At 69.5% G+C, this 113,631-nt stretch carries 106 protein-coding genes (2 of these 106 only partly in view); 73 read left to right on the forward strand and 33 right to left on the reverse strand.

The annotated features are described in order from the left end of the window. The 4 genes in view from clpB to AXZ95_RS14440 are tightly spaced (each overlapping or abutting the next) and all read left to right on the forward strand, a layout consistent with a single transcriptional unit that may run on beyond the window. Window positions 1–2,436 carry the 3' portion of an ATP-dependent chaperone ClpB gene (clpB, locus tag AXZ95_RS14425; RefSeq protein ID WP_018192095.1) on the forward strand. It extends 216 nt beyond the left edge of the window, so the window shows 2,436 of its 2,652 coding nt (coding positions 217–2,652); its start codon lies beyond the left edge, outside the window; the stop codon is at window positions 2,434–2,436. Beyond that, a complete protein-coding gene (gene trxA / locus AXZ95_RS14430) occupies window positions 2,433–2,924 on the forward strand; it encodes a thioredoxin (protein ID WP_018192094.1) in 492 nt (163 codons plus the stop codon). Before clpB ends, trxA begins: the two co-directional genes overlap by 4 nt. Continuing rightward, window positions 2,921–3,187 carry a UBP-type zinc finger domain-containing protein gene (locus AXZ95_RS14435; protein ID WP_018192093.1) on the forward strand — a complete coding sequence of 89 codons (267 nt, stop codon included), beginning with the start codon at window positions 2,921–2,923 and terminating at the stop codon, window positions 3,185–3,187. Before trxA ends, AXZ95_RS14435 begins: the two co-directional genes overlap by 4 nt. Continuing rightward, window positions 3,181–4,848 (forward strand): cyclic nucleotide-binding domain-containing thioredoxin-disulfide reductase, encoded by a 1,668-nt coding sequence (locus tag AXZ95_RS14440; protein ID WP_018192092.1) that lies wholly within the window; start codon window positions 3,181–3,183, stop codon window positions 4,846–4,848. Before AXZ95_RS14435 ends, AXZ95_RS14440 begins: the two co-directional genes overlap by 7 nt. Window positions 4,849–4,891: 43 nt before the next feature. Here the strand turns inward: AXZ95_RS14440 and AXZ95_RS14445 are convergent, their stop codons facing one another. Then, entirely contained in the window at window positions 4,892–5,461 is a 570-nt protein-coding gene (locus tag AXZ95_RS14445) for a TetR/AcrR family transcriptional regulator (RefSeq protein ID WP_018192091.1), read from the reverse strand. Between the two features lie 107 nt (window positions 5,462–5,568). On the opposite strand from AXZ95_RS14445, the gene AXZ95_RS14450 reads away from it, so the two are divergent. Continuing rightward, window positions 5,569–6,165 (forward strand): hypothetical protein, encoded by a 597-nt coding sequence (locus AXZ95_RS14450; protein WP_018192090.1) that lies wholly within the window; start codon window positions 5,569–5,571, stop codon window positions 6,163–6,165. Window positions 6,166–6,180: 15 nt separating this feature from the next. After that, window positions 6,181–6,486, forward strand: a complete 306-nt coding sequence (locus AXZ95_RS14455; RefSeq protein WP_018192089.1) for an EthD family reductase — start codon at window positions 6,181–6,183, stop codon at window positions 6,484–6,486. 25 nt (window positions 6,487–6,511) lie between these two features. Here the strand turns inward: AXZ95_RS14455 and AXZ95_RS14460 are convergent, their stop codons facing one another. Genes AXZ95_RS14460 through AXZ95_RS14470 form a run of 3 tightly spaced genes read right to left on the reverse strand, consistent with a single transcriptional unit; the run spans window position 6,512 to window position 9,826 of the window. Then, window positions 6,512–8,146, reverse strand: a complete 1,635-nt coding sequence (locus AXZ95_RS14460) for an MDR family MFS transporter (protein ID WP_018192088.1) — start codon at window positions 8,144–8,146, stop codon at window positions 6,512–6,514. Between the two features lie 28 nt (window positions 8,147–8,174). Then, entirely contained in the window at window positions 8,175–8,777 is a 603-nt protein-coding gene (locus AXZ95_RS14465) for a TetR/AcrR family transcriptional regulator (protein ID WP_018192087.1), read from the reverse strand. 44 nt (window positions 8,778–8,821) lie between these two features. After that, the gene (locus tag AXZ95_RS14470; protein WP_018192086.1) at window positions 8,822–9,826 is read right to left on the reverse strand and encodes an AraC family transcriptional regulator; all 1,005 of its coding nucleotides are present in this window, start codon (window positions 9,824–9,826) and stop codon (window positions 8,822–8,824) included. Window positions 9,827–10,104: 278 nt separating this feature from the next. Between AXZ95_RS14470 and AXZ95_RS14475 the strand changes: the two genes are divergently transcribed. From AXZ95_RS14475 to AXZ95_RS14535, 12 genes are all read left to right on the forward strand, one after another. Then, entirely contained in the window at window positions 10,105–10,422 is a 318-nt protein-coding gene (locus tag AXZ95_RS14475) for a hypothetical protein (protein WP_018192085.1), read from the forward strand. 250 nt (window positions 10,423–10,672) lie between these two features. After that, entirely contained in the window at window positions 10,673–11,758 is a 1,086-nt protein-coding gene (locus AXZ95_RS14480; protein WP_018192084.1) for a nitrilase-related carbon-nitrogen hydrolase, read from the forward strand. Between the two features lie 172 nt (window positions 11,759–11,930). After that, complete coding sequence (locus AXZ95_RS14485) at window positions 11,931–13,007, forward strand: sugar ABC transporter substrate-binding protein (protein ID WP_018192083.1); 1,077 nt, start codon at window positions 11,931–11,933, stop codon at window positions 13,005–13,007. 104 nt (window positions 13,008–13,111) lie between these two features. Further along, window positions 13,112–14,620, forward strand: a complete 1,509-nt coding sequence (locus AXZ95_RS14490; RefSeq protein WP_018192082.1) for a sugar ABC transporter ATP-binding protein — start codon at window positions 13,112–13,114, stop codon at window positions 14,618–14,620. Window positions 14,621–14,661: 41 nt separating this feature from the next. Next, window positions 14,662–15,744 (forward strand): ABC transporter permease, encoded by a 1,083-nt coding sequence (locus tag AXZ95_RS14495; RefSeq protein WP_231371250.1) that lies wholly within the window; start codon window positions 14,662–14,664, stop codon window positions 15,742–15,744. A 55-nt stretch (window positions 15,745–15,799) separates the two neighbouring features. Next, window positions 15,800–16,780 carry a LacI family DNA-binding transcriptional regulator gene (locus AXZ95_RS14500; protein WP_018192080.1) on the forward strand — a complete coding sequence of 327 codons (981 nt, stop codon included), beginning with the start codon at window positions 15,800–15,802 and terminating at the stop codon, window positions 16,778–16,780. A gap of 46 nt (window positions 16,781–16,826) precedes the next feature. Further along, on the forward strand, window positions 16,827–17,768 hold the full coding sequence (locus AXZ95_RS14505) for an aldo/keto reductase (RefSeq protein ID WP_018192079.1): 942 nt from the start codon (window positions 16,827–16,829) through the stop codon (window positions 17,766–17,768). A gap of 43 nt (window positions 17,769–17,811) precedes the next feature. Next, window positions 17,812–19,461 (forward strand): GMC family oxidoreductase, encoded by a 1,650-nt coding sequence (locus tag AXZ95_RS14510; RefSeq protein ID WP_018192078.1) that lies wholly within the window; start codon window positions 17,812–17,814, stop codon window positions 19,459–19,461. Window positions 19,462–19,490: 29 nt separating this feature from the next. Beyond that, window positions 19,491–20,207, forward strand: a complete 717-nt coding sequence (locus tag AXZ95_RS14515; protein WP_018192077.1) for a gluconate 2-dehydrogenase subunit 3 family protein — start codon at window positions 19,491–19,493, stop codon at window positions 20,205–20,207. 69 nt (window positions 20,208–20,276) lie between these two features. Further along, on the forward strand, window positions 20,277–21,299 hold the full coding sequence (locus tag AXZ95_RS14520; protein WP_231371251.1) for a LacI family DNA-binding transcriptional regulator: 1,023 nt from the start codon (window positions 20,277–20,279) through the stop codon (window positions 21,297–21,299). A 415-nt stretch (window positions 21,300–21,714) separates the two neighbouring features. Then, complete coding sequence (locus tag AXZ95_RS14530; protein ID WP_018192075.1) at window positions 21,715–22,725, forward strand: NADP-dependent oxidoreductase; 1,011 nt, start codon at window positions 21,715–21,717, stop codon at window positions 22,723–22,725. Between the two features lie 58 nt (window positions 22,726–22,783). Beyond that, on the forward strand, window positions 22,784–23,377 hold the full coding sequence (locus AXZ95_RS14535) for a TetR/AcrR family transcriptional regulator (RefSeq protein ID WP_018192074.1): 594 nt from the start codon (window positions 22,784–22,786) through the stop codon (window positions 23,375–23,377). A 30-nt stretch (window positions 23,378–23,407) separates the two neighbouring features. Here the strand turns inward: AXZ95_RS14535 and AXZ95_RS14540 are convergent, their stop codons facing one another. Next, a complete protein-coding gene (locus AXZ95_RS14540; RefSeq protein ID WP_081626620.1) occupies window positions 23,408–24,469 on the reverse strand; it encodes a nuclease-related domain-containing protein in 1,062 nt (353 codons plus the stop codon). 99 nt (window positions 24,470–24,568) lie between these two features. Between AXZ95_RS14540 and sulP the strand changes: the two genes are divergently transcribed. Beyond that, entirely contained in the window at window positions 24,569–26,287 is a 1,719-nt protein-coding gene (gene sulP, locus AXZ95_RS14545) for a sulfate permease (RefSeq protein ID WP_018192072.1), read from the forward strand. Window positions 26,288–26,302: 15 nt separating this feature from the next. Here the strand turns inward: sulP and AXZ95_RS14550 are convergent, their stop codons facing one another. Then, complete coding sequence (locus AXZ95_RS14550; protein ID WP_018192071.1) at window positions 26,303–26,974, reverse strand: Type 1 glutamine amidotransferase-like domain-containing protein; 672 nt, start codon at window positions 26,972–26,974, stop codon at window positions 26,303–26,305. 146 nt (window positions 26,975–27,120) lie between these two features. Here AXZ95_RS14550 and AXZ95_RS14555 point away from each other — a divergent pair, with 146 nt between their 5' ends. The 13 genes from AXZ95_RS14555 to AXZ95_RS14615 all read left to right on the forward strand — a co-directional run bounded on the left by AXZ95_RS14555 (window position 27,121) and on the right by AXZ95_RS14615 (window position 38,697). Further along, complete coding sequence (locus tag AXZ95_RS14555; protein WP_231374466.1) at window positions 27,121–27,714, forward strand: GNAT family protein; 594 nt, start codon at window positions 27,121–27,123, stop codon at window positions 27,712–27,714. A gap of 347 nt (window positions 27,715–28,061) precedes the next feature. Then, window positions 28,062–29,339 carry an extracellular solute-binding protein gene (locus AXZ95_RS14560; RefSeq protein WP_018192069.1) on the forward strand — a complete coding sequence of 426 codons (1,278 nt, stop codon included), beginning with the start codon at window positions 28,062–28,064 and terminating at the stop codon, window positions 29,337–29,339. 62 nt (window positions 29,340–29,401) lie between these two features. Further along, window positions 29,402–30,295 carry a sugar ABC transporter permease gene (locus AXZ95_RS14565; RefSeq protein ID WP_026307283.1) on the forward strand — a complete coding sequence of 298 codons (894 nt, stop codon included), beginning with the start codon at window positions 29,402–29,404 and terminating at the stop codon, window positions 30,293–30,295. After that, window positions 30,292–31,131 carry a carbohydrate ABC transporter permease gene (locus AXZ95_RS14570; RefSeq protein ID WP_018192067.1) on the forward strand — a complete coding sequence of 280 codons (840 nt, stop codon included), beginning with the start codon at window positions 30,292–30,294 and terminating at the stop codon, window positions 31,129–31,131. Before AXZ95_RS14565 ends, AXZ95_RS14570 begins: the two co-directional genes overlap by 4 nt. Before the next feature lie 62 nt (window positions 31,132–31,193). After that, on the forward strand, window positions 31,194–32,234 hold the full coding sequence (locus AXZ95_RS14575; protein WP_018192066.1) for a LacI family DNA-binding transcriptional regulator: 1,041 nt from the start codon (window positions 31,194–31,196) through the stop codon (window positions 32,232–32,234). Window positions 32,235–32,245: 11 nt separating this feature from the next. Continuing rightward, window positions 32,246–33,220: a hypothetical protein gene (locus tag AXZ95_RS14580; RefSeq protein ID WP_018192065.1), complete on the forward strand. Its 975-nt coding sequence runs from the start codon at window positions 32,246–32,248 to the stop codon at window positions 33,218–33,220. Beyond that, a complete protein-coding gene (locus AXZ95_RS14585; RefSeq protein WP_018192064.1) occupies window positions 33,217–34,152 on the forward strand; it encodes a carbohydrate kinase in 936 nt (311 codons plus the stop codon). The genes AXZ95_RS14580 and AXZ95_RS14585 overlap by 4 nt, the downstream gene beginning before the upstream one ends. Before the next feature lie 42 nt (window positions 34,153–34,194). Beyond that, window positions 34,195–34,392 carry a hypothetical protein gene (locus AXZ95_RS14590; RefSeq protein ID WP_018192063.1) on the forward strand — a complete coding sequence of 66 codons (198 nt, stop codon included), beginning with the start codon at window positions 34,195–34,197 and terminating at the stop codon, window positions 34,390–34,392. A gap of 55 nt (window positions 34,393–34,447) precedes the next feature. After that, the gene (locus AXZ95_RS14595) at window positions 34,448–35,650 is read left to right on the forward strand and encodes a NosD domain-containing protein (RefSeq protein WP_026307282.1); all 1,203 of its coding nucleotides are present in this window, start codon (window positions 34,448–34,450) and stop codon (window positions 35,648–35,650) included. A gap of 41 nt (window positions 35,651–35,691) precedes the next feature. Continuing rightward, the gene (locus tag AXZ95_RS14600) at window positions 35,692–37,026 is read left to right on the forward strand and encodes a NosD domain-containing protein (RefSeq protein WP_018192061.1); all 1,335 of its coding nucleotides are present in this window, start codon (window positions 35,692–35,694) and stop codon (window positions 37,024–37,026) included. A 63-nt stretch (window positions 37,027–37,089) separates the two neighbouring features. Then, a complete protein-coding gene (locus AXZ95_RS14605) occupies window positions 37,090–37,602 on the forward strand; it encodes a GNAT family N-acetyltransferase (protein WP_018192060.1) in 513 nt (170 codons plus the stop codon). 98 nt (window positions 37,603–37,700) lie between these two features. Beyond that, the gene (locus tag AXZ95_RS14610; RefSeq protein ID WP_018192059.1) at window positions 37,701–38,087 is read left to right on the forward strand and encodes an SHOCT domain-containing protein; all 387 of its coding nucleotides are present in this window, start codon (window positions 37,701–37,703) and stop codon (window positions 38,085–38,087) included. Between the two features lie 259 nt (window positions 38,088–38,346). After that, on the forward strand, window positions 38,347–38,697 hold the full coding sequence (locus tag AXZ95_RS14615; protein WP_018192058.1) for a metalloregulator ArsR/SmtB family transcription factor: 351 nt from the start codon (window positions 38,347–38,349) through the stop codon (window positions 38,695–38,697). A gap of 9 nt (window positions 38,698–38,706) precedes the next feature. Here the strand turns inward: AXZ95_RS14615 and AXZ95_RS14620 are convergent, their stop codons facing one another. Further along, a complete protein-coding gene (locus tag AXZ95_RS14620) occupies window positions 38,707–39,417 on the reverse strand; it encodes a GAF and ANTAR domain-containing protein (RefSeq protein ID WP_018192057.1) in 711 nt (236 codons plus the stop codon). Further along, window positions 39,414–40,112 (reverse strand): GAF and ANTAR domain-containing protein, encoded by a 699-nt coding sequence (locus tag AXZ95_RS14625; protein ID WP_018192056.1) that lies wholly within the window; start codon window positions 40,110–40,112, stop codon window positions 39,414–39,416. Before AXZ95_RS14625 ends, AXZ95_RS14620 begins: the two co-directional genes overlap by 4 nt. A 160-nt stretch (window positions 40,113–40,272) precedes the next feature. Here AXZ95_RS14625 and AXZ95_RS14630 point away from each other — a divergent pair, with 160 nt between their 5' ends. From AXZ95_RS14630 to AXZ95_RS14645, 4 genes are all read left to right on the forward strand, one after another. After that, window positions 40,273–41,343, forward strand: a complete 1,071-nt coding sequence (locus AXZ95_RS14630) for a DUF561 domain-containing protein (RefSeq protein WP_018192055.1) — start codon at window positions 40,273–40,275, stop codon at window positions 41,341–41,343. Next, window positions 41,340–41,765 (forward strand): hypothetical protein, encoded by a 426-nt coding sequence (locus tag AXZ95_RS14635; protein WP_133638920.1) that lies wholly within the window; start codon window positions 41,340–41,342, stop codon window positions 41,763–41,765. The genes AXZ95_RS14630 and AXZ95_RS14635 overlap by 4 nt, the downstream gene beginning before the upstream one ends. Window positions 41,766–41,775: 10 nt before the next feature. Beyond that, window positions 41,776–42,813, forward strand: coding sequence for an alpha/beta fold hydrolase (locus tag AXZ95_RS14640; RefSeq protein WP_018192053.1), 1,038 nt, complete (start codon window positions 41,776–41,778; stop codon window positions 42,811–42,813). An 87-nt stretch (window positions 42,814–42,900) separates the two neighbouring features. Continuing rightward, window positions 42,901–43,569, forward strand: coding sequence for a class I SAM-dependent methyltransferase (locus tag AXZ95_RS14645; protein ID WP_018192052.1), 669 nt, complete (start codon window positions 42,901–42,903; stop codon window positions 43,567–43,569). A gap of 6 nt (window positions 43,570–43,575) precedes the next feature. On the opposite strand, the gene AXZ95_RS19655 is transcribed toward AXZ95_RS14645, so the two are convergent. The 3 genes from AXZ95_RS19655 to AXZ95_RS14655 form a co-directional block, all read right to left on the reverse strand. Further along, on the reverse strand, window positions 43,576–43,749 hold the full coding sequence (locus AXZ95_RS19655) for a hypothetical protein (protein ID WP_020076878.1): 174 nt from the start codon (window positions 43,747–43,749) through the stop codon (window positions 43,576–43,578). A gap of 92 nt (window positions 43,750–43,841) precedes the next feature. Further along, window positions 43,842–44,210, reverse strand: coding sequence for a DUF2200 domain-containing protein (locus AXZ95_RS14650; protein ID WP_018192050.1), 369 nt, complete (start codon window positions 44,208–44,210; stop codon window positions 43,842–43,844). Between the two features lie 49 nt (window positions 44,211–44,259). Next, the gene (locus AXZ95_RS14655; RefSeq protein WP_020076879.1) at window positions 44,260–45,429 is read right to left on the reverse strand and encodes a toxic anion resistance protein; all 1,170 of its coding nucleotides are present in this window, start codon (window positions 45,427–45,429) and stop codon (window positions 44,260–44,262) included. Between the two features lie 272 nt (window positions 45,430–45,701). On the opposite strand from AXZ95_RS14655, the gene AXZ95_RS14660 reads away from it, so the two are divergent. After that, window positions 45,702–46,064 carry an META domain-containing protein gene (locus tag AXZ95_RS14660; protein WP_043742496.1) on the forward strand — a complete coding sequence of 121 codons (363 nt, stop codon included), beginning with the start codon at window positions 45,702–45,704 and terminating at the stop codon, window positions 46,062–46,064. 88 nt (window positions 46,065–46,152) lie between these two features. Next, the gene (locus AXZ95_RS14665; protein WP_018192047.1) at window positions 46,153–46,635 is read left to right on the forward strand and encodes a hypothetical protein; all 483 of its coding nucleotides are present in this window, start codon (window positions 46,153–46,155) and stop codon (window positions 46,633–46,635) included. A 33-nt stretch (window positions 46,636–46,668) separates the two neighbouring features. Here AXZ95_RS14665 and AXZ95_RS14670 read toward each other — a convergent pair whose 3' ends face one another. After that, window positions 46,669–47,151: a DUF805 domain-containing protein gene (locus tag AXZ95_RS14670; RefSeq protein WP_018192046.1), complete on the reverse strand. Its 483-nt coding sequence runs from the start codon at window positions 47,149–47,151 to the stop codon at window positions 46,669–46,671. 223 nt (window positions 47,152–47,374) lie between these two features. Between AXZ95_RS14670 and AXZ95_RS14675 the strand changes: the two genes are divergently transcribed. The 5 genes from AXZ95_RS14675 to AXZ95_RS14695 all read left to right on the forward strand — a co-directional run bounded on the left by AXZ95_RS14675 (window position 47,375) and on the right by AXZ95_RS14695 (window position 50,089). Beyond that, a complete protein-coding gene (locus AXZ95_RS14675; RefSeq protein ID WP_018192045.1) occupies window positions 47,375–47,758 on the forward strand; it encodes a hypothetical protein in 384 nt (127 codons plus the stop codon). A 134-nt stretch (window positions 47,759–47,892) separates the two neighbouring features. Beyond that, window positions 47,893–48,186 (forward strand): hypothetical protein, encoded by a 294-nt coding sequence (locus AXZ95_RS14680; protein ID WP_018192044.1) that lies wholly within the window; start codon window positions 47,893–47,895, stop codon window positions 48,184–48,186. Continuing rightward, complete coding sequence (locus AXZ95_RS14685; protein ID WP_231374465.1) at window positions 48,183–49,373, forward strand: lipase family protein; 1,191 nt, start codon at window positions 48,183–48,185, stop codon at window positions 49,371–49,373. Before AXZ95_RS14680 ends, AXZ95_RS14685 begins: the two co-directional genes overlap by 4 nt. Window positions 49,374–49,406: 33 nt before the next feature. Further along, entirely contained in the window at window positions 49,407–49,748 is a 342-nt protein-coding gene (locus AXZ95_RS14690; RefSeq protein ID WP_018192042.1) for a hypothetical protein, read from the forward strand. Beyond that, window positions 49,745–50,089: a hypothetical protein gene (locus tag AXZ95_RS14695; RefSeq protein ID WP_018192041.1), complete on the forward strand. Its 345-nt coding sequence runs from the start codon at window positions 49,745–49,747 to the stop codon at window positions 50,087–50,089. Before AXZ95_RS14690 ends, AXZ95_RS14695 begins: the two co-directional genes overlap by 4 nt. A gap of 18 nt (window positions 50,090–50,107) precedes the next feature. Here the strand turns inward: AXZ95_RS14695 and AXZ95_RS14700 are convergent, their stop codons facing one another. After that, on the reverse strand, window positions 50,108–50,983 hold the full coding sequence (locus AXZ95_RS14700; RefSeq protein ID WP_018192040.1) for a LysR family transcriptional regulator: 876 nt from the start codon (window positions 50,981–50,983) through the stop codon (window positions 50,108–50,110). Between the two features lie 165 nt (window positions 50,984–51,148). Between AXZ95_RS14700 and AXZ95_RS14705 the strand changes: the two genes are divergently transcribed. Beyond that, window positions 51,149–55,912, forward strand: coding sequence for an ExeM/NucH family extracellular endonuclease (locus AXZ95_RS14705; RefSeq protein ID WP_018192039.1), 4,764 nt, complete (start codon window positions 51,149–51,151; stop codon window positions 55,910–55,912). Window positions 55,913–55,975: 63 nt separating this feature from the next. Here AXZ95_RS14705 and AXZ95_RS14710 read toward each other — a convergent pair whose 3' ends face one another. Genes AXZ95_RS14710 through AXZ95_RS14725 form a run of 4 tightly spaced genes read right to left on the reverse strand, consistent with a single transcriptional unit; the run spans window position 55,976 to window position 58,264 of the window. Continuing rightward, window positions 55,976–56,299 (reverse strand): CHY zinc finger protein, encoded by a 324-nt coding sequence (locus AXZ95_RS14710; protein WP_026307280.1) that lies wholly within the window; start codon window positions 56,297–56,299, stop codon window positions 55,976–55,978. Next, complete coding sequence (locus tag AXZ95_RS14715; RefSeq protein ID WP_018192037.1) at window positions 56,296–56,907, reverse strand: energy-coupling factor transporter transmembrane component T; 612 nt, start codon at window positions 56,905–56,907, stop codon at window positions 56,296–56,298. Before AXZ95_RS14715 ends, AXZ95_RS14710 begins: the two co-directional genes overlap by 4 nt. Next, window positions 56,901–57,623: an ABC transporter ATP-binding protein gene (locus tag AXZ95_RS14720; RefSeq protein WP_018192036.1), complete on the reverse strand. Its 723-nt coding sequence runs from the start codon at window positions 57,621–57,623 to the stop codon at window positions 56,901–56,903. The genes AXZ95_RS14715 and AXZ95_RS14720 overlap by 7 nt, the downstream gene beginning before the upstream one ends. Further along, complete coding sequence (locus tag AXZ95_RS14725; protein ID WP_018192035.1) at window positions 57,620–58,264, reverse strand: biotin transporter BioY; 645 nt, start codon at window positions 58,262–58,264, stop codon at window positions 57,620–57,622. The genes AXZ95_RS14720 and AXZ95_RS14725 overlap by 4 nt, the downstream gene beginning before the upstream one ends. Before the next feature lie 101 nt (window positions 58,265–58,365). Between AXZ95_RS14725 and AXZ95_RS14730 the strand changes: the two genes are divergently transcribed. Further along, window positions 58,366–58,929, forward strand: a complete 564-nt coding sequence (locus AXZ95_RS14730; RefSeq protein ID WP_018192034.1) for a TetR/AcrR family transcriptional regulator C-terminal domain-containing protein — start codon at window positions 58,366–58,368, stop codon at window positions 58,927–58,929. On the opposite strand, the gene AXZ95_RS14735 is transcribed toward AXZ95_RS14730, so the two are convergent. After that, complete coding sequence (locus AXZ95_RS14735; RefSeq protein WP_018192033.1) at window positions 58,910–59,290, reverse strand: DUF3566 domain-containing protein; 381 nt, start codon at window positions 59,288–59,290, stop codon at window positions 58,910–58,912. The genes AXZ95_RS14730 and AXZ95_RS14735 overlap by 20 nt on opposite strands. Window positions 59,291–59,566: 276 nt before the next feature. Beyond that, window positions 59,567–60,196, reverse strand: a complete 630-nt coding sequence (locus tag AXZ95_RS14740) for a ScbR family autoregulator-binding transcription factor (protein WP_018192032.1) — start codon at window positions 60,194–60,196, stop codon at window positions 59,567–59,569. A gap of 130 nt (window positions 60,197–60,326) precedes the next feature. Between AXZ95_RS14740 and poxB the strand changes: the two genes are divergently transcribed. After that, entirely contained in the window at window positions 60,327–62,060 is a 1,734-nt protein-coding gene (poxB, locus tag AXZ95_RS14745) for a ubiquinone-dependent pyruvate dehydrogenase (protein WP_026307278.1), read from the forward strand. A gap of 26 nt (window positions 62,061–62,086) precedes the next feature. On the opposite strand, the gene AXZ95_RS14750 is transcribed toward poxB, so the two are convergent. The 4 genes from AXZ95_RS14750 to AXZ95_RS14765 form a co-directional block, all read right to left on the reverse strand. Then, complete coding sequence (locus AXZ95_RS14750; protein WP_243737919.1) at window positions 62,087–68,188, reverse strand: SdrD B-like domain-containing protein; 6,102 nt, start codon at window positions 68,186–68,188, stop codon at window positions 62,087–62,089. Between the two features lie 195 nt (window positions 68,189–68,383). Further along, complete coding sequence (locus tag AXZ95_RS14755) at window positions 68,384–70,141, reverse strand: LCP family protein (protein WP_018192028.1); 1,758 nt, start codon at window positions 70,139–70,141, stop codon at window positions 68,384–68,386. A 130-nt stretch (window positions 70,142–70,271) separates the two neighbouring features. Continuing rightward, window positions 70,272–70,778: a MarR family transcriptional regulator gene (locus AXZ95_RS14760; protein WP_018192027.1), complete on the reverse strand. Its 507-nt coding sequence runs from the start codon at window positions 70,776–70,778 to the stop codon at window positions 70,272–70,274. A gap of 25 nt (window positions 70,779–70,803) precedes the next feature. Beyond that, window positions 70,804–71,349 (reverse strand): hypothetical protein, encoded by a 546-nt coding sequence (locus AXZ95_RS14765; protein ID WP_018192026.1) that lies wholly within the window; start codon window positions 71,347–71,349, stop codon window positions 70,804–70,806. Window positions 71,350–71,429: 80 nt separating this feature from the next. Here AXZ95_RS14765 and AXZ95_RS14770 point away from each other — a divergent pair, with 80 nt between their 5' ends. Next, window positions 71,430–72,020, forward strand: coding sequence for an NAD(P)H-dependent oxidoreductase (locus AXZ95_RS14770; protein ID WP_018192025.1), 591 nt, complete (start codon window positions 71,430–71,432; stop codon window positions 72,018–72,020). 55 nt (window positions 72,021–72,075) lie between these two features. On the opposite strand, the gene AXZ95_RS14775 is transcribed toward AXZ95_RS14770, so the two are convergent. The 3 genes from AXZ95_RS14775 to AXZ95_RS14785 form a co-directional block, all read right to left on the reverse strand. After that, on the reverse strand, window positions 72,076–72,852 hold the full coding sequence (locus AXZ95_RS14775) for a DNA-formamidopyrimidine glycosylase family protein (protein ID WP_018192024.1): 777 nt from the start codon (window positions 72,850–72,852) through the stop codon (window positions 72,076–72,078). A 36-nt stretch (window positions 72,853–72,888) separates the two neighbouring features. Next, window positions 72,889–77,655 carry a DEAD/DEAH box helicase gene (locus AXZ95_RS14780; protein WP_018192023.1) on the reverse strand — a complete coding sequence of 1,589 codons (4,767 nt, stop codon included), beginning with the start codon at window positions 77,653–77,655 and terminating at the stop codon, window positions 72,889–72,891. A gap of 63 nt (window positions 77,656–77,718) precedes the next feature. Then, entirely contained in the window at window positions 77,719–78,369 is a 651-nt protein-coding gene (locus tag AXZ95_RS14785) for a dienelactone hydrolase family protein (RefSeq protein WP_018192022.1), read from the reverse strand. A 114-nt stretch (window positions 78,370–78,483) separates the two neighbouring features. Between AXZ95_RS14785 and AXZ95_RS14790 the strand changes: the two genes are divergently transcribed. From AXZ95_RS14790 to AXZ95_RS14800, 3 genes are all read left to right on the forward strand, one after another. Beyond that, on the forward strand, window positions 78,484–79,065 hold the full coding sequence (locus tag AXZ95_RS14790; protein ID WP_018192021.1) for an NUDIX hydrolase family protein: 582 nt from the start codon (window positions 78,484–78,486) through the stop codon (window positions 79,063–79,065). A gap of 66 nt (window positions 79,066–79,131) precedes the next feature. Continuing rightward, entirely contained in the window at window positions 79,132–79,992 is an 861-nt protein-coding gene (locus AXZ95_RS14795) for an alpha/beta hydrolase (protein ID WP_018192020.1), read from the forward strand. A 79-nt stretch (window positions 79,993–80,071) separates the two neighbouring features. Beyond that, on the forward strand, window positions 80,072–80,566 hold the full coding sequence (locus AXZ95_RS14800) for a TetR-like C-terminal domain-containing protein (protein ID WP_018192019.1): 495 nt from the start codon (window positions 80,072–80,074) through the stop codon (window positions 80,564–80,566). Between the two features lie 80 nt (window positions 80,567–80,646). Here AXZ95_RS14800 and AXZ95_RS14805 read toward each other — a convergent pair whose 3' ends face one another. Next, on the reverse strand, window positions 80,647–82,266 hold the full coding sequence (locus tag AXZ95_RS14805; RefSeq protein WP_018192018.1) for a DEAD/DEAH box helicase: 1,620 nt from the start codon (window positions 82,264–82,266) through the stop codon (window positions 80,647–80,649). 258 nt (window positions 82,267–82,524) lie between these two features. Here AXZ95_RS14805 and AXZ95_RS14810 point away from each other — a divergent pair, with 258 nt between their 5' ends. Beyond that, window positions 82,525–84,768, forward strand: coding sequence for a UvrD-helicase domain-containing protein (locus tag AXZ95_RS14810; protein WP_018192017.1), 2,244 nt, complete (start codon window positions 82,525–82,527; stop codon window positions 84,766–84,768). 103 nt (window positions 84,769–84,871) lie between these two features. On the opposite strand, the gene AXZ95_RS14815 is transcribed toward AXZ95_RS14810, so the two are convergent. From AXZ95_RS14815 to AXZ95_RS14830, 4 genes are read right to left on the reverse strand one after another with little or no spacing between them, the layout of a single operon-like run. Next, window positions 84,872–85,573: a DUF1684 domain-containing protein gene (locus AXZ95_RS14815; RefSeq protein ID WP_018192016.1), complete on the reverse strand. Its 702-nt coding sequence runs from the start codon at window positions 85,571–85,573 to the stop codon at window positions 84,872–84,874. Beyond that, on the reverse strand, window positions 85,570–86,136 hold the full coding sequence (locus tag AXZ95_RS14820) for a hypothetical protein (RefSeq protein WP_018192015.1): 567 nt from the start codon (window positions 86,134–86,136) through the stop codon (window positions 85,570–85,572). The genes AXZ95_RS14815 and AXZ95_RS14820 overlap by 4 nt, the downstream gene beginning before the upstream one ends. Window positions 86,137–86,189: 53 nt before the next feature. Next, on the reverse strand, window positions 86,190–87,473 hold the full coding sequence (locus AXZ95_RS14825; RefSeq protein WP_018192014.1) for an RNA polymerase sigma factor: 1,284 nt from the start codon (window positions 87,471–87,473) through the stop codon (window positions 86,190–86,192). Then, window positions 87,470–87,808 (reverse strand): YciI family protein, encoded by a 339-nt coding sequence (locus tag AXZ95_RS14830; protein ID WP_018192013.1) that lies wholly within the window; start codon window positions 87,806–87,808, stop codon window positions 87,470–87,472. The genes AXZ95_RS14825 and AXZ95_RS14830 overlap by 4 nt, the downstream gene beginning before the upstream one ends. 100 nt (window positions 87,809–87,908) lie before the next feature. On the opposite strand from AXZ95_RS14830, the gene AXZ95_RS14835 reads away from it, so the two are divergent. The 6 genes from AXZ95_RS14835 to AXZ95_RS14860 all read left to right on the forward strand — a co-directional run bounded on the left by AXZ95_RS14835 (window position 87,909) and on the right by AXZ95_RS14860 (window position 91,712). Continuing rightward, window positions 87,909–88,406 (forward strand): EVE domain-containing protein, encoded by a 498-nt coding sequence (locus AXZ95_RS14835; RefSeq protein WP_231374464.1) that lies wholly within the window; start codon window positions 87,909–87,911, stop codon window positions 88,404–88,406. After that, window positions 88,403–89,008 carry a 2-phosphosulfolactate phosphatase gene (locus AXZ95_RS14840; protein ID WP_018192011.1) on the forward strand — a complete coding sequence of 202 codons (606 nt, stop codon included), beginning with the start codon at window positions 88,403–88,405 and terminating at the stop codon, window positions 89,006–89,008. The genes AXZ95_RS14835 and AXZ95_RS14840 overlap by 4 nt, the downstream gene beginning before the upstream one ends. Before the next feature lie 43 nt (window positions 89,009–89,051). Then, window positions 89,052–89,354, forward strand: coding sequence for a DUF427 domain-containing protein (locus tag AXZ95_RS14845; RefSeq protein WP_018192010.1), 303 nt, complete (start codon window positions 89,052–89,054; stop codon window positions 89,352–89,354). A 15-nt stretch (window positions 89,355–89,369) separates the two neighbouring features. Further along, window positions 89,370–90,536, forward strand: a complete 1,167-nt coding sequence (locus tag AXZ95_RS14850; protein WP_018192009.1) for a PQQ-dependent sugar dehydrogenase — start codon at window positions 89,370–89,372, stop codon at window positions 90,534–90,536. Between the two features lie 156 nt (window positions 90,537–90,692). Further along, the gene (locus tag AXZ95_RS14855) at window positions 90,693–91,166 is read left to right on the forward strand and encodes a hypothetical protein (protein ID WP_018192008.1); all 474 of its coding nucleotides are present in this window, start codon (window positions 90,693–90,695) and stop codon (window positions 91,164–91,166) included. Between the two features lie 48 nt (window positions 91,167–91,214). Further along, the gene (locus tag AXZ95_RS14860) at window positions 91,215–91,712 is read left to right on the forward strand and encodes a SprT-like domain-containing protein (RefSeq protein ID WP_018192007.1); all 498 of its coding nucleotides are present in this window, start codon (window positions 91,215–91,217) and stop codon (window positions 91,710–91,712) included. A 30-nt stretch (window positions 91,713–91,742) separates the two neighbouring features. Here AXZ95_RS14860 and AXZ95_RS14865 read toward each other — a convergent pair whose 3' ends face one another. Next, window positions 91,743–92,351, reverse strand: a complete 609-nt coding sequence (locus AXZ95_RS14865) for a GNAT family protein (protein ID WP_018192006.1) — start codon at window positions 92,349–92,351, stop codon at window positions 91,743–91,745. 190 nt (window positions 92,352–92,541) lie between these two features. Here AXZ95_RS14865 and AXZ95_RS14870 point away from each other — a divergent pair, with 190 nt between their 5' ends. The 4 genes from AXZ95_RS14870 to AXZ95_RS14885 are packed head-to-tail and all read left to right on the forward strand — an operon-like array spanning window position 92,542 to window position 95,478. After that, window positions 92,542–93,192: a CGNR zinc finger domain-containing protein gene (locus tag AXZ95_RS14870; protein WP_043742492.1), complete on the forward strand. Its 651-nt coding sequence runs from the start codon at window positions 92,542–92,544 to the stop codon at window positions 93,190–93,192. After that, entirely contained in the window at window positions 93,189–93,950 is a 762-nt protein-coding gene (locus AXZ95_RS14875) for a 5-oxoprolinase subunit PxpA (protein WP_018192004.1), read from the forward strand. The genes AXZ95_RS14870 and AXZ95_RS14875 overlap by 4 nt, the downstream gene beginning before the upstream one ends. Continuing rightward, a complete protein-coding gene (locus AXZ95_RS14880) occupies window positions 93,947–94,576 on the forward strand; it encodes an allophanate hydrolase subunit 1 (RefSeq protein ID WP_018192003.1) in 630 nt (209 codons plus the stop codon). The genes AXZ95_RS14875 and AXZ95_RS14880 overlap by 4 nt, the downstream gene beginning before the upstream one ends. Beyond that, on the forward strand, window positions 94,573–95,478 hold the full coding sequence (locus AXZ95_RS14885) for a biotin-dependent carboxyltransferase family protein (protein WP_018192002.1): 906 nt from the start codon (window positions 94,573–94,575) through the stop codon (window positions 95,476–95,478). The genes AXZ95_RS14880 and AXZ95_RS14885 overlap by 4 nt, the downstream gene beginning before the upstream one ends. Window positions 95,479–95,493: 15 nt before the next feature. On the opposite strand, the gene AXZ95_RS14890 is transcribed toward AXZ95_RS14885, so the two are convergent. Beyond that, a complete protein-coding gene (locus AXZ95_RS14890) occupies window positions 95,494–96,375 on the reverse strand; it encodes a fused MFS/spermidine synthase (RefSeq protein ID WP_018192001.1) in 882 nt (293 codons plus the stop codon). 187 nt (window positions 96,376–96,562) lie between these two features. Here AXZ95_RS14890 and AXZ95_RS14895 point away from each other — a divergent pair, with 187 nt between their 5' ends. The 12 genes from AXZ95_RS14895 to AXZ95_RS14950 all read left to right on the forward strand — a co-directional run. After that, window positions 96,563–97,078, forward strand: coding sequence for a hypothetical protein (locus tag AXZ95_RS14895; RefSeq protein WP_018192000.1), 516 nt, complete (start codon window positions 96,563–96,565; stop codon window positions 97,076–97,078). A 40-nt stretch (window positions 97,079–97,118) separates the two neighbouring features. Next, the gene (locus AXZ95_RS14900; protein WP_018191999.1) at window positions 97,119–98,285 is read left to right on the forward strand and encodes a histidine kinase; all 1,167 of its coding nucleotides are present in this window, start codon (window positions 97,119–97,121) and stop codon (window positions 98,283–98,285) included. After that, window positions 98,282–98,950: a response regulator transcription factor gene (locus AXZ95_RS14905; protein WP_018191998.1), complete on the forward strand. Its 669-nt coding sequence runs from the start codon at window positions 98,282–98,284 to the stop codon at window positions 98,948–98,950. Before AXZ95_RS14900 ends, AXZ95_RS14905 begins: the two co-directional genes overlap by 4 nt. 52 nt (window positions 98,951–99,002) lie before the next feature. After that, on the forward strand, window positions 99,003–100,082 hold the full coding sequence (locus tag AXZ95_RS14910; RefSeq protein WP_018191997.1) for an aldehyde reductase: 1,080 nt from the start codon (window positions 99,003–99,005) through the stop codon (window positions 100,080–100,082). Window positions 100,083–100,384: 302 nt separating this feature from the next. Further along, window positions 100,385–103,882, forward strand: a complete 3,498-nt coding sequence (rpoB, locus tag AXZ95_RS14915; protein ID WP_018191996.1) for a DNA-directed RNA polymerase subunit beta — start codon at window positions 100,385–100,387, stop codon at window positions 103,880–103,882. 47 nt (window positions 103,883–103,929) lie between these two features. Continuing rightward, entirely contained in the window at window positions 103,930–107,805 is a 3,876-nt protein-coding gene (gene rpoC / locus AXZ95_RS14920) for a DNA-directed RNA polymerase subunit beta' (RefSeq protein ID WP_018191995.1), read from the forward strand. Between the two features lie 166 nt (window positions 107,806–107,971). Then, complete coding sequence (locus tag AXZ95_RS14925; protein WP_018191994.1) at window positions 107,972–108,196, forward strand: hypothetical protein; 225 nt, start codon at window positions 107,972–107,974, stop codon at window positions 108,194–108,196. A 250-nt stretch (window positions 108,197–108,446) separates the two neighbouring features. Continuing rightward, a complete protein-coding gene (locus AXZ95_RS14930) occupies window positions 108,447–110,111 on the forward strand; it encodes an ATPase, T2SS/T4P/T4SS family (protein ID WP_018191993.1) in 1,665 nt (554 codons plus the stop codon). 8 nt (window positions 110,112–110,119) lie between these two features. Next, window positions 110,120–111,664: a type IV pilus twitching motility protein PilT gene (locus tag AXZ95_RS14935; RefSeq protein WP_269209390.1), complete on the forward strand. Its 1,545-nt coding sequence runs from the start codon at window positions 110,120–110,122 to the stop codon at window positions 111,662–111,664. A gap of 110 nt (window positions 111,665–111,774) precedes the next feature. Next, entirely contained in the window at window positions 111,775–112,890 is a 1,116-nt protein-coding gene (locus AXZ95_RS14940) for a type II secretion system F family protein (RefSeq protein WP_018191991.1), read from the forward strand. 175 nt (window positions 112,891–113,065) lie between these two features. Continuing rightward, entirely contained in the window at window positions 113,066–113,515 is a 450-nt protein-coding gene (locus AXZ95_RS14945) for a prepilin-type N-terminal cleavage/methylation domain-containing protein (RefSeq protein WP_018191990.1), read from the forward strand. A 102-nt stretch (window positions 113,516–113,617) separates the two neighbouring features. Further along, window positions 113,618–113,631, forward strand: partial view of a type II secretion system protein gene (locus AXZ95_RS14950; protein WP_018191989.1) — the start only. The gene runs 1,312 nt beyond the window's last position; the window shows 14 of its 1,326 coding nt (coding positions 1–14); it begins with the start codon at window positions 113,618–113,620; the stop codon falls past the right edge of the window.

Consider the following 113,631-nt stretch of genomic DNA (forward strand, 5'->3'; position numbering starts at 1 on the left):
AGCACCACCGGCCCCGGTGCGACGCCCGGCCAGGTGTTCCTCTCCAAGTCCCTCGCGGTGACCCTGGACCGGGCGGAGCGGGAGGCGAACCGGCTGAAGGACTCCTACGTCTCGGTCGAGCATCTGCTGCTGGCGCTCGCCGATGACCCCAGCGGCAGTGCGGCCGCACGCCTGCTGCAGAGCAATGGCGTGACCCGGGAGAGCTTCCTCAGCGCGCTGACCGCCGTTCGCGGCAACCAGCACGTGAACTCTGCTACTCCCGAGCAGACCTACGAAGCGCTGGAGAAGTACGGCCGCGACCTGGTGGCCGACGCGCGCGCCGGCCGGCTCGACCCGGTCATCGGACGGGACACCGAGATCCGCCGGGTCATCCAGATCCTGTCGCGCAAGTCGAAGAACAACCCGGTGCTCATCGGAGAGCCGGGTGTCGGTAAGACGGCGATCGTGGAGGGACTGGCGCAGCGGATCGTCAACACCGACGTCCCAGAAGGACTCCGCGACAAGACGGTCTTTCAGCTCGATCTCGCGGCACTCGTCGCCGGCGCGAAATACCGCGGCGAGTTCGAAGAGCGGATGAAAGCCGTCCTGGCCGAGGTCGTGGCCGCCGAGGGGCGCATCCTCCTGTTCATCGACGAGCTCCACACCCTCGTCGGTGCCGGAGCCACCGAAGGCGCGATGGACGCGGGAAACATGCTGAAGCCCATGCTCGCCCGCGGCGAGCTCCACCTCATCGGCGCGACCACCCTGGACGAGTACCGGCAGCACATCGAGAAGGATGCCGCTCTCGAAAGACGGTTCCAGACCGTTCTGGTCGATGAGCCGAGTGTCGAAGACGCCATCTCGATTCTCCGCGGGCTGCGCGAACGCCTGGAGGTCTTCCACGGAGTGCGGATCCAGGACAACGCGCTCGTCGCCGCGGCGACCCTCTCGCACCGCTACATCACCGACCGGTTCCTGCCCGACAAGGCCATCGACCTCGTCGACGAGGCCTGCGCCCGGCTGCGAACGGAGATCGACTCGATGCCGGCCGACCTCGATGAGCTCACCCGGCGTGTGACCCGGCTCGAGATCGAGGAGGCCGCGCTGGAGAAGGAGAAGGACACGCCCAGCCGGATCCGCCTGGATGAGCTGCGACGCGAACTCGCCGACCTGCAAGCGGAGGCGAACGCGAAACGTGCCCAGTGGGAGGCGGAGCGTCAGGCCATCCGCAAGGTACAGGAGCTTCGCAGCGAACTGGAGCAGGTACGTCGCGAGGCCGAAGACGCCGAGCGCCGGTACGACCTCAACCGCGCGGCCGAGCTACGTTACGGCCGGCTCGCCGAACTCGAGCGGCAGCTTTCCGCCGAAGAGCAGCGGCTTCAGGCGAAGCAGGGCCGGCAGCGGCTGTTGCGCGAAGTGGTGACCGAGGAGGAGATCGCCGAGATCGTCGCCGCCTGGACCGGCATCCCCGTCGCTCGGCTCCAGGAGGGGGAGCGCGCGAAGGTGCTGAAGCTCGACGAGGTGCTCCATGAGCGTGTCGTCGGCCAGGAGGAGGCCGTGAGACTGGTCTCGGACGCCATCATCCGCGCACGGTCCGGCATCCGCGACCCCCGGCGTCCCATCGGCTCGTTCATCTTCCTGGGGCCGACCGGCGTCGGCAAGACGGAACTCGCCAAAGCGCTGGCCAGCTCTCTGTTCGACAGTGAGTCCGCCATGATCCGGCTCGATATGAGCGAGTACCAGGAGCGGCACACGGTCAGCAGGCTGGTGGGCGCCCCTCCAGGATATGTCGGCTATGACGAGGGCGGCCAGCTCACGGAAGCCGTGCGTCGCCGGCCGTATTGCGTCGTCCTCTTCGACGAGATCGAGAAGGCGCATCCGGATGTGTTCAACACCTTGCTGCAGGTGCTCGACGACGGGCGCATCACCGACAGCCAGGGGCGGACGGTCGATTTCCGCAACACCATCGTGATCATGACCTCCAACATCGGGGCCGAGCACCTGCTGACGGGCTCCCGGGACAGCGAGGGCGGCATCCCCCAGGACGTCAAAGACCTGGTGCTCGCGGAGTTGCGCGGCCGCTTCCGGCCGGAGTTCCTCAACCGGGTCGACGACATCGTCATCTTCGCGCCGCTCGGCCTGGACCAGATCGAGTCGATCGTCGATCTGCTGATGGGCGACCTGTCGCGCCGGCTGGCGGAACGCCAGATCACGCTCGAGGTCACGCCGGAGGCGCGACGGCTGATCGCGGAGCGCGGCTACGATCCGCTGTACGGCGCGAGACCGCTGCGCCGATACATCTCGCACGACATCGAGACGCGTTTGGGGCGCGCACTGCTCTCGGGTGCGGTCCAGGACGGCTCGACGGTGCGTATCGACGTCCGTGACGGTGACATCGTCGTCGACGCTGTCGGGTCGTCGACGGAGTCCGAAGCGGAAGCCGAGGCCGCGGTATGACCACCGCCGACGCGACCAGAGTCATCCGCTGCCCGAACTGCGGGCGCAAGAACCGCGTCCCCGCCGTCGCGAGCGGGAGCCCTCGGTGCGGGAACTGCCACAAGCCGCTCCCGTGGATCGCCGATGCTCTCGACGACACGTTCGCAGGCGTCGCCGAAGACGCCGACCTGCCGGTGATCGTCGACATGTGGGCGACGTGGTGCGGCCCGTGCCGGATGGTCAGCCCTGTGCTCGAGGAGCTCGCCGCCGAACGGGCAGGCGAGGTGAAGCTCGTCAAGGTGGATGTCGACCGGGCGCCACGGCTGTCGTCGCGCTTCTCGGTGCAGGCCGTGCCGACCCTCATGATCCTGGATCACGGGGAGGTCATCGCCCGCCAGGCGGGGGCGGCACCTGTCGCCGTCCTGCGCCGGTGGTTCGACGATGCGATGACGCAGCGCCGCCGGGCACGGAGGAGTGCCCGCGCCGGCGAGGGAGGAGGTGAGCCATGAGCGATCGCCGGGATCCCCACATCGCCTACATCCGTCCTGTGGCTCCGCGAACACCGGGAGCGTGCGAGGACTGCCTGGCGCTGGGCACGCCCTGGGTGCACCTCCGGCTGTGCCTGACGTGCGGCAAGGTCGGCTGCTGCGACTCCTCGCCGATGAGGCATGCGCGCGCTCACGCGCTGCACGACACGCATCCGATCGTCCGCTCGCTCGAACCGGGCGAGAGCTGGCGATGGTGCTACTTCGACGAGGACTACGTGTGGTGAGCGGCCCTCATCCCGACGTGTCGGAGGAGGAGACCCCGGACGCTTTCGGAGCGTACCCCCGGCTCACCGGGCCGCAACTGCAGGCGCTGAGCGAGCATGGCGTGAGAGAGCATGTCTCGGCGGGGCAGGTGCTCGCGCGGGCGGGTGAGCCGCCCGGCTCGTTCTTCGCTGTGGTCGAGGGGCGGGTCATCGTCGACGATGTGGCCCTGGACCGGGAGGATGTGCGGGCCGAGGTCCACGGACCGGGGCGCTTCGTCGGCGACATCGGGCTGCTGGAGGGGCAGCCCTCGTTCGCCACGATCACCGCACTCGAGGACGGCACGGTGCTCGCCGTGCCGATTCCGGCGCTGGAGCGGATCGTCACCAGCGACCCTGTGCTCGGCGACCTCATTCTCCGCGCGTACCTCATCCGGCGGTCGATGGCGATCGGGTCCGGTGCGGGGCTTCGCATCGTCGGTTCGCGTTTCTCGCCGGAGACGCGTCGGTTGCTCGACTTCGCCGCTCTCAACCGGATACCGCATCGTCTGGTCGACCTGGACGCCGACCAGACGGCGGAGATCATCGTACAGAGGCTTCGCCTCGACATCGCGGATCTGCCCGTCGTCATCGTCGCCGGCTCGCGGATCCTGCGCAACCCGTCCATCGTGGAGGTCTCGAAGGCGCTCGGCATCGGAAGCACCCGACCCCGGCCGACCTGCGACCTGCTCATCGTGGGCGCCGGGCCGGCGGGTCTGGCCGCGGCGGTGTATGCCGCCTCGGACGGGCTGTCGGTCGTTCTCTCCGATGCCATCGCCACGGGCGGGCAGGCCGCTCGATCCGCGCGGATCGAGAACTATCTCGGATTCCCCGCGGGGATATCGGGGGCGGAACTCGCCGAGCTCGCTCGTCTTCAGGCGGTGAAATTCGGAGCGACCGTCTTTGCGCCGGCCGACGCACGGGGCCTCGACTCCGCCGGCGGCGCGCTCACGATCCGGTTCTCCGACGGGACGACGATCTCCCCTCGCGCCGTCGTCGTCTCGTCCGGGATGGAGTACCGCCGCCTCGGGGCGAAGAACCTGGATCGCTTCGAATACACGAGCGTCTACTATGCGGCGACGATCAATGAGGCGCGCGAATGCGGAACCGATCCGGTCGTCGTGGTGGGCGGCGGCAACTCGGCCGGGCAGGCGGCCGTCTTCCTCGCTCGAAGCGCCTCTCGCGTCCACCTCGTCGTGCGCGGAGCGGACCTCCGCCACGACATGTCACGGTACCTGGTCGTCCAGGTCGAGGATCACCCGAGGATCACCGTGCACCTGCAATCCGAAGTCGTGGAAGCCGCCGGAGGGAACCGTCTCGAATCCGTCACCGTGGAGAACAGGCGGTCCGGCGCACGCGAAGAACTGGCCACGGCGCACCTGTTCGTCTTCATCGGGGCGATCCCCGCCACCGCGTGGCTCGGTCCCGACATCGACCGCGATGAGCGCGGGTTCCTCCTCACCGGAGCGCGGTCGGGTGCCATCGATTCTCGGACTCAGCGCTTCGAGACCTCGGTGCCGGGCGTCTTCGCCGTGGGCGACGTGCGCAGCGGCTCGGTCAAGCGGATGTCCGCGGCGGTCGGCGAAGGCGCGAGCGTCGTGAAGATGGTGCACGACTACCTCGCAACGGGAGGCTCGCGGCACTGATGCTGCCGAGGATCCGGGGGCCGCTGGGACGCCGGCCCGTCGCTCAGTGGGAGCGCGTCAACGCCCGCGCGCTCCGCAGGAAGGACGCCTCGAGCTCCTCGGCCGGGTCGAGGTAGCCGGCGACCATCGCGCCGTCGCGGATGAGCATCAGGTCGTCGGCGACACTGCGGGGATCCGCGAGCTCGAGAGGCTCGACGATCTCGCGGAACGTGTTCTTGCACCACGCGCGGTGAGCGTCGACCGTCTGGCGGACGGAGCTCTCCGGGTCGGGGTACTCGGCAGCGGCGTTGATGAAGGGACAGCCGCGGAATCCCTGCAGACAGGAGAACTCCCCGAGCTGGGCGGCGATGAGCTGGAACACCCGGTCGGGGTCGCCGTCCGCAGCGGCGATCGCGCCCAGGATCCCGTCGCGCTCCTGCTGCGCACGGAGCTCGAGGTGTGCGACGACCAGGTCGTCCTTGCTCTTGAAGTGGCGGTAGAAGGTCACCTTGGTGGTGCCCGCGCGTTCGATGACCTTGTCCACGCTGACCGCGCGCAGGCCTTCGGCGTAGAACAGCTCCGTCGCGGCGCCGACCAACAGCTCGCGCATCGACGTCTTCACGTTCTCGATCATAGGTGGCTCTTTTCCGGGTCGCTTGCGAACACCGCTCGTTTGTGACTAGGGTGACGCATGTAGAGTTACTAGTCATTCTACATTGACTTACGAGAGAACGGAACGGCATGGCAACCACCACATCCGAGGCGCGTCCAGCGGCCATCGCCTCGTCCCTGCGCACCCTCTACTTCGTCCGATTCGGCTTCGCGATCGTCTGGGCCATCATCGTCGGCGTGACGGCGGCGACCATCACGCCGCTGAGCGCCACGCTCCTCGTGCTCTACCCGGTGTTCGACGCTGTTGCCGCGGTCATCGATCACCGCGCCTCGCGGGGGACCCGATCGGCTGCCCTCCTGTACGTGAACATGGGGTTGAGCCTCCTCGCGGCCATCGGTCTGGCCTTCGCAGTGACGTCCGGCCGTGCCGCCGTGCTGCTGGTCTGGGGTCTGTGGGCGATCACGGCCGGCCTGGTGCAGCTCATCGTCGGGATCTCGCGGCGCTCTCTCGGAGGCCAGCGGCCGATGATCCTCAGTGGCGGCATCTCGGTGCTGGCGGGGGCGGCCTTCGCGCTGCAGTCCTCCGGAGCGTCGGCCTCCCTGGTGGGCCTGGCCGGCTACGCGACGCTGGGTGGCGTCTTCTTCCTGGTGTCGGCCATCCGCCTCAGCCGGACCGCCAAGGCGAACGACCGATCCACCGAACAGCTCGTCACGAGCAACCGATAACGAAAGAAGGACACCATGCCCACCAAGATCACCCTCATCATCGACAACCCCGCCGACGCAGCCGCGTTCGAGCGCGACTACACCGAGGTCGAGGCGCTCGCCCGCCGCCTCCCGGGCCTTCTCCGAGTGGAGGCCGCAAAGGTCTGGCCCAAGGAGGACGGCACGCCCACCCCCGCGCACCGCACGCTCGATCTGTACTTCGACAGCTACGAGGACGCGTCCGCTGCGGTCTCCACACCGATCGCGGGCGAGTTCTTCCAGCGCCTGGTCGCAACGGGGACGCCGTTCACCGGACTCTTCTCGGACATCGAGCAGGGCTGACCGGCTCGCCTTCGCTAGATAAGAGCTACGGCCTGGGCGCCGCCCCCGAGGCGGCGCCCTCGGCGGCCGCCCGCTGTTCCGCCTCCAGCCGCTCCGCTTCCTCTCCGCCGATCGCTTCGCCCCTCGCGACGAGGCCGGCCTGGTCCGAGAGCGGGATCTGCTTGAGGAAGAGGGCGAGCAGGAACGCCACGACGATGAAGGGCAGGAGGTACCAGAACACCGGTGCCAGGGCGTCCGCGTAGGCGTTCACCACGCCGGTGTGCAGTGCGTCCGGGAGCTTGTTGAGGGCCTCCGGGCTCAGCGTCGCGGTGGCACCCGCGGCGTCGGCGGGGGAGGCGCCGGCCTTCGTGAAGACGCTCGTGAGGTTCTCGGTCAGTCGCGTGGTGAACAGGGTTCCGAACACCGCAGTGCCGAGTGCCGCACCGACCTCCCGGAAGTAGTTGTTCGTCGAGGTCGCCACCCCGATCTGCGCCGCGGGGACCGCGTTCTGCACGACGAGCACGACGACCTGCATGATCAGACCCAGGCCGGCGCCGAAGACGAACAGGAAGACGCAGATCAGCCAGATCGGCGTCGACGCCGACAGCGTCGTCATGCAGACCATCGCGATGCCGGTGAGGATCGTCCCGAGGATGGGGAACAGCTTGTACTTCCCCGTCCGGGTGATCGCGATGCCCGACAGGATGGACGTGCCGATCAGCCCGACCATCATCGGCAGCAGCAGGAGACCGGAAGCCGCGGCGGACGTGCCCGACGACATCTGCAGGAACGTCGGGACGAAGCCGATGGCTGCGAACATCCCGATCCCGAGGGCGAGGCCGATCGCGGTCGCGTTCAGGAAGATCGGGTTGCGGAAGAGGGACAGCGGGATGATCGGGTCTTTCGCCCGCGCTTCGACCACCACGAAGAGCACCGCGGCGGCGAGCAGGCCGACACCCCAGGCCCAGGTGCCCAGCGAGCTCCAGCCGTGGTCCTTGTCGCCGCCGAAGTCGGTGAAGAAGATCAGGCAGGTGGTGGCGATGGAGAGGAGCAGGATGCCGAGGAGGTCGACCGGCTGGGTCGCCTTCTTGTTCGGCAGGCGCAGGGCGAAGAGGGCGATCACCAGGGCCGCGATGCCGACCGGGATGTTGATGTAGAACGCCCACTGCCAGGTCAGGTGGTCGACGAAGAAGCCGCCGAGCAGCGGACCGCCGACGGCGGAGAGGCCGAAGATGCCGCCGAGCGGTCCGAGGTACTTGCCGCGCTCGTTGGCCGGCACGATGTCGGCGATGATCGCCTGCGACAGGATCATGAGGCCGCCACCGCCGAGACCCTGCATCGCGCGGAACACCACGAAGGTCCAGAAGTCGCCCGCGAATGCGCAGCCGATGGACGCCGCGGTGAAGACGGCGATCGCGATGATGAACAGCCACCGCCGGCCGAACACGTCGCCGAGTTTGCCGTAGACCGGCATCACGATCGTCGTGGCGAGCAGGTAGGCGGTGGTGATCCAGACCTGGTGCGAGACGCCGCCGAGGTCGCCGACGATGGTCGGCATGGCGGTCGAGACGATGGTCTGATCGAGGCTCGAGAGCAGCATCCCGGCGATGAGGGCGCTGAAGATGATCCAGATGCGGCGCTTGGTGAGCAGCATCGGCGCGGGGGCGATGGCCGTGGTCATGGTGTCCGTTCGGGTGTAGGTGAAGGGGTCAGACGAAGAGTTCGCGCACAACGCGGATGCGGCGGCGGACGATGGTGGGGAGATCGTCCGTCGTGTCCGGACGGAAGAACTCCACGATGCCGGCGCGGAGCACACCGCCGACGAGCTGCACCGCCGCGGCGGCGCGGAGGTCGCCTGCGGGGAGGCCCTCGCGTCGCTCGACGAGTTCGATGTCGTCTCGCTCGGCGGCGCCGGCGACGGCGAGCATGTGGCCGACTAGACGCGGCTCGCGTTCGAAGGCCTGGATGAGCTGGGCGACCTCGTCCGCGGTGATGCCTCCGAACGACCAGCGGTCGAGGTGCAGGGCGACGAGATCGTCGACCAGGGCCGGGATCCCGCGTGCGCCGGAGGCGGCGAACCGCTCGGCGGCGCCGGACTCGTCGGCATCGACCGGGACGCCGATCACGGCGTTCTCCTTCGAGGCGAAGTAGTTGAAGAAGGTGCGGCGCGAGACGCCGACCTCGTCGCACAGCTCCTCGATCGTGTAACCGTGGAGGCCGCGCTCGATGGTGAGTCGACGCGCGGCATCCTTGAGGCCGCGCGCGGTCTCGGCCTTGCGGCGGTCTCGGGTTGAAAGTGCACTCTCGGCCACGAGGTGCAAGTTTGCACTCTTTTACTGAGAGTGCAATGAGAGCGTCAACCGGCTCGCCTGCCCTGCGAACGCACGGTGTCGGAGGGGCGTTCGCCGAACTCCCGCTGGTAGGCGGCCGCGAACCTGCCGAGGTGGACGAACCCCCAGCGGGCCGCCACCTCCGTGACCCGCGTGCTGCCCGGCTCCGCTGACTCCAGGTCGTCGTGAACCCGCTGGAGCCGGAGGCACCGGAGGTACGCCATCGGTGTGGTGTCGAGCGACCGGCGGAATCCCTCCTGCAGGCTGCGCACGCTGACGGACACCTCCGCGGCGAGCTCGCCGACGGTCCAGGGATGCGCGGGGCTACTGCGCATCGCCTCCACGGCCCGGGACACGGGAGTCGTTCCGCTCGCGGGAGCGGGGCCGGCGAGAGTGGAGGAATAGTTGTGCGGCTGGGAGAACAGCAGGCTGTGCATCAACACCTGCTCCAACCGCTGCGTGACCAGTGGATACGCCAATGGGCCGCCGTCATCCCGTCGCGAAGCGTCGTCGATGAGCTGGAGGGAGTGGAGCACCATCTGCCCTCCGGGGGTCGCCAGGTCGAGTTCGGCGCTGAACTCGAGGGGGCGCGGGAGCTGCTCGCCGAGCAGGGCGGCCAGCTCGAGTTGCAGAGACTCCCGGGGGAACATCAGGGAGAGCTGGGCGAAGTGGTCGTCGCAGTCCAGCTCGACCGGTCGGCCGGGCATGAAGACGCCCGCCGCCTGCTGCGTGCCGTAGACCGGTGTCCCCAGGCCCGCGCGCATCATCGCGCGACCCACCGTCGGGATGTCGACGTGGAAGTTCTGCGCCTCCGCGGTCTGGATGCGGACCGCATCCCGGAATCGCATGTACCCGCACGTGACCTGGCCGACCCGCAGGGCATTGAGTTCCATCGCCATCGGATCCGAAGGGCGCGCCGACGGGAAATCGATGGGCAGGAAGACGTCGCTCAGCGCCTCCCGAGCCTCCTCGACCCCTCGGGACGACGCGACACGACGGGTCGCGAACATCTCCACCACCTCCGATCGCATGCCGGGATTCTATGTGTCGGTTCTGAGGGTCGGAGCGCGCTGCGTGCGCAGATCGGATGCTCGCCCGCGTTCGCCGGATATCGGGTTCGCCGCACGTGCGCATAGCGTCAAAACCGTCGCGGCGCCCCCGGCCCGACGACGCACGGTGGCCCTCCCCTTCGGGTGGGGAGGGCCACTGTGTCCTCGAAACAGTCCCGGTCCCTCCCGGCGACCGATGACCCCGAAGGCGGTACCCGTGCGGATAAGTGGCGCGCGCCGAACCGCGACGGTCGTGCTCCATGGATGAGTCCGACCTTCGCGGACGGCCGAGGTGGTGCTCCCGCTGCGGCGCCCGCACCCGGATCGTCGTCAACCCGTACTACGGCGTCGGACTCGCCGTTCACCAGTACATCTCGACCTGCAAACGCTGCGGACTCGTCGAGTTCGTGAAGACCAAGCGCGTCGAGCCGAAGGCCGCGGAGCTGAGCGACGTTCCGTCCGCACCTCCTCGGCGGGCGGTGCTGACCTGGGCGGCGGCCCATCGCGTCGCTCTGAGCATCGCGGTCGTTCTCGGAGCGCTCTCGATCGCGATGGCGATCGCTGCCCTTGTCAGCTGATCCACCAGCCTCGTGAGTGCGCTCACTTTCAAGCATTGGATGAGGCGTGCCCGACTCGGGGGTGGATGGTGGTTCAAACGAGCTGTTTGTAAAGCGCCCCTCAACTGCATTTTTACTGCACAACACCAGCGCTGCATGACTGGACGCCCAGCGCAATCGGAGAGCGCAGAGGCGCGAAAGTCGCATTTGACAGCGTCTGATAGTGCGCTAACATAGCCGACACGAACCCCAATCAACAAAGGAGTTGGACGTGACTGAGCCGTACACAGTCGTAGCGCTCTCGCCGCTGCAGATCCCGATCGTCGAGCCGGAAGACGCGCTGAAGAACACCAAGCGCATCATCTCGTTCATGAAGACGGCGGTCGGCGTTGCTGCGACCGAGGGCTACCCGGTGAAGCTCGTCGTCATCCCCGAGATGGCGATCCAGGGAATGCACATGGCATTCACCGCAGGCAACCGCGAGGCGGAGAAGAAGTTCGCCCGCACCATCCCCGGTCCGGAGACCGACGAGCTCGGCAAGGCCGCGCGCGAACTGAACACCTACATCGCCGGCGAGCTGTACCTCGTCGCCGACGACGACTTCCCGGACCGCTACTTCAACTGCGCGTTCATGATCGACCCGAATGGCGACGTCATCTACCGCCGCGCGAAGGCGACCAGTGATGGCTTCGAGGGCGGCACCCTCGGAACCACCAACCCGCACGACCTGTGGGACGAGTGGATTCAGAAGAAGGGTGATGGCAACGTGATGGACGCCATCTACCCCGTCGCGAAGACGCCCGACATCGGCAACATCGGCTACGTGATCTGCCACGAGGGTGCGTACCCCGAGATCGCTCGCGGGCTCGCCATGAACGGCGCCGAGATCATCATCCGTGCGACCCTCATCGAGCCGCAGACCTCGCAGGGAATGTGGGAGGTGCAGAACAAGGCGCACGCGCTGTTCAACAACGCGATCGTCGTCGCACCGAACCTCGGCCCGGAGCTCGGCCCGGACGGCGTCATCAACGACCTCTTCGGCGGCCGTTCGATGATCGTCAACCAGCGCGGCAAGATCATCACCGAGACGCCCGGCGTGACCGCCGGCGACACCTTCGTCAGCACGACGATCGACATCGACGCCCTGCGACGCGACCGTCAGTCGAACGGCGTGTTCAACGGCTTCAAGGATCTGCGCACCGAGCAGTACGCGGCGATCTACGAGAAGCCGATCTACCCCAAGAACCAGTACCTCGACGCTCCTCCGTCGGAAGGCTGGCTGGCCCGCGAGCGCGAGACGCGCGCCCGCAACATCAAGCTGCTCGAGGAGCGCGGGGTCTTCACCCCGCTCGACTGAGCGACCGACGGCGGCGGCATCCCGGACAAGTCCATCCCCTTGGTCCGGGATGCTGCCGCCCGCACCACCTGCACCACGCACCATCCGCTCCACGCCCCCCACGTGGCGCCGCCCGGCGCACGAACACCCCCAGCTCTACCTCGCACCGATCACCTCACAAGGAAGTGGAAAAATGATCAGCACCCGAACCCGGTCCATCCTCAAAGTCGCAGGAATCGCCGCGGCCACAGCGCTCCTCTTCACCGGATGCGCACGCGGCGGAACCGACGGAGCCGCCGCGAGCGACACCGACAAGAAGACGGGCAAAGGCCTCGTCATCGGCTGGAGCCAGCGCGGCATCAGCGGCAGCGACTGGTGGAAGACCCTCGTCGAAGGCGGCCAGGCCGAGGCGAAGAAGCTGGGTGCGACCATCCAGCTCCTCGACGCGAACGGCGACACGGTCCGCCAGAACGCCGACGTGCAGACCCTCATCACGAAGAACGTCGACGTGGTGATCATGAACCCGAACGACCCGATCGGCGTCGGCGCGTCCGTTGCCGCGCTGCAGAACGCGGACGTCCCCCTGGTGACCGTCAACTCCAACCTCGACCCCTCGCTGGTCAAGGACATGTACTGCTACGTCGCCGAGGACCAGGGCTACACCGGCTCCCTTGCCGGCGAGGTCGCTGCGAAGAAGGCGCTTGAGAAGTTCGGCGAGACCGGCGAGATCAAGATCGTCGGCATCGGCGGCTTTCCGGGCGATGTCCTCAGCGACCTGCGCTTCAACGGGTTCATGAAGGGCTACGAGAAGGTCATGAAGGACCACCCCGGAATCACGACGAAGAAGCTCGAGACGAAGTACGGCGAGTGGAAGCCGGACAAGGCTCTCGCTCCTATCCGTGATGTCGCGACCGCGAACCCCGACCTCAAGATCGTCTACAGCATGAGCGACGTGATGGAGGGCGGCATCGAGCAGGGCCTCCAGCAGGCCGGCATCTGGGGCGACGGCGTCATCGTCGCCGGCTACGACGGCGGAATGAACGTCGTCAAGGAGATGGTCGACAACCCGACCGGTCCGCTGCAGGCCACCGCCTCCAACCAGCCCTGGGACCAGGGGGTCGCCGCGGTGAAGATGGCCGTCGCCGCCTACAACAACGACAAGTCCGCGTGCCCCAAGAAGGAGGTCTTCATCAAGACCACTGTGGTCACGCCGGAGAACGCCAAGCAGTACTACAAGCCCGCCGACACCTACGTGCGGGCGAACGACTAGGCGCGAAGCAGCGCCTCCAGGAGTCGCTGCGCCCGATGTCATCGGTTCGGGCGCAGCGACCAGCTCTTCGAAGAACACACGTCACAAGGAAGTGCAGAGGAAACATGGACGAGCTCCAGCTCGAGGGCATCACCAAGGGATACCTCGGAGTCCAGGCCCTCAAGGGGGTCAGCTTCTCGGTCAAGCGGGGAAGCATCCACGCCCTGGCGGGTCAGAACGGCGCCGGCAAGTCGACGCTCGTCAAGATCCTCTCCGGTGCCGAGACGCCCGACGGCGGAACCATCCGCCTCGGCGGCGAGGTCATACGGTTCCGGGAGCCGACGGATGCGCAGGCCGCCGGCATCCACACCATCTACCAGGAGCTGAGCCTGGTGCCGTCGCTCTCGGTGGCGGAGAACATCTTCCTCGGCACGCTGCCCACCAAGGGCGCGGTCGTCGACTGGAACACGATGCAGGCGAAGGCGCGCGAGGCGCTGGCGCGGGTCGGCTTCGACCTCGATGTCCGTCAGCCCGTCTCGAGCTTCTCCGTCGCGGAGCAGCAGGCCGTCGAGCTGGCCAAAGCGCTCCACAAGGATGCGCGGGTGCTGCTCCTCGACGAGCCGACCTCGACCCTCCCGCTGCCCGATGTCGAGCGCCTGTTCACGGTGCTGCGCCGCCTCGCCGCCGAGGGCGTCACCCTCCTGTACATCTCTCACCGCATGGATGAGCTCTACAACCTGTGCGACGCCGTCACCGTCCTGCGCGACGGCGTCACGGCCGCGAACCTGAGCACGGCGGAGACCAAGCCCGCGGATGTGGTGACGGCCATGGTCGGGAAGAGCCTCGAAGGATCGATCGCCGATGCCGCCCTGCGTGGCGAGCGCAGCCCCCGGCTCGGCGCCGGCCGCACCGACACCGTCCTGATGTCCGCGCGCGGCCTCGGTGAGGACGAGCGGGTCTCGGATATCGACTTCGACCTGTACCAGGGCGAGGTGCTCGGCATCGCCGGCCTCATCGGCTCGGGCCAGTCGGAGCTCGCGAGCCTGCTCGCCGGTGCCCGTAGGAAGACGGACGGCGCGCTCCTGATGGACGACAAGCCGGTCGACTTCGCTTCGCCGCGCGACGCCATCCGTCGCGGCATCGGCCTGCTGCCGCAGGACCGCAAGGCCCAGGGCTTCATCCCGGAGATGGGCGTCGCCGGCAACATCACGCTCGCGAGCATGCCGATGTTCAGCCGGCTCTCCGTCATCGACGGCAAGCGCGAGAAGCGCGCGGCGCAGGACATGGTGACGAAGCTCGGGATGAAGGTCTCCGGCGTCAACCAGCCGATGAAGACCCTGAGCGGCGGGACGCAGCAGAAGGGCATCCTCGCCCGGTGGCTCGTGCGCTCCTCCCGTCTCCTCATCTGCGACGAGCCCACCCGCGGTGTCGACGTCGGCGCCAAGGAGGACATGTACGAGCTGATCCGCGACTTCGCCCGGTCGGGCGGAACCGTGATCATCGCGAGCTCCGAGATCTCGGAGGCGATGATGTGCGACCGCGTCCTCGTGATGGCGCGCGGCCGCGTTGTGGCCGAGTTCGATCACGACGAGATCGATCCGCAGGGCCAGCGGATCCTCCAGCTGCTCGCCTGAGCGGCACCGAATCCAGAAAAAGACCCCTGACGAGAAACCCAATGACGGGAAAGACAATGTCGAACAACACCCTCCAAGAGCCGGTGAAGTCCACCGGCGAGTCCTCGGACACGCGCTCCCGCTCGGCGTGGAGCAGCGTCCTCAAGCGCCTCCTGCCGAAGACCTACCTCCTGCTGGTGCTCGTCGTGATCATCGTGATCGGCTACTACGTCTCCGGCGACTTCCTCACGCTGAGGAACGCGGAGAACGTGATCGCGGCGGCGTCCATCGTGGCGGTGCTCGCGGTCGGCCAGTTCTTCGTGATCCTCACCGGCGGCATCGACCTGTCGGTCGGCTCCATCCTGGCCATGTCCACCGTCATCGTCGCGCTGACCCTGCAGGCCGGGATGGCGACCGGGCTCTCGGTGGCCTTCACCCTGTTCTGCTGTGGGATCGCCGGGTTGATCAACGGCCTGCTCGTCGTGTGGCTGCGCATCCCGCCGTTCATCGCGACGCTCGCCATGATGAGCGCCGTCAAAGGCTTCAGTTACATCATCCAGTCGACCAGCCTCATCCAGATCACGGACCAGACCTTCATCGACCTGTTCGCCCGCGGCACGAGCCTCGGCCTGCAGAACCCCGTCATGATCTTCCTGGTCGTGATGATCGTCGCCGCACTCGTGGCGAAGTTCACCACCTTCGGCCGCTCGCTCTACGCGATCGGCGGCAATCCGGAGGCCGCACGCCTGTCGGGTCTCCCGGTGGCGCGCAACCTGATCATCACGTACACGATGTCCGGACTGCTGGCCGGTCTGGCCGGCCTCATCGCCGCTGCTCAGCTGCGTCAGGGGAGCTCCCTCATCGGTGTCGGGTACGAGCTGGATGCGATCGCGGCCGTCGTGGTCGGCGGCGCCTCCCTGATGGGCGGCAAGGGCGACCCGATCAGCGCGGTCATCGGTGTGTTCGTCCTGGCGACGATCATCAACGTGATGAACCTGGTGGGCATCTCCTCGGAGCCCCAGCTCGTCATCAAGGGCGCGGTGATCGTTGTCGCGGTCTTCCTGTCCAGTGCGGGAGGCGTGCAGAGGATCTCCGGATTCTTCCGCAAGCACTTCGGCCGCCGCACCGTCCGGGCTGCGAGCTGATGACGTGTCGGCACCATCGAGCAACGAGAACCCGTCGACGACTCGCGGTGCCAGGATGATCGATGTCGCGCGTCTCGCCGGGGTCTCCCAGCAGACCGTCTCGCGAGTGGTCAACGGAAGCCCCAACGTGGCCCCGGAGATCCGGGATCGCGTGGAGGTGGCCATCCGCCAGCTCCGCTACCGCCGCAACCCCGCGGCACGCGCCCTGGCGAACGGCCGGACGATGAACATCGGGATCGTCAGCTTCGGCCTGGCTCAGTACGGCCCGTCCGTCGCCCTGAGCGGCATCGCAGACGAGGCCAGGAAGGCCGGCTACGCGACCAACCTCGTCACCCTCGGCGACGTGGACCGGGCCGCCATGAAAGCCGCCCTCGACCACCTGGTGGAGGACTCCGTCGACGGGATCGTCGTCCTGGCGCCGGTGCAGGCGGCACTCGAGGCGATCTCCGGGCTGGATGCGGGCGTGCCGCTCGTGGTCTTCGAGCCCGGAGCTCCGGAGGGGACGAGGAGCGTCGCCACGGACGAGGTCGCCGGAGCGGAACTCGCGACGCAGTACCTCCTCGACCTCGGCCACGAGACGGTCTGGCAGGTGGCGGGGCCAGCCGGATGGCTGGGCAGCGAGGCGCGGATCCGGGGCTGGGCGCGCACCCTCGCCTCGGCGGGGCGCGTCACCAACCGGGTCATCTCCGGCGACTGGTCGACCCGATCCGGGTATGACGCGGGATGCGAGATCGCGCGCAACCCGAAGATCACGGCGGTCTTCGTGGCCAACGACCAGATGGCGCTCGGCGTCGTCAAGGCTCTCGCCGACGCGGGCCTCCGCGTGCCGGAGGACGTCAGCGTCGTCGGCTTCGACGATGTCCCCGAGTCGCAGTACTACCAGCCGGCGCTCACCACCGTTCGCCTGGACTTCGAGGAGGTCGGGCGTCTGGCGGTCGACCGCATCCTGCACCTGATGCGGGGTGGCCAGGCCGGCCCGCTTCCCCGGGTCGACCCGACGCTCGTCGTCCGACAGAGCACCGCGCCGCCCTCCTGAACGAACACGTACCACCCACACCCCCTTGAGAGAGAAAGCGAAGCTCATGACCACCAAACAATTCGGGCGCACCAGCCTCACCGTCTCCGACGTCTGCGTCGGAACCAGCGCCCTCGGCAGCTTCCCCGCCCAGTACGGATACGAAGTGGACACCGAGACGGCGGTCGCGACGATCCGGCGCGTCTTCGAGGGACCGTTCACCTTCATCGACACGTCCAACGAGTACGGCGGCGGCGAGAGCGAGAAGCGCATCGGCCAGGCCATCCGTGAGAACGGGGGAGTCCCGGAGGGTGTCGTCGTCGCCACCAAGGTCGACCCGATTCCGGGGACCACCGACTTCTCCGGCGACCGCGTCCGTCGATCGGTCGAGGAGAGCCTCGAACGGCTCGGCCTCGACGCCCTCCCGCTGGTCTACCTGCACGACCCCGAGAAGATCAGCTTCGAGGAGGGCGTCGCTCCCGGCGGCCCGCTCGAGGCACTGATCGCCCTGCGCGACCAGGGGGTCATCGACTACCTCGGTGTCGCCGGCGGACCGATCGACCTCGAACTGCAGTACCTCGCGACCGAGGCCTTCGACGCGGTCATCAGCCATAACCGGTTCACGCTCGTCGACCAGTCGGCCGAGCCGCTGCTCGACGACGCCCAGGCGCGCGGGGTGGCATTCGTGAACGCGGCACCGTTCGGCGGCGGGATGCTCGTGAAGGGCCCGGACGCCGTCCCCACCTACTGCTACGCCCCCGTCGCCGACGAGGTGCTGGAGCGCGTGCGCCGGATGGAGGCCCTCTGCGCCGAGCACGGTGTCCCGCTCGCCGCCGCCGCACTGCAGTTCTCGCTGCGTGACCCGCGGGTCACCTCCACCATCGTCGGGATGTCCGAGCCCAAGCGGGTCGCCCAGACGGTCGAGCTCGCCGAGTTCGAGATCCCCGACGCCCTCTGGGATGCGCTGCTGCCGATCGCGCGACTGGGTCGCGCCGGCGTGCTCGCCTGAGCGAAGCATCCCGGACCAGAACGTTCACACGGAAGGACAGAGAATGACCACCCTCAAGAACCCCGAGCCCGTCGACGTCGTCATCGTCGGCGCCGGCGCCGGCGGTGCGACCGCCGCCAAGGTGCTGACCGAGGCCGGCCTCCGCGTCGTCGGTCTCGAGCGGGGCCCGTGGCTGAAGCCCGAGCACGCATCCGGCGACGAGCTGAAGTTCCTCAACCGCAACTTCATCTGGCAGGACCCGAAGCTCAAGCCCCGCACCTACCGCCAGAACGACAGCGAGGAAGCCGTCATCACCAACTTCTCGGCGACCCCGCAGGTCGTCGGCGGCGGCACCACCCACTGGGGCGGCATGGTCCCGCGGATGACGGAGAACGACTTCCGCCTCCGCTCGATCCACGGCGACGTCGAGGGCGCGAGCCTGGTCGACTGGCCCATCACCTACGACGACCTCGAGCCGTACTACACCCGCGTGGAGTGGGAGTTCGGCACCTCGGGCCTCGGCGGGGCCAACCGGTGGGAGGGACGCCGCAGCCGCGACTACCCCACAAAGCCGGCGCCGCTCAGCCAGATCGGCCGCAAGTTCGCCACCGCGATGAACAAGATGGGGCACAGCACCTTCCCGATGCCGCAGGGCATGGTGACCGAGCCGTACCGGGGCCGCAAGCCGTTCAGCGAGAACGGGTTCTGGCAGCAGTACCCCGACCCGGGCAACGGCAAGTCGTCGACGCTGATCAGCTTCATCCCGGACGCCATCAACACGGGCCTCTACGACCTGCGTTCCGACTGCTATGTCAGCGAGATCCTCGTCGACAAGACGGGCAAGGCGACCGGCGTGCGCTACCAGGACGAGAACGGCAACGAGTTCGTCCAGAACGCCAAGGCCGTCATCGTCTGCGGCGGCGGCATCGAGACGCCGCGCCTGCTCCTCATGTCGAAGTCGGCGCTGTTCCCCGACGGCCTCGGCAACGGGAGCGGCCAGGTCGGCAAGAACGCGACGTTCCACCAGTACTCGTTCTCCGTCGGCCTGTTCGACAAGGAGCTGCACGATCCGCTCTACGGATGGTCCGGCCACTACATGAACCTGTGCTCGTTCGACTTCTACGAGACCGACGAGTCGCGCGGGCACATCCTCGGCTCGCTGATCTTCCCGTCGATGCTCGGGCACCCCGTCAACTGGAGCTTCCCGGGCCGGCCCACGTGGGGCCAGGCCGCGAAGGACGCCGACCGCGATCTGTTCAACTACAGCATGAAGATCGGCATCCTGCTCCACGATCTGCCGGTCGAGTCGAACCGCGTCGACCTGGATCCGACGGTGAAGGACGCGTGGGGCCTCCCGGTCGCCCGCATCACCCACACGCCGCACGCGAACGACTTCGCGCAGGAGAAGTGGCAGGTGAAGAAGAACGGCGAGATCCTCGAGGCCGCGGGAGCATCCAAGGTCGTGCCGGTCAACATGGAGCGGATCACGGGCAACACCTCGCACGAGCTCGGCACCGCCCGCATGGGCAACGACCCGGCGACCTCGGTCGTCGACAAGTGGTGCCGGTCGCATGAGGTGCCCAACCTCTACGTGTTCGACGCGAGCTTCTTCCCCACGGCCACCGGCATCAACCCCGCGCTGACGATCATGGCCAACGCCTGGCGCTGCGCCGACCGCATCATCGCTGTGGACCGCCACGGCTGGACCGACTGACACCGCGACTTCAGAGGAGACGACGAAACATGGGACAGGCAGAATGGGTGACCGTACCGATCTCCACGCGAGACACGGATGGTCCGCTCTTCTTCACGGAGCACGAATGGGCGACTGTCGAGGCCGCCACTGCGCGCATCATTCCGACGGACCACCACCCGGGGGCGAAGGAGGCGGGCGTGGTCCGCTTCATCGACCGGATGCTGGCGGGGACGCAGTTCGTCTTCCCCGCCGCTGACGGCAAGGGGTTCCTCCGCATGGAGGGGCTCGAGGAGAAGGCCTGGCAGGAGCGCATCGAGAGCCGCCAGCGGTTCTACCGCGAGGGCATCGTCGAGCTGGACGCGATCTCGGCCGAGAAGTTCGGCTCCGAGTTCATCGCGCTCGACGATGAACAGCAGGATGCCGTGCTCGAGACCATCTCGAAGAAGGAGAAGCCGGCGAGGTTCGTCTTCACCGAATCCGACGGTCAGGGCAGCGGGGGAGCGCCGGCCGGCAACCAGCCGGTCAACGAGGACTTCCTCGAGTTCTTCCCGCTCCTCGTACTGAACACCCGGCAGGGCTTCTACGGCGATCCGGTCTACGGCGGGAACGACAACCGCGTCGGGTGGAGGGTCATCGGGTTCCCGGGGCCGCCGTCGCTGGCGTCGACCATGGACGGCAGCTACACCACGCTGGAGTACATGATCCCCGAAGCGGAGTGGCCGTACGAGCAGCACCCAGCGGTGCTGCGTTACGGCAACCGCTGAGCCGTCGGCTCCACCCGTCACCGGCCGGGCGCTCGCAGGCGCCCGGCCGGTGACGGCCATAATTGGGGGATGACGGAGACGAGAACCGGCGTGCCGCGTGCGGCGCGCATGGTCGATGTGGCCCGCCTCGCCGGAGTGTCGCAGCAGACGGTCTCGCGGGTGGTCAACGGCCACAGCAACGTCTCTCCCGACATCCGGGACCGGGTGGAGGCCGCGATGGTGCAGCTGCGCTACCGCCGGAATTCCGCCGCGCGGGCGCTGGCGACCAGCCGGTCGATGAACCTCGGGGTGCTCAGCTATGCGCTCTCCGTCCACGGCCCGGCGCTGGCGCTGTTCGGTATCGCGGAGGAGGCGCGGCGCAACGGCTACTCGACGAGCCTCGTCAGCATCGCGGAGATCGACCAGGCCAGCATCCGGGCTGGCCTCGACTCGCTCGTCGACAGCGGCGTGGACGCGATCGTCGTGCTCGCGCCGATGACCGCGGCGGCGGAGGTCCTGCAGCGACTCGACTCCGACGTGCCCGTCGTGCGCTTCGAGCAGGGGTCGCCCGCGGGACCTGCCACGATCTCCATCGACGAGACGCTGGGCGCCCAGCTGGCGACCCGCCATCTTCTCGATCTCGGACACCGGACCGTCCACTTCGTGGGCGGCCCCGCAGGGTGGATGGCATCCGAGGCGCGTCGGCACGGGTGGCGGACGGAGCTCGCCCTCGCGGGCCGAACGGTCCCCGAGGTGTTCGAGTCGGACGATTGGTCCGCCGAATCCGGGTACCGGGCCGGGCTGAGGATCGCCGCCGACAGATCCATCACCGCGGTGCTGGCGATCAACGACGTGATGGCGCTCGGCGTCATCAAGGCGCTCGCCGACCAGGGAGTCAGCGTTCCCGGCGACGTGAGCGTCGTCGGTTTCGACGACCGGGACGAGTCCGCGTACTTCCAGCCCGCGCTGACGACCGTCCGGCTGGATTTCACCGAGGTCGGACGTCGCGCCGTCGAAAGCGTCCTGGGTGCGCTTCGAGGCGAGACGCCCGCCACCATCCCGCTGATCCAGCCCGAACTCAAGGTACGGGACAGCACGGGGCCGGTGCGCTGACTCCTCTGCTTTCGCGCTCACCCCACCAGTGCACCGTCCGGGTGCAGCACGACCTTGGTCCAGCCGTCGTCGCGGTTGTCGAAGTGCTCGTAGGCGTCGGGCGCCTCGTCGAGGGACAGCTCGTGGCTGACGATCCAGGACGGGGTGGCGCAGGCCTCAGCGGCTACGGCTCTGAGGGAGCGGTCGAGGGCCGTCCGGAATCATCAGAGGCAGCCCCGATCATGGTGATCGCCGACGTCGGGCTCGGGTGTCCCCGATCGCTCTGCACAGCGGGACTCATCCCATTTCCCATCGCACACGTGAGTGCATCAACACGCTGGATGCTCCCCCCGAGTCCTCGTCTGTGCAAGGGGTGCACGACACGATGTATTCTTGAGTACACTCAAAATTGAGTCCACTCAAGAAAGGTGCAGAGATGAAAGCCGTCGTTCTCCCCTCGTACGCGTCCTCCCTCCTCGTGGAGGATGTGCCGGAGCCGGTGCCCGGACCTCGCGACGTGCTGATCGACGTGCACGCCGCCGGTCTGAATCAGCTCGACGAGAAGCTCCGCGCGGGCGACTTCAAGCAGATCGTCCCGCTCGAGCTCCCCACGATCCTCGGGCACGATGTCGCCGGCACCGTCGCCGCGGTCGGGTCGGAGGTGCGGGCGTTCGCGCCGGGCGACCGGGTGTACGGGAGGGTGCGGGACGGGCGGATCGGCACCTTCGCTCAGCGCATCGCCGCCGACGAGAACGACCTGGCCCCCGTTCCGGCCGGCCTCACGATGCACGAAGCCGCATCCCTTCCCCTGGTTGCGCTGACCGCGTGGCAGGCGCTCGTGGGGCGGGCCCGGGTGCAGCCGGGACAGAAGGTCCTCATCCACGCCGGCGCCGGGGGAGTCGGCTCGATCGCGATCCAGCTGGCCACGCACCTCGGGGCCACGGTCGCCACGACGGCGAGTGCGGCGAACGCCGAGTTCGTGAGCTCGCTCGGCGCCGACACCGTGATCGACTATCGAGCGGACGATTTCGAGCAGCAGCTCAGCGGCTACGATGTGGTGCTCGACAGCGTGGGCGGCGAGAACCTCATGAAGTCGCTGCGCATCCTGCGCCCGGGTGGCGTCGCCGTCGGGATCGCCGGGCCGCCGGATCCGGCTTTCGCACGTCGGCTCGGACTCAATCCCGTCCTGCGCGCGGGCATAGCCGCGCTCAGCAGCAGTGTGCGCCGCACCGCCCGACGGCTCGGCGTGGAGTACTCCTTCCTGTGGATGTCGGCCAGCGGCGAGCAGCTGCGCCAGATCTCCGCGCTGGTCGAGTCCGGCGCGCTCCGTCCGATCGTCGACCGGGTCATCCCGTTCGAGGAGATCCCGGAGGCGGTCGCACGCCTGGGGAAGGGCGGCGGCCGCGGAAAGACCGTCGCCGCGATCGCGGGCGCTGGAGGGGACTGACCGACCGGCGCCGGCGGGCGCGTTAGGGTGATCACCAGCCGAACCGTGAAGGGATGAGATGACCACCACCCCCGCAGCCCCCGGCCGGCGAGAGCGCAACAAGCAGGAGAAACTCGACCGGATCATCGCGGCGGCCGGCGCCCTCTTCGCCGAGCGCGGCGTCGACGAGGTCACCACCCAGGAGGTGGCCGCGGCCGCGGACATCGGCGCCGGCACTCTGTTCTTCTACGCGCGCACCAAGGGCGAACTCCTGCTGATGGTGCAGAACGCCCTCTACGCCGACGCGCTCGACGAGGGGCGCGAAGCCGCCCAGGCGCTCGATGATCCGGTGGATGCGGTGCTCGCCATCGCCGACCCGATCATCCACTGCAATCGCGCACAGGTCGACAACGGGCGCACCTACCTCCGCGAGATGGTCTTCGGTGACCCGACGGAACCGCACCACGCGAAGGCGCTCGAGATCGTGGCGCAGACCGAGCAGGCGATGGCCGAGACGATCGCGCGGACGGCCGGCAGTGCCGGCGACCCGGCCGTCCTGGCGCACATCGTCTCCGCCATCCTCTTCATCGCGATGTCCGCCAGTCCCGCCGGCACCAGCATGGAGGCGATCCGGGAGGATGTGCGGCGCCAGCTCGGGGCGCTGCTCGGGTAGCGGTCGGGTTTCAGGGGTCGAGAGCCAGGCTCAATGCCGCATGGCGCGGAACGTGCCGAACATGGCACGAGCGATCGCAACAACTCCTCCGACGATCAGGAGGGGCTTCCACGCGAGATAGATCGCCGGGAGGATGCAGCCCGTCGGGGTCGTGCACGGTGCGTTTGCCATGCCTCGGATGATGAGGATCGCTGTCACGGCGATTGCGGCGCCCGCCCAGAGCCGGACGAGTTGGGACCGACTCGCGCGCCTGCGTCGCGCCTGTGGCGCTCTCCGCGTTGCCGGACCGATCGGTTTCCGTGACTCGAGGGGGCGCCCTCGCGAGCTTTCGGCGATCGGATTCGAGACGCGAGAGACCAGCCGTTCGAACCGTTGCATCACGCGAAGGGTGTCGGCGGCTCGAGGGTCGACGTGCCAGGTCTGCGGTTCTTCCGCAGCGAGTCTGAGCAGCTCGACCTTCGTTGTGCTGAGCTGTGATGGCCGTGCCTTCAGCCACGCGACCAGCTGATCGGCGTCCACCACAGCGATCGACTGATTTTGCGCAGATCGGCCGTCCTTCACGGAGCGGGCATTGAGAACGGCAATGACCGGCGTCACCGGGACGGGGAATCCGACCTTCTCGGCGAGCCGGCGCCCGACATCCAACGCATCGCTTCGCGCGACCTTGAGATGGGTCGTGTTCGCATTGTTCACCCGCAGCACGTGATCACCGACCCAGACCGACGCTCCGTGGTGATGCTTGGTGTTGATTGCGTAGACGCCGCTTGGCCCGATGACGAGATGATCGACGTCCTTCGTATCGGCCCCGATCGGCACCGAGTGGCGAACAAACCAGTCGGTCCCCAAGTCGCTGAGCATCTCTCCGACGCGCATCTCGCCGAGGGCACCCTGGTACCAGGACCATGCGTCCGGGTGCAGCGTGACGCGCTTGTCTGTCCGCAGTCCGGGGTCTCGCCCTTCGGCCTCGGCTTGGATCTGCAGGCACTTCAGCGCGACAGCGTATCCGGCTGGGCGAGAGGAGAGCGCGCTAATGCCCGCGAAGTCCACGTGCGAGACCGCTTCCGGCGCGGACGCGGTTGACTCATCCCCCATGGATACGACGCTAGGCGAGCAGACGGGGGAGCACCTGCCCCAGAGGAGGGGATGAGTGGCCCCTGCCCGCGCGCACGCGGCCTGCGGTATGACGTGCGTATGCCCAGGACCCGAGGCCGGGGCTCGAACCTCGTTCCGATCGCCGGCCAGCTTCGCACCTACAAGCGTTCGTGGCTGCGCGGCGATCTGATCGCCGGCGTGACCGTAGCCGCGCTCATCGTCCCCAAGAACCTGGGGTATGCGGGCATTGCCGGCATCCCGCTGCAGAACGGGCTCTACGCCGCCGCCGCCGGAGCGATCGTGTACGCGATCTTCGGCACCAGTCGGCAGATCTCGATGGGTCCGAGTTCCGGGCTGGCTGCCGTCGCCGCCAGCGCCGTGCTCGCCGCGGGCATCACCGGAGAGCAGGATGTCGCATCCTTCGTCGCCGGCATCACCCTCGCGTCGGGCGTCCTGTTCCTGCTCCTCGCCGTGCTCAAGATGGGCTGGATCGCCCAGTTCCTCTCGCGTGCCGTGGTCACCGGGTTCCTGTTCGGCGCGGCGATCGACGTCGTCATCGGGGAACTGCCGAAGCTGACCGGAACCGAGGTCACGGGGTCCAATCCCCTCCAGGAGCTGTGGTCGTGGATCGGGTCGCTCGGCGACGCGCACCGGACGACGGTCCTCGTCGGAGTCATCTCGCTGCTCGTCGTCTTCGGGCTGCGGGCGATCGCGCCACCTGTCCCCGGGGCATTGGTCCTCGTGGTAGGCGGGTTGGTGGCAGCGGCTGTCCTCGATCTCGGCGCCAAGGGCGTCGCGCTGGTCGGGGACGTTCCGCGAGGACTGCCCGCGCCCGAGGTTCCGGACCTGGCGCAGCTCTGGGAGCACGCCGGCACCGTCGCGGTCGCCGCGGTCGCTCTCGTGCTGATCGGGTTCTCGCAGACGGCGGGGGACGCGCGCACGTTCGCCGCCAAGCACCGCTACCAGATCGACATCAACCAGGAGTCGGTCGCCCAGTCGCTGGCGAACATCACGGCGGGGCTGTTCCGAGGGATGCCGGTCTCGACGAGCCTGTCGGCGAGCTCGCTGAACGACCGCTCCGGGGCGAAGACGGGGGTGGCCTCCCTCACCTCCGGGGTCACCGTCCTGCTGACGCTGCTGTTCCTGGCGCCGCTGTTCTCGAACCTGCCCAAGGCGGTACTCGGTGCGCTGATCATCGAGGCGGTGGTCATGGGGATGATGGACCTGCCGGAGATGCGGCGGCTCTTCCGGGTGAAGAAGGTCGACTTCTGGATCGCCGTCGTCGCCCTCCTCGGAACGCTGGTCTTCGGCGTGCTCGCGGGCGTCGTCATCGGCATCGGACTCTCGCTGGTGTGGCTGATCGCCGTGGCGACCCATCCGGAGATGCCGGTCCTCGGCCGGGAGCGCGGAACGCAGGTGTTCCGCGAAGTGGATGAGCATCCCGAGGACGAAGTGCTGCCCAGCGTGGCGGTGCTCCGGTTCGACGGCGGCCTCTTCTTCGCCACTGCTGACGCGCTCGAGGACAGGCTCCGCGATGTCATTCAGAGCGAGTCCGCGCTCACCGGGGTGGTGATCGACTGCGAGGGCATCAACTTCATCGACTCGCAGGGTGCCGCCACGATGGCCGACCTCGTCACCCTCGCTCGCGACGCCGGCCTCGACCTCCGCATCACCCGTCTGAAGCCGGGCCCGCGGGCCGTTCTGGAACGGGATGGTGTGATCGCGTTGGTCGGCGCCGATCACATCCACGGCAACGTCCACCGCGCCGTGCAGGCGGAACAGGATGCGTCCGAGCGCGGCCGGGACGACGCGGGCTAGTCCGCAGTCAAGGCCTCAGCGGTCGAACCGCTCCCAGTGCCCCTCGCTGATCACCTCGACATGTCCGTCGACGACGGAGATCGCCGTCTGGTCGTCGATCGCGTAGGAGCGGCCCGGGATGCGCTCGGCCCAGCGCCGGGCGGCTTCCGTCGTGTTCTCCGTCCAGCCGGGGTAGTCGAGGTGGGGGAAGATCGAGAAGTCGACGACGCCGAGGGTGTCGTCGGGGCCGTCCGGCTGCCAGTCGAGGAACTCGCGTCCAACGCGCGGCGTCATCACCATGCTTCCGGCACTCACGCCCACCCAGACGGTGTCGCTGAGCTCGGGCAGCAGCGCGGCCAGGCCCGACCGCTGCATCCACTCGAAGAGGTATCTGGCCTCGCCGCCGTCCACCAGCAGGACGTCCGTCTCGCGCACCCACGGCGTCCATCGGTCTTCCGCGAGGCTTGGCAGCGCCGTCAACTCGAGTACGCCGACAGATTTCCAGCCGAGGCCGACGAGACCCGGGTCGCCACCCCAGGCGTCCGCGGTCGACCGCCACACGCTCTCCGGGCTGCACGCGGGCTGCCCCCACTGCGCGGTCGGGATGAAGAGGGCCCTGCTCTCGGCGATCGGTTTGCCGAGCATCCCGACCAGCGCCTCGCGGATGCTGGCGTTGGTGACACCGCCGGACGTGAGCAGCAGCTTCATCGATTCCTCCCGAACGCGCTGGGCCGCCGCCCACCGTAGACGCGATCGGCGCGCGGCGGCAAGCATCCGTTGGGAGTCGAGCGCGGGATGGAGCGGTGCGGGGCTGCGGTGGTTGGATGGCGTGACGGATGCCGAAGGAGGCTCGCATGGCTGACGTGTACACGAAAGGCCCTGTTCCGGTCGGGCTGGAGAACGCGGAGTTCGTGCTTCGTCCCATCGCCGCCGCCGACGCTGAGAAGGACCACGCCGCCGTCATGGAGTCGCGCGCGTACCTGCGGCTGTGGGAGCAGTCGGCCTGGCCCGAGGATGACTTCACGGTCGACGCTGACCGGGACGACCTGGCCGGTCTCGCGGCCCGACATGCCGGCGGGAGGGCGTTCACGTTCACGGTGCTCAGCACGGACGGGGAACAGTGCCTGGGGTGCGTGTACATCTTCCCTCCGGGAGCGACGTTCCTCGCGCGGGCGGCGGTGACCGCGCTCGGCGCGGACCGCTGGGAGGATCTCGATATCGTCGCCTACTTCTGGACCCGCCGCGCCCAGATGGAGAGCGGCATGGATGCGCGCCTGCTCTCCTCCCTCCGAACCTGGTTCGCACACGAATGGGCCGTCGACCGGGTCGTCTTCGTCACCAGCGAACCGTTTACGCAGCAGGTGGACCTGTTCCGCACGTCGGGGCTGGAGCCGCGGTTCGAACTGGTCGAACCCGGCAAGCCCGCAGCGTACCTGGCGTTCGGGTAGGGGCAGACGAGAGGACTCCGGCGTTGTCGGGGTTCTTCCTGGTCTTCGGTGTGTATTCCGGAAGGAAGGGCAAACCCACACAAAGCGTGGGGGGCTACATCGCCGCGGGATGCTGGATTCTCTACACGGCTCTTCTGATAGCGGGCGTCATGTAGGGGACGTGCGAGTCTTCACCTGACTCGTGCGGACTCCCGTTGTTTGGCAAGTTTTGGCATTTTGGCGCGTTTTGGCGCTTGCGAACCGTTCCGGGGCCGACTTATCGTCGTGCCAAGACGTTTTGCCAAAACGTCTTGGCCCTAGAATGTCCCCCATGGCAGCCCGAGCTGCTCACAAGATCCGGAGTAACGATGCTTCGCAAGAAAATCGCGGCGGCCACAGCAGTCGGCGCCGCTGTCGCACTGGCACTCGCCGGCTGCGGCGTCGGCGGAGGAGACTCGTCCTCGTCCGCCTCATCCATCACCGTGCTCGTCGAGGCCGGCGGTCATGCCGAGCTGCAGCCCATCGCCGACCTCTACAAGAAGGAAACCGGCACCTCGGTGACCTTCGTCGAACTGCCCTACGACGGGCTCTACAACCGTCTCAACAGCGAGTTCACCTCCGGCACCGTCTCCTTCGACGTCGCCGCGCTCGACGCCATCTGGCTGCCGGCGTTCAAGGATGCGGTCACGCCCCTCAACAGCCAGTTCACCTCCAGTGTGAAGGACGACCTGTTCCCCGCGCTGGTGAAGGAGGCCAACGTCGACGGCACGTACGTCGGCATGCCGGTCTGGACGAACTCCGAGATCCTGTACTACCGCAAGGATCTGTTCGAGGATCCCGCCAACAAGACCGCCTTCAAGGCCAAGTACGGCTACGACCTCGTGCCCCCGACGACCTGGCAGCAGTACACCGACGCCGCCGCGTTCTTCACGCAGCCCGACAAGGGCCTCTACGGCACCGACGTCAAGGGCGCGGTCGAGACCGAGTACCTCGCAACGCTCTCGCAGACCGGTGAGAAGACGATGGTCGTCGATCCGTCGAACGGAGACGTGTCGCTCGGAGACGCCGACAGCCTGAAGGCCCTCGACTTCTACACGAGCCTGCAGAAGTACGCCCCCGCCGGCGGCGCGCAGCTCGACTGGGCCGGAGCCCAGAACCTGTTCAACCAGGGCAAGACGGCGATGATGCGGTTCTGGGCGCACGCGTACCGGCAGATCCCGAAGGACGCGTCGGTGTACGGCAAGGTCGGCGTCGCGCCGATGATCGCCGGCCCCGGCGGAGTGGCCGGAGTCCCCGGCGCCTGGTACCTGTCGGTCGCGAAGGCCAGCAAGAAGCAGCAGCAGGGGCTGGACTTCGTCAAGTTCGCCTACGAGCACAACGACCTGAGCGCCAAGACGTCGCTCGGACTCGTCGCCCGCAAGTCCGCTTTCGAGAAGTACCAGGACCAGCCCGGCTACGAGAACTACAAGCCACTGGTGGAGACACTGGATGCACAGGCCACCATTCCGCGGCCCGCGACGCCGAAGTGGCAGCAGATCGTCGACACCGTGCTCGTCCCGATGATCCAGAAGTCCCTGCAGCCGGGCGCCGACAACCAGGCCCTGCTGAACGCCGCGAAGGAGCAGGTGCAATCACTGGTCAAGTAGTGGAGCAGCGGGCGGGCGACCGGATCGCCGGTCGCCCGCCCCAGGCTCCCCGCAAGCGTTCCATCCGCAGCGCCGACCGGCGCTTCGCGGCCCTCCTGATGCTCCCGGCCGCCCTATTCCTGGCCGTGTTCATCGGCTGGCCACTGCTCCAGTTCGTCGGCGACAGCTTCTTCAAGATCAGCCCCATCGCCGGCGGGCCGCGCGAGTTCGTCGGCTTCGCGAACTACGTGACGGCGTTCACCAGCTCCGACTTCGGGAACGCCGCCTGGCGCACCCTCGTCTACACGGTGATCGTCGTCGCGTTCGAATTCGTCCTCGGGTTGCTCGTCGCGCTGCTCTTCACCTCCCTGGGTAACTCGTCGCGGGTATTCCGCACGATCTTCCTGTACCCGCTGATGATCGCGCCGATCGTCGCCGGTCTGCTCTGGCGGTTCCTCCTCATCGACAACTTCGGAATCGTCAACGAGATCCTGAAGTCGGTGGGCCTCATCCACTCGAACGACCAGATCCAGTGGCTCAGCGACCCGAATATCGCCCTGTTCTCCGTGGCCATCCCGGACATCTGGTTGACGACGTCGTTCATCACGCTGGTGCTCTTCGCCGGCCTCCAGAACGTCCCCGGCGACGTGATCGAGGCGGCACGGCTCGACGGCGCGCGCTACACGACCATCCTGTTCCGCATCGTGCTCCCTCTGCTCCGGCCGGTCATCGCCGTCGCCCTGATCGTCCGCGGGATCGACGCGGCGCGGGCCTTCGACGTCATCGTCATCCAGACCAACGGCGGTCCTCAGCAGAGCACCGAGACCCTGTCCCTGCTGATCTACCGGACGATGGTCCGCTTCGGCGACCCCGGTCTCGCCAGTGCCATGGGGACGGTCTACCTGATCGCGATGCTCGCCGTCGCCCTCGTCGCGATCCTCACCATCTGGCGACCCGGAAGCGAGACGGAGCGATGAACGGACTCGAGACACGGCGCCTCAGCTCGCGCGCACTGCTGTGGTTCATCCTCGTCGCCGTGGTCGTGCTGTACGGATTCCCGTTCGTCTACATGCTGCTGACCTCGTTCAAGACGCCGCTCGAGACGATCTCGGTGCCGCCGAAGCTGCTGCCCACGGCCTGGACGGTCGACAACTACGTCTCGGCGTTGACGCGCGACGGCGTGCTCGCGTCGTTCATCAACAGCATCATCACGGCGATCCTCAGCACCCTCATCTCGCTCGTGCTGGCGATCCCGGCGGCCTACGCGGTCACCCGGTTCCGCACCAGGACCGGGCGGATCTTCATCGTGCTCGCCCTGGTCGCCCGCATGGTACCGCCGATCGTGATCGGCGTGCCGATGATCACGATCTTCCGCAACCTCGGCATCTCGGACACCTCGCTCGCGCTGGCCATCGCCCACACGACGATTTCGCTGCCGCTCTCGATCTGGCTGATGTCGAGCTTCTTCGAGGCGGTGCCGACGGAGCTCGAGGAGGCCGCGAAGATCGACGGGAACAGCCGGCTCGGCGCGCTCTGGCGGGTCGTCATCCCGGTGACGGCGGGAGGCGTCGCCGTCACCGCGATCTTCGCCTTCCTCGCCAGCTGGAACGAGTTCCTGTTCGCCCTGCTGCTCACCGCCGTCCGGTCGCAGACCACGCCGATCGTCATCGCCAACTTCCAGACGCAATTCGGGCTGGACTGGGGATCGATGACCGCCCTCGCCGTGCTCTACTCGATCCCGGTGATCCTGCTCACCCTGCTGCTCCAGCGGCACATCGTCGCCGGCCTCACGCTCGGCGCGGTCAAGGGGTGACGGGCCATGCGGAGCATCGGACGGCGGCGGGGGAGCCCGATGGAGGGGAGAAGTTCGTGGCAGTGAAGAGTACAGGGATCCGGGATGTCGCCGAGCTGGCCGGCGTCTCGGTGACCACGGTCTCGCACGTTCTCAATGACACTCCGCACACGCGGGTGTCGAAGGAGACACGTGCGCGGGTCAGGGAGGCGGCCAAGACGCTGGGCTACGGGCCCAACCGGATGGCGCAGGCGCTGCGGACCAACCGGTCCGGCCTGATCGGGCTCCTGAGCGAGGAGATCGCGACCACCCCGCACGCCGGACGGATCATCCTCGGCGCCCAGAACGCCGCACGCGAGCACGACCTCACGCTCGTCATCATCAACACGGAGCGCGAGGCCGACGGCACGTCCCACCGCGAGGACGTCCAGGCCCTGATCGACCGGCAGGTCGACGCCGTGCTGTACGCCACGATGTACCACCGCACGGTCTCGCTTCCCCCGAACCTGCAGCGGATGCCCGCTGTGCTGATCGACTCGACGGACCGCGCGGGCATCGTCCCGGCGGTCGTCCCGGACGAGGTCGGGGGAGCGGTCGCCGCCGTCCGTCACCTGGTCGAGGCGGGCCACCGCCGCATCGGATTCCTGAACAACAACGACGACGTCCCGGCGACGCACCTCCGCTTCGCGGGCTACCGGCAGGTGCTGGAGGAGAACGGCATCCCGTTCGACGAGAGCCTGGTGGCCTCGGCGCCGTCCGAGACGCTGCCCGGATACGGTCTGGCGAAGGAGATCCTCGCCAGGAGCGACCGTCCGACGGCCCTTTTCTGCTACAACGACCGGATGGCGATGGGCGCCTACCGCGCCGCCAGCGAGCTGGGGCTCGAGATTCCGCGGGACCTCTCCATCGTTGGTTTCGACAACCAGGAACTCATCGCGGCCAACCTCTTCCCCGGGCTCACGACCGTCGCCCTCCCGCACTACGAGATGGGTGCGTGGGCGGTCGAGACCCTCGTGCACCTGCTCCACGGAGAGGCGGAGCACCGCCTCCTCGCCGACCGTCCGACCCTGCTCGACTGCCCGCTCGTTGTCCGCGAATCCGTCGCCGGACCCCGAGCCGACTGAAAGGTACGCACATGCTCCGCCTCGCCGCCTCCTGGGTGTGGGACTTCTGGATCGCCGACGACGGCGACCGGTTCCACCTGTTCTTCCTCAAGGCGTCCCGTGCCCTGCTCGACCCCGATCGCCGGCACTGGAGGGCCACCGTCGGCCATGCCACCTCCACGGATCTGAAGAACTGGACCGAGCACGCCGACGCCCTCCTCCCCGACGACGCACCCGCCTTCGACGACCTCGCCACGTGGACCGGCTCGATCGTCCGGCAGGACGACGGCCTCTGGCGGATGTTCTATACGGCGGTGAGCAGGGAGGACGGCGGCGTCGCGCAGCGGATCAGTTCCGTGGTGTCCGAGGACCTCTTCACCTGGAGGCGCGAGCCCGGCCGGCAGGTGCTGGAGCCGGACCCGCGCTGGTACGAGACGGCGGCGACCCGTCAGTGGCCGGACCAGGCGTGGCGCGACCCGTGGGTGTTCCGTGACGGCGGGATGTGGCACATGCTCATCACCGCTCGCAGCATCCAAGGCTCCCCCGACGATCGCGGTGTGATCGGTCACGCCACGTCGCCCGATCTGCGCGCATGGACCGTGCAGCCGCCGCTCTCGTCGCCTGGTGCGGGGTTCGGTCACCTCGAGGTCATCCAGACGGCCGTCGTCGACGGGCGCGCGGTCGGTCTGTTCTCGTGCCTCGGCACCGAGCTCGCCGAGCCGGGACGGCCGGGCGACGGGGGAGTGTGGGCGTTCCCGATCTCGTCCGCGACCGGCCCGTTCGACACCGCGAGCGCGTACCGGCTGACGGACGAGCGATTCTATGTCGGGCGGATCGTCCACGATCGCGCCGGGCAGGCGCAGTTCCTCGCCTTCCGCAACGTCGACCCCGAGACCGGATGGCAGGGCGAGATCGCCGACCCCGTGCCCGTGCACTTCGAGGACGATCGCCTGGTCGTCGCCTCCGCCACGACGGCGGAGTTCTCCGCAGCGTGGAGTCGCGAATGAGCCGGCCCACCCGCGCGCTGGTGATCGGCGAGGCGCTGATCGACGAGGTCGTCGCAGGGGACGGCGTGGAGCGTCACCCCGGCGGCTCGCCCGCCAACGTCGCGGTCGGCCTGGCCCGGCTTGGTGTCCCGACCGACTTCCACACGACCCTCGGGCGCGACCCCGACGGTGCAGTGGTCGCCGAGCACCTGGCGGCCGCCGGCGTCCGCCTGACCCCCGGCTCCTGGACGCACGACCCCACCTCCGTGGCGACGGCGCGCATCGGTGCGGACGGCTCGGCGGAGTACGTCTTCCGCGTCTCGTGGGCACCGAGCGAGCCGCCATCGACGGGGCCGGCGGATCTGGTCCACACAGGATCCATCGCCGCCTTCCTGAGCCCCGGAGTCGAAGTCGTGCGTGCGGCCCTGACGCGGGCGCGGGAGGTCGGAGCCGTCACCACCTTCGACCCGAACATCCGGCCGGCTCTGCTTCCGGACGCGCCCGAGTCGCGTCGGATCTTCGCCGCCCTGGCCGGCCAGTCCGACATCGTCAAACTCAGCGACGAGGATGCCGAATTCCTGTTCCCCGGTACGCCGCTCGCGGCCGTGCTCGACGAGCTCGTGAGTTCCGGCGTCCGCGTCGCGGCCGTCACCCGGGGAGCCGACGGCGCGCTGCTGGCGAGCGGACGGCACCGGATCGCCGTCGACCCCGTTCCGACCCGCGTGGCGGACACGGTCGGTGCGGGCGACACCTTCATGGCGGCGCTGATCTGGGCGCTGTGCTTCGAGGGCATCGCGCCGCCGGACGGCACTCAGTTCGCCGAGGCCGTCACCGAGGACCGGCTGGCCGCCGCCGGTCGGGCAGCCGCACGCGCCGCCGCGATCACCGTGTCCCGGGCGGGCGCTGACCTCCCGACGCGCGACGAGGTGCTGGCCTCGCTGCCGCAGCCCTGAACCCCACCAGTCCTTACCCCCCAGCAGTCGACAAGGAGCCCCATGGCAGAGAAGCCGGCGGAGAGGTCCGCACAGACGTTTCAGCCCACCCGCCGCGCCGTCGTCCAGGGGCTCGCCTCCGCGACGACGCTTGCCGCGTTCGCGTACCTGGGCGCCCAGCCCGCCACGGCGGCGCCGGCCCCCGAACAACAGAAGCCGTCACCGGCACCGCCCCGACGGGTGCCGGTCGGACTGCTCTGAATCCGCCATGACATCCACCGCGACGACACCCACCACGACGACGGAGAACCCACGCATGGAAACGAACGTCTACGACGTGACGGACTGGAAGGTCCCCGGCAGGCCGATCGACCCCCGCAACGACATCGGCGCCGTGATCAACAGCATCATCGCCGACATCAAACGCCGCCAGACCGATCCGGCCGACAAGCCGGGCGCGGTCATCTACATCCCGCCGGGCACCTACTCGCTCAAGACCCGGGTGGTCGTCGACATCAGTTTCCTCACCATCCGCGGATCGGGACACGGCTTCACCTCCCTCTCCATCCGCTACAACTCCGACACCACCGGGTGGCATGAACTGAATCCGGGTGGGAGCCACATCCGCGTGGAGAACACCGACGGGCATGCGGAGGCGTTCCTGGTCGCCCGCGATGGCAGCCCTCGGCTGAGCGCCATCGCCTTCGAGAACTTCGCCCTCGACGGGGTCTCCTTCGGCGCGAACCAGAACTCCTACCGCAACGGCAAGGTGGGCATCCGGTTCGGCAGCGACAACGACTCCGTCCGCGTGCGGGGCATGGGCATGGTCTACCTGGAGCAGGCGCTCGTGATCCAGGGGCCGGACGCCTTGGATGTGTCCGGCAACTTCATCGCCGAGTGCGGCACGTGCGTGATGATCGTGGGCGGCAGTCAGGCGTCACGGGTCGCGGATAATCACCTGGGCGCCGGACCGGTCGGCTTCTCGATCTTCGCGGAGAACAGCAATGGCCTCCTGATCACTGGGAACAACGTGTTCCCGCGCGGGATCGACTCGGTGCATCTGAAGAACTGCTTCCGGTCCAACGTCTCGGCGAACCGGCTGCAGTCGTTCTATCCCGGCAGCATCACCCTCGAAGGCAACTGCAAGGAGAACCTGATCAGCTCGAACATGTTCGAGCGGGTTGCCGAGAGTTACGGGCCGTTCCTCGGCGTCTCGAACGGCCTCGGCGACGATTTCGGCGTCGTGCAGGTCAACGGCGACGGCAACACCATCACCGCCAACCATGTCACCTACGTCATCGCCCCCGACCAGGTGACCCCGGTGGGCGCCACGCCCGCGGTGTTCCGCGTCCGGTCCGGAGATCAGAACGTCGTCGGCGGCAACCACACGATCACCAACCTGACCGTTCACACGGTCGTCCTCGACGCCGGGACCACCAACTCCCACGTCTACGACAGCGGGACCGAGGCCCAGCTGCTGGCCCAATCCACCAGCTACGGCTTCCGTCCGACCCCCTGAACGACCGATATCGCACCGCGACGACCACGACCGGAGTACCCATGCCTTCCTCGAACCGCTACGACGTGACCGCCTGGCCGGTGGGCGATCCGGCCGAAGACATCGGCGAGGTGATCAACAGCATCGTCGCCGACATCAAGAGCCGGCAGAACGCCACCGACGAGGACGACGGAGGGAGGCCCGGCGCGGTCATCGTCCTCCCGCCCGGTGACTACCGGCTGCGGACACCGGTGCGGATCGACGTCAGCTTCCTCCGGATCGAGGGGTCCGGTCACGGCTTCACCTCCTCCAGCATCCGGTTCAACGTTCCGGAGGGCGAGTGGCCCGGTCTGCACGAACTGTGGCCGGGAGGCAGCAGGATCCTCGTCGATCTTCCGGCCGGCGACGACGACGGGGACCGCGCCGCGTTCGTCGTCGAGCGCGGTGGGAGCCCCCGGATCAGCTCGGTCGAGTTCTCGAACTTCTGCATCGACGGGATGCACTTCTCCGCAGACGGCTCGGACCTGCACCCCGAGAACACCTACGTCAACGGGAAGACGGGCATCCTCGTCGCGAGCGCCAACGACTCCTTCCGGATCAACGGAATGGGATTCGTCTACCTCGAGCATGCCGTGACCATCCACAATGCGGATGCGCTGTCCATCCACGACAACTTCATCGCCGAATGCGGCAACTGCATCGAGCTCCGTGGTTGGGGGCAGGCGTCGAAGATCACCGACAACCTGATCGGAGCCGGATTCCGCGGGCACTCGATCTATGCGGAGAACCACGGCGGTCTGCTCATCACGGCGAACAACGTGTTCCCGCGCGGAGCCAGCAGCATCCGGCTGCGCGGGGTGACGCGGTCGAGCGTGACCGGCAACCGCCTGCACGCCTTCTACCCCGGCATGGTGCTGCTGGAGGAGAACAGTTCAGAGAACCTGGTCGCGACCAACCACTTCCTCCGCGATCACGAGCCGTGGACGCCGTTCCACGGCGTCGACAACGGGCTCGACGATCTGTTCGGGCTGCTGCGCGTCAGCGGCAACGACAACTCGGTGATCGGCAACCATTTCTCGGAGGTGATCGACGCGTCGACCGTCCGGCCCGAAGGCGCCGAGCCGGTGATCATCCGCGTCGTCTCCGGGACGGGCAACTACGTCGCCACGAACCACGTGGTCGCGATCGACGCCCATGCCGTGTCGAACGACTCCGCCTTCGAAGGCCAGGTGGATGCGCTGCTCGCGACCCGCTCGGCGGAGGCGCTCGCCGTGACGGCCGTCCAGGTCGACGCGGAATCCGCGCGGAACACCGTGCTCGACTCCGGGACCGACGATCAGGTCGTCCTCGACCGTGCGGTCAACGCGTTCCGGGCGACTCCGTCCATCGGAGGCTGACCGTTTCGTTCGGCGTGGGCGAACCCGGGACTTCGGGCAACGGCTCCGGGAGATACTGGGGGAGTGACGAGCATCCCCATCCGGCCGGCCCGGCTCGACGAGTACGCGGCGATCGGCGAGCTGACCCACGCGGCGTACACCAACGACTACACCGACCTCCCTGCGCACTACCGCGATGAGCTGAAGCATCCCGAAGCCCTGCTCGACGACTTCGAGTTCTTCGTCGCCGAGGACCCGGAGACCGGACAGCTGCTCGGCACCATCGCGCTGCTGCGGCCCGGCCACGACCAGGAGGGCCGGATCGCGCCCGACGAGCTGTACTTCCGGCTGCTCGCCACACACCCGGCGGCCCGCGGGCGGGGGATCGGGATCGCGCTCACGGAGTTCGCGCTCGATCAGGCCGCGCAGCGCGGTCAGCGCGTGGTCGTAATGAACAGCGGCCCGGACATGCTCGGCGCGCACGCGCTCTACCGCAAGCTCGGCTTCCGCCGCGAGGCCGAGCGCGAGGGCATCGTCGAACTCCCGGACGGCCGGACGTTCCAGCTGCTGACGTTCGTGCGCGAGGTCGCCGCCTGAAACACGGCGATTCTGCCTACTAGCCGAGGGTGATCCCGGCGTCGTAGCTTCAGGCCACGCGAAGTGCTGGCCGCTCCGCCCAACGAGAAGGAGTTGCTATGACTTTCTGGGATTTCATCGTCTGGACGTTCTGGTTCTATCTGGTCGTCGTCTGCATTTCGATCTTCATCCGCGTGATCATCGACGTCTTCCGCGACCCCGAGCTCAACGGATGGGCGAAGGCACTGTGGGTGCTGTTCCTCGTCATCGTGCCGTTCCTCGCGGCCTTCATCTACCTGATCGCACGCGGCGGCCGTATGGCCCAGCGCAGCGCGGCCGGGGCGATGGAGGCGCAGGCGGCTGCGACGGAGCACATCCGCACGGTTGCGGGCACCAGCTCGCCGTCCGCCGAGATCGAATCGGCCAAGCGCCTGCTCGACAGCGGCGCGATCACCCCCGCCGAGTTCGAGACGCTCAAGGGGAAGGCGCTCACCGGGGTCGCCTGAGCCCGCCCGAACGCTGACCCGGGGCCGTCGCCGTCGCACCCGCGACGACGACGGCCCCGGCTTGTCAGCAGCATCCGGCTTGTCAGCAGCATCCGGCTTGTCAGCAACAATCCGGCGCACAGGAGCCGTCCGGAAGCGTCTGGCACTCGTCGGTGTCGCAGCATCCCATGGTGGCCCTCCCTTCTTCATCGATGGTTGTCGATGAACCACGATGGACGCATACATTGACGTTTGTCAATGTATCGACGAGAATCGATCCATGGCGATCACCGAGCTCCTCCCGCTGCGCGACCTGCAGGCCTGCTGCGCGCCGCTCACGACAGAAGTGATGAGCGAGGAGAACGCGCACTCGGTCGCGCGAGCGATGAAGGCCCTCGCCGATCCCGCTCGACTCCGGTTGATCTCGATGGTCGCGGCGCACGACGACGGCGAGGCCTGCGTGTGCGACCTGACGGAACCGCTCGGACTCTCGCAGCCCACGGTGTCTCACCACCTGAAGATCCTGGTCGACGCCGGCTTCCTCAGCCGGTCGAAGCGAGGGACATGGGCGTACTACCGTCTGGTTCCCGGATCCCTCGACACGGTCTCGTCGTTCCTCGCGTCGGTCTGACGCCGACGGTCAGAGCCTCAGCCGGCGCTCCACGATGTCGGAGGCGACCTGCGAGATGCCCTTCTGATTGCGCCGCGCGTAGTCGCGGATGAGCGTGAACGCCTGGTCGATCGGCACCGCGCGGGTCTGCGCGACCACGCCCTTGGCCTGCTCGACGATGATCCTGCTGTTCAACGCGAACTGCAGTTGCTGGCGGATCGCATCGCTCTCGGCCAAGCTCCGCTGGTGCAGGATGCCGATGGTCGCCACATCCGCGAACGCCTGGGCGGCAACGAGGTCGTCCTCCGGCAGGTCGCCCGCAGTGTCGCGCAACAGGTTCAGCGTGCCGATCGTCTGTGCGCGGAGGCGGAGCGGGATGGCGTCGATGGCGGCGAAGCCCTGCTCCAGGGCTCGGTCGCGGAAGGCCTGCCAGCGGTCGGGCACCTGCTCGATGTCGGCGACCGAGACGACGGCGCCGGTCTCGAAGCTCTCGATGCACGGGCCCGCGTAGGCGCTCAGCTGCATCACCTCGACCAGGCGGCTGGCCTCGCTGGTGGAGGCGATCACATCCAGTTCTCCGTGCTCGTCGGCCAGCATCACGCCGGAAGCCGTGGCGCCGAGGAAGCGGCTGGAGAGGTCCACCAGGTTCTGCAGGAGGTCGACGACGTCGTAGTCGGCCACGAGCGTGTCGGCCAGCTGAGCGAACGCCCGCAGGATTCCTTGTTCGCGAGTGAGGGTCATCGCGATCGACCGTCCCCTCCGTCGAGCGCCGAGAAGTCGAGGCGACCGTCGAGGACGTCCCGCGAGACCTCCATCATCGAGCGATCCGTCGCGTAGGCGTGCGCTTGGATGACCATGCGGGCGTCGTCAGCGCTGACATCCAGTTGTGCGAGCACCATCCCGGTGGCCTGATGCACGACGCGGCGGGAGAACGGGTTCGCATCGTCGGCCGGTTCCTCGCGGCCCATCGTGTCGAGGGCGCGCTTCAGCAAGGTCCGTCCGGCGGCCTCGGCGAGCTTAGTCGCCGCCTGCGTGTGCGCTTCGTCCAGTGCGACGGGTTCGCGTGCGTACATGTCGACCGCGCCGATCCGCAGCGGCCCGACGAGCATCGGAAAGGCGAACAGGGCGCCGACCCCCGCCTCGATCGCGGCCGGCGTGAATGAGGTCCACTGCTGTTGCGGGCGCCGGCGCAGATCGGGTTCGAGCACAGGACGGCGCAACCGCAGGGCGTCCCAGCAGGGGCCCTCGCCGAGGTCGAACTGCAGCTCGTCGAGACGGGCGGCCACGGTGTCGCTGGCCGAGACCGTCTCCGTCCCCAGCAGGTCGCCGATGGTCGAGACGGCCGTCCCCTCGACCGGGAGGGCGTCCATGAAGGGGCGCCAGTACTCCGCCTGCGGTGCGTCGCCCGGAGGCGCATCGGTGGTGCTCTCGTTCATCCGCGGCCGCCGTCCATTCCACCCACGCTACCGGTCGGTACCATCGGTCTGTTCAAGCGTGCTCTCATCGCGCGGGGAAGTCCAGGTCGGGCTCTGGGCGTGAGGCCGGTCGAACGCCGCCACTCGACCGGCTCTCCGGGTGTAGACAAGACCCGTGGGAGTGCGTGAGCTGCTGGGCATCGAGGCCCCTGTCGTGCTGGGGCCGTTCGGGGGCATGTCGTCCGTTGAGCTGACGGCGGCGGTGAGCGAGGCAGGCGGTCTCGGGTCTTTCGGCCTCTACGGGCTGAGCGCCGAGCGCATCCGGGCCGTCGGCGACGAGCTGCGGTTGCGGACTTCCCGTCCGTTCGCCCTCAATCTGTGGCTGCCGTTCCGGGCTCCCGGCGAGCCGGATGCCGGCGAAGGCTTCGACCGCGACGACGTCGAGCGTGCGATCGGGGCCTTGCGGCCGCTGTTCGACGAGGCGGGGGCGTCTGTCCCGGAGTGGCCGATCGCGCCCCTGCCCGACTTCGATGCACAACTGGCGGCCGCGCTCGACGCCCGGCCGGCAGCACTGAGCTTCGTCTTCGGGGTTCCACCGACCGACGTGGTCGAGGCCGCGCATCGGCGCGGGATCCGTATCATCGGCACGGCGACGACGGTCCCAGAGGCGTGGGCACTCGAGGCCGGCGGGGTGGATGCGGTGGTCGCGTCCGGCTCCGAGGCGGCCGGGCACCGGCCCTCCTTCCTCGCAGACCCGGCGGACAGCCTGGTGGGCGGACTCGCCCTGATCCCGCAGGTCGTCGACGCGGTGGGCATCCCTGTGATCGCCGCGGGGGGCATCGCCGACCGCCGTGGCGTCGCGGCCGCGTTCGCCCTCGGCGCGTCGGGTGTGCAGGTCGGTTCGGCGTTCCTGGCGACGCGGCAGTCGGCGGCGCCGCCGGTCCACCGTGACCGCATCCGGAGCGCACTCGCCCACGAGACCGTGCTGACCCGGGCGATGAGCGGCCGGCCGGCGCGCGGGCTGCCGAACCGCGCGGTGCGGACCATCGAGCAGAGCGGCGCGATCGCCCCGTTCCCGCTCCAGAACATCCTCACGGGCGTCTTCCGCCGCCGGGCGGCCGAGACCGGCGACGCCGAACTGCTGAGCCTGTGGATGGGACAGAGCGCCGGCCTGTCGCGTCACGACGACGCGGCGGACGTCTTCGCCGAGCTGGCCGCCGGGGTGCCCGGGCGGACCGAGGGGGATTCATGATCGCAACAGACGCACGAGATCAGGTGAGCCCGACGCGCCCCCGCGCGTTTCGGCTCGTCGGGTCGCTGGTGCTCGGTGTCGGGGTGGGACTGCTGGCCTCCTACCTCGTCGTCGTGGCCGTGACGGCACCGATCCTCCCGGGAGCCTTCGTCATCCATCCGGTGTCGTTGCTCCTGACCGCGGTGATCGCCGGCCTCGCGGTCGCCGTCGGATGGCGCTGGCCGGTGGTCGGACTGACGGCGGGCATCGTCGTCCTCGTGCTCGTGGCCTTCGCCCTGACCGGGCTGGGATGGTCGCCCTCGGACTGGGCGAATCCGTTCAACGCCGTCGCCTACGGTGCGCGAAGCGCTTACCCGACGATGCTCGGAGCCGTGATGTTCACCGTCTCGGCCCTGAGGCTGTGGTCTCGCCGGACGCGATAGCGCGCATCCCGTGGAGCAGCACCTCACCCGGGTCACCACCGCCGACGGCACGGACATCGCCGTCGGCTCGGTGGGCACGGGCCGGCCGGTCGTGTACGTCTCCGGCTGGCTGAGCCACCTCGAACGGGGATGGCGGCTCCCCGAGGAGCGCGCGTTCTACGAGGATCTCGCGCACGGGTGCCGGCTGGTCCGCTACGACCGGGCCGGATGCGGGATGTCGGGGCCGGCCCGGCAGCCTCCGTCGCTGTCGTCCGAGCTCGAGCAGCTCGCGGCGGTGGTCGCGCCGCTCGGTCCGGAACCGTTCGACCTCATCGGCGTCTCACTCGGGGCGCTGGTCGCCGTCGCCTGGGCGGCCGCGCATCCCGAGACGGTCCGGCGGCTCGTGCTCTACGGGGGCTGGGCGTCTGGCGCGGAGGTCTCACCGCCGAGTGCGCGCGAGCACGTGCTGGCCCTGGTCGGATCGCACTGGGGCCTGGGCTCGGACGTGCTCACCGATCTGTTCGCCCCGGATGCGTCCGCCGCAGCGCGGAGGGAGTTCGGCCGGTATCAGCGAGCCGCATCGGATGCCACCACGGCGCAGTCGCTCCTCGCGCTGAGCTACGCGCTCGACGTGCGCGGGCTGCTGCCGCAGGTGCGCACTCCCACGCTCGTCGTCCACCGGGAACGCGACCGGGCGGCTCCGCTTGCGCAGACGGAGGCCCTGGCGCACGGCATCCCGGGCGCCGAGTTCGTCGTCCTCCCCGGGAGGTCGCACCTTCCCTGGGCCGGCGATGCAGCGGCGCTCGCCGCGACGATCCGGCGGTTCCTCGGCCTGCGCGCGATCCGGACCCCCGCGGGGACATTGACGCCGCGGCAGCGGGAGGTCGCGGCCCTGGTCAGCGAGGGGAGGACGAACCGCGAGATCGGCGAGCGGCTCGGAATCGAGGAGCGGTCGGCGGAGGGGCATGTCGAACGCATCCGGCTGCGGCTCGGCCTCCGGTCGCGCGCGCAGATCGCGGCGTGGTGGACCGCGCAGGGTGATCAAGCGCCGGAATCACGGCGAGCGTGACCGGCGAAGTGGGGTAGTTCCCCGCCTGATCGGCGAGTGGATGCGCGGCAGAGTCGTCCCGACAGCATCCACGACCGAGGAGCAGGCATGAGCAGGACGACCACGACAGGTGACCGACAGGCGACGGGATTCGCCCAGCATCCCGGACGCGGACGCTTCAACGCCGCCTTCTTCCGGCTGATGGGCCCGTACCTGGAGCGGTCGCTGCGTCCGCGCAAGCGACGCGTCTTCGCCGGGGTGGCCGGAGACGTCGCCGAGATCGGACCGGGGGTCGGCGCCAACCTCCCCTACCTGCCCGCCGGGGCGTCACTCATCGCCATCGAGCCCAACCGGTACATGCACGACGGTCTCCGCACGGCGGCCCTCCGTTCGGGCGTCGCGCTCGACCTGCGGGAGCGGACCGCCGAGCAGACCGGCCTGCCCGACGCCAGCGTCGACACCGTCATCTCGTCGCTCGTGCTCTGCTCCGTGAAGGATCCGGATGCGGTGCTCGCCGAGATCCGCCGCATCCTGCGCCCCGGTGGTTCGTTCCGGTTCGTCGAGCACGTGGTCGCCCCGAGCGGGACGCCGACCCGCGCCTCACAGCGGCTGTTCCGCCGGCCGTGGGCGTGGACGTTCGAAGGATGCTCGTGCGAGCGCGATCTCGAGCGCTCGCTCCGATCGGCCGGTTTCGCCGAGGTCGAGGTGGAGCACTACCGTCTCCACACGCCGTTCCTGCCGTTCAATCCGCAGATCGCGGGTGTGGCTCGCGCCTGACCTCGCTCAGTAGTCCTCGCGGCGATCCTGTTCGGCGTCGACGACCGGCTCGGCCTCGGCCAGCTCGCTCAGCGTCTGGCGCAGGTGCCGGGTCAGCCACTCGTTCGACGGCTCGCCGCCGGAGACGATGTCGTCGAGCTGCCGCAGCCGCTCGGACGCTGAGCCGTGAAGGTCGTCCATGATGTCCTCCCACCCTTGCACGGGCCCCGGATGGGACCGCCTTCGATGAGGCTAGTACCGCCGTGTTCCGATGGCCATGCGCGCCGTGCTGCTCAGCTGCGGGATGCCGCCGTCTCGCCGCGCAGGATCGACGACATCTTCTTGCCGCGCGCCACCTCATCGACGAGCTTGTCGAGATACCGCACCTTCTGCATCACCGGGTCGTCAATCTCCTCGACGCGGACGCCGCAGATGACGCCGGTGATGAGCGACGCGTTCGGGTTCCAGTGCGGAGCGGTGGTGAGGAACGTCTCCAGGTCGACCCGGTCGGCGATGGCCGCCTCGATGCCCGCGTCGTCGTAGCCGGTGAGCCAGCGGGTGACCTCATCCACCTCGTCCTTGGTGTGCCCCTTGCGCTCCACCTTGGTCACATAGAGCGGGTAGATGTCGGCGAACGGCATGGCGAAGATGCGGTGGCTCATGGCGTCAACGGTAGCGCGCGGGAGGGGAAGTGTGACCGGTCGATCCGGGCTAGCGCGGCTGCTCCATCGGCCGCGATCGCTTCAGATACTCGCGCGAGCGGGCGACCTGCTGGTCGAGCGCGTCGACCGTCGTCGCCATCCGCGCCACCGCCTCCGTGCGGTAGGTGTCGATGCTGTCCATCGTCGCGAACACGTTGTCGAAGGCGCGCTGCAGCACCTCCACATCGACCGCCGACGAGGTCTGCTCCTTCTGCACCTGCTCGGTCTGCGTGCGGAGCACCTCGCCCGTCCGGCCGATGAGCGCGTTGGTGCTGTCGTGCAGGGCGCCCAGCTGGTCGATGACCAGCTTCTGGTTCTCCAGCGCCTGGGCGACGACGACGGCGGTGCGGAGGGCCGAGACCGTCGTCGTCTTCGCGCGCTCGACGCCCTTGATCAGCTCGACGTTGTTCTTCTTGATGACGTCGAGTGCCAGATACGCCTGCACCGAGACTGCGATCTGAGTCGTGAGATCCTGTCGGCGCTGGCGGATGGGGAACAGCGCCTCCTTCTCCAGCAGCGTCGCGCGCGCCGGGTCGGTCATGCGCAGGTCGGCCGCCGCATCCACGGTCGCCTTGTCGAGGGCCGCGGTCAGCACCACGTACTCGTTGAGCCGCTCGGTCGTCTTCCAGAGGGACGCCCGTTCCTTCTCGATCTCGGCGTTGTCGCGGGCGAGCCACTCCTGCCCGTGATCGAGCGCGGCGACGATGCCGTCGAGCTGCTTCTGCGCCGACTCGAACCGCTGGACGTACTGGCGCAGCCTCCGTCCGCCCGGCACCCGGGAGAGCATCCGGTTGCGGCCGGTCAGGTGCTGGGGGTCGAAGTCGCTGACGGTCGCGCGGAGGTCCTGCAGCGTCCGGATGACCCCGTACTGCGGGTCGGTGCGCACCGCCTTGCCGCGGGCTGCGGCGAGCGAACTGGCCGGGCGGCTGAGCAACTGGCGGGAGGCGTCGCTGGATGCGCGCATCTCGGCCTCGCCCAGGTGCGAGAACCCGATGATCTTGCGCGTGAACGCCTCCGAACCCGGTTCGGCAGCGGCCAGTTCCCGGATGAAGTCGCGGGCCCGCTGCTCGAGCTCCGCCTCGCGTTCGGCCGAGACGGCCACCATCTCCACGGCTTGCTCCTCCTGTAGTTCCGGTACGGCGTCCGGTGGGCGCAGTGTGTCCTCGGGTGCCTCGTCCATGAGCCGCTCCCTCCGCCGCTGTCGTTGCGACGAGGATAGATCGCCCGGCGCGCCGCGTGGAGGGGTTGCAGCGAACCCCCAGGTGCGCTTCGGCGTGCGCTCGAGTGCTCGACCGCGGGACCAGAAACGAAGGTGAGCGGCTCGTGGCGCGCCGCCCGGAGCGGGAAACGGAGGACGGGGCGTGCCCGCGGCCCGACGAAGTCCTCCCTGCCCGCGCGACCGCGCTCCACTGTCTATTCGGCCCGTCGGCACCGCGCGTATCCTCCGGGGCCATGAACAGGACACGCTTGGCCGCGCTCACGGCCATCCTCGCCCTCGGTCTCGCCCTCACGGCGTGCACCCCGCAGGGAGGCGGCGTCCCGGGGAAGTGGGGGAGCACCGACCCCGGGGAACCGAACCTCATCATCAACGCGAACGGCTCGTACTCGGGGTCCGACGGCTGCAACACCATGAAGGGGACCGGCACGATCTCGGGCAACACGATCGATCTCGGCACCGTCGCCGCGACGCAGAAGGTCTGCAACGGGGTGGACACGTGGATGTCGACGGCCGCGAGCGGGAAGGTCGACGGCAACGTCATGACGGTCTACGACTCGTCCGGCGCGCGCATCGGCACGATCGACCGCGACGACTGATCGCCGTCCCGGCCCGCTCCCGGTGCTCCCGGAATGACCGCTTCCCGCGTAGCGTTCGAGCGAGTGGATGCGTCGGAAGGAGCGGACGATGACCGACACGGAGAAGACGGCGACGGAGGCTGCGGAGTTCTACGCGGGTGTGGCCGCCGAGTTCCTGCAGCACTACGCCCGGGGGCCGCGGTTCGTCGCGGTGACCGGGGTCCCGGCCGCGGATGAGGCCCGCGCGGCGGACGCGTTCGCGGCGGCGCTGCGTGATGCGAGCCAGGAGGTCGAGCGCGCCGGCGCCGACGCGGAGAGCGGAGCGGATGCGTTCCGCGAGGGCGTCGTGGCCCCGTTCCGCGCGCGCGACGGGGTGCTGGTCGTCGACGGTCGCGGTCTGCTGAACCCGGCTTTCCGCGGATTCTGGAACTTCTCGCTGTGGGTCGAGCACGACCCGGAGCGGAGCCCGGACTGGTCGTTCGTGACCACCGGGCAGAAGGATCCGCTCGGCGCGCCGCGCGAGGTGGCATCCGTCCTGCTGGACGACACCGACCCCGAGCGGCCGCGCCGGCTGTGGGCCGACTCCTGCTGAGCGGGCGCTGCAGCTGAGCCGGCCCTGCCTCCGCTAGGCGCGGGGGCGGTCGAAGCGCGCGCCCTCGGGCTTCGAGGGCAGGATCGTCAGGACGAGCACGGTGATGCCGCCGACGATCGGGACGAAACCGAGGAAGAAGAACGGACCGGCCAGGTCGGCGTCGTGCAGCCGACGCCAGATGAGGGCCAGGTGGGGGACGATCGTCCCGAGCGACCACACCGCGATCAGCAGCCCGGGGATCCAGAACAGCGGGCCGGGCGTCGAGCTGCCGTCGTCATTCACGGTCGCACCCGCGAAGCCGAGGCCGAGGGCCAGCACTTCGAGCACGATGGCGACGATGACCGAAAAGAGGATCCACCACCAGTACTCGCTGCGGCTGGCGCGTCCGGTGAAGTCCGCGTACTTCGTGAAGAAGCGCTTGATGGCCTGTCCGATCGTCGCCCCGTAGAGCGGCGCCCAGAGCGGGGTCTCGCCGGTCGGAGCGGCGGAGGTGGTCGGGTACTGCGGAGACGTCACGAGGAGTCCTTTCCAAGACACGTGTTGTGTGAGGTGGAGCGGGCATAGTCAAGCGCATGGGAGCGCGCTGTACGCCTCGTGTGACGCGGCGTGTCCGCTGGGAGTGGGAGTCCGTCGATGCCGACCACTATGGCCGCAATCGGCGCCGCAGAGTGCGGATGAGCTAGCATCGCCGAAAGCCGTGGCATTGGTACGCGGAATGCTTGCATATGAGGATGGTTCCATGAAGCGTGGGCGTGAGGTTGTGGCCCGTGTGGCCGTCATCGCCGCACTCATCGCCGCCCTCAGCGGGTGTTCGTTGATAGGAGACGCGCTGAAACAGAAGACGACACCGGCCGAGGACCGGGAGTATCAGCGCATCACAGCGCAGAAACAACACAGCCGGTGGCCGAATATGGACGAGATCACCTTCACGCAGGAAGGCAGTATCGACGGTTCCGGCACCTGGGCAGCCAATGCGATCGTGACCATCGACGGTAAGGACTACGACCGAATCATCGGCCCGCACTCCGGGATCGGTGACGACATACCGGTTCCTTCCCCGGGGTTCGTAGGCGGCCCGCTGACCGTGCACTACAGCGACGGGACATCGGAGGTGTTCGAATGACGCCAAGCGGAGCAGTGGCAGGCCGGCGTGCTTTTCCTCGCAGACGCACGACCGGCGGAGGTCTTGCGCTGACCGTCGCCATCTTTGCCGTACTCATCGTCGGGCTTACGGGATGTTCATCGATAGGAGACGCCGTGAAGCAGAAGACGACCTTGCGAGAGAACCTAGAGAACCAGAGGGTCTCGGCTCAAAGGTTCATCAGCAGTTGGCCAAACGTGGAGGTCATCGAGTTCACGCGCGAGGGCAGCGTAGACGGGTCGGGCGAGTGGTCGACCAATGCCATTGTCACCATCGAAGGAAGAAAATACGAAGAGATCATCGGTCCGTGGGAAACGGCGGGGGATGACCTGCCAAGACCGCCTGAGCGGTTGTCACCGCAGCCCGTGACCGTGAAGTACAGCGACGGTACGTCGGAGGTTCTGGAGTGAACACCGCAGAAGATGACGAATCGATTGCGAAGCGCGCGTACAAGGTTGATTCTCTGGCGCAAAAGCCTCCCCTTAGAGCCGGAAGTACGTTCTACACCGACAACGATGTGGCAAAGCAGAAGTGGAAGGTCATCGTCGTCTCCGCCAATGTGAACGACGGGTTCCAGGGCATGGCCGTCGTCCCGATCGTGAATGGTGTCGAGGACTATTCGCAGGTCTCCATCGCTTTCGCGGGGACGAACTTCGACGATCCGCATGACATCGCCGCGGACGCCGGTGTGATACTGGCGACTCAGACCGCTCAGGCGGAGGATGCGAAGGCGTTCGCCGCAAAGGTGAAAGAGCTCGTGCAGACGGACCATCCGGAGGCGACGTTCGCGACCGTCGGACATTCCCTGGGCGGCTTTCTCGCCCTGCTGGTCGCTGCCGAGAATCGCTGGCCCGCGACATCGTTCAACGGCCCGGATCCGTGGCGGGTCTTGACGCCGAGGACGAAGGACTGGCTGACGTCGCAGAACCTGGCGGGAACGAACCCGTTGAAGAACTACGTCAACCGTTTCGATACGGTCGGGAACGCGCTCGGGAACCTGACCGGTGCCGGCATCTTCGTCTACGACGAACCCGACGGCTCCCTTCTCGGCTATCACAACATCGGGAAGGACGACAAAGGTGAGCCGCAGGCCTTTCGCTTCGGACCCACGGGCGAGATCATCGGCGCGGGATGCACGGCGGTCGACCTCGGCGTGATCCTCTACAACCTGGATCAGACCGCTGCGGCCCAGGCCGTGTGGAAGATGCAGAAGGACTCCCCGTATCCCAAGGTGCTCGTGGCGATGGAGCCGGCGCTGGCGCTTGCGAAGAAGATCGGCGGGCTCACGGAGCATCTGAAGGCGATCAAGAACGCCAACGGCAGCGTCGAGTCCGAAATGGAGGATGCCCTGCGCGACGCCAAGAACCTCTACGTATCGCTTCATCCGACGATGACCATCACGGACATCGAGAACAGCGTGGCCCTCAATCGGCTGGCTGTCCACGACAACCTCGACCGAGACGCGATCGGAGCCGTGGATTCGCTCGTGAATCGTCAGATCAGGATGGTCACGGCGCTGGAGGACGGTATCCACAATGCGATCGTCAACACGCTGGCGCAGGACGTCCACGCTGCGGCGGCGTTCACATCCCCCTAGCGATGTCGCTACTACCTCAGGAAGGACGGCAGCGTGACTGACCATCGCCCCGGCGATCGTAATCCGATCGCCGACATCCTCTCCCAGAACGCGGGGCCGGATGCCACGCGCAGCGCGCTGGACGCTGAGATCCGCCGCGCTCGGGTCGACCTCCTCGATTCCGTGTTCCCGCCCGACGTCGCCCGGCGCTACGCGAGGATCAGAGCCGAACAACTCGCGGCTGTGGCTGAGGCTGCCAGGCACATCTCCTCGGCGCTGGCCGAGGGCGTCGACGGTGACGTCCTCTCGGGAGCCGTCGCTCAGAAGGTGAAGGATGGCATCGCCGAGATCGCTGGGCAGAAAGACTATGCGCGGGGAATCGAGAGCATCACATGACGGGTTATAGCTCGCTCGCTGACCTCGAAGCCGACCAGGACAGAACGGCGTTCGCCGCGCGACGCCGGATCGACGAGGCGGACGAGCACCTCGGCCTCTATCGCTCGCAGATCACGACGTTGCTGGAAACGTTCTACGCCGTCGCGGAGCGCCAGGGCGTCACCGACCACCCAGGCTTCCGGTCCCGATTCCAGGGCGTGGTCCAAGACACTGACGAGAGTTTTCTCGCTGGCCTGCAGGTCGTCTCCGAACTGGAGGAGGACTTCCACCGGATGAGTGCCCGGCACCTCGATGAGCGTGAGGAATTCCTCGCCCGGCGCCAGGACCCCACCGCTCGCTGAGCCCAGGCCGAAGAGGACTCACCCGAGCGAGTCGAGCTCCTCGCGGACGAAGCGCGCGAACTGCGCCGCGGCCGCCGACTGCGACCGGGTGCGGTTGCGCGCCAGGCCGATGATCCGTGTGGCCTCGTCCCGCAGTGGCACCGCCACGATCCCCGGCTCGGCCGGGGTGTCCGGGATGAGGGCGGCACCGACGCCGTCACGTACCAGTCCACGCAGGGTCGAGAGCTCCGTGACTTCGATGACGGGGCTCATCACGACACCGTGCGCGGCGAAGTAGGCGTCCGCGATGTGGCGGAGACCGGAGCCGGTGCGCAGGGCCACCAGGTCGTAGGGCTCGAGGTCCGGAACGCTGACGGCCGTCGCCCCGGCGAGGGGATGCCCCTCCGGCACGCCGAGCACCAGCCGTTCGGCGGTCAACGGCTCCCATTCGATCTCCGGGTCGCGTGGGTCAGGGCTGAGGAACGCCACGTCGGCGGCGCCGTCCCGCAGCGCATCCAGCACCGTGTCGGCGGTTCCGCCGCTCAGCACGAAGCGGATGTCGGGGAACAGCCCGCGGTACTCGCTGATGACCTTCGGGATGAGCCACCCGCCGAATGACGAGACGTACGCGACCGAGACGGTGCCGCCCGACGGATCGCGCAACGCTTCGATGCGCGCTCGGGCGTTCTCGAGCTCCGATTCGGCCCGCACCGCGTGCGCGAGCAGGATCTCGCCGTACTGGTTGAGCTCCAGGTGGCCGCGGCGGCGGTCGAACAGCTCGACGCCCATCTCCTGCTCGAGCCGTGCGAGCGAGCGTGTGAGGGTCGACTGGGACACCCCGAGGGTCTCGGCGGCGAGAGCCGGATGGCCCTCCGCGGCCAGCGCCCGGAAGTGGGCGATCTCGTCGATCCGCATGCCTCTCATCATGGCGTATCGGCGCGTTCCCCCGTGCGGTGCTCAAATGAGCGGTCTACCCCTGAACGAGTTTTCTGTACGTTCACACACGAGAAACAGTCCCGTTTCACGCCGTCCCTACGGTGGGCGCGGACTCATCCCACACCTCACCGACCGAGGAGAACAATGTCAACCAGATTCGGCAGGCTGGCGCGTGTCGCCGCCGCCGCGCTCGCGGGGGCCGGCCTCGCCGCCGGTTCGCTCGTCGCGACCCCGGCATTCGCCAGCACCGACAGCACCGGTGTCGTCATCAACGAGGCGTATCTGTCCGGCGGGAGCGCCGGCGCCGCCTTCACGAACAAGTTCGTCGAGCTCTACAACCCAGGGGACAGCGCCGTCAGCCTGGCGGGATGGAGCATCCAGTACCGCCCGGCCACCGGCACGAGCGCATCCACCGGCGTCGTGCCGCTGACCGGCTCCATCGGCGCCAAGGGGTACTACCTCGTCGCCGGCGGGTCGAACGGCACCAACGGCCAGGCCTTGCCGACGCCGGATGTCGCGAGCGGTGCCCTCAACCCGAGCGGCACCACCGGCACCCTGGTCCTCGCCAAGACGGCCTCGGCACTGACCCTTCCGACCGGCTCGGTGACCGGCAACGCGGACGTCGCCGACCTCCTCGGCTACGGCACCTCGAACACGTTCGAGAAGGCGAAGGCCACGGCGCCCTCGGGCAACACCGACGTCAAGTCGCTGGTCCGCACGAACTTCGCCGACACCGACGACAACAGCGCAGACTTCACCCTCAGCGCCACGATCACGCCGCAGAACGCCGCCAGCGCGCCCGGCGACCCGGGCGACCCGGGCGACCCCGGCACGCCGGGTGACGGCACCACCGTCCCGATCGCGGAGATCCAAGGGACAAGCGACACCAGCCCGAAGGCGGGCACGACGGTCACCACCGTCGGCGTCGTCACGGCCCAGTACGCGACCGGCGGATTCAACGGGTTCTACATCCAGACCCCCGGGACGGGCGGCGCGGTCGACCTCGCCACGCACACGGCCTCCGACGCCGTCTTCGTCTACGGCTCGTCCTTCGCCGGAACGGTCGCCGCGGGCGACTACGTGAAGGTCACGGGCGCCGTCAGCGAGTTCAACGGCCTCACGGAGATCACCGCGACCGGCGTGACGAAGCTCGACGCGTCGACGGTCACCGCACCGGTGCCGGCCACGGTCGGCCTGCCCGGCACGGCAGCCCAGCGTGAGAGCCTCGAGGGGATGCTGCTCGCGCCGCAGGGCGCGTTCACCGTCACCGACGTGTACGCCGCCAACCAGTACGGCGAGATCGGCCTCGCCGCCGGTGACAAGCCGCTGGTGCAGCCGACCGAGGCTGCGCGTCCGGGTTCGCCCGAGTACGCCGCGGTCGTCGCCGACAACGCGGCCCGCGCGGTCACGCTCGACGACGGCGCATCCACCAACTTCCTGAGCGCGGCGAACAAGTCGAAGCCCCTGCCGTACCTCTCGCTGAGCAACCCGGTCCGCGTCGGCGAGCCGGTCGCGTTCACGAAGCCGGTCGTGCTCGACTACCGCAACAACGCCTGGAAGTTCCAGCCGACCAGCGAGCTCACGCCGGCGAACGCCGACGCCGTGCAGCCGGTCACGTTCACGAACACCCGCACCGCCGCCCCCGAGAACGTCGGTGGCGACCTGCGGCTCGCGACGTTCAACGTCCTGAACTACTTCACCACGACGGGCGACCAGCTCAGCGGCTGCACGTTCTACACGGACCGCGACGGCAACCCCATCACGGTCAACAGTGGATGCGACGCCCGCGGCGCCGCCGACGCGACCAACCTGAAGCGCCAGCAGGACAAGATCGTCGCGGCGATCAACGGCCTGAGCGCCGACGTCGTGTCGCTCGAGGAGATCGAGAACTCGGCCCGCTTCGGCGAGAACCGCGACTCCGCCCTCGCCAGCCTGGTCACCGCCCTGAACGCCGCTGCCGGCTCCGAGGTCTGGGCGTACGTGAAGTCGCCGGCGACCCTGCCGGCGACGGAGGACGTCATCCGCACCGCGTTCATCTACAAGAAGGCGAACGCGGCCCCGGTCGGCGACTCGAAGATCCTCGACGACCCGGCGTTCTCGAACGCGCGGCAGCCGCTCGCCCAGGCCTTCAAGAAGGTCGGCGCGAAGGACTCCTCCGCGTTCCTCGCCATCGTGAACCACTTCAAGTCGAAGGGGTCCGGCACCGGTGAGGACGCCGACCAGGGAGACGGCCAGGGCGCATCCAACGCCTCCCGCGTCAAGCAGGCCAACGCCCTCGTCGCGTTCGCGAACGAGCGCAAGACCGCGCTGAAGACCGACAAGGTGCTCCTCATCGGCGACTTCAACGCGTACCTGAAGGAGGACCCGATCAAGGTCCTCACCGACGCCGGCTACGTCGACCAGGTCAGCACCCGCACGACGAAGGCGACCTACTCCTTCGGCGGAACGGTCGGCTCGCTCGACCACGTCCTCGCGTCGCCCGCGGCGAACACGGCCATCGCCGGCGCGGATGTGTGGAACATCAACTCGGGCGAGTCCGTGGCGCTGGAGTACAGCCGCTACAACTACAACGTCACGAACTTCTACGCGGCCGACCCGTACCGGTCGAGCGACCACGACCCGATCGTCGTGGGCCTCGGCCTCACGCCCAAGCCGGTCACGCTGAACCTGCTGAACATCAACGACTTCCACGGCAGGATCGACGCCAACACCGTGAAGTTCGCGGGAACGATCGAGAAGCTCAAGGCGGAGGCGGGCGACGCGAACTCGCTCTTCCTCTCCAGCGGCGACAACATCGGCGCCTCGCTCTTCGCATCGGCGACCGCGGGCGACATCCCGACGATCGACGTGCTCAACACGCTGCAGCTGAAGGCGAGCGCCGTGGGCAACCACGAGTTCGACAAGGGCTACGCCGACCTCACCGGACGCGTGAAGGATGCGGCCGACTTCTCCTACCTCGGCGCCAACGTGTACGAGAAGGGCACGAAGACCCCGGCCCTCCCCGAGTACGCCACCTTCGCCGTCGACGGTCTGACCGTCGGCGTCATCGGAGCCGTCACGCAGGAGACCCCGACCCTGGTCTCGCCGGTCGGCGTCTCGTCGCTCGACTTCGGCGACCCGGTGGAGGCGGTCAACCGCGTCGCCGGTGAGCTGACCGACGGCGACCCCGCCAACGGCGAGGCCGACGTGCTGGTCGCGGAATACCACGAGGGCGCCGGCTTCGGCACGCCGGAGGGTGCGACGCTCGAGCAGGAGGTCGCGGCAGGGGGAGCGTTCGCCGACATCGTCACCAAGACGAGCGCGAAGGTCGCGGCGATCTTCACCGGCCACACCCACAAGCAGTACGCGTGGGATGCTCCGGTCCCGGGAGTGGACGGCAAGACCCGCCCGATCCTCCAGACCGGCAGCTACGGCGAGAACATCGGCCAGGTGAAGCTGACGGTGGACCCGGAGACCGAGACGGTCACCTCGTACACCGCCCGCAACGTCGCCCGCACCACGGACGCGGATGACGCCCTCGTCGCCGCCTACCCGCGGGTCGCCGCCGTCAAGACGATCGTCGACAAGGCGCTCGCCGACGCGGCCGTGATCGGCAACCAGAAGGTCGGCTCGGTGACGAAGGACATCACCACCGCCTACCTCAACGGGGCGCGCGACGACCGTTCGAGCGAGTCGACCCTCGGCAACCTGGTCGCCGACTCGCTACTGTCCAGCCTCTCCTCGCAGGAACTCGGCGGCGCCGAGATCGGCGTCGTCAACCCGGGCGGTCTGCGGGCGGAGCTCCTCTACGGCACCGACGGGACGGTCACCTACGCCCAGGCCAACGCGGTGCTGCCGTTCGTGAACAACCTGTGGACCACGTCCCTCACCGGGGCGCAGTTCAAGCAGGCGCTCGAGCAGCAGTGGCAGCGCAACGCCGACGGCACCGTTCCGAGCCGTCCGTTCCTCAACCTGGGACTGTCGAAGAACGTCAGCTACACGTACGACGCCACCCGGCCGGAGGGCGACCGCATCACGAGCATCATCGTGAACGGCCAGCCCATCGACCCCGCCAAGTCGTACCGCATCGGGTCGTTCTCGTTCCTCCTGCAGGGCGGCGACAACTTCCGCGCCTTCGCTGCCGGGTCGAACACGAAGGACTCCGGACTGATCGACCGCGACGCGTGGATCAGCTACATCCAGAAGAACAGCCCGCTGTCGCCCAGCTTCGCCAAGCGCGGTGTCGGCGTCAGCGGCGTGCCGACCGGGACGCTGCAGCGCGGTCAGCAGGTCACCCTCCAGGTGTCCAAGCTGAACCTCACCTCGCTCGGCAGCCCGGCGAACACGAAGCTCGACCTCTCCTGGAACGGCTCGACCGCGATCGGCTCCGTACCGGTGGACGCAGCGGGCAACGCGACCGTCACCTTCACCGTGCCGGCGGATGCGGCGGGCGCCAGCGCGCTGGTGCTGACCGCTCCCGACTCGGGCACGACGGTCCGCGTCCCGCTCACCGTGGCGGACGCCCCGACCAACCCGAAGCCGGGTACCGACCCGAAGGCGGCCAAGGAGTCGGCGCTCAAGAAGGCGCTCGAGGACAAGGTCACCGTCGACAAGGACACCTACCGCCCGGGTGACACCCTGCGCGTGACCGTCGGCACGCAGCACGCCGGCGAGTGGGTGTCGGTCTGGCTGTACTCGAAGCCGCAGAACCTGAGCGGTGGATGGGTGCAGGTCCCGGCGGACGGCGTGCTGACGCTCACCCTGCCGAAGGACGCGGACAACGGCCAGCACAAGCTGTCCGTGCAGGACGCGTCCAACAGTGTGATCGGCTGGACCACCCTCAAGGTGAAGGCCGACAAGCCGCACACGGGCATCCCGGTCCTCGACTGGCTGCTCGACCTGCTGGACCGCCTGTTCGGCTGGTTCTAGCACTACCCTGACGGACGCCGGGCACGCGAGAGCGTGTCCGGCGTCCGCGCGTTCGGGGCGGGTTCAGCTCTCGAAGTAGAGGTGGGTGTGCAGCCGGCAGCCCGGGTTGAAGGCGGCGCCGCACTCCGGGCAGTCGTCGGTGGCGAGGTAGTCGGCGATAGTGAGCTCGTGACCGCAGACCCCGCACAGCACCGCGCGCTCGTCGCGGCGGTCGGCCGGCCACTGCCGGGCGGGATGGTCGGCCGTCTCTGCGTGGCACAGGTGGCACGGGTAGTACTCGCCGCAGCACGCGAACCGGATCGCGATCACATCGAGCGGCGACTGGTAGTGGATGCAGCGGGTCTCGTCGTCGACGACGGGTCCCAGCACTCGGGGGCGGCCGTTCACCGCACGCCCCTCGCGGACAGCGCCTCGCCGAGCTGGTCGGCGTGCTTGAGCGACAGGATGAGGAAGGGCACCGCGAAGAAGCGGAGGCCCGGCCGCGCGCCTCGGGCGCGCTGCGCCTCACGGACCTCGCCCGCGAGACGTCCGAGCACCGGCACCGTCGTCAGGGCGACGGTCAGCAGCACCGCGGCGCGCTCGGAGTCGAACCGCAGGCGGTCGAGCGGCCGCAGCCCGCGCTCGACGGCGTCGAGCAGGTCGCTGACGCGCGTGGTGAGCACCAGCAGACCGGCCAGCACGACGGCGGCGGTCACGCGTGCGGTGTTCGACACCGCCTGCTCCGGTCCGAGGAAGATCAGCTGCGCGGCGATGGTCACGACGATGAGCCAGCGGAGCGCCACGACCTGGCGGCCCAGCTCGCGCATCCCGAGCATCCCGTCGCGCAGCCCTGCTACCGCGTACGCGACGATCGCAGCGCCGGCGGCGACCGCGGCCGCCCACCACGTGGAGGGGAGCAGCGAAACGGCGAGCACGACCGCGAGAAGCAGGAGCAGCTTCGGCCCGGCGGGAAGGCGGTGCAGGAGGCCGGCACCCGGACGGTAGAGGCTCAGCACGCCAGCGCCGCCTCGTACTCGGCGATGACCTCCGCCGGACGACCGACCGCCTCAACCCGACCACCCGCGAAGAGCACGGCGGTCTCGCAGCGTTCGGCGAGGGCGAGATCGTGGGTGACGAGCACCAAACGGTGCCCGGCGTCGGCGAGCAGGTGGTCGGACACCCGCCGGGCGTTGCGGGCGTCGAGGTACGTCGTCGGCTCGTCGGCCACCACGAGCTCGGGCTCGCGGACGAACGCGCCGGCGAGGGCGAGCAACTGCTTCTGGCCGCCGGACAGGTCGTGCGAGGAGCGCTCGCGCAGGTCGGAGAGCCCGAACCGCTCGAGTGCCGCATCCACTCGACGTCGCAGCTCCTCGCGGCTGAGTCGCTCAGGCCGGAGGGAGAACGCGACGTCCTCGGCGACGGTCGGCATCACGATCTGCGCGTCGGGGTTGCTGAACACGACGGCGACGCGGCGCCGGAGCTCGGTCGCCTGCCGCACGGGGTCGAGGCCCAGGATGCGCGTGACGCCCGTCGCGGGAGCGACGAGTCCGGCCAGCAGCCGGGCGAATGTCGACTTGCCGGAGCCGTTCTCGCCGACCACAGCGATGGTGCGGGCGTCGAGCGCCAGGCTGACGTCGCGGAGCGCATCCACCTGTCCGAGGCGCACGCCCACGCCGTCCAGCCACAGAGCGGCGGCGGCGGCGGGCAGGGGAGCGGGGGTGGCGCCGGTCACGGGACGCGCGACTCCGCGGGCGCGGCCGGATCCGCGGCGACGGCGCGCTGATCGCTGACCCAGGTGCGGCGGAACGCGCGGGGGTAGGCACGCACGAGCGTCGTCACCACAGCCGTCGCGATGACCGCCTTGACCAGATCGCCGGGGACGAAGACGAGGCTCATGAGGGCCGTGGCGTCGAGCGGCAGACGGGTCACAAGACTCTGTACCGGCACACCGAACAGGTAGACGACGAGGATGCCGCCCACGATCATCCCGAGCAGCGTGCGCCACCAGACGGGAGCCCGGCGACCGGCGTGCACGATCAGGCCGATGACGAACGCGCCGGCGATCCAGCCGAAGAGGTAGCCCGCCGACGGCCCGACGAAGGCTCCGATGCCGCCGTGTCCGCCCGCGAGGAGGGGGAGTCCGACCGCGACGAGGGCGAGCAGGACGGCCATGCTCAGGGCGCCGAGCCACGGGCCGAGGATGGCGCCCGCCAGCATGACGCCGAGGGTCTGAGCCGTGATCGGCACGGAGCCGAAGACGGTGACGCCGGACGGCAGGCCGAGCACGGCCACGAGGGCGGCGAAGACGGCGACGCGGGCGAGATCGGTCGCGTCGAGGCGGCGGCGGGGGGCGACGGGGGTCGTGAGGGTCATGCGGGCTTCCTAACCTGAACACTGTTCACCTGAACGGTGTTCACTATAGTGAGAACGTGGCAGGTAACGAAACCGGACGACGACACTCGCGCGACGATGTGGTGGAGGCGGCTCTGCGCATCCTCGACGACCTCGGGCTGCCGGACCTGACCATGCGACGGCTCGCGGCATCCCTCGACGTGCAGCCCAGCGCGCTGTACTGGCACTTCCCGAACAAGCAGACGCTGCTGGCCGAGCTCGCCGACCGCATCGTCGCGACGCGGCCTTATGTCGACGCGACCGCAGACGATGCCGACTGGGCGGATTCGGTGCGCGCCGAGGCGGCCGCCCTGCGCGATGCGCTCCTCGCGTACCGCGACGGCGCCGAGGTCGTCTCCAGCACCCTCGCGCTCGGCCTGGGCTCACCCGAGACCGTCGACCGCCTGGGCCGTGCGGTCGCCCGCGGCGGCTTCGACGCCGAGACCTCCCGGCGTGCCGCGACCGCGCTGCTGCACTTCGTGCTCGGCCATGTCTCGCACGAGCAGCAGCGCCTGCAGTACGACTCGCTCGGCGTTCTGGCCGCCGGCGACAGCTCGCCGCTCGACGAGGACGACCCCGCGGCGGCCTTCGCCTTCGGCGTCGACCTGCTGGTCGGCGGCCTGGAGCTCAGTCGCTCCCGAAGGTGACCTTCCAGCCGCCCACGACGTGGACGGCGAGGTTGAACAGGGCGGCGAAGATCGCTCCGAGGGCGGACACCACGATCACCTCGAGCAGTGCGACGACGAGCGTGAACGTCATCACGTTGGGGAAGGTCAGTCCGGCGACGAGGTTGGCGCCCTGCGCCCCCGCGATGTCCTCGAGGAAGTTGCTGGCAGCGGCGACCAGACCGAATCGTTCGAGCGCGCTCCAGATGAGCAGGCCGATGACGACCGTGATGGCCGCGACGATGATGCTGACCAGGAAGGACATCTTCAGTGCCGACCAGAAGTCGATGTAGACGAGCCGCATCGTCGCGCGCTTCTTCTGTTTGCTGCCCCGAGACGGCATGCGGCCCCTCCCCATGATGCTTCCGCCGTCTCCGGCGTTCCCCGTCGGCCAAGTCTAGGGGACGCACTCTCGCGGCCCGCGCTGGGCGTCGTCCGAGAGTCCATACCGATCGTCCGGTTCTGCCGTAGAATAAGCATGTATTCCGGCGCGGCCGTAGCGGATTGGGGGCGCTGCGGCCGGGTCGGTACGGCTTCAGCGCGGAGTTGACGCAACACGCCGTCGACCGCCGCGGCCGGACGGCGTGTTGCGTCAACCCGATGAGTCAGCGGACCGGGGCTAGCGGATGAGGTCCGGCAGGCGGCGGAGCCGCGCGAATTCGGCGGCGGGCACGATGCCCGGCAGCAGCACCGTCCACAGGTCGCGGACCCGCTCGAGCAGGTCCTTCCGTCGCGCGACCGTCTCCGACACCAGTTGGACGCCCGTGTACGCCGGGACGACAACGCTCGCCAGCATCCCCGGGTCGAGGTCCGGGCGCAGGTCGCCCTCGTCGACCGCCTGGCGGAACAGCGCTTCCGTCGTGCGCAGCCAGTCCTCGTACGGCTCGGTCACCGGCGGATCGAACATCGACACGTCGGTCGTGAGCCGGATGCCGGCCTGCACGACGGGATCGGTCAGCAGCTGGTGCGCGAGCACCGCGCTCAGCCGGACCATCGTCTCCAGCCCCGGAAGTCCCTGCTCGACGACCTCGGCCGCGGCGGCCATCGTGCGTCGGTGCTGCTCGATGATGACCGCGCGGGCCAGCTCGTCCTTCGACGGGAAGTGGAAGTACAGCGCGCCCTTGGTGACGCCCGACTCTTCTGCGATGTCGGCGATGGAGGCGAGGCCGTATCCTCGGCGGCCGAACACCGCGGCGGCTCCGGAGACGATCGTCCCGCGCGTCACCTGCGCCCGCTCCTGCTTCACCATGATGGGCTCACGTTAACGCACAGTTGCTTTGAGGAGGATGCGGCGATTCACGTGCGCGGCGTAGCGTTGGCTGTGCCGGGCCGCCCGCCGCGGGCCGGAAGCACCGCATCCGATTCGAGGGGAGACCGCCGTGCCCACTGTCGCCGATACCGCCGTCGAGATTCTGAGGGATGCGGGGGTGACGCGCGTCTACGGCATCCCCGGGGACTCGCTCAACGGCTTCACCGACGCCATCCGCCGGAACGACGGTGTGACGTGGGAGCACGTGCGGCACGAGGAGGCGGCGGCGTTCGCGGCGTCCGCCGAGGCAGCGCTGACCGGCGAGCTGGCCGTCTGCGCCGGAAGCTGCGGTCCGGGCAACACGCACCTCATCAACGGCCTGTACGACGCCAACCGCAGCCGTGTCCCCGTGCTCGCGATCGCCGCGCAGATCCCGGGCGCCGAGATCGGCAGCGGGTACTTCCAGGAGACGCACCCGCAGGAGCTGTTCCGCGAGGCGAGCGTCTACACCGAGCTCGTCAGCCAGGCGGACCAGATGCCGCGCATCCTCGAGATCGCCATGCGCACCGCCGTTGAGCGCCGCGGCGTCGCGGTGATCGTCGTGCCCGGCGAGATCTTCCTCGCCGACAGCGCGGGCCGCCGCAAGTCCGCGCCGATCACCTTCTCGCCGCGCGTGACCCGCCCCACCGATCCCGAGCTGCAGGCTGCCGCCGACATCCTGAACGACGCCAAGCGGGTCACCATCCTCGCCGGCGCGGGGGCGGAGGGCGGGCACGACCAGCTGCTGGCGATCGCCCAGAAGCTGCAGGCGCCGATCGTCCACGCCATGCGGGGCAAGGAGTTCGTCGAGTACGACAACCCGTACGACGTCGGCATGACCGGCCTCCTCGGGTTCTCCTCCGGCTACCGCGCGATGGAGTCGTGCGACGCGCTGCTGATGCTCGGCACCGACTTCCCGTACCAGCAGTTCTTCCCCTCGAAGGCGAAGATCGTGCAGGTCGACATCCGCGGCGAGAACCTCGGCAGGCGCGTCCCGCTCGACCTGGGCCTCGTCGGAAGCGTGAAGGACACGGTGGATGCGCTGCTCCCGCTGCTGAAGGACCGCAAGGACCGCAAGCACCTCGACTCCTCGCTCAGCCATTACGCCAAGACGCGCAAGAGCCTCGACGACCTGGCGGTCAACGACCGCAATCGCACGCCCATCCACCCGCAGTACGTCGCGCGGCTGATCAGCGAGCTCGCCGCGGACGACGCCGTATTCCTGCCGGATGTCGGCTCGCCGGTGGTCTGGGCCGCGCGCTACCTGCGGATGAACGGGCGCCGGAGGCTGATCGGCTCGTTCACCCACGGCAGCATGGCGAACGCGCTGCCGCAGGCGATCGGCGCCCAGACGGCGTTCCCGGGGCGGCAGGTGGTCGCGCTCGCCGGGGACGGCGGCCTCGCGATGCTGCTCGGCGAACTGCTCACGCTGCGGCAGAACAAGCTGCCGGTGAAGATCGTGGTCTTCAACAACTCCTCGCTCAACTTCGTCGAAGTCGAGATGAAGGCCGCCGGGTTCGTCAACTTCGGCACCAGCCTCGAGAACCCCGACTTCGCGCAGATCGCCCAGGCCGCGGGCCTGCACGGTCAGCGCGTGGAGAAGCCGGATGAGCTGGAGAGCGCCCTGCGGACGGCATTCGCCCACGACGGCCCCGCCCTGGTGGATGTGGTGACCGCCCGGCAGGAGCTCAGCATCCCGCCGGCGATCACGGCGAAGCAGGTCGGCGGCTTCACGCTGTACGCGCTGCGGACGATCATGAACGGTCGGGGCGACGAGCTGATCGACCTGGCGGACACGAACGTGTTCCGCCGCCTGTTCGACTGACGCGCGTCGCAGCGGCCGCGACGCCCTCAGCCGCTGACCACCGGCACGTTCTGGATCGCACGCACGGGCAGGGTGAGCACGGCCTCGGGCGAACCGATGCGCGTGCCGTCGGGCGCGGTCCCTGCCGCGGTGGCCCGGTCGGAGATCGCCGCGGTGAGCAGGAGATCGGAGGCCGTGGTCGTGTAGGTGGCGGAGCACGTCATCCGCTCGCCGGGCGCCAGGATGCTCGCCGGGCAGTCGACGGCGGACAGGTTCGCCTGGTCGGACGGCGCAGCGACGGTGTCGGAGACCGTGACGTCGGCGAGCGTGACGTTGCCGGTGTTCGTCACCAGGAACGCGAAGCGCACCTGCTGACCCACCATCGTCACGGCCGCGGTGTCCGAGGTTTTGACCACGCTGAGCCCTGGATCGTCGGCCGCCGCGATGGTGACGGTCGACGCGGCGGACCGGATCGGGTCCGGCGTCGAACCGCCCGGCGGGGTCGGCGGGGTGCCGGAGGCGGTGGCGGTGTCCGTGACGGAGCCGTTGTCCACGTCGGCCTGGGTGGTGGTGTATGTCGCAGTGCACGTGAGCTGCCCTCCGACGGGCAGGGGATCGGCGGGGCAGTCGATCGGCGACAGGCCGCCCGGTGACGACGGCGCGGCCACCTGGTCGTCCACGGTGATCCCGGTCAGCGGGACATTGCCGGTGTTGGTGACCAGGAACGTGTACGGGATCTGTTGTCCCGCTCGGACCACGCTCGTCGTCGTGGAGGACTTCTCGACGCGGATCCCCGGGAGGTCGTCCGCCGTGATGGTCACACTGGACGGCGGTGAGGCGATCGCCGGAGGGTTCGGAGCGTCGGGTCTCGGCGCCGGGACGGCGGTGGCCACGGCCGTGTCGGTGAGCGACCCGTTGTCGACGTCCGCCTGACTGACCTCGTACGTGGCGGTGCAGATCATGTCCTGCTGCGGCGCGAGTGTGGTCGCCGGGCAGTCCACCGGCGAGAGGGCGGCTTGGACGGCTGGGGCCACCTGGACATCGGTCACGACGATGTCCGTGAGCACGGTGTTTCCGGTGTTCGTCACCAGGAAGTCGTAGGGGATGCGCAGGCCCGCCGTGAACGGGACAGTGCTCGGCTGCGCCATGGACTTCAGCACGGTGATCGAGCTCGTGTGGGTGACGGGGAGCGTTACGGTGACCGGCGGCGAGGCGATCCGCGGCGGGTTGGGCTCATCCGGCGTGGCGGGCGGCGTGCCCGTGGCGGTCGCGGTGTCCGTGACGGAGCCGCTGTCGAGGTCGGCCTGCGTGGTGGTGTAGGTGGCCGTGCAGGTCATGCTGGCCCCGCCGGCGAGGGCGCTCGCGGGACAGTCCACCGCCGAGAGGCCGGCCGGATCCGACGGCGCGGCGACCACATCCTCGACGGTGATGCCGGTGAGCGGGCTGTTGCCGGTGTTCGTGACCAGGAAGCTATAGGGGATCTGCTGGCCGACCTGCACCACGTCGGTGGTGGTCGACGATTTGACCACGTCGATGCCGGAGACGATCCCGAAGTAGTGCGACGGATCGTCGTCATCGACGCGCACTGCCGCCGGGTCGAGACCCGTGACGGTGCCCGTGTTGGCGTACTGCCCGGCGGTCGCCGTCCCGGTCGCGACGCAGGTGAAGGACGCGCCGGGTGCGAGCGGCCCCGCGACGACGTTGCCTCCGGTGGCGTCGCAGTCGATGTCGGCGGCCGCGACCTGGTCGTCCGTGACCGTGACGTCGGTCAGGTCGACAGCGCCCGAGTTCGTGACCACGTACGTCCACTGCACGGGGCCGCCGACCGGGACGAGCGGTCCGGGAGCGTCGTCGGCGTCCTCCGTGTTGGTGGCCTTCTCGATGTGGATGCCGGGAGCCGGGAGCACGGCGAGGTCGACGGTGAACGCGGTGAACGAGTCGGGGATGAGCTCTCCGGCGAGTCCGGCGACGTCGTCACCGGAGGGGCCGTTGCCGCCGACGAGGGCGCCGGCCGCGTACTGGTTCGCCAGCGTGACCGGAGTGCTCGTCAGCCCTGTCGCGGCGGGGTCGGGGGAGGCGGTGTTGTTGTTGTCGGCATCCTCGTTCGGCGTCAGCGCCGGGCTGGATGCGGTGGTGCGGACCACCGTCCCGGCCAGCGGGCCGCCCGCCGCGAACATCGCGGCGGGAAGGTGCACGACGTACCGGCCGGCCGGAAGCGACGTCACCGACCAGCGGCCGTTCGCGTCCGTCGTCGCGGTGCCGACGACATCCCCGTTCTCGGTCAGCACCTGCACGGCGACGCCGGGGATGCCGTGCTCCCCGCCGTCGAACTTCCCGTCCCCGTTGCTGTCGAGCCAGACCAGGTCGCCAAGGGAGAAGCCCGGCATCAGCACGTAGGGCTCGTTCGACAGCAGCGGCTGGTTCGCGAACGTGGCCGAGAAGATCATCGCCCGGTTCACGTACACGTTGTCGAGGTCGTTGCTCGTCGACACCGCGGGGATGGATGCGCGCACCCGGGTCTGCACACCGAGGAACCCGCTGGAGACGAACCGGACGGCGGTCACCGCGCCGAAGTCGGCGACCTCGCCCGCTGTCTGCCAGAGCCCTCCTGGTGCCGCGGGGTTCGCATTGGACGGGTCGCGCGGATCGTGGATCAGCGTGGCGGGAGGTGCGCTCGAGTAGTACCAGGTGCCCGGCACGGCCCCGGTGGCGCCGCGGAGGTAGGTCGGCGCCGCGAGCGGCCCCGACAGTCGCGCCGTTCCGGTGTAGTCGGAAGCGTACTGCGATCGTGCCGAACCGGACGCGGGGTCGCCGTCGCCGTTCCACGGCAGCACGTCGATCACGTCCGGCGGCTGGAAGGCGATCTGCGTGGAGGTGTTCCCCCACTCCAACGACCAGGTGTACGTCTCGCCGCTCGCCACGAACGGCTTGTCGACGCTCTTCGTGATGCCGAGCTGGCCCGATCCGACGATCTGGATCGTCGCCTGCGCCGTCGGCGCGTTCTCCGCGTTGTCCGCCAGCGCCTGCACGGTGTTGACGTGCGTGTCTCCGGGTTGCGCGAGGCTGTCGACCGTCGTGCAGATCCGCAGACGTCCGCGGGTCGCTCCGGGGGTGGGGCTGAAGACGGTCTGGCTCGGCGCGGTCACGATCGGGATGTCTCCGGCGACGAAGGTGACGCGTCGCGTCTGCTGGTCGTAGCTCACGGTCACTCCGGGCGGCAGCAGGTTCTGCGTGCAGACGGAGTCGAAGTGCAGATCGGCGGGGATCGTATCCACGAGCCGCAGGTTCTGCAGCGTCGCCCCGACCGTGGTGCGGCTGATCGATGCCGTCAGATCCCAGATGGCGGTGTCGCCTGGGAAGTACTGGGTGGGGACGATCGCCTTGGCGACGCCGAGCAGCATCCCCGAGAACGGGATCTGGCGCGACACGGTGCCCCACCCGTTGCCGGTGGCGCCCGTCGGCCAACCACCGACATTGGTCACGCGGACGCCGGACGGGATCGCCTCCGAGGCGTTGGGGCCGCCGTTGTAGAAGGTCCGGGTCTCGAGCTCGAAGATCAGGTGCGCGGCGAACGGCCCTGTCTCGACCCGGGTCGGGTCGACCGGCCGGATGCGCACCATGTTGACCGCGTCCTGCCAGTTCGCGCCGAAGGCCGCCGCCGGGTCGGTCGTCCACGGACCGGGCGCGTTGCGGCAGTCCGTCGCCGCACCCGTGATCGACGACGCGTCGATGGGGTAGAGGCCGCCGGTCGGCGGGCCGTTCTGGGTGTTCACCTGATTGGGCCCGACCGCGTACTCGATGACGTAGTTCGCCGGGTTCACGTTGGTGCCGGAGGGGAAGGTCCCCATCCGTGGCGTGCCCGCGACGAGCTTCAGCACCGAGACATCGAACACGTCGCACAGCTTGAGGTCGGGCACGGACACCCGGTTGTTGTTCGCCGAGAGGCTGACGAACGATTGCACGACGTCGCCGCCGAAGGTCGGACCGTTGTAGGTGGCGCCGTTGCGGATGTACTGCTTGTTGCCGGTGAGGGAGCCGCACTCCCCGGCGGAGGGGCGCACGCTGCGTACGTCGAGGTTGTTGCCGGTCGCGGTCGTGCCGTTCCATCCCGGCTCGAAGCCCGTGCCGTTGTTGAGGTCCCCGCCCGCCGTCCACGGGTCGGAGTCGATCGCCTCGTTGCGCAGATCGAGGGTGACGTTCGACTGGCAGGGGTCGGCCGGCAGCGTGCTCATCGGGATGAAGAAGCGGACGACGATGTTCATGCGGCGATCGTTGAACCCGCGCTGGTTCGGCGTCGGTCTGATCGTCCACCCGGCCGCCGGCTGGGCACCCATGTCGCACGTGACGGTCGCCGCGTTGGGGTCGGGCTGCAGAGCATCGCAGCTCGTCAGAAGTGCGCCGGGATGGCTGACCAGCCTGTCCTTGAACGTGACGGGCAGGTCCAGCCACGGTCCGACATTGTCGGGACCGGCCAGATCGACGATGTTGAGGAGGTAGTCGACCCGGTAGCCGTTGACCGGGACGCCGTTGACCGTCTGCGTGGTGAAGAACGGTCCTCCGAAGAAGCTCTTCTGCAGGTCCCACGTGGGTGCGGCCGCGTTTCTGACGATCGTCACGAGGTTGTTGCCAGTGCCGTTCGAGCCGGGTTCGTGATCCGGGCCGTAGTTCGGCGCGCCGCCGTTGATCACCCAGCGGTCGGTGTCCTGAGCGCGGTTCTGGAAGTCGAACGTGCCGGTCGGGTTGGGCTGACCCGGCTGCCAGGAGGGGTCGATGGCTCTGTTCATGTCGTCGAGCGGGACGAAGATCGTCATGATCATGTGGCCCTCGCCGGTGTCGCTCCCGCGGCCGCTGTTGGGCCGGATGCTCAGCTGCCAGCCGTCGGTTCCCTGGACCTCCTCCAGCGGGCAGGTCAGCGTCCACGGCGACGACAGCGAGTTGTCCGCGGGTTCGGCCGAGCGGCACTGGGTGATCCGCGCGTTCGGGAACTCGGGCATCACGTCGGTGAAGGTGGCCGGCCAGACCAGATCGCTGGCACCGGCTCCGTGGAGCGTGTCGACGACGTTGAACTTGTAGCGGACGAGGTACCCCGAGACGGCGACGCCGTTGTACGTGCGGATGGTGAAGTCCGGCCCCGCATTGCCGACGCCGGACGGCGGGTACGGGATCTTCTCCAGGTCCCACTGCGCCGTGCCGGTGACCTCGACCTGCGGGCCGTCGACGGTGGCCGACGTCCCGGCATCGCCCGCGGGCGCGAATGCCGACATCGTGATCCCGGCGTGTGACGGGATGGGCGTGTTCGACGCGAAGCGGTAGGCGAGCTGCAGCGCGGCGACATTCGACGACAGGCTTCCGATGTTGCAGATGACGGTGATCGAACCGTCGGCATTGACGGTGCGTGACGACGGCGGATTGGCGCCGTTCGCCGCCCCCAGGCATCCTGCCGGGAGCCCGTTCGTGCCCGGCCCGACGAGTTCGAGCTTCGCGCCGTCGGGCGAGGAGACGGTGAACTGGGCGACTACGTTCGGCACCGAGGCCCCGGTCGGGAGTCCGGTCAGGGCGACGGAGTAGTTCTGCGACACGGTGTCCATCACGCGCACGATGCAGTTGCCCGGGCCCGAGTCCTTCCCCGGGGCGTCGGTCGCGTCGAACGGCGGGGTTCCCGTGACGGCGAACCCGTCGCACCCCTCCGCGACCGGCAGCCGCGCGACGCTGAGGTCGGCGATCGGCTGCATCCCCGCGTCGATCCCCACCGCCTGCGTCGTCCCGGCGATGGTCAGCGGCGCCGTCACGCCGCGCTCCGGCTGGCCGACCGGAGGCGGCCCGGTGGTGACGAAGTCGTTCTCGCCGGAGGCGGTCGCGGGGAAATGGAACGCGGCGCTCGCGTCCGCGCGGACGACGAAGGTGCCGTCCGCCACGTCCGGGAACCGGTACACCCCGGCCGCGCTGGTCGTGGTCGTCGCGACGACGACACCGCCCGGAGAGGTCAACAGCTGGATGGGGATCCCGGCTTTCACGGGCTCGGTGCTCTGGTGCACGCCATCCCGGTTGACGTCCGCCCAGACGACGCCGGAGACGAGGCTCCCGGGCGCCGCCGTCGCGGTGGACCCGCCCGTGACGGGGATGGCGATCCCCGCGATCAGCGCCACCACGGTGGCCCAGACGGTCGTCGCGCGAGGCTTCCGCCGCGCCCCTCCTGGATTCGATTCGCTGTTCGAGGAAGCGAACGGAAGCGTGAACATGGTGCATCCCCCCGGACGAGCGCTGGTCAGGCTGGGCTCGTGGGGGTCACCGTAACTCCGGCCCGGACCGGTCCGAAAGAAGGCTGCGTCGGGAGGCGTCCGCGATCAGTTGATGCAGACGGTGTCGCTGTAGTTCGTGGCGGGCCCGGTCGGAGCGGGAGTCGGGGCCGGGGCAGGAGCGGTGCCACCACCCGCGGAGGGAGCCGTCGGCATGATGCCGTCGTCGCCGAGGACGACCGTGACGGTGCTCACGGACGAGGTCTCCTGCACGCTCGCGCCCGGCAGGTAGGCGGCGACGGCCTTGGCCTGCGCCTCCTGTCCGGAGGGGTACTGGATCACCGTCGTCGCGCGGGTGTCGGCGTCGCCCGGTGTGCCCGTCTTGAAGCCGGCGCCCGCGAGCGTCTGGCTGGCGGTCGTCGCAGCGCCGTTCTGGCTGCCGCCGTTGAGCACGGTCACCGAGGTGTCCGCCGGCTTCGCCGCCGTCGCCTTCTCGTAGGCGCTCGGGGTGCCCATCAGACTCTGGATGAACGCCGGCATCGCGGCCGTGTCGACCTCGACGATCGAGATGTCGTCGCCGTCGACCGTGATCGTCGGCGTCCCCGAGATCGGGATGGTCGCCGACTGGATCTTCCCGCCGGTCAGCCCCTGCAGCTGGGCCGCGAGCTGAAGGAAGTTCAGGCCGGGATCGGTCTCCAGGGAGCCGCTCACCGCATCCAGCACCTTGGTCAGCTTGCCCGGGTTCAGCAGCGTGCCGGCCGACAGGAACTTGTGGGCCTCCACAGACAGGAAGTACTGCTGCCGCACGACGCGGTCGAGATCGCCGCGGGGGAGTCCGTGGCGCTGACGCACGAAGGACAGCGCCTGCTTCGCGTCCAGCGTCGAGACGCCCGCCGGGAAGTTGGCGCCGGAATACGGGTCGTCGACCGCGTTGTTCAGGCAGACCTGCACGGGGCCCAGCGCCTGCGCGATCGTGTAGAAGCCGAGCAGCGAGACGCGCACGTAGTGGTCGATGCTGAGGCCGGTGAGGTTCTGCACGGTCTGGATGAGCAGCTTCGCACCGCTCGCCGCATCCGTCGCGCCGCCGCCCAGAGAGAAGGCCGCGTTGAGCTTGTTCATGCCGTGCCCGGGCACCTCCACCCAGGAGTCGCGCGGGAGCGAGATCAACGTCGCCGACTTCCCGTTCGCGGGGATGTGCAGGATCATCATCGTGTCCGTGTTGGTCCCGCCGCCGTCGTCTGTGGTGCTCAACTGGTCGAGCTCCGCCTGCGAGGCTCCGTCGGGCCGATGATCGTCGCCGACCAGCAGGATGTTCTGGTCCTGGCCGTCGACATCGTTCGCGGGCTTGGAGATCACATCCACATGCTTGACGCCGCCGACGAACCGGAAGTAGCTGTAGGCGGCGTACCCGCCCACCACGACGAGGATCACCGCGAGGGCCGCCGCGGTCCAGCCGATGATGCGCTTCGTGCGGCGGCGCTTGCGCGGAGCCTTGTCCCGGCGGCCGCCCGGGGGCGGAGTGGGGGTGCCGCCGTCGTCGCCGCCGGGTCCGTCGCCGTTGTCGCCGCCGCCGTTGCGGCCGCCGCCTCCGTTGCCGCCGCCGTTGCCACCGCGGCGCCCGGCGCCGTCGCCGCCGAGGCCCGGGGCGTCGCCGCCCATCCCGAACGGGTCGAACGGGGCGCCACCCGCTGTGCCACCGCTCGCAGCGCCGCCGCTCCCGGTGGGCACGCCGGAGGCCGGACGCGTCGCGCGCACGGGGCGGCGCGGGTCGGCGGACGGCGCGCGTCCGAACACCTGGGTGGGCGGCAGCTGCTGGTCGCTGCCGTCCGCACCGGGATCTGAGGCGGGGAAGTTCGGGCGTCGCACACCGAAACGCTAGGGGGCGGCGCCTTGGAACCGCCTGGTTTCGCGCGGTGTTCCCGAGGAATCACCAGCTTTTCCGCCTCAGCCTCCCAGCCCAGACCCGGATGGGACGGCGGGTCGCCTGCGAGAACGCTCAGTCGTCGCAGTCGGCGGGCGGCTCGCACTCCTCGTCGTCGATCGCCGCGTTCATCGTGCGTGCGATGCCGAGCAGGGCATCCTGCTGCTCGGGCGTCAGGGCGTCGAACAGGATGCGGCGGATGGTCGCCGAGTGCTTCGGCAGCGCGCGCACCACCACGCGCCGGCCCTCGCCGGTGAGGTGGATCCACATCGCGCGGCGGTCCTCCTCGCACTCTTGTCGCTCGACGAACCCGCGGGCGACCATGCGGGTCACCTGGTGCGAGACGCGGCTCTTCTCCCAGCCCGTCGCATCCACCAGATCCCGGACACGCAGCCGCCGCCCGGGCGAGCGGACCAGAGCCATCAGCACCTCGAGCTCGGAGATCGAGATGCCGTCGTCCTGCTGCAGCTGCGCATCCAATGTCCGGTCGAAGCCGCGCCGCATCAGGTGGAAGGCGCGGAACAGCTCCAGCTCGTCGTCCGACAGCTTCCTCGGGTCGGGACGGGTGCGCACGGTGGCCATACGCCATCCTGACACGCGCCGCGGGTCAGTGGGCGAGCGCCTCCAGGAAGACGACGAGCACGCCGAGCGCGACAACGACGACCAGCACCGCGAGCTGCCGCCAGCCGGAGAGTCCGGTGCGCGAGACGGCGATCCGGGTGATGACGGCGAGCGAGGCGATGAGCGCGACGATCGCGATGGTGAGGCCGGTACGGTCCTCGATGACGTCGAACACCGCCAGCCCCACGGCGATGAGCGGCACCACAAGGACGCCGAGCGCGCGCGACGACACCGCCAGCATGTGCCGGAACTCAGCGACCGACGGGAGGGTGTTGTGCACGATCATGTGCGACACGAGGTCCGAGACGAGGCCGGCCAGCAGCACTCCGATGACGGAGATGACCAGCGTCCAGAGCACGGTGGGCGAGTCGAGCGCCTCTCCGTGCGAGTTCATCGCCATGAGGATCGCGAGGGCCGTGAAGGTGACGTAGATCCGCTCGCGCAGCCGGTCGCCCGCCTGGCGTCGTTCATTCTCGGACGCATCCTCGGGCAGATGGATGTCGTCGTTGCGGTGATCGCGCTGGTCGGACATGCGGCGAGCCTAGCCGGGAATGAATCGCGAACGCGGCTGGTTCGCGTTGGATGACACGTCATCAAAAACGAAAGGCTGACATGACGAAGATCGCCATCATCATCGGAAGCACGCGTCCAGGGCGCAACGGCGAGGCCGTCGCGCGCTGGGTCTACGAGAACGCCGCGAAGCGCTCCGGCGTCGAGTACGAGCTCGTCGACCTGAAGGACTGGGACCTCCCGCACCTCGACGAGGCCATGCCCGCCGCCATGGGGCAGTACGCCGGTGAGCACACCAAGGCGTGGGCGGCGAAGATCGCCGAGTTCGACGGCTTCGTGTTCGTCACCCCCGAGTACAACCACAGCACCTCCGGCGCCCTCAAGAACGCGATCGACTACGTCGGGGCCGAGTGGTACAACAAGGCCGCCGGGTTCGTCAGCTACGGCGTCTTCGGTGGCGCTCGCGCCGTCGAGCACCTGCGTCTGGTGCTGTCGCAGCTCCAGGTCGCCACGGTCAGCGCACACGTGGGCCTCAGCCTCGCTCACGACTTCGAGAACTGGCAGCTGAAGCCGACCGAGCAGCAGACCGCCGCTCTCACCCCGCTGTTCGACCAGCTCGAGGCCTGGTCCGCCGCGCTCGAGACCGTGCGCGCGGGTGCCGCCGAGCAGGATGAGGACGAGGCCGCGGCCTGACGCTCCTCGCCGTTCCTTCTCCGGCTTCTGCCCGGTCCGGCTTCTGCCCGGTCTGCTACGTCTGGCAGACCGGGCAGAAGTATGTGACCCGCTCTTCGAGGTCCGTCCGGCCCAGCGACGACGACTGGATGCGCGTGCCGCAGCGACGGCAGGGCTGGCCGCGGCGTCCGTAGACCCAGGTGTTGCGTCCGCGGCGGGTGTCTCCGGTGGTGACCCGGAGGGGCCGGTCGCGGTTCGCCGTGATGAGCCGGAAAGCGAGGTCGACGGCCGCGGGGATGTCGGCATCCCGAACCGGCCGGGTGGGAAGCATCCCCCGCAGGAAGCACAGCTCGTTGGCGTACACGTTGCCGAGGCCGGCGAGGTTGCGCTGGTCGAGGAGCGCGACAGCCACCGGCACGTCCGGATTCTCCGTGATCCGACGGACGGCCTCCTCGGCGTCCCAGTCAGAGCCGAGGAGGTCCGGGCCGAGATGCCCGACCACCTCGTTCTCCCGGTCGCGGGGGAGGACCTCCAGCACGCCGAGCTGGAAGCCCACGGCCTGCGCGTCGGCCGTGCGAAGCACTGCCCGCGCCTGGTAGCCGGGATGCCGCCAGCGGCCGTCGGGCGGGTACACCTCCCATGACCCCTCCATCTTGAGATGGCTGTGGATGGTGTGGTCACCCACGTGCATCAGCAGGTGCTTGCCGCGGCTGACGACCTCGTCCATGCGCTCGCCGGAGAGGTCGATGGTCGCGTAGGCAGGGACGCGGAAGTCGGTCTCCGTGAGGATCTGACCCGCCAGGGCACGGTGGAGGCGCTGAGCCGCCTGGTAGACGGTGTCGCCCTCAGGCATGCGCGGCTTCCCGGCCGGTGTCGACCGTGTCGGCCGTCATGCGCGCAGCCGCAATCCGCGCGGAGTGGCGAGGAAGCCCGCCTCGGACAGCGCATCGCCGACGGGCGAGCCGAGGATGAACCCGCCGTTGACGGTCTCCACCGCGAGCTTGTCGACGCGGCGCGACGTGACGAGCGCCGCGAGGGCGCGGGCCGCCGCGGCCAGCACGAGTCCGGACTCCTCCGTCGGTTGCTCGGGCCCGGCTGTGCCCGAGCCTCCGCCGGCTGCGGGGGCCGCTGCGGCCGTGCCCGCCGCTCCGGCTACGAAGCAGAGCAGGCTCTTCCCGCCGCGCTCGACGTAGAGAGTCAGCTCGCCGTCGACGAGCACGACCAGCGCTCCGGCCTTCCGGCCCGGGCGGTGGCCCGTGCCGCTCTCGCTCGGCACCGCCGGCCACGGCAGCGCCGCGCCGTACGGGTTCGCGGGGTCGGTCGCCGCCAACGCGACGGCTTCGTACGGGCGCTGCTGCGTGTGGTCGCGCGCGTAGGACCGCAACCGGTCGACCGTCGCACCGTTGGCGAACTGAGCGCCGCCGAGCGTCTCGATGAAGTAGCCGCGGCGCGCCCGCCCGGTCTCCTCGAATCCGCTGAGCACCTTGTACGCGAGCGCGAATCCGCCGGGCGTCCCCTCGTTCATGACGGATCCGCGGGTGACGACCCCGTAGCGGTCGAGCAGCGTCTCGGCCTGGCCGTGCGCGCGCACGGTGGAATCGAGGTCACGCTCGGGCAGCAGTGACCATCGCCCCGCCGCAGTCGGCGGTCCCATCCGCGTGACCATCGCGCTTCGCGTCGGAACGCGGCCGCGGTACATGCGCGCTCGTGTCGGCTGGCGCGGCCGCTTGTGCGCCCCGGACCCGCCCGCGGTCAGAGTCCGCAATGGCGCCAGGGTGTCGTTGGTGATGCGCCCGGCCCACACCAGATCCCACAGCGCCGTCACGAGTTCGGAGTCGTCGATCGCCGAGCCGCGCTCGATGCCGAGCGTGTCGGACAGCTGCCGGAAGAAGTACCCGCCTCCGCGGCCGAGCGCATCCAGGATGCCGCGCTGCAGCTCATCCGGCTCGTGATCCGAGGGCGGCGCGAGCGTGAGCGGGGCCGAATCGGCCAGGTGGAGGCTGATCCAGCCGTCGTCGCCGGGAAGGCTGCCGTCGCCCGACCAGATCACCTCGCCCGTGGCTGTCAGCTCGTCCAGCATTGCCGGGCTGTAGTCGGCCACGCGGCTCGGAAGGACGAGCGACTCCCACGCCGATGCCGGGATGCGCGCACCGGACAACTGCTCGATGACCGACGCGACCGCATCCACCCCACGCAGCGTGGAGCCGACGTGCTGCCACTCGGGAAGGAACCGGCCGAACGTGGCCGTGTCGACCGGCTCGACCTCGTGCCGCAGCGCCGCGAGCGACATGCGACGCAGCCTCCGGAGGACTTCGGCGTCGCTCCACTCGGTGCCGTGCGCGTGCGGACGGAACTCGCCCTCGACCACGCGCCCGTCGCGGGCGAGCCGTCGGAGGGCGTCGTGGACGATCGCCGGGCCGAGACCGAGCCGGCTCGCGATGTCGACCGTCTCGAACGGCCCGTGGGTGCGCGCGAAGCGGCTCACCAGGTCGCCGAGCGGGTCGTCGACGGGTTCGATGAAGGCCACCGGGACACCGATCGGGAGCGGGACTCCCAGCGCGTCGCGGAGGCGACTCGCGTCTTCGATCGCGGCGAAGCGCTCCACTCCCGCGATGGTGACCGCGAGCGCCCGGTGCGTGTCGACCAGGGTCGCAAGGTGTCCGGCCGCGGCCTCCCGGTCTGCGTGCGGTGCCGTGAGCTCGCCCTCGCCGGGCTCGCCGCCCTCGCCGGGCCGGCCGGCCTCGTCGGACTCCGCCGAACGGGCGGAGGCAGCCCTCTCGCCTTCGGCTTCGAGACGCTCGGCCACTTCCTCCACCGACAGGGGACCCAGCAGCCGCAGCAGGTCGGCGACGCCCTCGACCCCGCGTACTCGGCGTTCGGGTGCAAGCCGCTGCAGTTGGAGCTCGACGCGCTCGATGACCGTCGGGTCGAGCAGTTCGCGGAGCTCCGCCCGGCCAAGCAGCTCGGCGAGCAGCCCGGCGTCGAGAGAGAGCGCCGCAGCCCGGCGCTCCGCCAGCGGGCTGTCGCCCTCGTACATGAACGCAGCGACATATCCGAAGAGCAGCGACCGCGCGAAGGGAGAGGCGGTCTCGGTCGACGCCTCGACCAGCCGGATGCTGCGCTGCTCGATCTGCTTCGCGACATCCGTCAACGCGGTGAGATCGTAGACGTCCTGCAGCACCTCGCGGATGGTCTCGAGGATGATCGGGAAGCTGGGGTACTTGCGCGCAACATCCAGCAGCTGCGCCGCCTTCTGCCGCTGCTGCCAGAGCGGCGACCGCTTGCCCGGGTTGTACTTGGGCAGCAGGAGTGCGCGGGCCGCGGACTCGCGGAACCGCGAGGCGAACAGCGCCGAGCCGCCGACCTCCGCCGTCACCAGTTCATCCAGCTCCTGCGGCTCGAACACGAACAGTTCGCCTCCGGGCGGCTGCGCCTCGGTATCGGGGATGCGGACGACGATGCCGTCGTCGGCCGCCATCGCGCCAGCGTCGACCCCGTACCGTTCTCGCACCCGGGCCTGCACCGCGAGTGCCCACGGCGAATGCACCTGCATGCCGAACGGGGAATGCAGCACCACCCGCCAGTCGCCGAGCTCGTCGCGGAAGCGCTCGACGACGAGCGTCTTGTCGGTCGGGACGTGGCCGGTCGCCTCCTTCTGCTCGCGCAGGAACGACAGCAGGTTGTTCGTCGCCCAGGCGTCGAGGCCGGCTTCGACGCAACGCAGTTCCGCATCCGCCGGCGACGCCGTGCTCACCTCGCGCATGAAGGCGCCGACCGCGCGGCCGAGCTCGGCGGGACGGCCGATCCCGTCGCCCTTCCAGAACGGCAGACGGCCGGGTTCGCCGAACGCGGGGGTGACGAGGACGCGGTCGTGCGTGATCTCCTGGATGCGCCAGCTCGTCGAGCCGAGCGCGAACACGTCGCCGACCCGTGACTCGTAGACCATCTCTTCGTCGAGCTCGCCGACCCGGCTGGCCTTCTCGCCCACCATGTAGACGCCGAACATGCCGCGGTCGGGGATGGTCCCACCGCTCGTCACCGCCAGACGCTGGGCGCCCGGGCGCCCGGTGATGGCGCCGGTGTCGCGGTCCCAGACGATGCGGGGCCGGAGCTCGGCGAACTCGTCCGACGGATACCGGCCGGCGAGCAGGTCGAGGGTCGCGTCGTAGGCGCTGCGGGGCAGCGTCGAGAATGGAGCGCTCCTCCGGACGGTGTCGAACCAGTCGTCGGCATCGATCGATTCGAGGGCCGCCGCGGCGACCGTCTGCTGGGCGAGGATGTCGAGCGGGTTCGCCGGGACGGAGAGCGACTCGATGAGCCCGGCGGTCATCCGCTCCGTGGCGACCGCCGAGTGGATGAGGTCGGCGCGGTGCTTCGGGAAGACGACGCCGCGCGAGATCTCGCCGACCTGGTGTCCGGCGCGGCCGACACGCTGCAGTCCGCTGGCGACCGACGGGGGAGCCTCCACCTGGACGACCAGGTCGACGGCTCCCATGTCGATGCCGAGTTCGAGGCTCGACGTGGCGACGACGCAGCGGAGGCGACCGGACTTCAGATCGTCTTCGATGAGCGCCCGCTGCTCCTTGCTGACCGAGCCGTGGTGGGCGCGTGCCAGCACGAGCGCCTCCGCGTCGGCGACGGCCTGGGACCCGCGGGTTTGACCAGAGCCTCCCATCAGTTCCGCGGGCGCGCGGCTGGGCGACTCGCCGGCCGTCCCTCCGAGGATCCTCTCCTCGTAGATCTCGTTCAGCCGCGCCGTCAGGCGTTCGGCCAGTCGGCGTGAATTGGTGAAGACGATGGTGGACCGGTTCTCGAGCACGCGGTCGACGATCGCCTCTTCCACGTGCGGCCAGATCGAACCGGCCTGGGGCGGAGAGCCGTCGCCCGGGTTCTCGCTGGCGTACGTGGAGGTGCCGAGCTCGCTCATGTCCTCGACCGGGACCACGACGCGTAGGTCGAAGCGTTTACCGGCCGGCGGCGCGACGACCTCCACGGGCGCGCTCCCCGCGAGGAACCGTGCGACTTCTTCCGGCGGTCGGACGGTCGCCGACAGCCCGATGCGCTGCGCGGGACGCTCCAGCAGCTGGTCGAGCCGCTCAAGCGACAGGGCCAGGTGCGCTCCGCGCTTGGTCGACGCCACCGCGTGCACCTCGTCGACGATGACCGTCTCGACCGAGGTCAGCGTCTCTCGCGCCTGCGAGGTGAGCATCAGGAACAGCGACTCGGGAGTCGTGATGAGGATGTCGGGCGGATTGCTCAGCAGAGCCCGCCGATCCGAGGCCGGTGTGTCGCCCGAACGCACCCCGACGCTGACGTGCGGTGGCTCGGCCCCCAATCGCTTGGCCGTCTGCGTCACGCCGACGAGCGGCGCGCGCAGGTTGCGCTCCACATCCACGCCCAAAGCCTTCAGCGGAGAGATGTAGAGGACGCGCGTACCAGGCTTCGCGTCGGCGGGACGCGGGTGGTTCGCGAGGCGGTCGATCGCCCAGAGGAAGGAGGCGAGCGTCTTGCCCGAACCGGTCGGCGCGATGACCAGCGCGTGCTTGCCGTGCGAGATAGCCTCCCAGGCGCCCTCCTGCGCGGCCGTGGGCGCGGCGAAGGCCCCCCGGAACCACTCCCGGGTCGCGGGGGAGAATCGATCCAGCACATCGGCCATCCCTCCATCCTGCACCCGGCCACTGACACTGTCAGGGGCTCCGGCAAGACCTGTGGATAACGCTCAGCGAGGCAGATTCGCGCGGATGAACGACGAGATGTCGCCGAGTTCGAGCGGCGAGATGGCGTGCCCCATCCCCTCGTAGATGCGGGCATCGAGTGCGGAGTGCTCCGGAAGCCAGTCCGACGTCCGGTCGAGCGACGCCGTCGGGATCGCGTCGTCCAGCGTGCCGCGGCCCCAGAAGACGGGCACCTGCGCTTCGGCGAGCTCCGCGTCCCGCGGCTGATCGCCCTTCACGACGAACCCGGAGAGCTGCACCGCGTAGTCGAAACGTTCGGGAGCGAGGCGCAGCAGCTGGAGGGCCATCGCGCCGCCCTGCGAGAAGCCGAGGAGGCCGGTGGGCACGCGCGGCTGCTCGTCCAGCCAGTCGAGCACGGCGCGCGCGGCGGCATCCGCGTTGCCCGCGAGCGGATCGCCGGGGACGTTCGTGAAGCGCGAGAACCAGGCGAAGCCGGCGCCCTCGGGGATCGGTGCGCGCAGCGACGCGATCACCGGCTCCAGCGGCAGGTAGGCCGCGATGCCGAACAGGTCGGCCTCGTCGGAGGCGTACCCGTGCAGGAGGATGAGCAGCGGTCGCCCGGCGCGATCGCGTTCCGAGGCGGACCACAGGACGGCGTCACGGTCGATGCGCAGGTCGGGAGCGGGAAACGGCACCCTCCATTGTGCGCTGGGAAGCGGAGTCGTCCACAGCCCCCGTCGGAGTGCCGTCATCCACAGATCGTCCTGGTTGCCGTAGGTGGTCGCCGATCTCGTCCGTAGGATTCATGCATGAGCGTTCGCACCCCGGATCCGGACCCCACGCCCGACCCCCTGCCCGGCGACGGCCCGCAGCCGGGTCCGGCCTGGCTGTCGGACATCGAGCTGGAGCAGATCCGGCGCAGGCTCCCGCTGCTGTATGTGGAGGCCGTGCCGGTGCGGGTCGACGGCCTCGGGCAGGTGACGGAGGTCGGCATCCTGCTGCGTGCCAACGCCGTCGGGCAGATCACCCGCACGCTCGTCTCCGGCCGCGTCATGTATGGCGAGACGCTGCGTGAGGCGCTGTTCCGTCACCTCGAGAAGGATCTCGGGCCGATGGCCTTCCCGCAGCTGCCGGCGAGCCCGGTGCCGTTCCAGGTGGCCGAGTACTTCCCGATGCCGGGGGTGTCGCCGTACACCGACGAGCGACAGCACGCCGTGTCGCTCGCCTACGTCGTACCGGTCACCGGCACGTGCGATCCGCGACAGGATGCCCTTGAGTTGACGTGGATGACACCGGAGGAAGCCGTCTCGCTGACGGTGTCCGAGGAGCTCGAAGGCGGCCGCGGTGCGCTCGTGAAGGCGGCCATGGCGTCGCTCGGCCGCATCGCCTGATCGGCGTCGGGCCCCGACTCGAGTTGCCTCTTGCGTCATTTGGCTAATGGCATTAGCTTTAGGGCTATGAATACTTCCATCGAGTCGCAGGTGCGCTACCTCGAGCGTCCGCAGGGGCGCGTCAGCTTCACCGTCGAGGGCGCTGGCCCTCTCGTGGTCGCCGTGCCGGGCATGGGCGACCTCCGCTCCAGCTACCGCGAACTGGTCGCGCCGCTGGTCGCCGCCGGGTACCGCGTGGCTGTGACCGATCTCCGGGCGCACGGCCACTCGGACACCACCTTCACCGAGTTCGGCGACGTCGCCACTGCCCGGGACCTCGTCGCCCTGATCGAGGAACTGGGCGGTCCCGCCGTCGTCCTCGGCAACTCGATGGGCGCGGCGGCCGCCGCGTGGGCCGCTGCAGAGCGCCCGGACCTCGTTTCCGGTCTCGTGCTGTACGGTCCGCTCCTCCGCGATCCGGCGATGGGCCGGTTCGCCACCGGTCTGCTGCACCTGCTGTACCGCGGGATGTTCGCGAAGCCATGGGGCGCCGCCCTGTGGGCCGGGTACTACCGCCGGACGCTCAACCGCGGCCGCACCGCGCCGTGGCTGGGCGAGCACGTCGCGGCGATCCGTGCCTCCCTCTCCGAACCCGGCCGGCTGCGCAGCTTCCGCCGTCTCACCCTGCAGCTCACCCACTCGGTGGTGGAGCCGCGGCTGGGTGACGTCCGTGCGCCGATGCTGGCGTTCGTCGGCGATCTCGATCCCGACTTCCGCGATGTCGCCGCCGAGTGCTCCTGGATGGAGTCGATCGGCGCCGTGGTGGTCCGCGTTCCCGAGGCGGGACACTACCCGCACGCCCAGCGTCCGGACGTCACGGTTCCCGGCACGCTCGACTTCCTCGCGGCGCGCCGCGCGGCGGACACCGCGTGGGCCGCGCGTGCCTAGGGCCGGACTGACGCGCGAAGCGGTTACGTCTGTCGCCATCGACCTCGTTGACGATGGTGGGACCGCCGGATTCGACCGCTTGACGCTGGCCGCCGTCGCCGGCCGGGCGGGCGTCGCCGTCCCGAGCCTGTACAAGCACGTGTCGTCGCTGGACGACCTCCGCCGCCTGGTCGCGACGGCCTCGGTGGCGGAGCTGACCCGGGTGCTCGCCGCCGCGACGATCGGCCGGGCCGGACCGGATGCGGTGCGTGCCGCGGCGGACGCCATCCGCGCGTTCGCCCACCGCCACCCGGGACGGTATGCGGCGACGCAGGTCGCGCCGAGCTCCGACCCCGCCGACGCGCAGCTCGTCGCTCGTGCCGACGAGACGCTGACGGTCCTCGCCGGGGTGATGCGCGGCTTCGGGTTGCCCGACGACGAACTGGTGGACGCGATCCGGATGCTGCGCAGTGCGGTTCACGGGTTCATCACCCTGGAACTGGGCGGAGGGTTCGGCCTGCCTGACGATCTCGACCGCAGCTACGCCGTGCTGATCGACGGCGTGATCGCGGGAGTGGAGCGTCTGGCGGCCTAGCCTGCACCTGGGGAGGTGGAGACGACAAACGCGGGCGTTCCGTCGGAACGCCCGCGTCTGAGCGAGTGTGGAGCGGGGCGTCAGCCCTGCGCGCGGCGGGAGCCGTTGCCGCGACGCACCGAGGTGTCGCCGTGGCCCGCGGTCGCCCGCGGTGCTCCGCCGGAGCGCGAGGTGCCGGCCGACTGAGCGCCCGCGGGGCGCTGCGAGCCGCCGCGACGGCGCGAGCCGCCGGCGGTCCCGCCACCCGTGGTGGCGCCGTGCGAACCGGAGCCGTTGCCTGCGCCGCGACCCGAGCCGTTGCCGGCGCCCTGGCCGCCACGGCCGGAGCCTGCGCCGCGACCCGAGCCGTTGCCGGCACCCTGGCCACCACGGCCGGAGGCGTTGCCGGCAGCCTGCCCGCCACGGCCGGAACCGGAGGCGGAGCCGCCGCCCTGGCCGCCGGCGCGCCGGGCGCGCTTGCGCTGTGCGTTGGCACCCTGCGAGACACCGCCGCCGGTGCGCTCCTCGCGGAGCGACGGGACGACGCGGGGCGCGACATCGCCGACGAGCGAGATGACGGCCGGGGAGGTGGCGGTGACGCGCTGCGGGGTCGCAGCGATGGCGGCCTTGCGGAGGAGCGTCTTCACGTCGGCTGCCTGGTTCGAGAGCATGACGGTGACGACGTCGCCGGCGCTGCCCGCGCGGGCCGTGCGACCGGAGCGGTGGAGGTACGCCTTGTGCTCCGCCGGCGGGTCGACGTGGACGACCAGCTCGACGTTGTCGACGTGCACGCCGCGGGCGGCGACGTCGGTGGCGACGAGCACCTTCACGTCACCCTCGCCGAAAGCGGCAAGGTTGCGGTCGCGGGCGCCCTGGGCGAGGTTGCCGTGCAGGTCCACGGCCGGGATTCCGGACGCGGTGAGCTGCTTGGCGAGCTTCTTTGCCTGGTGCTTGGTGCGGGTGAAGAGGATGCGGCGACCGGTGCCCGAGGCAAGCGCCTCCACCAGGTCCTTCTTCTCATCGGGCGTCTCGACCTGGAGCACGTGGTGGGTCATCGCCTCGACGGGGCTGTTCGCGTCGTCGACGGAGTGCAGGACGGGGGAGTGCAGGAAGCGCTTGACGAGCTTGTCCACACCGTTGTCCAGCGTGGCCGAGAACAGCAGGCGCTGCCCGTCGGTGGGCGTGGCCGTGAGGATGCGCGTGACGACCGGCAGGAAGCCGAGGTCGGCCATGTGGTCGGCCTCGTCGAGCACGGTGATCTCGACGGAGTCGAGGTTCACGAATCCCTGCTTCATGAGGTCTTCGAGGCGTCCAGGGCAGGCGACGAGGATGTCGACGCCGGCCTTCAGCTCGGCGACCTGCTTGTTCTGCGAGACGCCGCCGAAGACGGTGGAGACGCGCAGCCCGTAAGCGTCGGCGAGCGGACGGAAGGTGGTCGCGATCTGGGTCGCCAGCTCACGGGTCGGTGCGAGCACGAGGGCCAGCGGGCGTCCGGGCCGGCGACGTCCGCCGGCGAGGACGGTGCCGAGGCGCGCGACGAGCGGCAGGGCGAACGCGATGGTCTTGCCCGAGCCGGTCTTGCCGCGGCCCAGCACGTCCTTGCCCGCGAGGGCGTCGGGCAGCGTGTCGGCCTGGATCGGGAACGGGGTGGTCTTGCCGTCGGCCGTCAGGACGGCGACGAGCGGAGCGGGTACGCCGAGTTCGGCGAAGGAGAGAGTCAAGGATGTGCCTTTCAGGCATCGACCCGGTCGGCAGTGGCGGACCGGGGTGAATGGCGAGCGCACCGAGCGGCGCGATCGTTCGCCGTATGAAGAGAAGCGTGGCGGGGACATGGCCCGGCGCGACGCGAAGCGTTCTACGACGCCGCGGGCAGAATCGTCGCCCGCTTCCTCCACCCTAGAGCATCCGGCCGTACGAGTGCTGAGAGCGCACTCGCATCCGGAGGTCGTAGACTGTCGGCCCGGAAACGAGAGGTGGCCATGGGCGTGCTGGAATCGGAGCTCGAACGCGAGCGCGCCGTGGTCGCTGGGCTGTATCAGCGGCTCGACGAGCTGCGTGCCGAGACGGAGGAACGGCTGGCCCGCGTGCGCCGCGACAGCGTCGGGAGCAACCATCAGGCGCGCAGCGAGCGCGACGCCTTCGCGCGTCTCTACGAGGACCAGCTGACGCAGCTGCGGGATGTGGATGCGCGTCTCGTGTTCGGCCGCCTGCTGCTGGAGGAGCCGGTCGACGGCTCCGACCATCGCTACATCGGGCGCGTCGGCCTGCGCGACGACGACCAGCGCTCCCTCCTCGTCGACTGGCGGGCCCAGCAGGCCGGCGCCTTCTACCAGGCGACGGCGAGCGAGCCGATGGGCGTCCGCGCCCGGCGTCACCTGACCATGTCGGGTCGCCAGGTCACCCGCATCGACGACGAGGTCTTCGACGAGGCGCTGCTCGACGGCGACCGCGCCGGGGAGCAGGTGCAGGGCGAGGGCGCCCTGCTCGCCGCGCTGACGGCGCAGCGCACCGGCCGGATGCACGACATCGTCGCGACCATCCAGGCCGAGCAGGACCGCATCATCCGCTCCGACCTCCGTGGCGCGCTGGTCGTGCAGGGCGGCCCGGGCACGGGCAAGACGGCGGTGGCCCTGCACCGCGCCGCCTATCTGCTGTATGCGAACCGCCAGCGGCTGAGCACGTCCGGCGTGCTGGTCGTCGGTCCGTCGACGGCGTTCCTGCGCTACATCGAGGCGGTGCTGCCGTCGCTCGGCGAGACGGGCGTGGTGATGTCGACGCTCGGCGAGCTGTTCCCGGGCGTCGAGGCGACCGCCGAGGATGCGCCGGAGGCCGCCATCCTGAAGGGCTCCGCCCAGATGGCCCGCCTGCTCTCACGGGCCGTGAAGTCGCGGCAGAAGGCGCCTGTCGAGGAGCAGATGATCGTCGTCGACAACGAGCGCCTGGTGGTCGCGCCGGACCTCATCCAGCGCGCCATCGCCAAGGCCCAGCGCACCGGCAAGCCGCACAACGTCGCGCGGGTGACGTTCGTCAAGAACGCCCTCGCGGAGCTCACCGATCAGTTGGCGACGCAGCTGCGCGCTTCGGGGTCGACCATCGATGACGCCGACCTGAAGGTGCTCCGCGAAGACCTCCGCACCTCGTACGACGTGCGCGTCCTCCTCAACACCGCGTGGCTGCCGCTGACGCCCCAGAAGCTGCTGCAGGACCTCTACGCCCGCCCAGCGTGGCTGGCGGAGCTGACGCCGCGCTGGTCGCAGCAGCAACGGGATGCGCTCCGCCGCGACCGCACCGAGCCGTTCACCGTCTCGGACGTCCCCCTGCTGGACGAAGCGGCCGAGCTGCTCGGCGACTTCCCGGGCCGGCCGGACCCCGCCGACCGTGAGCGCGACCGTCAGCGCAAGCGCGACCTGGAGAACGCGCGCGCGGCCATCCGCAACATGGGCGTCCAGGGGCTGGTCAGCGCTGAGCAGCTGGCCGACGGTTTCGCCGAGCAGGCCGATCGCGGCACGACGGCGGAGCGCGCCGCCGCCGACCGCAGCTGGACCTACGGCCACGTCGTGGTGGACGAGGCGCAGGAGCTGTCGCCGATGCAGTGGCGGGTGCTCGTGCGCCGCTGCCCGATGAAGTCGTTCACCATCGTCGGCGACATCGCCCAGGTGGCGTCCGCCTCCGGCGCGACGAGCTGGCCGGATGCGCTGGACCCGATCTTCAAGGATGCGTGGCGGTTGGAGGAGCTGACGGTCAATTACCGGACGCCCGCGCAGATCACGCGGGAGGCCGAGCGCATCGCCTCCTCCGCAGGCCTGCCGATCACGCCGACGCGTGCCGTCCGCGAGGGCGACTGGCCGATCCGCCGCGTCCGTGCGGTCGAGGGGGATGCGGCTGATGGGGATGCAGCGCTCGCCGCAGCCGTCGCCGACGCCGTTGCGCATGATCGTGGCATCGACGCGGGCGGCACGCTCGCGGTGATCACGACCGAGTCGGACCTCCCGGCGGTCGCCGCCACGGTGGAGGAGCGCTTCGGCGACGCCGCGGGCCGGGGCGCGACCGGCCTCGGTCGCCCGATCGCCGTGCTGACCGGCTACGAGGCGAAGGGCCTCGAGTTCGACGCCGTGGTGCTGGCTGACCCGGATGCGCTGGCCGCCGAGTCGCCGCGCGGGGCCGCATCCCTCTACGTCGCGATGACCCGCCCGACCCAGCGCCTCACCCTCGTCTCCCGCTGACCCCCACCGTCGAGTCCGCAAAAACTGCACGCGGGGCCCCGCGAAAACGTGCAAAATGTGCGGACTCGACGGTGGGCGGTGGGCGGTGGGGAGCGGGTGCGGGTCAGGAGCCGGCGTAGCGCTCGCCGACGGGGATCTCGACGGGGAGGGTGTTGCCGGCCTGCGCGAGCGGGCACGCCCACGCGGGGTCGTACGCGCACGACGGGTTGTAGGCGAAGTTGAAGTCGAGTACGAGCGACGCCTCTCCGTCGTCCGTGTCGAGCCCGAGGTCGGCGCCCTTGATGGTGTCGATCAGGTAGCGTCCACCGCCGTAGGTTCCGCCGGGCCGCCCGGCCAGCGCATCCTTCACGGGCACGAACAGCCCGCCGCCGTAGGACGAGAGCAGCCAGACGTCGAGCGTTCCCGCCAGGGGGACACGGACCGTGCCGAGCAGCTCGAAGGGCACGACGCCGTCGGTGCCGGTCTCCACATCCATCCGCACTGCCTCGGCGGCCGGGTGGATGGGCAGCTCGAACCGCCAGTCGGGGTCGTACCGGGTCACGGGGAGTCCGGTGAAGCCCTCCAGGTCCTCCGGCAGAAGCGGCGATGCGGGATGCGACGAGAACAGGTCGTTGCGGCACGACGTCCAGTGCGCGTGGGCTTCCGCGGGGTCGTGGGCGGCGAGGCGGCGGACGGAGGCGTACAGCGCGAACACGCGCCGTCTCCAGTCCGCGGTCTGCACGGCGGTGACCGCACGGGCCGGCCGCTCGGCCGCGCTCCCGTCTTCCGTTCCGCCGGTGCCGGTCGCGGGTTCGGCGTTCGTCATCTGTCCTCCGGTGTCGTGGTGTCGCTTGCGGCCTCTCCGTCTGCCGGGGTCCGCACTTCGGGATCGTAGGCCCAGGTGGGCGCCAGCTGCCGGAGGCGCACGCCGCGCCACTGCCAGAACAGCCAGAAGGCGTACCAGGCGAACGGCGTGAGCGCCCCGGCGCGCACGATCAGCTGGTCGCGGTAGAGGGTCCGCAGCCGTCCGTTCTCGTCCGGACCGGCCGGGTCGGGGGCGATCGCCATCCGGTGGTCGAGCCGCGGGATCGCGGACAGCATCCCGCCGGTTCCCCCGCCGCTGTCGTGCAGGATGCGCGTCGCCTGCTCGCGCGGATCGGTCGACCGCAGGGTGTCGAGCCGGATCGCCTGCGTCCCGACGGTGAACGCACCGAGCGCTTTCACGCGGACGCGGTGCTCCGAACCCCAGCGCGTCGGGAAGCCGCCGGGCTCCTCCGACCGGAAGTCGAGCCACGGCAGGGCGACCTCGCGGAACGCCGTCGGACTCTGCAGGGCACGCCAGGCGGCATCCGGATCGCAGTCGAGGGTCAGCTTGAGGAGCACGCGCATGATCTCAGTCTCACCCCGGGAAGCGGTGAGGAGGCCAGGGGATGGGCGGTTCCTCAGGCTTCCTCGGCCCGCGCCAGCAGCAGCTCCCGTTCGCGGGCGTTGCCGGTCATCGCGGCGGCGCGCTGGAACTCCTGCCTGGCCTCGTCGCGTCGGCCGAGGCGGAGGAGCAGGTCGGCGCGCACCGACGGGAGCAGGTGGTACGACTCCAGGGCGCCTTCGATCGCCAGCCGGTCGACGACTTCGAGCCCGGCCTCCGGCCCGTACGCCATCGACAGCGCGACCGCGCGGTTGAGCTCGACCACGGCGGACGGGTGCAGCTCACCGAGCGCGCTGTACAGCGCGACGATCTCCTCCCAGTCGGTCGCCTCCGGGGTCGGTGCGGTGGCGTGGCACGCGGCGATGGCCGCCTGCAGCGCGTACGGCCCGCGGCTGGCGGGCGGCCGCCTGCTGAGGCGCAGGGCGTCGGAGCGCTCCAGGGCCGCGACGCCGCGGCCGATGAGGAGGCGGTCCCAGCGGGCGCGATCCTGGTCCTGCAGCAGGATGGGGCTGCCGTCCTCGGCCGTGCGCGCTCCGAGCCGGGACGCCTGGAACTCCATCAGCGCGACCAGCCCGTGCACCTCGGGCTCCCTCGGTGTCAGTTCGGCGAGCACCCGGCCGAGCCGCAGCGCCTCCCGGCACAGGTCCGGCCGCATCCAGTCGTCGCCGGCCGTGGCCGAGTAGCCCTCGTTGAAGATCAGATAGACGACCTCGAGAACGGAGGCCAGCCGCTCGGGGAACTCCGCCCGCTCGGGCACCTCGAACGGCACCCCCGCAGCGCTCAGGGTGCGCTTGGCGCGGACGATCCTCTGGGCCATGGTCGCCGGCGGGACGAGGAAGGCCCGGGCGATCTCCTCGGTCGAGAGGCCGCCGAGCAGTTTCAGGGTCAGCGCGACCCGCGACGCCTGGGGGAGGACCGGGTGGCACGCGACGAAGACGAGCCGGAGCAGGTCGTCGCCGATCGGCTCTTGCGCGACGCGTGCCGGATCGTCCGAGCCGAGCTCCTGTTCGAGGTCGTGCGCGATGGCGGCGTACCGGTCGTCGAGGCGTTCCCGCCGGCGCCAGCCGTCGACCGCGCGGCGCTTCGCGACCGTCGTCAGCCACGCTCCGGGGTTGCGCGGGATTCCCGTCTCCGGCCACTGCTCGAGGGCGGCGACGAGCGCATCCTGAGCAAGCTCCTCGGCCAGCCCGACATCGCCGGTGGTGCGCGCGAGCCCGGCGATCAGGCGTCCGGACTCGATGCGCCAGACCGATTCGACGGTGCGGCGGGTCTCGTCGAGTCGTTCGCGCTCGTCGGTCATCGGCCCACGTCGCCCGCCACCCGGCGCACCTCGACGCTGCCGCGCGTCAGCGGCAGCCGTCGGGCCCACTCGAGCGCCTCCTCCTCGCCGGCGGTCTGCAGCATCCACAGTCCGGTCACCCGGGCGGCCGACGGGCCCGGCGAGCGGTCGAGGGTGCGGTCCTCGCCGTCGAAGTGGATGCGCGCGCAGCCACCCGTCGGCTCGAGGGCCTCGGCCGCGAGCAGCACTCCGGCGCGCACCAGATCCTGCTCGTAGCGGTCGAGGGCGGCACGGTCCGGCACGGCGGGCTCGACGCCGTCGCCCTCCTCGGCCTGTGCCATCAGCACGAAACGCATGGTCCCATCCTCTCGTCGAACACGTCTGGAGTCATCCATGCGTCGAATGGGATGCGGCGCTTTCGACACGAGTGACGGTGGTGTGCGCTACAACGGGAGCATGGCGATCCGTTACTGGCTGGGCGTTGTGCAGCTCGATCACGTGCTGCGTGGCGTCGCCGGCGGCTTCGCCCAGGTCAACCACGGCGCCCGGGCTCCCCTGGAGCGGATGGGTCCGGCCGACGGTTTCGTGTATTACTCGCCGCGGGCGACGTATCCGGATGGCGAGCCGCTCAAGCAGTTCACGGCGGTGGGCCGCCTGGCCGATGACGACGTGTTCCAGGTGACGCAGGGGCCGGCGATGCAGGGTCCGGCGTCGGACTTCAAGCCGTGGCGGCGACGGGTCGAGTGGGATCACGACGCCGTGGCGACGCCCATCCGGCCGCTGCTCGGCGCCCTCGACTTCACGCGCGACAAGCCGGACTGGGGCTACCAGCTGCGCCGCGGGCTCATCGAGCTGTCCCGGCACGACTTCGAGCTGATCCGCCGGCAGATGCGTCCGTCACCGGGCGAAACACGGCCGCGACGCGGCGACCACCGCATTACGATGGCCCGGTGACTCAGCCGACCCCTCTCGACTCCGACACGATCTCCGCCGAGATCCCGGCCGCGCACCGCCAGGCCAAGTACCAGGTGCGGTTCGACTGGGCGGCCGATGGCGCCGCCGCCGTCGCGGCCGATGCCGATGTGGTGGTGTGGGTGGATGCGCTGGCCGACACTCCTGCGCCCGAGCTGCCCGGCGACGGCGCCGTGCTGGCCGCCGGACTGACCGACGCCACCGCCGTCGCCCGCTGGATCCTCGCCGAGCAGGTCCGTCTCGGCCGGCGCGCGATGATCGCCCTCGTGGCCGCCGGAGGTGCGACCCCGTCCGGCTCGACCCGCTTCGCCGTGGAGGACCTGCTGGCCGCGGGTGCCCTGGTGGATGCGCTCGCCTCCGTCGGCATCGACTACTCCTCGCCGGAGGCTGCGGCGGCCTGCGCGGCGTTCACCGGTCTGCGGGGCGCTGTCGCGCACCTGCTGACGGCGTCCGTGTCAGGCCAGGAGCGGGTGGCCGCGGGCGCCGGCCCGGCCGACATCGCCCCCGCCGGACGGCTCGACTCGTCCGACGCTGTGACGGTGCTCCGAGCTCCCCGGCAGAACGGTGCGCTCCCGGCGGAATGATCGCCCGTCGGCGTACGTTGCCGTCAACAGGAGGTTTCAATCGATGAAAGCCGTGCTGAACGACACCGTGATCGCCGAGGCCCCGCAGGAGGACCTCATCCGCATCGAGGGCAACTGGTACTTCCCTCCGGCGAGCGTCAACTCCGAGTACCTCGTGGAGAGCGCCACCCCTTACACGTGTCCGTGGAAGGGCGAGTGCCAGTACTTCTCCGTGAAGTCGGATGACGGTCTGCTGCAGGATCGCGCGTGGAGCTATCCCACTCCGTACCCGAGCTCCTTCGACCGGGTGGGCAAGGACTACAGCAACTACGTCGCGTTCTGGAAGGACGTCCGCGTCGTCGACTGACGACCGGGAGTCGCGATGTTCCGTCACGGCCGCCGCCTGAGCCTCCTGGCACTGACGGCGGCCGTGCTCGTTCTGGCGGGATGCTCGACCCCGACTCGGACGCCGACGGTCACGCGCACGCCCACAGCGACGCCGCGGCCGACCGGCACCTCGGCTGCGGTCGCCGCGATCCCCTGGCAGCCGAGCGGGCGGACGACCGTGCTCGAGACAGGGCTGGAGTCGCCCTGGTCGGTCGTCCCGCTGCCGAGCGGGTCGGCGTTGATCAGCGAGCGCGACTCGGGCACCATCCGGGAGCGGCTGCCGCAGGGCGGACTCCGCACGGTCGGCACCGTCCCCGGCGTCGTCCACACCGGCGAGAGCGGCCTGCTCGGGCTCGCGGTGCAGGCCGAGTCCGCACCGAAGTACCTCTACGCGTACCTCACCACCGCCGACGACAACCGGGTCGTGCGGCTGCCCCTGTCCGGGGTGCCGGGCAGCTACGCGATCGGGGCGCCGGAGCCCGTGCTCACCGGCATCCCGAAGGCGTCGAACCACGACGGCGGACGGCTCGCGTTCGGCCCCGACGGGATGCTCTACGTCACCGCCGGCGATGCCTCGAACCCGGGCAACGCCCAGGACGTCGCCTCGCTCGGCGGCAAGATCCTGCGGATCACGCCGGAGGGACAGGTGCCGGGAGACAACCCGTTCCCCGGCTCGCCGGTCTGGTCGTACGGGCACCGCAACCCGCAGGGGATCGGCTGGGATTCGCGCGGCACGATGTGGGCGAGCGAGTTCGGCCAGAACACCTGGGACGAGCTCAACATCATCCGTCCGGGCTCGAACTACGGATGGCCCACCGTCGAGGGCGTCGGGGGCGACCCGAAGTACACGGACCCGGTGTACCAGTGGCCGACGGACGCGGCGAGCCCCAGCGGCCTCGCGGTCGTCGGCGACACGATCTTCCTGGCTGCACTGCGCGGCGAGCGGCTGTGGACCGCCTGGCCGACCGATGGCGCCGCCCCGGTGACAGCGGCACCGTTCTTCGAGGGCGAGCTCGGCCGGCTGCGCGACGTGGTCGCCGTCGGTGACCGCTTGTGGCTGCTCACGAACAACACCGACGGGCGCGGTTCGCCCCGCTCCGGCGACGACCGGCTCGTCGAGGTGCCGCTTGTTCCCGCGCAGGCGGTCAAACGCCCCGGCTGACCTTCACCCGGGTGCGGCCGCTCCTGCGGGTAGTCTTGGGGGGAACCACCGATCGGGAGCAGAACCCTGAGCATCATCCTCGGATACGATCCGACCACCCTGCGCGAACGCGTCGATCTGCGCGCTGCCGGCGAGCGTCTGGAGGAGCTGGGCAGCTTGCGCAGTCTCAGCGCGCTCAACGAGAAGACCGTTCTGCTGCGGCTGCTGGGCCGGCTCGACGAGGCGATCGAGATCGGCAACGAAGCGGTCCGTCAGGCGCGCTTCACCGGCGACCGCGAGCAGCTGCTCGGAGCGCGCATCCGCCGTGCCCAGGTGCTGCAGTACCAGGGCAAGTCCGATGAGGCCGTCGTGGAGCTGACCGGATGCGTCGACGAGGCGCGCGGTCGCGAGTGGACCGCGCTGGAGGCGTTCGCCATCCAGAGCCGGGGCAAGGTGTACTTCGACACCGGCGACTACGAGAATGCGCTCGCGGACATGACTGCTGCCGTCTTCCTGCGCGAGAAGCTCGGCGCGTCGCCGGCCGAGATCCAGGCGGCGCTGACCGCGGTCGCCGTCGTGCAGTCGGCGCTCGACGCCCAGCGCGGAGCCGCGCGCGGGGAGCGCGGCGAGGGCGACCCCGATCACGCGTAGGATGCACGTCATGGAGGTAGGGAGCGCTCCGGACGGGACCCGTCGCTGATGGCCGAACTCGACCGTGTGCGCCGGTGGGCGGAGGCGCTGATCGCCCTCCACCTCGACCCGGCCGTGTGGAGCTTCGGCTTCGACAACGCCAAGACGCGCGCCGGCCTCTGCAACTACACGTCGAAGCGGATCACGGTCTCGCGGTACCTGGCGGCGCGGTACGAGGACGACGAGATCCACCAGATCCTCCTCCACGAGGTGGCCCACGCGCTCGCCGGCTCCCGCGCCGGGCACGGGCCGCGCTGGCGCGCCATCGCACTCGACCTCGGATACGAGGGCAAGCGCCTGCACGGTGGGGCGATCGCCGACGACCTGGCACCATGGGTGGGCACCTGCCCGAACGGGCACACGCACTATCGCTACCGGAAGCCGGCGCGCGCGCTCGCCTGCGGTGCGTGCAGCCGCCGTTTCGATGCGGCGAACCTCATCTCGTGGCAGCACCGCGAGGTGTCGCCGGCGCAGCGGCGTACGGCCGCGGCGGCAGCGACCGAGTAGCGGCCCTGTCGGCCGTACGCGGCGATGCCGTCAGGCGTGCGCGACGCCGAGGCGAGCGTCCAGGCCGTCCCGCACGCTCGGCCATTCCTCGCTGAGGATGGAGTACACGGCCGTGTCGCGCCAGGTCCCGTCCGCGCGCAGCTGGGTGTGACGCAGGACGCCCTCGAACTGCGCGCCGAGGCGGAGGATCGCGGCGCGGGACCGCGCATTGAGCACATCCGCCTGCAGTTTGACTCGCTCGAAGCCGTGGTGGAACGCCGTCCCGAGCAGCAGTCGCTTGGTCTCGGCGTTCACCAGCGTGCCCCAGGTCTCGGGCGCGTACGCCGTCCAGCCGATGTGGGCGGAGCGGTTGGCCAGGTCGAAGTCGCCCAGCGTGGTCGTGCCGACCAACCGGTCGCCGTCGCGGAGCACGACGGCGGTCACGTTCGCGGTGTCCCAGGCGAGGTAGCGGAGGATGAACTCGCGCCACTCCTCGTAGGTGTCGCGATAGGCCGCTGGACCGCCTCCCCAGCCTCCGGCGAAGACCTCGGGATGCCCGATCGCGTCGAACAGATCCGGCAGGTCGTCGAGGGTGAGTGCGCGCAGGCGGACGGTCACGCCTTCGAGCGGAGCGGTCGGGTCCGGGCGGGTGGCGGTCATCCGCCCAGTATGCCAGGGCGTCGCTGGCCCCTTCCGGTCCGCTGCTCGGCCGTCCGTGGGTCGCAACGCGCCGTTACGGCGCGCCCATAACGGCGTGTTGCGACCCACGAGCGGTGGCCGGCCGGCGGGCTAGGCTGGTGGACGCGACGCCTGCGCCGGGAGGCCCGCGGTAACCGACTATGTTGGTTACATGGCGACGGAAGCGATTCTCACCCGAGGCACCGGTCAGTGGATGGAACCGAGCGACGGTCAGCGCTGGTGGTTCGACTCCGGGTCGCTCGCGCTCGACTTCGCCTACACCGGTGAGTTCGCGCACGCGGCCGACGGCGACGCCGACCCCGACCGGCACGCCGTCCGCGACGCCCACGGCCTCAACGCGTGGCTGGTCGAGAGGTTCCCCGAGGTCGCGCCGACGGCGGGGGACCGCGAGTTCCGCGACGCCCGCACCCTCCGGACCGCGATCGGCCGCCTCGCCCGGCAGGCCAGCCGCGGCGACGAGTTGTCGCCCGACGACATCGACGTGGTCAACCTCTTCGCGGCGACTCCCGACATCCCGCCGGTCCTCGCCGGTGGCGGCCGCCAGGCGGGGCGCACGAACGCGCGTCCGCATCAGGCCCTCGGCACCATCGCGCGGGATGCGGTGCGCCTCTTCGGCCCGGACGTCGACGGACGCATCCGCGAGTGCTCGGCCGACGACTGCGAGCTCGTCTACCTCGACACCTCGCGCAGCGGTACCCGGCGCTGGTGTTCGATGCAGCGCTGCGGCAACCGCGCGAAGGTGCGTGCGCACCGCGCCCGTGCGGCCCGCGGGCCCGGGGCGCACGCCACAATAGGGGCATGAGCCGTACCGTCGACCTCAACAGCGACCTCGGCGAGTCGTTCGGCGCCTGGTCGATGGGCGACGACGCCGCACTGCTGCGGGTGGTCTCCAGTGCCAACGTGGCCTGCGGGTTCCACGCCGGCGACCCGTCGACGATGCTCGCGACCTGCCGCGAGGCCGCCGCGAACGGCGTGACCGTCGGCGCCCACGTCTCCTATCGTGACCTCGCGGGATTCGGGCGGCGTGCGATGGACGTGCCCGCCGGCGAGCTCCGCGACGAGGTGCTGTACCAGCTCGCCGCGCTCGCCGGCCTCGCCCGGGTGGCCGGAACCTCCGTGCGCTACGTGAAGCCCCACGGCGCCCTCTACAACCGCATCGTGCACGACGCGGGTCAGGCACGGGCCGTGGTGGATGCGGTGGTCGCCTTCGACCCGACGCTCGCCCTGCTCGGACTGGCCGGCTCCGCCGTCGAGCAGGCGGCCGGCGAGGCGGGGGTCCGGTTCGTTCGCGAAGCGTTCGTCGACCGCGGCTACCGCTCGGACGGCACGCTGGTGCCGCGCACCGAACCGGGCGCGCTGCTCTCCGATGACGGGGAGATCGCCGCGCGGGCCGTGCGCATGGTCACCGAGGGCCGCGTCGTCGCCGCCGACGGCACCGACATCCCCGTCCGAGTCGACTCGTTGTGCGTCCACGGCGACACCCCGGGCGCGGTCGCGATGGCGCTGGCCGTACGCGATGCGCTCGCGGGGGCGGGCGTGAGTGTGGAGCCGTTCGCGTGACCGCGCGCATCCTGCCCTACGGCGACCACGCCCTGCTCGTGGAGCTGGGCGGGCTGGATGCCGTGCTCGCGCTGTTCCGCGGGCTCGACGCCTCGCGGCCGGACGGCGTCGTGGAGCTGGTGCCCGCCGCCCGCACGATCGCGGTCGTGGTCGAGCCGCGCATCCTCTCGCTCAACGCCGCCCGCGGCTGGGTCGAGCGCACCGCGCCGCTTCCCGCCGGGGCGGTCGAGGAGCGGGTCGTCGAGCTCGACGTCCGCTACGACGGCGACGACCTCGCGGAGGTCGCCCGGCTCACCGGGCGGACCGAGGCGGAGGTCGTCGCGTTCCACACCGGCACCCCGTGGCGCGTCGCATTCGGCGGCTTCGCGCCCGGCTTCGCCTACCTCGTGAGCGACGGCCCGGCGGGCGCGGACGCGCTGGAGGTCCCGCGCCGAGCGACGCCGCGCACGGCGGTGCCGCCGGGGTCGGTCGGCCTCGCAGGGACGTTCAGCGGTGTCTACCCACGGTCGAGCCCGGGCGGCTGGCAACTCATCGGCCGCACCGACGCGACGCTCTGGGATGAGACGGCCGATCCTCCCGCGCTGCTCCGGCCGGGAGCGGTCGTACGCTTCCGGGAGGTGCGATGAGCGGCCTGCGCATCTTGAGTCCGGGCGCCCTCGCGCTCGTCCAGGACCTCGGGCGCCCCGGCTTCGCCGCCCTCGGCGTCGGCCGGTCGGGTGCCCTCGACCGCGGCGCGCTGCGGCTGGGCAACCGGCTGCTGGGCAATGACGAGGGCGACGCCGGGCTCGAGGTGCTCCTCGGCGGGTTCGAGGCGCGCTTCGAGCGCGACACCTGGTTCGCCGTTACCGGAGCGACCGGCCCGCTGCTCCTCGACGATCGCCCGGTGGATGCGCACCAGGCTGTGCGGGCGCGGCCCGGACAGCTCCTGCGGATCGGGTCCGCGACGGCCGGACTGCGCTGGTACCTGGCCGTGCGCGGCGGGGTGGCTGTGATGCCGGTGCTCGGGTCACGCTCCCGCGACACGCTGGCCGGTCTCGGGCCGGCACCTCTGCAGGCGGGCGAGCTGGTGCCGATCGGCGAGCATCCCGGCTCCGATCTTCCACTGCTGGACTTCGTCCCGGTTGCCGACCCGACGCCCGAGGGCGTCGAGGTGCGCGCTCACCCGGGCCCTCGGGCCGACTGGTTCACCCATCGGGCACTGGAGTCCTTCTTCTCCGTCGAGTGGCGCGTCGCCGCCGAGAGCGACCGCATCGGCGCGCGGCTCGACCCCGTGCGGACGCCCGCGCACGCGGCGGGCGTCACGCCGCATCCCGATCCGCTGCTGGAGCGGGCGATCCGTCGCGAGCTCCCGAGCGAGCCGATGGTCGCCGGCGCCGTGCAGGTCTCGCCCGACGGCCGCCCGACCGTGCTGCTCGCCGACCATCCCGTCACCGGTGGGTACCCGGTGATCGCCGTGGTGGCCGACGGCTCGCTCGATGCGTTCGCCCAGCTGCGTCCGGGTCAGTCGGTGTCCTTCCGGCACGCCTGACCGCGAGGCGTGGCGCTAGTCGCGGCGGGTGCCGCTTTGGAAAATGCTGCGCGCGGGAGGCGGCGACGGCACGCTGGTCGCGTCGGTCACGATCGGCGCGCCCGCGGCGAACGTCCGCAGCTCCTCGCCCGCCACGGCCTTCGCGGGATGCGGCCCGCTCGCCAGCAGGCGCGGCAGCCACTCCAGGGGGAGCGGCGAGTTCGATCCGACCAGCACGACGTTCCCGAAGCGACGGCCTTTCAGCACCTGCGTCTCGGCGAGCGCCGCGACATTCTCGACGACGGAGCCGAGCGTCGACACCTGGCTGCGGGCGAAGCTGAGCGGCGGTCCGTCCGCGACGTTCACGAGCACGATGCCGTCCGGCTTGAGCAGCGAGACCGCCGAGCGGTAGAACTCGGCGCTCGTGACGTGGGCGGGCGTGCGCGACCCGCTGAAGATGTCCACCACCAGCAGATCGACCTCGCCGCGCAAGCCGTTCGGCAGCTTGCCGACGACCTCGCGCGCGTCGCCGTGGCGGATGCGGATCTGGGCGTAGCGGGGGAGCGGCAGCTGCTCGCGCACCAGGTCCACCAGGCGGCTCTCCAGCTCCACGACCTGCTGCCGTGAACCGGGGCGCGTGTAGGCGATGTACCGGGGGAGCGTCAGCGCACCCGCCCCGAGGTGCACCGCCGTGATGGGCTGGCCGGGGTCGCCGATCAGGTCGATGACGTTGCCCATCCGCTGGATGTACTCGAAGAAGAGCTGGGACGGGTCGTCGAGGTTGACGTGCGACTGCGGGGTGCCGTCGACGACGAGCTGGTAGGCGCCGGGCACGAACCGGTCGGGCTCCACGGTCGCCAGGTAGCCGCTCTCCGAGAGGACGACCGAGGGGTTCTGGGGGGTCGGGTTCGGAGACACACCGGCAGCCTAGTCGCGGTGGATGCGCGCGGAAGCGCCGCGATCTCCACGCGTGACCTCCACCCGCGATCTCCACCCGGCCTCCACCCGCAGGCGGTGCCGCCCGGAACAGCGGGGCGCGACGCTGGAGTGGTGCCGGATACTCCGGCAGGCTCCGCCCAGCATCCGCTCTTTCCGAAAGGCGATCATGACCGTCCAGACCCTCGGCAACGCTCTCCTCATCCTGCTGCTCATCGGATGGGTCGGCTATCGGCAGCTGACCTGGCGGCCCGTGGTGGTCGCGAAGATGTGGCGGATGCCCGTCATCCTCGCCGTCGTCGGCGCGGTGCAACTCGTGCAGCAGGTGAAGCCGACGACCATCACCCCGCTCGACATCGCGGTGGTCGCCGGCGAGGTCGTGCTCTCCCTCGCCATCGGTGCGTGGATCGGCGGGATCGCCCACTTCCGCCGCCTGCCGGAGCCGGTCGTCGGCAAGAACCCGTCCGAGGTGGCCGTCTACGAGTCGCGCACCGGCGTGTTCGGTCTGGTGCTGTGGGTGGCCGTCATCGCGGTCCGCGTCGGGGTGGACGTGCTCGCCGCCCAGGCCGGGTCGCACCTGGTGGCCGCGACCGGCATCATCCTGCTGGTCTTCGCGGCGAACCGGCTCGCCCGCACCGCGGTGTTCGCCGCGCGCCTCGACCGTCACGCCGCCCTCGCCGCGTGAACCGGCGGCGCGCGGAGGCCTCGGGCAGCATGATGGTCGAGTGAACGTCTCCGTCCGCCCCAGCTGGCTCGCCCTGGCCCTGACTGCCGTCGGCGCCGGGGCCATCGGCTACGCGCTGATCCGCACCCACACCGAGCATCGCCCGGTGTGGGTGCTCGTCCTCGGGCTGATCTCCGTCGTGCTGTGGGTGGTGCGCAGCGCGCTGGCGAAGGCGGGACTCCGCCGCACCGCTTTCGCCTGCGCGGTGGTCGTCGTGGTCGTCGGCGCCCTGGTCGGGGCGCCCACGGACGGTCTCACGGTCGTCCCCGCCGCGATCGGCGTGCTCGTCGTGCTCGGCGACCCGCGGGATCCCTTGTGGCTCGGACTGCTCGTCGGCGGCGTCGGCATCGCCCTGGTCGCGGTCGGCGCCGTTCCCAGCGGGACCGACATCCCGAACCTCCTCGGCATGATGGGCGGGATGCTGCTCGGCGTCTTCGCCGGTCTCAGCCGGCGGCAGTTCCGGGTGGCGGAAGAGCAGGCGGTTCTCCTCCGCGAGCGCGCGGTCGCGATGAAGGAGGAGGCGTCGCGCATCGCCATCGCACGCGACCTCCATGACGTCCTGGCGCACAGCCTCGGCGGGCTCGTCATCCAGCTGGATGCGGTGGATGCGCTCCTCGAGTCCGGCGACACCGACGGCGCCCGCTCGCGAGTGGTCGCTGCCCGCGGCCTGGCCGCCGACGGGCTCGGTGAGGCCCGTCGCGCCGTCGCCGCCCTGCGCGACCCGGAGCCCGCTGGCGCGGAACCGGTGCCGGCCGCCGCGCTCCTGGCGGCCCTGGACGACCTGATCGCGGCGCACCGCTCGCTCGGCGGGCGGGCGGAGCTCCGGGTGACGGGCGACGGCACGGACCTCACCGCGCAGCAGGCCGAGGCGCTGCAGCGCGCCCTTCAGGAGGCCTTGAGCAACGCCCGAAAGCATGCGCCCGGCGAACCCGTCGCGGCCGAGCTGGTCTGGCAGGATGACCGCGTGCGCATCATCGTCTCCAATCCGCTCCGGGCGACCCCCGCCGACGCGGTCGGATCCCCGAAGTCGGCGCTCGCCGCATCCGGCGGCCACTACGGGCTCGAGGGGATGGGCGAGCGCTTCGCCGCGCTGCCGTCCGGTGGCTCGGTTCAGGCCGCAGTAGTCGACGGCCGGTTCGTCCTGACGGCGGAGGCGATGCTGCGGTGACCGGCGAGGCGCGCATCCGGGTCGCGGTCGCCGACGACCAGGCGATCATCCGCGACGGCCTGGTCACCGTGCTCGGCCTGCTGCCCGACATCGAGGTTGTCGGCGAAGCCGCCGACGGCGAGGAGGCGGTCGCGCTCGCCGTGGCCGCGCATCCCGATGTCCTGCTCATGGACCTCCGGATGCCGGTGCTCGACGGCGCGGGGGCGACCGCCCGCGTGCGCGAGGTCGCACCGGAGACCGCGGTGCTCATCCTCACCACGTACGCCGACGACGAGTCGATCGTCGGTGCGCTGCGGGCGGGGGCGCGCGGCTATCTGACGAAGGACGCCGGCCGCTCCGAGCTCGCCGCGGCCGTGCGTGCCGTCGCCAGCGGGCAGACGACGCTTGCTCCGGAGGTCGGCGCTCGCGTCATCGGCGCGCTCACCGGCGCTGCGCCCGCTCCCGTCGCCGAGGTGGATGCGGCGGGCGCCCTGCTCGCCCGCTTCCCCTCCCTGACTCGGCGCGAGGCCGAGGTGCTCGCCTTGATCGGCGACGGACTGAGCAACGCCGAGATCGCGCGCTCCCTCTTCGTCAGCGTCGCGACGGTCAAGACGCACATCAACGCGATCTTCGCCAAGCTCGCCGTGCGCGACCGCGCGCAGGCGATCGCGCTCGTCCGCTCCTGACGGGTCGCCCGCGCCGCTTCCCAACGGCACGCCCCCGGGGAAGGATGGGGGAGTGAGCGACCCGAACGCGGCAACGCCGCCCTCCACCCCGCCGGCCGACCTGGTGCTCGTGACCGGCGGCTCCGGATTCCTCGGCGCGCACTGCATCCTCGCGCTGCTCGACGCCGGCTACCGGGTTCGCACCACGATCCGCACTCCCGCGCGGGCCGCGGACGTCCGGCAGCAGCTCGCGGCGGGCGGTGTCGACGACCCGGGCGACCGGCTCGAGTTCGCCATCGCCGACCTGACCACCGATGACGGATGGGCCGACGCCGTCGCCGGCTGCCGGTTCGTCCTGCACGTCGCCTCGCCGTTCCCCTCCTCCCAGCCGAAGGACGCGGACGACCTGATCGTCCCGGCACGCGACGGCGCCCTGCGCGTGCTGCGTGCCGCCCGGGACGGCGGCGTCGAGCGCGTCGTGCTCACCTCATCCTTCGCGGCGATCGGCTACGGGCATCCGCCGACCGACCGGCCCTTCACCGAGGAGGACTGGACCGACCTCGACAGCGGCCGCCGGCTGAGCCCGTACGTGCAGTCGAAGACCATCGCCGAGCGCGCGGCGTGGGCCTTCGTCGCGGCGGAGGGCGGAGGCCTCGAGCTCGCCACCGTGAACCCGGTCGGCATCCTCGGCCCGGTGCTCGGCCCGGACATCTCGACGTCGGTCGAACTGGTGCGCCTGGTGAAGGAGGGACGTCTCCCGCGCCTTCCCGACGTGCACTTCGGCATCGTCGACGTGCGCGACGTCGCCGCCCTGCACCTCCTCGCCATGACGGGGCCGGAGGCCGCCGGGCAGCGTTTCCTCGCCATCGCCGGCGAGGTCATGTCGGCGCAGGAGGTCGCGCTGCTCATCCGCGGTCATCTCGGCGAGGCGGCAGGCCGACGGGTCAGCACCAAGCTCATGCCCGAGTGGATGCTGCGAGCGGTCGCCCCGTTCAGCCGCCGCGTCCGCGACTCCCTCCCCGACATCGGGACGGCGCGGCGCGCCACTGCGCAGAAGGCGATCACCGTGCTCGGCTGGGCTCCGCGATCCCGCGAAGAGGCTGTCATCGCGACCGTCGACACCCTTCCGACGTACCACCCGCGCCGGCGCTGAATCCGGCCGGATCTCCGGCCGGGGAGCCCCGGGAATAGCACCGCGAGAGTCGCGTTATACATCAGGACGTGTCTCCGGTCAAGAAAAGACTGGACACGGCGCGTCCGATTGACATATAGTTGTTCTTTGCGCTCCCAGTCAAACTTCTGCCTTCATATTGCGGTCGGCTCTGACTTTCTCCGCGTGTGCCTGGGCCCGTTCTTTCGGGTCAGATACGGCAGCGCGACGTGACTGGGAGTTCTCGTCCTGATAGATACACGACCGACAGTAACTGGCCCGACGGGGCCCCGGAGGTTATTTCCTTGGCTGCTGCGCGCAACGCAACCAACACCGACAAGACACCCAAGAACGGACGAGCCGCATCCCGACTCTCCTTCGCCAAGATCACGGACACCCTGACCGTTCCCGATCTGCTCGCACTGCAGACCGAGAGCTTCGACTGGCTGGTCGGCAACGACGCGTGGAAGGCTCGCGTCGCAGAAGCCGAGGCCCAGGGCCGTCAGGATCTTCCCGCCAACACGGGCCTCGAGGAGATCTTCGAGGAGATCTCTCCCATCGAGGACCTCGGCGAGACCATGCAGCTCTCGTTCACGAACCCGTTCCTCGAGGAGAAGAAGTACTCGATCGACGAGTGCAAGGAGAAGGGCAAGACCTACGCTGCCCCGCTCTACGTCGAGGCCGAGTTCATGAACCACCTCACCGGTGAGATCAAGACCCAGACGGTCTTCATGGGCGACTTCCCGCTCATGACCGAGAAGGGCACCTTCATCATCAACGGCACCGAGCGTGTCGTCGTCTCGCAGCTCGTCCGCTCCCCGGGCGTGTACTTCGAGGCCACCCCCGACAAGACGTCCGACAAGGACATCTTCTCGGCACGCGTGATCCCGAGCCGCGGTGCGTGGCTCGAGTTCGAGATCGACAAGCGCGACCAGGTCGGTGTCCGCATCGACCGCAAGCGCAAGCAGTCGGTCACGGTGTTCCTGAAGGCCCTCGGCCTCACCAGCGAGGAGATCCTCTCCGAGTTCGCCGGGTACCAGTCCATCGAGCTGACCCTCGAGAAGGACGCCATCCTCACCAAGGAGGAGGCGCTCAAGGACATCTACCGCAAGCTGCGTCCGGGCGAGCAGGTCGCCGCCGAGGCCGCGCGTGCGCTGCTCGACAACTTCTACTTCAACCCGAAGCGCTACGACCTCGCCAAGGTCGGCCGTTACAAGATCAACCGCAAGCTCGGCCTCGAGGCCCCGCTGTCGGAGTCGGTGCTGACCGTCCAGGACATCATCGCCACGATCAAGTACCTGGTCGCCCTGCACGACGGCCAGACCACGATCAAGGGTCTCCGCAACGGCGTCGAGACGGACATCCGCCTCGACATCGATGACATCGACCACTTCGGCAACCGTCGCATCCGCGCCGTCGGCGAGCTCATCCAGAACCAGGTCCGCACCGGTCTCTCCCGCATGGAGCGCGTCGTCCGCGAGCGCATGACCACGCAGGACATCGAGGCGATCACGCCGCAGACCCTGATCAACGTGCGACCCGTCGTCGCGGCGATCAAGGAGTTCTTCGGAACGTCGCAGCTGTCGCAGTTCATGGACCAGAACAACCCGCTCGCGGGTCTGACCCACAAGCGTCGCCTCTCCGCGCTCGGCCCCGGTGGTCTGAGCCGTGAGCGTGCCGGCGTCGAGGTCCGTGACGTCCACCCGTCGCACTACGGCCGCATGTGCCCGATCGAGACGCCGGAAGGCCCGAACATCGGTCTGATCGGCTCGCTCGCGTCGTTCGCGCGGATCAACTCCTTCGGCTTCATCGAGACGCCGTACCGCAAGGTCGTCGACGGCCGGGTCACCGACCAGATCGACTACCTCACGGCCTCCGAAGAGGACGACTTCGTCGTCGCGCAGGCGAACGCCCCGCTCGACGCGAACGGCCACTTCGTGGAGGAGCGCGTCCTCGCCCGTCAGAAGGGCGGCGAGGTCGACCTGATCCCCGCCGAGGAGATCGGCTACATGGACGTCTCGCCGCGCCAGATGGTGTCGGTCGGTACGTCGCTGATCCCCTTCCTCGAGCACGACGACGCCAACCGAGCCCTCATGGGTGCGAACATGCAGCGCCAGGCGGTGCCGCTGCTCCGCTCGGAGAGCCCGGTCGTCGGAACCGGTATGGAGGGCTACGCGGCCATCGACGCCGGTGACGTGATCACCGCCGAGAAGTCCGGTGTCGTCACCGAGGTCTCGGCCGACGCGGTCACCGTCCAGGCGGACGACGGCACGTACCAGACCTACTACCTGCGCAAGTTCGACCGCTCGAACCAGGGCACGTCCTACAACCACCGCGTGATCGTGGACGAGGGCGACCGCATCGAGCAGGGCGAGGTCGTCGCCGACGGTCCCGCGACCGAGAACGGCGAGCTCGCGCTCGGCAAGAACCTGCTCGTCGCGTTCATGCCGTGGGAGGGTCACAACTTCGAGGATGCGATCATCCTCAGCCAGAACCTGGTGAAGGACGACACCCTCTCCTCGATCCACATCGAGGAGTACGAGGTCGACGCCCGCGACACCAAGCTCGGCAAGGAGGAGATCACCCGCGACCTCCCGAACGTCAGCCCGGACCTCCTGGCCGACCTCGACGAGCGCGGCATCATCCGCATCGGCGCCGAGGTGCGCCCCGGCGACATCCTCGTCGGCAAGGTCACGCCGAAGGGCGAGACCGAGCTGTCGGCCGAGGAGCGCCTGCTCCGCGCGATCTTCAACGAGAAGAGCCGCGAGGTGCGCGACACCTCCCTCAAGGTCCCGCACGGCGAGGAGGGCACCGTCATCGGTGTCAAGGTCTTCGACTCGCAGGACGGCGACGACGAGCTCGGCTCCGGCGTGAACCAGCGCGTGGTGGTCTACATCGCTCAGAAGCGCAAGATCACCGCGGGTGACAAGCTCGCCGGCCGTCACGGCAACAAGGGCGTCATCTCCAAGATCCTTCCGGTCGAGGACATGCCGTTCCTCGCCGACGGGACCCCGGTCGACGTCATCCTCAACCCGCTGGGTGTCCCCGGTCGAATGAACTTCGGTCAGGTCCTGGAGATCCACCTCGGGTGGATCGCCAAGAACGGCTGGGAGATCAAGGGCAAGCCGAAGTGGGCCGCTGAGCTCCCCGAGGCCGCCTTCTCGGCCGAGCCGAACACGAAGGTCGCGACCCCGGTGTTCGACGGCGCGAAGGAGGAGGAGATCGCAGGTCTGCTCGACTCGACCCTCCCGACCCGCGACGGCGACCGCCTGATCGGCTCCTCCGGTAAGACGCAGCTGTTCGACGGCCGCTCCGGCGAGCCGTACCCGGACCCTGTGTCGGTCGGCTACATGTACATCCTGAAGCTGCACCACCTGGTCGACGACAAGATCCACGCCCGTTCGACCGGTCCGTACTCGATGATCACCCAGCAGCCGCTCGGTGGTAAGGCGCAGTTCGGTGGTCAGCGCTTCGGTGAGATGGAGGTGTGGGCCCTCGAGGCCTACGGTGCCGCGTACGCGCTGCAGGAGCTCCTGACCATCAAGTCGGATGACATCCTCGGCCGCGTGAAGGTGTACGAGGCCATCGTCAAGGGTGAGAACATCCAGGAGCCGGGCATCCCGGAGTCCTTCAAGGTGCTCATCAAGGAGATGCAGTCCCTCTGCCTGAACGTGGAGGTCCTGTCGGCCGACGGCCAGGCGGTCAGCCTGCGCGACTCGGACGACGAGGCCTTCCGCGCCGCGGAGGAGCTCGGCATCAACATCTCCTCCCGCTTCGAGTCGTCGTCGATCGACGAGATCTAAGCGGCAGCCAGACCTACTGACGAATCTTCCATAGGAGAGAAGGAACATTGCTCGACGCAACAACTTTTGACGAGCTGCGTATCGGCCTGGCCACCGCTGACGACATCCGTCGTTGGAGCTATGGCGAGGTCAAGAAGCCGGAGACCATCAACTACCGGACCCTGAAGCCGGAGAAGGACGGACTCTTCGGCGAGCAGATCTTCGGACCGTCCCGCGACTGGGAGTGCTCGTGCGGCAAGTACAAGCGCGTCCGGTTCAAGGGCATCGTCTGTGAGCGCTGCGGCGTGGAGGTCACCAAGTCCTCCGTCCGTCGTGAGCGCATGGGCCACATCGAGCTCGCCGCCCCGGTGACGCACATCTGGTACTTCAAGGGTGTGCCCAGCCGTCTCGGCTACCTGCTCGACATGGCGCCGAAGGACCTCGAGAAGGTCATCTACTTCGCCGCGTACATGGTCATCGAGGTGGATGAGGACGGCCGTCACGCCGACCTCCCCGGCCTCGAGAACGAGCTGCGCCTCGAGATCAAGACGCTGTCCGACCAGCGCGACGCCCGCGTCGCCGAGCGTCTTCAGCGCCTCGAGACCGACCTCGCCGCGCTCGAGGAGGAAGGCGCGAAGGCCGACCAGAAGCGTCGTGTCAAGGACACGGCGGAGAAGGAGATGGGCCAGATCCGCAAGTCCTTCGACGAGGACATCGCCCGCCTGGAGCGTGTGTGGGAGTCGTTCCGCACCCTCAAGGTCGGCGACCTCAAGCCCGAGGACGCGGACTTCAACGAGCTCGTCGACCGCTACGGCCTGTACTTCGAGGCCTACATGGGCGCCGAGGCGATCAAGCGTCGCCTGCAGGCGTTCGACCTGACCGCCGAGGCCGAGCTGCTCCGCGAGCAGATCGCCAACGGCAAGGGCCAGAAGAAGATCCGCGCGATCAAGCGACTGCGCGTTGTCTCGTCGTTCCTGGCGACCGGCAACTCGCCGGCCGCGATGGTCCTCGACGTCGTCCCGGTGATCCCGCCGGAGCTGCGCCCGATGGTCCAGCTCGACGGTGGCCGTTTCGCCACCAGCGACCTGAACGACCTGTACCGCCGCGTGATCAACCGCAACAACCGCCTGCGTCGCCTGCTCGACCTCGGTGCTCCCGAGATCATCGTGAACAACGAGAAGCGCATGCTGCAGGAGGCCGTCGACGCCCTGTTCGACAACGGCCGCCGCGGTCGTCCCGTCACCGGTACCGGCAACCGCGCCCTCAAGTCCCTCAGCGACATGCTGAAGGGCAAGCAGGGTCGCTTCCGCCAGAACCTGCTCGGTAAGCGCGTGGACTACTCGGGCCGTTCGGTCATCATCGTGGGTCCGCAGCTCAAGCTGCACCAGTGCGGTCTGCCCAAGCAGATGGCTCTGGAGCTGTTCAAGCCGTTCGTCATCAAGCGCCTGATCGACCTGAGCCACGCTCAGAACATCAAGGCCGCGAAGCGGATGGTGGAGCGTTCGCGCCCGCAGGTGTGGGACGTGCTCGAGGAGATCATCCGCGAGCGCCCCGTGCTGCTGAACCGTGCACCCACCCTGCACCGTCTGGGCATCCAGGCGTTCGAGCCGCAGCTCGTCGAGGGCAAGGCCATCCAGCTCCACCCGCTCGTCTGCGCCGCGTTCAACGCGGACTTCGACGGCGACCAGATGGCGGTGCACCTGCCGCTGTCGGTGGAGGCTCAGGCCGAGGCCCGCATCCTGATGCTCGCCTCGAACAACATCCTGAAGCCCTCGGACGGCCGCCCGGTCACCCTGCCCTCGCAGGACATGATCATCGGTCTGCACCACCTCACCACCGTCCGCGAGGGCGCTGTGGGCGAGGGTCGCGCGTTCTCCTCGGTCTCCGAGGCGATCCTCGCGAAGGACCAGGGCACGCTGCACCTCAACGCCAAGGTGAAGATCCGTCTGGACAACTACGTTCCGTCCGACGCGGCCGACACCGGGGCCACCCCGATCACCGCCATCGTGGAGACGACCCTGGGCCGCGCTCTCTTCAACGAGACGCTCCCGGCGGACTACCCCTACGTGGAGGAGGTCGCCGACAAGGGCACGATCTCGTCGATCGTGAACGCCCTCGCGGAGCGGTACCCGAAGGTGGAGGTCGCCGCGGCGCTCGACCGGATCAAGGACGCCGGCTTCTACTGGGGCACCCGCTCGGGCGTCACGGTGTCGCTGAGCGACATCCTGACCCCGCCGAACAAGGCGCAGATCGTGGCCGGCTACGAGAAGAAGGCCGCCAAGATCACCTCCGAGTTCGAGAAGGGTCTGACGACCGACCTCGAGCGTCGCCAGGAGCTGGTGAAGATCTGGACCGAGGCGACCAACGAGGTGGCCGAGGCCATGCGCGCCAACTTCCCGGCGGACAACACCATCAACCGCATGGTGACGTCCGGTGCCCGTGGTAACTGGCTGCAGGTCCGCAACATCGCCGGTATGCGTGGTCTGGTGAACAACCCGAAGGGTGAGATCATCCCTCGTCCGATCATCTCCTCGTACCGCGAGGGGCTGTCGGTGGCGGAGTACTTCATCGCGACGCACGGTGCCCGTAAGGGTCTGGCCGACACGGCTCTCCGTACGGCGGACTCGGGCTACCTGACCCGTCGTCTGGTGGACGTCTCGCAGGATGTCATCATCCGTGAGGACGACTGCGGCACGACCAAGGGTCTCGACCTGCCGATCGCAACGGTCGGTGCGGACGGCGCCCTCACCCGTGACCCGAACGTCGAGAACTCGGTGTTCGCCCGCACGCTGGCCGCTGACGCGGTCGGCACGGACGGCACCGTGGTCGCGAAGGCGGGCGACGACGTGGGCGACGTGCTCATCGACAAGCTGGTCGCCGCCGGCGTCACCGACATCAAGGTCCGCTCCGTGCTGACCTGTGAGTCGGCGGTCGGCGTCTGCGCCGCCTGCTACGGCCGTTCGCTCGCGACCGGCAAGCTGGTGGACATCGGCGAGGCGGTCGGCATCATCGCCGCCCAGTCGATCGGCGAGCCCGGAACGCAGCTCACCATGCGTACGTTCCACACGGGTGGTTCGGCCTCCGCGGACGACATCACCCAGGGTCTGCCGCGCGTCCAGGAGCTGTTCGAGGCTCGTACCCCGAAGGGTGCGTCCCCGATCGCCGAGGCCGCCGGCCGCATCGTCATCGAGGAGACGGACAAGTCCCGTAAGGTCATCCTGACCCCGGACAACGGCGACGAGCCGCACGTCTACCCGGTGCTGAAGCGCTCGACCCTCCTGGTGGAGGACGGACAGCACGTCGAGCTCGGCCAGCAGCTGATCGTCGGCACCGTCGACCCGAAGGAGGTCCTCCGGGTCAAGGGCGTCCGCGAGGTGCAGAAGCACCTGGTGGGCGGCGTGCAGGGCGTCTACCGCTCGCAGGGTGTGCCGATCCACGACAAGCACATCGAGGTCATCGTCCGCCAGATGCTCCGCAAGGTCACCGTCGTCGACCACGGCGACACCGACCTGCTGCCGGGTGAGCTCGTCGACCGTTCGCGGTACAACGAGATCAACCGTGCTGCGCTGCAGGAGGGCAAGAAGACGGCGTCCGCCCGTCAGGAGGTCATGGGTATCACCAAGGCCTCGCTGGCGACCGAGTCGTGGCTGTCGGCCGCGTCCTTCCAGGAGACCACCCGCGTCCTGACGCAGGCGGCCATGGAGGGCAAGTCCGACCCGCTGATCGGTCTCAAGGAGAACGTCATCATCGGTAAGCTCATCCCGGCCGGAACGGGTCTGTCGCGCTACCGGAACGTCTCCGTGGAGGCGACCGAGGAGGCCAAGGCGGAGCGGTACCCCAACCGCATCTTCGCCGACGACTCCGCGTTCAGCGAGAGCGACCTGAGCTTCGTCGACTTCGACAGCTTCAGCTCGGACGACTACACCCCGGGCACCTACAACTAAGCAGGTACCCGTACGACGAGGCCCCCGGCGCACTGCGCCGGGGGCCTTCGTCTTTCCCTACCCGTTCGCCCCGCCGCCGCGAGATTTGCGCCAAATCTCTATTATGCGGCCGCCATAACGACGATTTGGCGCAAATCTCGCGGGGTCGACCTGGGAGAATGGGAGCATGTGGCGCCAGCTCTTGCAGTACACGGACACCGCGGGGCGGGCCATGCTCGGCTTCGGAGCCGTGCTCCTGGTTGTCGCCGTGGTGAGCTTCGTCGTGGGCATCGCGCAGGCCGTCTCCGGCCACGCCGCCGCGACCCTCCCGTACTGGCTGACGACGATGGGCTGCGCGGTCGTCGCCGGCATCCTCGTGTACCTGGCGAGCCGGCGCGGAAAGCTGGGCTGAGGGGGCGCCGGCTTCACCCGCATTATCGGGTGTCGGCACTCTGGCGTGCGGTGAGAGCGTCCGGTGACGATGGATGCACGCCCCGCGAGCGGGTGCCCCCCACCGGTGTGGCACCCTCACGCGGGTCTGTTGTCCTGTTCTCCCTGCTGAATAGGGTGACTACGCCCATCCGACCAGGGAGTTCTCGCCCCTGAGCGGTGGGGTCTGCCGTTCCCCCGACCCGCGTAGGCAGCGCCCGAAGGAGGTCCGTGTGGCGTCCATGACCGAGATCCTCATCCTCCACGGCCACCTGCCGATCGAATACCTCGACCGCGTAGCGACCGAGCCGACGGCGGATGAGGCCGTCGTGCGCGAGCTCATGGCGCGCGGCGCCATCTCCTCCTCCCAGCTGGCACGTGCGCGCGCCGCTCAGGCGGGCCTGCCGTTCGTCGAGCTCGCCGATTACCCGGTCGACCGCGCGGCCGTCGCTCTCATCCCTGGAGCGATCTGTCGTCGCCACACCGTCCTGCCCATCGGAACGGCCGACGGCATGATCGTCGTCGCGATGGCGGACCCGGGCAACGTGTTCGCGATCGATGACGTGCGCGCTGCATCACGACTGAACGTCGCGGCCGCCGTCGCCGAGGAGGCCGACCTCCGCGCGGCGATCGACCGGTACATTCGGGCGGACGACGAACTGAGCGACCTGACCTCCACCCTGGAGGAGGAGACCGCACCGTCGGAGGACACCGCCGTCTCCGAGTCGTCGGACGACGACGCCCCGATCGTCCGCTTCGTGAATCTACTGGTGAGCCAGGCGATCCAGGACCACGCTTCCGACATCCACATCGAGCCGGCCGAGCACGATGTCCGGGTCCGCTACCGCATCGACGGTGTGCTCCATGCCATGCAGTCGGCGCCCAAGAGCATCCAGAACGGTGTGATCTCGCGGTTGAAGATCATGTCGGACATCGACATCGCCGAGCGCCGCAAGCCGCAGGACGGTCGCATGTCCGTGGTGCACGGCGGCCGCCAGATCGACCTCCGGGTCGCCACACTGCCGACGGTCTGGGGCGAGAAGGTCGTCATGCGGATCCTGGACAACACGAACACCGGCATGACGCTGACCGACCTCAACCTGCTGGAGCGCAACTTCGAGACCTACCGCGCCTCGTATTCGAAGCCGTACGGGATGATCCTGGTCACCGGACCGACCGGCTCCGGAAAGTCGACAACTCTCTATACGACCCTCAACGCCGTTGCCCGCCCGGAGATCAACGTGATCACCGTCGAGGACCCGGTCGAGTACCGCATGCCCGGCATCAACCAGGTGCAGGTGAATCCGAAGGCGGGGCTGACCTTCGCGAGCGCGCTGCGGAGCATCCTGCGGTCGGACCCGGATGTGGTGCTGCTGGGCGAGATCCGCGACCACGAGACGGCGCAGATCGCGATTGAGGCGTCCCTCACCGGCCACCTGGTCCTGTCGACCCTGCACACGAACGACGCGCCGAGCGCGGTCACGCGACTCACCGAGATGGACATCGAGCCGTTCCTCGTCGGCTCCGCGTTGGACTGCGTCGTCGCCCAGCGCCTCGCCCGCCGCCTCTGCGACCGGTGCAAGCAGCCGGGGTCGTACGTACCGGATGACCTGCGACGGATGCGGTTCCCTCTCGAGTCGGACGGTGCACCGCCGACCATGTTCGTCCCCGTCGGGTGTCCTGCGTGCTCGAACACGGGCTACCGCGGGCGCATCGCGGTGCACGAGGTCATGGCGGTGACCGAGGACATCGAACGCCTCGCCGTCGAGCGAGCGTCGAGCGCCGAGATCGGCCGTGCCGCGCGCGAGCAGGGGATGCTCACCCTGCGTGAGGACGGCTGGGAGAAGGTCAAGCTCGGCCTCACATCCATCGAAGAGATCCTGCGAGTGGTCGCCTAGGAGGGCACATGACGAACGACGACAGCTGGGGCGGCTTCCCGCCGCCGACGGCCAAGCCGGTCTACGAGATCCCGGTGACCCCGCCCGGCGCGACCGCCGCAGGGTGGACACCGGGTCCCGGCGCGCCGCTGAGTCCGCCACCGACCTGGACGCCGGCGGCAACTACGGAGCCGGCGTCACCCGCCGCGCCACCGGCCCCAGCCGCGCCGTCTGCACCGGCCGGCCCGGCCGCCCCGGTATGGGATCTTGCCGATCACACCCCGGTGACGCGTCTCGTCCCGGGAGGGCGACGCGCCGCACAGCAGGCTGAAGCAACCAGCAGCGAGGCGGACCGCCGCGAGACTCGGACCTTCGACGAGGACACCTCCACCCTCACACCGGCCGAGCGCGAGGCTCTGGAGAAAGCCGACCCGGAGCTTGTCGCCGCGCTTCGCGAGGTAGTGCTTCAACGCGCTTCCGACCTTCACGTCACTGTCGGAGCGCCACCGATGGTCCGGATCGACGGCGCCTTGACCCCTGCCGGGCCGGCTGCGCCATGGGGCACCGAGCGCACGATGAGCGCGTTGATGAGCCTGCTGACAGTGCGGCAGAAAGAGATGTTCAAGCGTGAACTCGAACTCGACTTCGCCTTCACCATCTCGGCCAATTCGCGTTTCCGCGTGAACCTCTATCAGCAGCGCGGGTCGATAGGAGCCGCCTTCCGCCTCATCCCGACGGAGATCAAGCAGCTGCGCGAGCTCGGCGTCCCCGAGCAGATCGGCCGCTTCGCATCTCTGCCGCGTGGCCTGGTCCTGGTGACCGGGCCGACGGGTTCGGGAAAGTCCACAACGCTCGCCGCCCTCATCGACCTCGTCAACTCCACACGCGCCGACCACATCGTGACGGTCGAGGACCCGATCGAGTTCATGCACACCCATAAGAAGTCGATCGTCAATCAGCGTGAGGTCGGCCACGACACCCACAGCTTCAACAACGCCCTCAAGCATGTGCTGCGGCAGGACCCCGACGTGATCCTCATCGGCGAGCTCCGTGACCTCGAGACCATTTCGGTCGCTCTGACCGCCGCGGAGACCGGCCACCTCGTCTTTGCTACCCTTCACACGCAGGACGCCCCGCAGACCATCGACCGTGTCATCGACGTCTTCCCTCCTCATCAGCAGGGACAGGTGCGCGCCCAGCTCGCCGGCACCCTCCAGGGGGTCGTCTGCCAGACGCTCGTGAAGCGCGCCTCCGGCCGCGGCCGCGTCGTGGCGACGGAGGTGCTGATGATGACCCCGGCAATCGCGAACCTCATCCGGGAAGGCAAGACCTATCAGATCGCTTCAGCGATGCAGGCAGGCAGAGGCGACGGCATGCACACGATGGATCAGCACCTGGCGGACCTCGTGGACAGTGGCCTCATCACGCGCACCGCCGCCCTCGAGAAGGCGCACGACCTCGAGAGCATCGGCCGGCTCATCCAGCGCGCCGACTCGTCGACCGACGCGTCGGCCAAGGCCTTCGCAGCCAGCGAGCCGAACTTCGGCGACAACTTCTCCGGACAGGTGCGCTGATGGCCGGCTCGGCGACGTTCGCATATCGCGGGAGGAACGCTGAGGGGAAGGTAGTCAAGGGACGTCTTGACGCGCCAGGGGAATCCGCCGTCGCAGCACGGCTCCGAGGCATGGGGCTGTCTCCGATCTCCATCGAAGCGGCTCCTGAGAGCACGGGCCTCAATCGCGAGATCAACATCGGCTTCGGAAGCGGGGTCAAGCTCAAGGACCTCGCGATCATGAGCCGGCAGATGGCCACGATGATCGGTTCAGGGCTATCGATTCTTCGAACCCTGAACATCATCGCCGAGCAGACGGAGAACAAGAAGCTCGCTGCGATCATGCGACAGGTCTGTGATGAAGTGGAGTCCGGGATCGCGATATCGGACGCCATGCGGAAGCATGGGACGGTCTTCCCCCCTCTGATGATCAACATGGTGCGCGCCGGCGAGATGGGCGGATTCCTCGACTCGTCCCTAGAAGCCATCGCTGAGAACTTCGAGAAAGAGGTGAAACTCCGCGGAACGATCAAATCGGCGCTGACCTATCCGGTCATCGTGCTCTGTATGTCGATCGTCTCTGTCGTGGCCATGCTCCTCTTCATCGTTCCGGTGTTCGAGCACATGTTTGAGGGGCTCGGGGGCCAGCTTCCCCTGCCGACGATGATTCTGGTGCAGCTGTCGCACGCGATGGTCTACATCGCGCCTGTCCTGGTCGTGGCGATCGTTGTCGGGTCGATCTGGTGGTCGCGCAACAAGAACGCCGAGCGGGTGAGGATGCGTGTCGACCCCATCAAGCTCCGAATCCCGATCTTCGGGTCCCTGCTCCGGAAGATCGCCGTAGCCCGGTTCAGCCGGAACTTCGCCAACATGGTTTCGGCGGGCGTGCCCATCCTGCAGGCGCTGAAGATCGTGGGGGAGACCTCGGGCAACTGGGTGATCGAGAATGCGTTGGTCAAGGTCGCCGATTCGGTCAGGCAGGGTGAATCGATCGCCGGGCCGCTGGCGGATCAACCGGTCTTTCCCGCCATGGTGACCCAGATGATCGCCGTCGGCGAGGACTCGGGGTCGCTGGAGACGATGCTGAACAAGATCGCCGACTTCTACGACCAGGAGGTGGCGGCTGCAACCGAGCAGCTCACGGCCATGATCGAACCGCTGATGATCGCCTTCCTTGGCGTGATCATCGGCGGCATGGTGGTGGCGCTCTACCTGCCGATCTTCCAGATCTCCAGCCTCGTCAAATGACCTGCCGGAGCTTGGCGTCACTCGAACGGGGAGCCCCTGTACTGGGGTGGCATATCAATGTAATTGCCCCCGTTTGTGGGATTCTGCCGTGAATTTGCTCGGAAATACCATCAACGAGCCGGACGGGACTCGCTCGAACGGCGCCCCGCAATCTCCCGACCGATTGGACACTGCAATGTACTTCCGACTCATGGGCAAGCTGAACGCTCGCCGCAAGGGCTTGCTCGAAGAGGGCGAGAAGGGCTTCACCCTGATCGAGCTCCTCGTGGTGGTCATCATCATCGGCATCCTCGCCGCGATCGCCATCCCGGTCTATATCGGGCTCCAGAACAACGCGAAGGACTCGGCCGCCCAGTCCGACCTCAACAACGCCAAGACCGCGGTGGTCGCCTACTACACGCAGAACACCACAGGCACGCCGACCATCTCGGCGTCGCAGAACGACCTGTCCTCCCTCGGGTACAACCAGAGCAAGGATGTGGACCTCGTGGCCTTCTCGGGGACTTCCCCTACGAAGGCGGGCGACAAGTTCTGCCTGACGGTCAAGAAGGTCAGCGACGCCACGAAGTCCTACTGGGTCACCGACTCGGGCAACGTCACCGACTCCAAGCCCGCCGGCTGCTAGGTCCCTCTAGCACCACGCTCGGCGGGGCATCCCGACGGATGCCCCGCCGAGCGCCGTTCGTCCCCCGCCCGACTCCCACCCGATACCGAGGGAGGTGAAGACGTGATCGCTCTTCG

It is taken from the genome of Leifsonia sp. 115AMFTsu3.1 (assembly GCF_004362795.1).
Taxonomy (GTDB): domain Bacteria; phylum Actinomycetota; class Actinomycetes; order Actinomycetales; family Microbacteriaceae; genus Leifsonia.

What these genes read in the sequence shown, in the direction of transcription:
- AXZ95_RS14515 (WP_018192077.1), top strand. Translation starts at nt 19,491, where the DNA reads ATGGGACAGGCAGAATGGGTGACCGTACCGATCTCCACGCGAGACACG.
- AXZ95_RS19655 (WP_020076878.1), bottom strand. Translation starts at nt 43,749, where the DNA reads ATGGACGACCTTCACGGCTCAGCGTCCGAGCGGCTGCGGCAGCTCGAC.
- AXZ95_RS14770 (WP_018192025.1), top strand. Translation starts at nt 71,430, where the DNA reads ATGACGAAGATCGCCATCATCATCGGAAGCACGCGTCCAGGGCGCAAC.
- AXZ95_RS14940 (WP_018191991.1), top strand. Translation starts at nt 111,775, where the DNA reads ATGGGGCTGTCTCCGATCTCCATCGAAGCGGCTCCTGAGAGCACGGGC.
- AXZ95_RS14505 (WP_018192079.1), top strand. Translation starts at nt 16,827, where the DNA reads ATGACCACCAAACAATTCGGGCGCACCAGCCTCACCGTCTCCGACGTC.
- AXZ95_RS14460 (WP_018192088.1), bottom strand. Translation starts at nt 8,146, where the DNA reads ATGACCACGGCCATCGCCCCCGCGCCGATGCTGCTCACCAAGCGCCGC.
- AXZ95_RS14870 (WP_043742492.1), top strand. Translation starts at nt 92,542, where the DNA reads ATGGCGACGGAAGCGATTCTCACCCGAGGCACCGGTCAGTGGATGGAA.
- AXZ95_RS14700 (WP_018192040.1), bottom strand. Translation starts at nt 50,983, where the DNA reads ATGCGGATCGACGAGATCGCCCACTTCCGGGCGCTGGCCGCGGAGGGC.
- AXZ95_RS14485 (WP_018192083.1), top strand. Translation starts at nt 11,931, where the DNA reads ATGATCAGCACCCGAACCCGGTCCATCCTCAAAGTCGCAGGAATCGCC.
- AXZ95_RS14455 (WP_018192089.1), top strand. Translation starts at nt 6,181, where the DNA reads ATGCCCACCAAGATCACCCTCATCATCGACAACCCCGCCGACGCAGCC.
- AXZ95_RS14495 (WP_231371250.1), top strand. Translation starts at nt 14,662, where the DNA reads ATGACGGGAAAGACAATGTCGAACAACACCCTCCAAGAGCCGGTGAAG.
- AXZ95_RS14520 (WP_231371251.1), top strand. Translation starts at nt 20,277, where the DNA reads ATGACGGAGACGAGAACCGGCGTGCCGCGTGCGGCGCGCATGGTCGAT.
- AXZ95_RS14860 (WP_018192007.1), top strand. Translation starts at nt 91,215, where the DNA reads ATGGCCGAACTCGACCGTGTGCGCCGGTGGGCGGAGGCGCTGATCGCC.
- AXZ95_RS14500 (WP_018192080.1), top strand. Translation starts at nt 15,800, where the DNA reads ATGATCGATGTCGCGCGTCTCGCCGGGGTCTCCCAGCAGACCGTCTCG.
- AXZ95_RS14645 (WP_018192052.1), top strand. Translation starts at nt 42,901, where the DNA reads ATGAGCAGGACGACCACGACAGGTGACCGACAGGCGACGGGATTCGCC.
- AXZ95_RS14825 (WP_018192014.1), bottom strand. Translation starts at nt 87,473, where the DNA reads ATGACCGACGAGCGCGAACGACTCGACGAGACCCGCCGCACCGTCGAA.
- AXZ95_RS14695 (WP_018192041.1), top strand. Translation starts at nt 49,745, where the DNA reads ATGACGGGTTATAGCTCGCTCGCTGACCTCGAAGCCGACCAGGACAGA.
- AXZ95_RS14810 (WP_018192017.1), top strand. Translation starts at nt 82,525, where the DNA reads ATGGGCGTGCTGGAATCGGAGCTCGAACGCGAGCGCGCCGTGGTCGCT.
- AXZ95_RS14885 (WP_018192002.1), top strand. Translation starts at nt 94,573, where the DNA reads ATGAGCGGCCTGCGCATCTTGAGTCCGGGCGCCCTCGCGCTCGTCCAG.
- AXZ95_RS14580 (WP_018192065.1), top strand. Translation starts at nt 32,246, where the DNA reads ATGCTCCGCCTCGCCGCCTCCTGGGTGTGGGACTTCTGGATCGCCGAC.
- AXZ95_RS14560 (WP_018192069.1), top strand. Translation starts at nt 28,062, where the DNA reads ATGCTTCGCAAGAAAATCGCGGCGGCCACAGCAGTCGGCGCCGCTGTC.
- AXZ95_RS14945 (WP_018191990.1), top strand. Translation starts at nt 113,066, where the DNA reads ATGTACTTCCGACTCATGGGCAAGCTGAACGCTCGCCGCAAGGGCTTG.
- AXZ95_RS14815 (WP_018192016.1), bottom strand. Translation starts at nt 85,573, where the DNA reads ATGACGAACGCCGAACCCGCGACCGGCACCGGCGGAACGGAAGACGGG.
- AXZ95_RS14610 (WP_018192059.1), top strand. Translation starts at nt 37,701, where the DNA reads ATGACTTTCTGGGATTTCATCGTCTGGACGTTCTGGTTCTATCTGGTC.
- AXZ95_RS14935 (WP_269209390.1), top strand. Translation starts at nt 110,120, where the DNA reads ATGACGAACGACGACAGCTGGGGCGGCTTCCCGCCGCCGACGGCCAAG.
- AXZ95_RS14445 (WP_018192091.1), bottom strand. Translation starts at nt 5,461, where the DNA reads ATGATCGAGAACGTGAAGACGTCGATGCGCGAGCTGTTGGTCGGCGCC.
- AXZ95_RS14675 (WP_018192045.1), top strand. Translation starts at nt 47,375, where the DNA reads ATGAAGCGTGGGCGTGAGGTTGTGGCCCGTGTGGCCGTCATCGCCGCA.
- AXZ95_RS14740 (WP_018192032.1), bottom strand. Translation starts at nt 60,196, where the DNA reads ATGGTGAAGCAGGAGCGGGCGCAGGTGACGCGCGGGACGATCGTCTCC.
- AXZ95_RS14895 (WP_018192000.1), top strand. Translation starts at nt 96,563, where the DNA reads ATGACCGTCCAGACCCTCGGCAACGCTCTCCTCATCCTGCTGCTCATC.
- AXZ95_RS14760 (WP_018192027.1), bottom strand. Translation starts at nt 70,778, where the DNA reads ATGGCCACCGTGCGCACCCGTCCCGACCCGAGGAAGCTGTCGGACGAC.
- AXZ95_RS14450 (WP_018192090.1), top strand. Translation starts at nt 5,569, where the DNA reads ATGGCAACCACCACATCCGAGGCGCGTCCAGCGGCCATCGCCTCGTCC.
- sulP (WP_018192072.1), top strand. Translation starts at nt 24,569, where the DNA reads ATGCCCAGGACCCGAGGCCGGGGCTCGAACCTCGTTCCGATCGCCGGC.
- AXZ95_RS14820 (WP_018192015.1), bottom strand. Translation starts at nt 86,136, where the DNA reads ATGCGCGTGCTCCTCAAGCTGACCCTCGACTGCGATCCGGATGCCGCC.
- AXZ95_RS14510 (WP_018192078.1), top strand. Translation starts at nt 17,812, where the DNA reads ATGACCACCCTCAAGAACCCCGAGCCCGTCGACGTCGTCATCGTCGGC.
- trxA (WP_018192094.1), top strand. Translation starts at nt 2,433, where the DNA reads ATGACCACCGCCGACGCGACCAGAGTCATCCGCTGCCCGAACTGCGGG.
- AXZ95_RS14555 (WP_231374466.1), top strand. Translation starts at nt 27,121, where the DNA reads ATGGCTGACGTGTACACGAAAGGCCCTGTTCCGGTCGGGCTGGAGAAC.
- AXZ95_RS14570 (WP_018192067.1), top strand. Translation starts at nt 30,292, where the DNA reads ATGAACGGACTCGAGACACGGCGCCTCAGCTCGCGCGCACTGCTGTGG.
- AXZ95_RS14470 (WP_018192086.1), bottom strand. Translation starts at nt 9,826, where the DNA reads ATGCGATCGGAGGTGGTGGAGATGTTCGCGACCCGTCGTGTCGCGTCG.
- AXZ95_RS14725 (WP_018192035.1), bottom strand. Translation starts at nt 58,264, where the DNA reads ATGACCCTCACGACCCCCGTCGCCCCCCGCCGCCGCCTCGACGCGACC.
- AXZ95_RS14830 (WP_018192013.1), bottom strand. Translation starts at nt 87,808, where the DNA reads ATGCGTTTCGTGCTGATGGCACAGGCCGAGGAGGGCGACGGCGTCGAG.
- AXZ95_RS14705 (WP_018192039.1), top strand. Translation starts at nt 51,149, where the DNA reads ATGTCAACCAGATTCGGCAGGCTGGCGCGTGTCGCCGCCGCCGCGCTC.
- AXZ95_RS14655 (WP_020076879.1), bottom strand. Translation starts at nt 45,429, where the DNA reads ATGGACGAGGCACCCGAGGACACACTGCGCCCACCGGACGCCGTACCG.
- AXZ95_RS14535 (WP_018192074.1), top strand. Translation starts at nt 22,784, where the DNA reads ATGACCACCACCCCCGCAGCCCCCGGCCGGCGAGAGCGCAACAAGCAG.
- AXZ95_RS14765 (WP_018192026.1), bottom strand. Translation starts at nt 71,349, where the DNA reads ATGTCCGACCAGCGCGATCACCGCAACGACGACATCCATCTGCCCGAG.
- AXZ95_RS14660 (WP_043742496.1), top strand. Translation starts at nt 45,702, where the DNA reads ATGAACAGGACACGCTTGGCCGCGCTCACGGCCATCCTCGCCCTCGGT.
- AXZ95_RS14925 (WP_018191994.1), top strand. Translation starts at nt 107,972, where the DNA reads ATGTGGCGCCAGCTCTTGCAGTACACGGACACCGCGGGGCGGGCCATG.
- AXZ95_RS14530 (WP_018192075.1), top strand. Translation starts at nt 21,715, where the DNA reads ATGAAAGCCGTCGTTCTCCCCTCGTACGCGTCCTCCCTCCTCGTGGAG.
- AXZ95_RS14435 (WP_018192093.1), top strand. Translation starts at nt 2,921, where the DNA reads ATGAGCGATCGCCGGGATCCCCACATCGCCTACATCCGTCCTGTGGCT.
- AXZ95_RS14585 (WP_018192064.1), top strand. Translation starts at nt 33,217, where the DNA reads ATGAGCCGGCCCACCCGCGCGCTGGTGATCGGCGAGGCGCTGATCGAC.
- AXZ95_RS14665 (WP_018192047.1), top strand. Translation starts at nt 46,153, where the DNA reads ATGACCGACACGGAGAAGACGGCGACGGAGGCTGCGGAGTTCTACGCG.
- AXZ95_RS14735 (WP_018192033.1), bottom strand. Translation starts at nt 59,290, where the DNA reads ATGCCGTCTCGGGGCAGCAAACAGAAGAAGCGCGCGACGATGCGGCTC.
- AXZ95_RS14590 (WP_018192063.1), top strand. Translation starts at nt 34,195, where the DNA reads ATGGCAGAGAAGCCGGCGGAGAGGTCCGCACAGACGTTTCAGCCCACC.
- AXZ95_RS14540 (WP_081626620.1), bottom strand. Translation starts at nt 24,469, where the DNA reads ATGGGGGATGAGTCAACCGCGTCCGCGCCGGAAGCGGTCTCGCACGTG.
- AXZ95_RS14625 (WP_018192056.1), bottom strand. Translation starts at nt 40,112, where the DNA reads ATGAACGAGAGCACCACCGATGCGCCTCCGGGCGACGCACCGCAGGCG.
- AXZ95_RS14550 (WP_018192071.1), bottom strand. Translation starts at nt 26,974, where the DNA reads ATGAAGCTGCTGCTCACGTCCGGCGGTGTCACCAACGCCAGCATCCGC.
- AXZ95_RS14865 (WP_018192006.1), bottom strand. Translation starts at nt 92,351, where the DNA reads ATGACCGCCACCCGCCCGGACCCGACCGCTCCGCTCGAAGGCGTGACC.
- AXZ95_RS14835 (WP_231374464.1), top strand. Translation starts at nt 87,909, where the DNA reads ATGGCGATCCGTTACTGGCTGGGCGTTGTGCAGCTCGATCACGTGCTG.
- AXZ95_RS14615 (WP_018192058.1), top strand. Translation starts at nt 38,347, where the DNA reads ATGGCGATCACCGAGCTCCTCCCGCTGCGCGACCTGCAGGCCTGCTGC.
- AXZ95_RS14790 (WP_018192021.1), top strand. Translation starts at nt 78,484, where the DNA reads ATGAGCGTTCGCACCCCGGATCCGGACCCCACGCCCGACCCCCTGCCC.
- AXZ95_RS14845 (WP_018192010.1), top strand. Translation starts at nt 89,052, where the DNA reads ATGAAAGCCGTGCTGAACGACACCGTGATCGCCGAGGCCCCGCAGGAG.
- AXZ95_RS14780 (WP_018192023.1), bottom strand. Translation starts at nt 77,655, where the DNA reads ATGGCCGATGTGCTGGATCGATTCTCCCCCGCGACCCGGGAGTGGTTC.
- AXZ95_RS14490 (WP_018192082.1), top strand. Translation starts at nt 13,112, where the DNA reads ATGGACGAGCTCCAGCTCGAGGGCATCACCAAGGGATACCTCGGAGTC.
- AXZ95_RS14595 (WP_026307282.1), top strand. Translation starts at nt 34,448, where the DNA reads ATGGAAACGAACGTCTACGACGTGACGGACTGGAAGGTCCCCGGCAGG.
- AXZ95_RS14875 (WP_018192004.1), top strand. Translation starts at nt 93,189, where the DNA reads ATGAGCCGTACCGTCGACCTCAACAGCGACCTCGGCGAGTCGTTCGGC.
- AXZ95_RS14650 (WP_018192050.1), bottom strand. Translation starts at nt 44,210, where the DNA reads ATGAGCCACCGCATCTTCGCCATGCCGTTCGCCGACATCTACCCGCTC.
- AXZ95_RS14775 (WP_018192024.1), bottom strand. Translation starts at nt 72,852, where the DNA reads ATGCCTGAGGGCGACACCGTCTACCAGGCGGCTCAGCGCCTCCACCGT.
- AXZ95_RS14635 (WP_133638920.1), top strand. Translation starts at nt 41,340, where the DNA reads ATGATCGCAACAGACGCACGAGATCAGGTGAGCCCGACGCGCCCCCGC.
- AXZ95_RS14600 (WP_018192061.1), top strand. Translation starts at nt 35,692, where the DNA reads ATGCCTTCCTCGAACCGCTACGACGTGACCGCCTGGCCGGTGGGCGAT.
- AXZ95_RS14620 (WP_018192057.1), bottom strand. Translation starts at nt 39,417, where the DNA reads ATGACCCTCACTCGCGAACAAGGAATCCTGCGGGCGTTCGCTCAGCTG.
- AXZ95_RS14475 (WP_018192085.1), top strand. Translation starts at nt 10,105, where the DNA reads ATGGATGAGTCCGACCTTCGCGGACGGCCGAGGTGGTGCTCCCGCTGC.
- AXZ95_RS14850 (WP_018192009.1), top strand. Translation starts at nt 89,370, where the DNA reads ATGTTCCGTCACGGCCGCCGCCTGAGCCTCCTGGCACTGACGGCGGCC.
- AXZ95_RS14795 (WP_018192020.1), top strand. Translation starts at nt 79,132, where the DNA reads ATGAATACTTCCATCGAGTCGCAGGTGCGCTACCTCGAGCGTCCGCAG.